At 73.8% G+C, this 107,520-nt stretch carries 90 protein-coding genes, 1 pseudogene and 3 riboswitches (1 of these 94 cut by a window edge); of the genes and pseudogenes, 54 read left to right on the top strand and 37 right to left on the bottom strand.

Going from position 1 to position 107,520, the window contains the following annotated elements:
• Positions 1-476: 476 nt before the first annotated feature.
• The 5 genes from ACGFNF_RS20095 (at position 477) to ACGFNF_RS20075 (ending at position 4,128) form a co-directional block, all read left to right on the top strand.
• On the top strand, positions 477-1,079 hold the full coding sequence (locus tag ACGFNF_RS20095) for a winged helix-turn-helix domain-containing protein (RefSeq protein ID WP_132237941.1): 603 nt from the start codon (positions 477-479) through the stop codon (positions 1,077-1,079).
• Between the two features lie 200 nt (positions 1,080-1,279).
• The gene (locus tag ACGFNF_RS20090) at positions 1,280-1,918 is read left to right on the top strand and encodes a uridine kinase (protein WP_357577471.1); all 639 of its coding nucleotides are present in this window, start codon (positions 1,280-1,282) and stop codon (positions 1,916-1,918) included.
• Between the two features lie 160 nt (positions 1,919-2,078).
• Positions 2,079-2,477: a TraR/DksA C4-type zinc finger protein gene (locus ACGFNF_RS20085; protein WP_089000644.1), complete on the top strand. Its 399-nt coding sequence runs from the start codon at positions 2,079-2,081 to the stop codon at positions 2,475-2,477.
• Between the two features lie 48 nt (positions 2,478-2,525).
• Positions 2,526-3,398 (top strand): DUF72 domain-containing protein, encoded by an 873-nt coding sequence (locus ACGFNF_RS20080; protein WP_393169717.1) that lies wholly within the window; start codon positions 2,526-2,528, stop codon positions 3,396-3,398.
• A gap of 301 nt (positions 3,399-3,699) precedes the next feature.
• The gene (locus ACGFNF_RS20075) at positions 3,700-4,128 is read left to right on the top strand and encodes a DUF2267 domain-containing protein (RefSeq protein ID WP_357577473.1); all 429 of its coding nucleotides are present in this window, start codon (positions 3,700-3,702) and stop codon (positions 4,126-4,128) included.
• Positions 4,129-4,255: 127 nt separating this feature from the next.
• Here the strand turns inward: ACGFNF_RS20075 and ACGFNF_RS20070 are convergent, their stop codons facing one another.
• The gene (locus tag ACGFNF_RS20070; RefSeq protein ID WP_393169715.1) at positions 4,256-5,035 is read right to left on the bottom strand and encodes a PIG-L deacetylase family protein; all 780 of its coding nucleotides are present in this window, start codon (positions 5,033-5,035) and stop codon (positions 4,256-4,258) included.
• A 223-nt stretch (positions 5,036-5,258) separates the two neighbouring features.
• Between ACGFNF_RS20070 and ACGFNF_RS20065 the strand changes: the two genes are divergently transcribed.
• Together ACGFNF_RS20065 and ACGFNF_RS20060 are read left to right on the top strand one after the other, a co-directional pair.
• Entirely contained in the window at positions 5,259-5,546 is a 288-nt protein-coding gene (locus tag ACGFNF_RS20065) for a hypothetical protein (RefSeq protein ID WP_151454313.1), read from the top strand.
• Between the two features lie 9 nt (positions 5,547-5,555).
• On the top strand, positions 5,556-6,824 hold the full coding sequence (locus ACGFNF_RS20060; RefSeq protein ID WP_357577476.1) for a JmjC domain-containing protein: 1,269 nt from the start codon (positions 5,556-5,558) through the stop codon (positions 6,822-6,824).
• Positions 6,825-6,974: 150 nt separating this feature from the next.
• On the opposite strand, the gene ACGFNF_RS20055 is transcribed toward ACGFNF_RS20060, so the two are convergent.
• The 6 genes and pseudogenes from ACGFNF_RS20055 to ACGFNF_RS20030 all read right to left on the bottom strand — a co-directional run bounded on the left by ACGFNF_RS20055 (position 6,975) and on the right by ACGFNF_RS20030 (position 12,914).
• The gene (locus ACGFNF_RS20055; protein ID WP_393169712.1) at positions 6,975-7,331 is read right to left on the bottom strand and encodes a YciI family protein; all 357 of its coding nucleotides are present in this window, start codon (positions 7,329-7,331) and stop codon (positions 6,975-6,977) included.
• A 119-nt stretch (positions 7,332-7,450) separates the two neighbouring features.
• On the bottom strand, positions 7,451-8,116 hold the full coding sequence (locus ACGFNF_RS20050) for a hypothetical protein (protein ID WP_393169710.1): 666 nt from the start codon (positions 8,114-8,116) through the stop codon (positions 7,451-7,453).
• Positions 8,113-10,785 carry an FtsK/SpoIIIE domain-containing protein gene (locus tag ACGFNF_RS20045; protein WP_393169708.1) on the bottom strand — a complete coding sequence of 891 codons (2,673 nt, stop codon included), beginning with the start codon at positions 10,783-10,785 and terminating at the stop codon, positions 8,113-8,115. The genes ACGFNF_RS20050 and ACGFNF_RS20045 overlap by 4 nt, the downstream gene beginning before the upstream one ends.
• A 233-nt stretch (positions 10,786-11,018) precedes the next feature.
• Positions 11,019-12,112 (bottom strand): annotated as a pseudogene (locus ACGFNF_RS20040) (hypothetical protein); the annotation flags it as partial.
• A gap of 9 nt (positions 12,113-12,121) precedes the next feature.
• Entirely contained in the window at positions 12,122-12,382 is a 261-nt protein-coding gene (locus ACGFNF_RS20035; RefSeq protein WP_089000636.1) for a hypothetical protein, read from the bottom strand.
• Between the two features lie 133 nt (positions 12,383-12,515).
• Complete coding sequence (locus tag ACGFNF_RS20030; RefSeq protein ID WP_393169706.1) at positions 12,516-12,914, bottom strand: hypothetical protein; 399 nt, start codon at positions 12,912-12,914, stop codon at positions 12,516-12,518.
• Between the two features lie 176 nt (positions 12,915-13,090).
• Here ACGFNF_RS20030 and ACGFNF_RS20025 point away from each other — a divergent pair, with 176 nt between their 5' ends.
• The 3 genes from ACGFNF_RS20025 to ACGFNF_RS20015 are packed head-to-tail and all read left to right on the top strand — an operon-like array spanning position 13,091 to position 16,177.
• Positions 13,091-15,646: an ATP-dependent Clp protease ATP-binding subunit gene (locus tag ACGFNF_RS20025; RefSeq protein WP_393169704.1), complete on the top strand. Its 2,556-nt coding sequence runs from the start codon at positions 13,091-13,093 to the stop codon at positions 15,644-15,646.
• Between the two features lie 13 nt (positions 15,647-15,659).
• Positions 15,660-15,827 (top strand): hypothetical protein, encoded by a 168-nt coding sequence (locus ACGFNF_RS20020; RefSeq protein WP_165947855.1) that lies wholly within the window; start codon positions 15,660-15,662, stop codon positions 15,825-15,827.
• Positions 15,827-16,177: a DUF3140 domain-containing protein gene (locus ACGFNF_RS20015; RefSeq protein WP_132237915.1), complete on the top strand. Its 351-nt coding sequence runs from the start codon at positions 15,827-15,829 to the stop codon at positions 16,175-16,177. The genes ACGFNF_RS20020 and ACGFNF_RS20015 overlap by 1 nt, the downstream gene beginning before the upstream one ends.
• 48 nt (positions 16,178-16,225) lie before the next feature.
• On the opposite strand, the gene ACGFNF_RS20010 is transcribed toward ACGFNF_RS20015, so the two are convergent.
• The 3 genes from ACGFNF_RS20010 to ACGFNF_RS20000 all read right to left on the bottom strand — a co-directional run bounded on the left by ACGFNF_RS20010 (position 16,226) and on the right by ACGFNF_RS20000 (position 18,202).
• Positions 16,226-16,468, bottom strand: a complete 243-nt coding sequence (locus ACGFNF_RS20010) for a hypothetical protein (RefSeq protein WP_366642457.1) — start codon at positions 16,466-16,468, stop codon at positions 16,226-16,228.
• 19 nt (positions 16,469-16,487) lie between these two features.
• On the bottom strand, positions 16,488-17,483 hold the full coding sequence (locus ACGFNF_RS20005) for a LysR family transcriptional regulator (RefSeq protein ID WP_393169701.1): 996 nt from the start codon (positions 17,481-17,483) through the stop codon (positions 16,488-16,490).
• 110 nt (positions 17,484-17,593) lie between these two features.
• The gene (locus ACGFNF_RS20000; protein ID WP_393169699.1) at positions 17,594-18,202 is read right to left on the bottom strand and encodes a hemerythrin domain-containing protein; all 609 of its coding nucleotides are present in this window, start codon (positions 18,200-18,202) and stop codon (positions 17,594-17,596) included.
• 172 nt (positions 18,203-18,374) lie between these two features.
• On the opposite strand from ACGFNF_RS20000, the gene ACGFNF_RS19995 reads away from it, so the two are divergent.
• Together ACGFNF_RS19995 and ACGFNF_RS19990 are read left to right on the top strand one after the other, a co-directional pair.
• On the top strand, positions 18,375-19,703 hold the full coding sequence (locus ACGFNF_RS19995) for a M20/M25/M40 family metallo-hydrolase (protein WP_393169697.1): 1,329 nt from the start codon (positions 18,375-18,377) through the stop codon (positions 19,701-19,703).
• A gap of 60 nt (positions 19,704-19,763) precedes the next feature.
• On the top strand, positions 19,764-20,417 hold the full coding sequence (locus tag ACGFNF_RS19990) for a hypothetical protein (RefSeq protein WP_393169695.1): 654 nt from the start codon (positions 19,764-19,766) through the stop codon (positions 20,415-20,417).
• A gap of 77 nt (positions 20,418-20,494) precedes the next feature.
• On the opposite strand, the gene ACGFNF_RS19985 is transcribed toward ACGFNF_RS19990, so the two are convergent.
• The gene (locus ACGFNF_RS19985) at positions 20,495-20,686 is read right to left on the bottom strand and encodes a DUF5703 family protein (RefSeq protein WP_013734349.1); all 192 of its coding nucleotides are present in this window, start codon (positions 20,684-20,686) and stop codon (positions 20,495-20,497) included.
• Between the two features lie 139 nt (positions 20,687-20,825).
• Here ACGFNF_RS19985 and ACGFNF_RS19980 point away from each other — a divergent pair, with 139 nt between their 5' ends.
• The 3 genes from ACGFNF_RS19980 (at position 20,826) to ACGFNF_RS19970 (ending at position 21,749) form a co-directional block, all read left to right on the top strand.
• Entirely contained in the window at positions 20,826-21,305 is a 480-nt protein-coding gene (locus tag ACGFNF_RS19980; RefSeq protein WP_357577487.1) for a DUF2975 domain-containing protein, read from the top strand.
• Positions 21,305-21,511 (top strand): helix-turn-helix transcriptional regulator, encoded by a 207-nt coding sequence (locus tag ACGFNF_RS19975; protein ID WP_026874506.1) that lies wholly within the window; start codon positions 21,305-21,307, stop codon positions 21,509-21,511. The genes ACGFNF_RS19980 and ACGFNF_RS19975 overlap by 1 nt, the downstream gene beginning before the upstream one ends.
• Before the next feature lie 82 nt (positions 21,512-21,593).
• On the top strand, positions 21,594-21,749 hold the full coding sequence (locus ACGFNF_RS19970) for a hypothetical protein (RefSeq protein WP_393169692.1): 156 nt from the start codon (positions 21,594-21,596) through the stop codon (positions 21,747-21,749).
• Between the two features lie 21 nt (positions 21,750-21,770).
• Here ACGFNF_RS19970 and ACGFNF_RS19965 read toward each other — a convergent pair whose 3' ends face one another.
• Complete coding sequence (locus ACGFNF_RS19965) at positions 21,771-22,934, bottom strand: SseB family protein (RefSeq protein ID WP_393169690.1); 1,164 nt, start codon at positions 22,932-22,934, stop codon at positions 21,771-21,773.
• Positions 22,931-23,350: a YbaB/EbfC family nucleoid-associated protein gene (locus ACGFNF_RS19960; protein ID WP_393169688.1), complete on the bottom strand. Its 420-nt coding sequence runs from the start codon at positions 23,348-23,350 to the stop codon at positions 22,931-22,933. Before ACGFNF_RS19960 ends, ACGFNF_RS19965 begins: the two co-directional genes overlap by 4 nt.
• Positions 23,351-23,441: 91 nt before the next feature.
• Here ACGFNF_RS19960 and ACGFNF_RS19955 point away from each other — a divergent pair, with 91 nt between their 5' ends.
• The 3 genes from ACGFNF_RS19955 to ACGFNF_RS19945 are packed head-to-tail and all read left to right on the top strand — an operon-like array spanning position 23,442 to position 25,748.
• Complete coding sequence (locus tag ACGFNF_RS19955) at positions 23,442-23,771, top strand: hypothetical protein (protein WP_132237895.1); 330 nt, start codon at positions 23,442-23,444, stop codon at positions 23,769-23,771.
• Positions 23,768-24,829, top strand: a complete 1,062-nt coding sequence (locus ACGFNF_RS19950) for a hypothetical protein (protein ID WP_357577491.1) — start codon at positions 23,768-23,770, stop codon at positions 24,827-24,829. The genes ACGFNF_RS19955 and ACGFNF_RS19950 overlap by 4 nt, the downstream gene beginning before the upstream one ends.
• A gap of 22 nt (positions 24,830-24,851) precedes the next feature.
• Positions 24,852-25,748: a hypothetical protein gene (locus ACGFNF_RS19945; RefSeq protein ID WP_357577492.1), complete on the top strand. Its 897-nt coding sequence runs from the start codon at positions 24,852-24,854 to the stop codon at positions 25,746-25,748.
• Positions 25,749-25,775: 27 nt separating this feature from the next.
• On the opposite strand, the gene ACGFNF_RS19940 is transcribed toward ACGFNF_RS19945, so the two are convergent.
• On the bottom strand, positions 25,776-26,747 hold the full coding sequence (locus tag ACGFNF_RS19940; protein WP_311414926.1) for an aldo/keto reductase: 972 nt from the start codon (positions 26,745-26,747) through the stop codon (positions 25,776-25,778).
• Positions 26,748-26,924: 177 nt separating this feature from the next.
• On the opposite strand from ACGFNF_RS19940, the gene ACGFNF_RS19935 reads away from it, so the two are divergent.
• Together ACGFNF_RS19935 and ACGFNF_RS19930 are read left to right on the top strand one after the other, a co-directional pair.
• Complete coding sequence (locus tag ACGFNF_RS19935; RefSeq protein WP_357577510.1) at positions 26,925-27,977, top strand: LLM class F420-dependent oxidoreductase; 1,053 nt, start codon at positions 26,925-26,927, stop codon at positions 27,975-27,977.
• The gene (locus tag ACGFNF_RS19930; RefSeq protein ID WP_393169685.1) at positions 27,974-28,810 is read left to right on the top strand and encodes an undecaprenyl-diphosphate phosphatase; all 837 of its coding nucleotides are present in this window, start codon (positions 27,974-27,976) and stop codon (positions 28,808-28,810) included. Before ACGFNF_RS19935 ends, ACGFNF_RS19930 begins: the two co-directional genes overlap by 4 nt.
• A 554-nt stretch (positions 28,811-29,364) precedes the next feature.
• Here the strand turns inward: ACGFNF_RS19930 and ACGFNF_RS19925 are convergent.
• Positions 29,365-29,961, bottom strand: a complete 597-nt coding sequence (locus ACGFNF_RS19925; RefSeq protein WP_393169683.1) for a hypothetical protein — start codon at positions 29,959-29,961, stop codon at positions 29,365-29,367.
• 920 nt (positions 29,962-30,881) lie between these two features.
• Here ACGFNF_RS19925 and ACGFNF_RS19920 point away from each other — a divergent pair.
• The 4 genes from ACGFNF_RS19920 to mshC all read left to right on the top strand — a co-directional run bounded on the left by ACGFNF_RS19920 (position 30,882) and on the right by mshC (position 34,603).
• Positions 30,882-31,595: a histidine phosphatase family protein gene (locus ACGFNF_RS19920; protein ID WP_393169681.1), complete on the top strand. Its 714-nt coding sequence runs from the start codon at positions 30,882-30,884 to the stop codon at positions 31,593-31,595.
• A gap of 277 nt (positions 31,596-31,872) precedes the next feature.
• Entirely contained in the window at positions 31,873-32,463 is a 591-nt protein-coding gene (locus ACGFNF_RS19915; protein WP_393169679.1) for a DUF3090 domain-containing protein, read from the top strand.
• Positions 32,460-33,278, top strand: a complete 819-nt coding sequence (locus ACGFNF_RS19910) for an SCO1664 family protein (RefSeq protein WP_393169677.1) — start codon at positions 32,460-32,462, stop codon at positions 33,276-33,278. The genes ACGFNF_RS19915 and ACGFNF_RS19910 overlap by 4 nt, the downstream gene beginning before the upstream one ends.
• An 86-nt stretch (positions 33,279-33,364) precedes the next feature.
• A complete protein-coding gene (gene mshC, locus ACGFNF_RS19905; protein WP_151457716.1) occupies positions 33,365-34,603 on the top strand; it encodes a cysteine--1-D-myo-inosityl 2-amino-2-deoxy-alpha-D-glucopyranoside ligase in 1,239 nt (412 codons plus the stop codon).
• A gap of 165 nt (positions 34,604-34,768) precedes the next feature.
• On the opposite strand, the gene ACGFNF_RS19900 is transcribed toward mshC, so the two are convergent.
• Positions 34,769-35,560 carry a GntR family transcriptional regulator gene (locus tag ACGFNF_RS19900; protein ID WP_393169675.1) on the bottom strand — a complete coding sequence of 264 codons (792 nt, stop codon included), beginning with the start codon at positions 35,558-35,560 and terminating at the stop codon, positions 34,769-34,771.
• A gap of 125 nt (positions 35,561-35,685) precedes the next feature.
• Entirely contained in the window at positions 35,686-36,555 is an 870-nt protein-coding gene (locus ACGFNF_RS19895; RefSeq protein ID WP_101409578.1) for a PAC2 family protein, read from the bottom strand.
• 261 nt (positions 36,556-36,816) lie between these two features.
• On the opposite strand from ACGFNF_RS19895, the gene metH reads away from it, so the two are divergent.
• The 7 genes from metH (at position 36,817) to ACGFNF_RS19860 (ending at position 49,635) form a co-directional block, all read left to right on the top strand.
• On the top strand, positions 36,817-40,332 hold the full coding sequence (metH, locus tag ACGFNF_RS19890; RefSeq protein WP_393169672.1) for a methionine synthase: 3,516 nt from the start codon (positions 36,817-36,819) through the stop codon (positions 40,330-40,332).
• A gap of 116 nt (positions 40,333-40,448) precedes the next feature.
• Complete coding sequence (locus ACGFNF_RS19885) at positions 40,449-40,679, top strand: hypothetical protein (RefSeq protein ID WP_393169670.1); 231 nt, start codon at positions 40,449-40,451, stop codon at positions 40,677-40,679.
• A 636-nt stretch (positions 40,680-41,315) separates the two neighbouring features.
• On the top strand, positions 41,316-41,657 hold the full coding sequence (locus tag ACGFNF_RS19880) for a hypothetical protein (RefSeq protein ID WP_393169668.1): 342 nt from the start codon (positions 41,316-41,318) through the stop codon (positions 41,655-41,657).
• Between the two features lie 169 nt (positions 41,658-41,826).
• Positions 41,827-42,891 carry an N-acetylmuramoyl-L-alanine amidase gene (locus ACGFNF_RS19875; protein ID WP_357577503.1) on the top strand — a complete coding sequence of 355 codons (1,065 nt, stop codon included), beginning with the start codon at positions 41,827-41,829 and terminating at the stop codon, positions 42,889-42,891.
• 329 nt (positions 42,892-43,220) lie between these two features.
• A riboswitch (cobalamin riboswitch) is annotated at positions 43,221-43,437 on the top strand.
• Between the two features lie 204 nt (positions 43,438-43,641).
• On the top strand, positions 43,642-45,987 hold the full coding sequence (locus ACGFNF_RS19870) for a ribonucleoside-diphosphate reductase subunit alpha (protein WP_393169812.1): 2,346 nt from the start codon (positions 43,642-43,644) through the stop codon (positions 45,985-45,987).
• A 35-nt stretch (positions 45,988-46,022) separates the two neighbouring features.
• Entirely contained in the window at positions 46,023-47,018 is a 996-nt protein-coding gene (locus ACGFNF_RS19865) for a ribonucleotide-diphosphate reductase subunit beta (RefSeq protein ID WP_357577512.1), read from the top strand.
• Positions 47,019-47,178: 160 nt separating this feature from the next.
• The gene (locus tag ACGFNF_RS19860) at positions 47,179-49,635 is read left to right on the top strand and encodes a right-handed parallel beta-helix repeat-containing protein (RefSeq protein ID WP_393169666.1); all 2,457 of its coding nucleotides are present in this window, start codon (positions 47,179-47,181) and stop codon (positions 49,633-49,635) included.
• 79 nt (positions 49,636-49,714) lie between these two features.
• On the opposite strand, the gene ACGFNF_RS19855 is transcribed toward ACGFNF_RS19860, so the two are convergent.
• The gene (locus ACGFNF_RS19855; protein WP_393169664.1) at positions 49,715-53,056 is read right to left on the bottom strand and encodes a hypothetical protein; all 3,342 of its coding nucleotides are present in this window, start codon (positions 53,054-53,056) and stop codon (positions 49,715-49,717) included.
• Between the two features lie 92 nt (positions 53,057-53,148).
• On the opposite strand from ACGFNF_RS19855, the gene ACGFNF_RS19850 reads away from it, so the two are divergent.
• Complete coding sequence (locus ACGFNF_RS19850; protein WP_393169810.1) at positions 53,149-53,817, top strand: M23 family metallopeptidase; 669 nt, start codon at positions 53,149-53,151, stop codon at positions 53,815-53,817.
• A 27-nt stretch (positions 53,818-53,844) separates the two neighbouring features.
• Here ACGFNF_RS19850 and ACGFNF_RS19845 read toward each other — a convergent pair whose 3' ends face one another.
• Positions 53,845-54,567: a DUF899 domain-containing protein gene (locus ACGFNF_RS19845; RefSeq protein ID WP_393169663.1), complete on the bottom strand. Its 723-nt coding sequence runs from the start codon at positions 54,565-54,567 to the stop codon at positions 53,845-53,847.
• Between the two features lie 433 nt (positions 54,568-55,000).
• Here ACGFNF_RS19845 and ACGFNF_RS19840 point away from each other — a divergent pair, with 433 nt between their 5' ends.
• The 5 genes from ACGFNF_RS19840 to ACGFNF_RS19820 all read left to right on the top strand — a co-directional run bounded on the left by ACGFNF_RS19840 (position 55,001) and on the right by ACGFNF_RS19820 (position 60,947).
• Positions 55,001-55,624 carry an alpha/beta fold hydrolase gene (locus tag ACGFNF_RS19840; protein WP_393169808.1) on the top strand — a complete coding sequence of 208 codons (624 nt, stop codon included), beginning with the start codon at positions 55,001-55,003 and terminating at the stop codon, positions 55,622-55,624.
• Between the two features lie 144 nt (positions 55,625-55,768).
• Positions 55,769-56,530 (top strand): NAD-dependent deacylase, encoded by a 762-nt coding sequence (locus ACGFNF_RS19835; protein WP_393169661.1) that lies wholly within the window; start codon positions 55,769-55,771, stop codon positions 56,528-56,530.
• Positions 56,531-56,788: 258 nt separating this feature from the next.
• Positions 56,789-57,778, top strand: coding sequence for a LacI family DNA-binding transcriptional regulator (locus tag ACGFNF_RS19830; RefSeq protein WP_393169659.1), 990 nt, complete (start codon positions 56,789-56,791; stop codon positions 57,776-57,778).
• Positions 57,779-58,029: 251 nt separating this feature from the next.
• Positions 58,030-59,628 (top strand): beta-1,3-glucanase family protein, encoded by a 1,599-nt coding sequence (locus ACGFNF_RS19825; RefSeq protein WP_393169657.1) that lies wholly within the window; start codon positions 58,030-58,032, stop codon positions 59,626-59,628.
• A gap of 182 nt (positions 59,629-59,810) precedes the next feature.
• Positions 59,811-60,947: a CaiB/BaiF CoA transferase family protein gene (locus ACGFNF_RS19820; protein ID WP_393169655.1), complete on the top strand. Its 1,137-nt coding sequence runs from the start codon at positions 59,811-59,813 to the stop codon at positions 60,945-60,947.
• A gap of 85 nt (positions 60,948-61,032) precedes the next feature.
• Here the strand turns inward: ACGFNF_RS19820 and ACGFNF_RS19815 are convergent, their stop codons facing one another.
• Positions 61,033-62,376, bottom strand: coding sequence for a carbohydrate-binding protein (locus ACGFNF_RS19815; protein WP_393169653.1), 1,344 nt, complete (start codon positions 62,374-62,376; stop codon positions 61,033-61,035).
• A gap of 222 nt (positions 62,377-62,598) precedes the next feature.
• Here ACGFNF_RS19815 and ACGFNF_RS19810 point away from each other — a divergent pair, with 222 nt between their 5' ends.
• The gene (locus ACGFNF_RS19810; RefSeq protein WP_311412262.1) at positions 62,599-62,958 is read left to right on the top strand and encodes a hypothetical protein; all 360 of its coding nucleotides are present in this window, start codon (positions 62,599-62,601) and stop codon (positions 62,956-62,958) included.
• Positions 62,959-63,015: 57 nt separating this feature from the next.
• On the opposite strand, the gene ACGFNF_RS19805 is transcribed toward ACGFNF_RS19810, so the two are convergent.
• A complete protein-coding gene (locus ACGFNF_RS19805; RefSeq protein WP_393169806.1) occupies positions 63,016-64,884 on the bottom strand; it encodes an adenylyl cyclase in 1,869 nt (622 codons plus the stop codon).
• 318 nt (positions 64,885-65,202) lie between these two features.
• A complete protein-coding gene (locus tag ACGFNF_RS19800; RefSeq protein ID WP_393169651.1) occupies positions 65,203-65,394 on the bottom strand; it encodes a DUF1905 domain-containing protein in 192 nt (63 codons plus the stop codon).
• A gap of 211 nt (positions 65,395-65,605) precedes the next feature.
• Here ACGFNF_RS19800 and ACGFNF_RS19795 point away from each other — a divergent pair, with 211 nt between their 5' ends.
• Entirely contained in the window at positions 65,606-66,454 is an 849-nt protein-coding gene (locus tag ACGFNF_RS19795; protein WP_393169649.1) for an ATP-grasp domain-containing protein, read from the top strand.
• A 289-nt stretch (positions 66,455-66,743) separates the two neighbouring features.
• The gene (locus ACGFNF_RS19790; RefSeq protein WP_393169647.1) at positions 66,744-68,144 is read left to right on the top strand and encodes an endo-1,4-beta-xylanase; all 1,401 of its coding nucleotides are present in this window, start codon (positions 66,744-66,746) and stop codon (positions 68,142-68,144) included.
• 301 nt (positions 68,145-68,445) lie between these two features.
• Here ACGFNF_RS19790 and ACGFNF_RS19785 read toward each other — a convergent pair whose 3' ends face one another.
• Together ACGFNF_RS19785 and ACGFNF_RS19780 are read right to left on the bottom strand one after the other, a co-directional pair.
• Positions 68,446-69,174 carry an NUDIX domain-containing protein gene (locus ACGFNF_RS19785; protein WP_393169804.1) on the bottom strand — a complete coding sequence of 243 codons (729 nt, stop codon included), beginning with the start codon at positions 69,172-69,174 and terminating at the stop codon, positions 68,446-68,448.
• A gap of 419 nt (positions 69,175-69,593) precedes the next feature.
• On the bottom strand, positions 69,594-69,821 hold the full coding sequence (locus ACGFNF_RS19780) for a hypothetical protein (RefSeq protein WP_393169645.1): 228 nt from the start codon (positions 69,819-69,821) through the stop codon (positions 69,594-69,596).
• A 535-nt stretch (positions 69,822-70,356) separates the two neighbouring features.
• Between ACGFNF_RS19780 and ACGFNF_RS19775 the strand changes: the two genes are divergently transcribed.
• A complete protein-coding gene (locus ACGFNF_RS19775) occupies positions 70,357-70,956 on the top strand; it encodes a dihydrofolate reductase family protein (protein ID WP_393169643.1) in 600 nt (199 codons plus the stop codon).
• 166 nt (positions 70,957-71,122) lie between these two features.
• Here the strand turns inward: ACGFNF_RS19775 and ACGFNF_RS19770 are convergent, their stop codons facing one another.
• The gene (locus ACGFNF_RS19770; RefSeq protein WP_393169641.1) at positions 71,123-73,753 is read right to left on the bottom strand and encodes a CHAT domain-containing protein; all 2,631 of its coding nucleotides are present in this window, start codon (positions 73,751-73,753) and stop codon (positions 71,123-71,125) included.
• A gap of 187 nt (positions 73,754-73,940) precedes the next feature.
• Between ACGFNF_RS19770 and ACGFNF_RS19765 the strand changes: the two genes are divergently transcribed.
• Genes ACGFNF_RS19765 through ACGFNF_RS19755 form a run of 3 tightly spaced genes read left to right on the top strand, consistent with a single transcriptional unit; the run spans position 73,941 to position 76,363 of the window.
• A complete protein-coding gene (locus tag ACGFNF_RS19765) occupies positions 73,941-75,251 on the top strand; it encodes a S8 family serine peptidase (protein ID WP_393169639.1) in 1,311 nt (436 codons plus the stop codon).
• 34 nt (positions 75,252-75,285) lie between these two features.
• A complete protein-coding gene (locus ACGFNF_RS19760) occupies positions 75,286-75,924 on the top strand; it encodes an RNA polymerase sigma factor (protein ID WP_132237817.1) in 639 nt (212 codons plus the stop codon).
• Positions 75,899-76,363: a hypothetical protein gene (locus tag ACGFNF_RS19755; RefSeq protein WP_393169802.1), complete on the top strand. Its 465-nt coding sequence runs from the start codon at positions 75,899-75,901 to the stop codon at positions 76,361-76,363. The genes ACGFNF_RS19760 and ACGFNF_RS19755 overlap by 26 nt, the downstream gene beginning before the upstream one ends.
• A 114-nt stretch (positions 76,364-76,477) precedes the next feature.
• Here ACGFNF_RS19755 and ACGFNF_RS19750 read toward each other — a convergent pair whose 3' ends face one another.
• On the bottom strand, positions 76,478-77,521 hold the full coding sequence (locus tag ACGFNF_RS19750; RefSeq protein WP_393169637.1) for a hypothetical protein: 1,044 nt from the start codon (positions 77,519-77,521) through the stop codon (positions 76,478-76,480).
• A 301-nt stretch (positions 77,522-77,822) separates the two neighbouring features.
• Between ACGFNF_RS19750 and ACGFNF_RS19745 the strand changes: the two genes are divergently transcribed.
• Both ACGFNF_RS19745 and ACGFNF_RS19740 read left to right on the top strand, forming a co-directional pair.
• Positions 77,823-79,157 carry a hypothetical protein gene (locus tag ACGFNF_RS19745; RefSeq protein ID WP_393169635.1) on the top strand — a complete coding sequence of 445 codons (1,335 nt, stop codon included), beginning with the start codon at positions 77,823-77,825 and terminating at the stop codon, positions 79,155-79,157.
• A 105-nt stretch (positions 79,158-79,262) separates the two neighbouring features.
• On the top strand, positions 79,263-79,559 hold the full coding sequence (locus ACGFNF_RS19740) for a hypothetical protein (protein WP_357577157.1): 297 nt from the start codon (positions 79,263-79,265) through the stop codon (positions 79,557-79,559).
• A 151-nt stretch (positions 79,560-79,710) separates the two neighbouring features.
• On the opposite strand, the gene ACGFNF_RS19735 is transcribed toward ACGFNF_RS19740, so the two are convergent.
• Both ACGFNF_RS19735 and ACGFNF_RS19730 read right to left on the bottom strand, forming a co-directional pair.
• Positions 79,711-80,433 (bottom strand): VOC family protein, encoded by a 723-nt coding sequence (locus ACGFNF_RS19735; protein WP_393169633.1) that lies wholly within the window; start codon positions 80,431-80,433, stop codon positions 79,711-79,713.
• A 168-nt stretch (positions 80,434-80,601) separates the two neighbouring features.
• On the bottom strand, positions 80,602-81,003 hold the full coding sequence (locus ACGFNF_RS19730) for a nuclear transport factor 2 family protein (protein ID WP_393169631.1): 402 nt from the start codon (positions 81,001-81,003) through the stop codon (positions 80,602-80,604).
• Positions 81,004-81,082: 79 nt separating this feature from the next.
• Here ACGFNF_RS19730 and ACGFNF_RS19725 point away from each other — a divergent pair, with 79 nt between their 5' ends.
• The 8 genes from ACGFNF_RS19725 to ACGFNF_RS19690 all read left to right on the top strand — a co-directional run bounded on the left by ACGFNF_RS19725 (position 81,083) and on the right by ACGFNF_RS19690 (position 96,960).
• Positions 81,083-81,532 carry a MarR family winged helix-turn-helix transcriptional regulator gene (locus ACGFNF_RS19725; protein WP_393169629.1) on the top strand — a complete coding sequence of 150 codons (450 nt, stop codon included), beginning with the start codon at positions 81,083-81,085 and terminating at the stop codon, positions 81,530-81,532.
• Positions 81,533-81,917: 385 nt separating this feature from the next.
• The gene (locus ACGFNF_RS19720; protein ID WP_393169627.1) at positions 81,918-82,775 is read left to right on the top strand and encodes a DUF4132 domain-containing protein; all 858 of its coding nucleotides are present in this window, start codon (positions 81,918-81,920) and stop codon (positions 82,773-82,775) included.
• 5 nt (positions 82,776-82,780) lie between these two features.
• Positions 82,781-87,823, top strand: coding sequence for a hypothetical protein (locus tag ACGFNF_RS19715; protein WP_393169625.1), 5,043 nt, complete (start codon positions 82,781-82,783; stop codon positions 87,821-87,823).
• 128 nt (positions 87,824-87,951) lie between these two features.
• Positions 87,952-89,142 carry an AAA family ATPase gene (locus tag ACGFNF_RS19710; protein WP_393169623.1) on the top strand — a complete coding sequence of 397 codons (1,191 nt, stop codon included), beginning with the start codon at positions 87,952-87,954 and terminating at the stop codon, positions 89,140-89,142.
• Complete coding sequence (locus ACGFNF_RS19705; protein WP_393169621.1) at positions 89,139-92,801, top strand: DUF5682 family protein; 3,663 nt, start codon at positions 89,139-89,141, stop codon at positions 92,799-92,801. The genes ACGFNF_RS19710 and ACGFNF_RS19705 overlap by 4 nt, the downstream gene beginning before the upstream one ends.
• Positions 92,798-94,708 carry a hypothetical protein gene (locus ACGFNF_RS19700; protein WP_393169619.1) on the top strand — a complete coding sequence of 637 codons (1,911 nt, stop codon included), beginning with the start codon at positions 92,798-92,800 and terminating at the stop codon, positions 94,706-94,708. Before ACGFNF_RS19705 ends, ACGFNF_RS19700 begins: the two co-directional genes overlap by 4 nt.
• Before the next feature lie 251 nt (positions 94,709-94,959).
• Entirely contained in the window at positions 94,960-95,739 is a 780-nt protein-coding gene (locus ACGFNF_RS19695; protein ID WP_393169617.1) for an SDR family NAD(P)-dependent oxidoreductase, read from the top strand.
• Between the two features lie 213 nt (positions 95,740-95,952).
• A complete protein-coding gene (locus ACGFNF_RS19690) occupies positions 95,953-96,960 on the top strand; it encodes a hypothetical protein (protein WP_393169615.1) in 1,008 nt (335 codons plus the stop codon).
• A gap of 7 nt (positions 96,961-96,967) precedes the next feature.
• Here the strand turns inward: ACGFNF_RS19690 and ACGFNF_RS19685 are convergent, their stop codons facing one another.
• From ACGFNF_RS19685 to ACGFNF_RS19645, 9 genes are all read right to left on the bottom strand, one after another.
• The gene (locus ACGFNF_RS19685) at positions 96,968-97,867 is read right to left on the bottom strand and encodes an ECF transporter S component (RefSeq protein ID WP_393169613.1); all 900 of its coding nucleotides are present in this window, start codon (positions 97,865-97,867) and stop codon (positions 96,968-96,970) included.
• Complete coding sequence (locus ACGFNF_RS19680) at positions 97,864-99,495, bottom strand: ABC transporter ATP-binding protein (protein WP_393169611.1); 1,632 nt, start codon at positions 99,493-99,495, stop codon at positions 97,864-97,866. Before ACGFNF_RS19680 ends, ACGFNF_RS19685 begins: the two co-directional genes overlap by 4 nt.
• A complete protein-coding gene (locus ACGFNF_RS19675; protein WP_393169609.1) occupies positions 99,492-100,754 on the bottom strand; it encodes a CbiQ family ECF transporter T component in 1,263 nt (420 codons plus the stop codon). Before ACGFNF_RS19675 ends, ACGFNF_RS19680 begins: the two co-directional genes overlap by 4 nt.
• Positions 100,747-101,667: a hypothetical protein gene (locus tag ACGFNF_RS19670; RefSeq protein ID WP_393169607.1), complete on the bottom strand. Its 921-nt coding sequence runs from the start codon at positions 101,665-101,667 to the stop codon at positions 100,747-100,749. Before ACGFNF_RS19670 ends, ACGFNF_RS19675 begins: the two co-directional genes overlap by 8 nt.
• Complete coding sequence (locus ACGFNF_RS19665) at positions 101,664-103,136, bottom strand: cell wall anchor protein (protein WP_393169605.1); 1,473 nt, start codon at positions 103,134-103,136, stop codon at positions 101,664-101,666. Before ACGFNF_RS19665 ends, ACGFNF_RS19670 begins: the two co-directional genes overlap by 4 nt.
• A gap of 159 nt (positions 103,137-103,295) precedes the next feature.
• A riboswitch (cobalamin riboswitch) is annotated at positions 103,296-103,366 on the bottom strand.
• A gap of 135 nt (positions 103,367-103,501) precedes the next feature.
• Positions 103,502-103,987 (bottom strand): hypothetical protein, encoded by a 486-nt coding sequence (locus ACGFNF_RS19660; RefSeq protein ID WP_393169603.1) that lies wholly within the window; start codon positions 103,985-103,987, stop codon positions 103,502-103,504.
• A gap of 35 nt (positions 103,988-104,022) precedes the next feature.
• Positions 104,023-104,316, bottom strand: a complete 294-nt coding sequence (locus ACGFNF_RS19655) for a hypothetical protein (RefSeq protein ID WP_393169601.1) — start codon at positions 104,314-104,316, stop codon at positions 104,023-104,025.
• Positions 104,317-104,416: 100 nt separating this feature from the next.
• Positions 104,417-104,549, bottom strand: a riboswitch (cobalamin riboswitch).
• 75 nt (positions 104,550-104,624) lie between these two features.
• Positions 104,625-107,222 carry a rifamycin-inactivating phosphotransferase gene (gene rph / locus ACGFNF_RS19650; protein ID WP_393169599.1) on the bottom strand — a complete coding sequence of 866 codons (2,598 nt, stop codon included), beginning with the start codon at positions 107,220-107,222 and terminating at the stop codon, positions 104,625-104,627.
• Positions 107,223-107,470: 248 nt separating this feature from the next.
• A protein-coding gene (locus ACGFNF_RS19645) for a hypothetical protein (protein WP_357577139.1) crosses the window boundary here: on the bottom strand, positions 107,471-107,520 show its final stretch. 664 nt of this gene lie beyond the right edge of the window; 50 of the gene's 714 nt are visible here — the last part of the coding sequence; its start codon lies off the right edge, out of view — the gene reads right to left on this strand; the stop codon is at positions 107,471-107,473.

Genomic DNA, 107,520 nt, shown 5'->3' with positions numbered 1-107,520 from the left:
CCGGCCTGGCCGGTGGGCCCCCCGTTCTCGGGGGGGGGCACCCCCCGCGCCCCGGGGCCCCGTATCTCCCCCCCCCGCGGGCGCCGCGGCCCCCCCCCCGGGGGGGGGCCCCCCCCCGGGCCCCCCCCCGTCGCCGTGTCCGGGGCCGCGGTGTCCCGTCGCCGGTACGCCGCGCGGCACCCCGGTCGCGCGCCCACGGACCCCCGGAGGGCCGACGCGATCCACGCTCATCCATTCCCGGCGCACCGCCGCCGACCACCGTGAACCGGGCGGGCACCCCCCTATCGGGTCAACCCGGCGGCTCTGCTGTAATCATCAGGCTTCGTACGCAGAGCGAGCATCCGGCTCCGATGCGTTCGTCAATTGTCACATTCATGCAACGCAGCCGCCCCTTGACCCTCGCCCGGGCGCCGGGAAGCATCGATGGAGCGGCGTCCCGGGCCGTGGGGAGATACCCGGACCAGCCAAGGAGGACCATGTCGGTCAGCCCCGCCTCGTCGCGCGCCGGATGGCATACGTCCCAGCCCGCTGTTCCCGGACGACCCCCGGGGGGCCAGCGTCGTCCCGCCAACACCGCCGCACCGATGCTCACGGTGACCCTGAACATCCCGTTGGCATCCGAGGAGTCGCTGACCGCGCCCGCCCGACGGCTGCTGGAGGCCGCCCGGGAAATGCTGGAACGCGGCGAGGGCACCATCATCACCGCCACCGTCGAACGCCGCCCCGACCCGGTGCCCGCCGGCCGCACGCCGTCGCGCCCGGTCGCCGCCACCATCCCGACCCTGCACATCCTCGCCTCGTCCCGGTCGGTGCTGCGCGACGGCGAGCCGTTGCCCCTGACCCGGCTGGAGTTCGACCTGCTGCTGCACCTCGTCGCCCACCCCCGCCGGGTCTTCACCCGGTTGCAGCTGCTCAACGCGGTCTGGGGCTACGAGCACGCCGGCGTGCGCACCGTGGACGTGCACGTCCGCCGGCTGCGCGGCAAGGTCGGCGTCGACGTCCCGCTGGTCACCACCGTCTACGGCGTCGGCTACCGGCTCGCCGACGACGCCCGCGTCACCATCGACCGCAACGGCTGACACCGCCGGCTGCACGAGCACCGCTCACCGCGCGAGCATCGTCCACCGCGCGCGTTCCGGCCGCGCGGGCATCGTCCACCGCGCGCGTTCCGGCCGCGCGAGCGCCGTCCACCGCGCGCGTTCCGGCCGCGCGGGCACCGGCCGGGCGAGCAGCGGCCGCCGCGTCCCGTTCGGGGCGGCCGGCGGGGCACCATGGTCGGATGCGGATCCGACCCATCTCCCCGGAGCTGCTCGTCGCCGAGCTGACCGAGCGCCTCGCCGGCACCGACGCCCCCGGCCGGCTGCGGGTGGCCGTCGACGGCGCCCCGGCGGCCGGCCCGGACGAACTCGCCGCCGCGCTGGTCGACCCGCTGCGCGCGCTCGGCCGGCCCGCGCTGCACGTACGCGCCGCCGACTTCCTCCGCCCCGCGTCGGTGCGCCTCGAGTTCGGCCGGACCAACCCCGACGCGTTCTACGAGGGCTGGGTCGACGAGCCGGGGCTGCGCCGGGAGGTGCTCGACCCGGCGGGGCCCGGCGGCTCGGGACGGGTGCTGCCCTCGCTGTGGGACGCCACCACCGACCGGGCCAGCCGCGCCGCGTACGTCGACCTGCCGCCCGGGGGAGTCGTGCTGGTCAGCGGGGCACTGCTGCTCGGCGGGAGCCTGCCCTTCGACGTCACGGTCCACCTGGTGCTCTCCCCGGCCGCCCTGGACCGGCGCACCGACCCCGCGCAGCGGTGGACGCTGCCCGCCTTCGCCCGGTACGCCGACGAGGTCGCACCGGCCTCCTTCGCCGACGTCGTGGTCCGCGCCGACGATCCCCGGCACCCGGCGCTGGTGGAGTCCCCGGTGTCGTCCTGACGCCGTGACACGGCGAAAAGTCGTCGGTTTGACGGTCGACGTGCCGGGGTATTCGCTCGGCTCACAAGGCGCGGGTGATCCGCCCGCGCAGACCACCACGGCGCCGGGCGCACCTACCCGGGGCCCCGGCGGATCTTCCAGGCCAGAAAGGCAGGCAGCGATGCTCGTCCACGACACGATCGGTACGGGCCGATCCCAGGCGGAGATCGACCAGATCCGGCGCTCCCTGCAGGCCCGCTACGACGAGCTGTCCGCGGAGTACGAGCAGGCGGTGCTGCAGAGCCAGGTGCTGCGGCTGGTGGAGGTGGGTGACACCGCCGGTGACGACCAGGCTGACAGCGGCACCAAGACGGCGGAGCGGGACACCGCGCAGTCCCTGCTGCGGACCATCCTCGACCGCCGCGCCCAGTACGAGCACGCCCTCACCCGGCTGGAGGAGGGCACCTACGGCTTTTGCGAGGGCTGCACCTCGGCGATCCCCGTCGAGCGGCTGGAGATCTTCCCCTCCGCCACCACCTGCGTGCAGTGCAAGCAGAACCGGGAACGTCGGGCGGCCTGATCCCCGCCAGCGGTTGCCGGTCGGTCCGGACCGCGGCGAGGTCGACCGATGGGTGAGATCAAGGTCGGCACCGCCTCCTGGACCGACCGGACCTTGTTGGACTCCGGCTGGTACCCGCAGACCGCCGACACCCCGGAGAAGCGGCTGGCGTACTACGCCCGCCAGTTCCCGCTGGTCGAGGTCGACGCCACCTACTACTCGCCACCCGCCGAGCGGACGGCGAGGCTGTGGGCCGAGCGCACCCCGGCCGGCTTCACCTTCAACGTCAAGGCGTTCAGCCTGCTCACCGGGCACCCGACCCGGGTCGGCGCGCTCTACAAGGACCTCCGGCCGGACACGGGGAAGAAGAACCTCTACCCGGACGACCTGCCGCCGCAGGCGTACGAGGAGGTGTGGACGCGCTTCCTCGCCGCGCTGGACCCGCTGGTCGAGGCGGGCAAGCTCGGCGCGCTGCTGTTCCAGTTCCCACCCTGGTTCACCATCAAGCGGGACAACAAGCAGTACCTGCTGGAGGTGGCGAAGCGCTGCGCCCCGCTGCGTCCGGTCTACGAGTTCCGGCACGCCTCCTGGTTCGACGGTGACAACGCCGACGAGACCCTCGCCTTCCTGCGCGAGCACCGGCTGGCGTACGTCTGCGTGGACATGCCGCAGGGGCACCGCTCGTCGGTGCCCCCGGTGCTGGCCGCCACCGCGGACCTCGCGGTGGTCCGCTTCCACGGGCACAGCGACAAGTGGACCAGCAAGGACATCCACGAGAAGTTCGGCTACCGCTACGCCGACCGGGAGCTGCGCGACTGGGCGCCGAAGCTGCGCGAGCTGGCCGGCTCCGCCGGGGAGACGCACGTCCTGATGAACAACTGCTACCGGGACTACGCGCAGACCAACGCCGCGACCCTCGCCGGACTGCTCGACGCGGACTGAGCCGGGCGGTTCACCCCGTCGGGGTGAGGGCCGCTCACCCCGACGCCGCGCAGCATGGGCGGTGTGTGCGGCCGACCGTGGCCGCGGCAGGCGACACCACGGAGGTGGGTGGAGATGACGGTTCGGGTGGTCCCGGGTCGACGACGCGGCCCCGTGCTGCACGTCGTCGGGTCGTCCCCCGACGCCCGGTGGGCGCCGCGCCCCGCCCGGGTCGGTCCGACCCGGCAGCCGCGCGGCCCGGTGGGGCCGCCGCGACGTGACGACGACCGACGGTGGGAGACCGACGTACGGGGGTGGACAGATGGCTGAGCAGCTGCATTCCGCGTTCGAGTCCTCGATGGACAAGACCAACATCATCCTCAAGGACATCGAGCAGGCCTACGGCTGGCCCAAGGAGCAACGCAACCAGTCCTACTGCGCGCTGCGCACGGTGCTGCACCTGCTGCGCGACCGGATGCCGGTGCAGGAGAGCGTGGAGTTCGCCGCGCAGCTCCCGGTGCTGGTGCGCGGGATCTACTTCGACGGCTGGAAGCCGTCGGACGTGCCGATCAAGCTCAACCGGGACGACTTCCTGCTGGAGGTCCGGCAGGGCTTCCCGTACGACGCCGAGGGCGGCCCGGAGCGCGTGGTGCAGGTGGTGCTGGACACCTTGCGCCGCCACGTGACCCAGGGCGAGTGGGAGGACGTGAAGGCCACGATGCCCCGGGACCTGGCGAAGATCATTCCCTGACCCGCCGCACGTGCGCGACGGTCCGCGCCACCCAGCGGTGGGGCGGGCCGCGTGCCGTTTCACGCCGGCCCGCTCGGCGTCACCGCGCCCGTGCCCCGGTCCAGCGGAGATCCGGGCACGCGGTCCCTCACCAGAGGTCGAAGTGGAAGACCTCGAAGGCGGTGCCGTAACGGACGCCCAGTCGGGTGCCGACGGGACGGCAGAGCCCTTCGAGGAACTCCTCGGGGTCGAAGCTGCCGTCGCCCAGCCCGCCCAGGTACGCGTCGTGCGCCCGCAGCGAGGCCACGCCCCGCGCGAAGGTGTCGGTGACGTCCACCCCGTGCGCGGCGAGGGGCGAGGAGGCGGCCCAGACCTGGCGCACCCCGTTCCACGGCTCGATCCCGTCGGCGAGCTGCTCCGGGAACACCCACCGGTTGCCGGCGTCGCGGACGGCGTCCAGCACCGCCCGGCCGGTCGCGATGTGGTCGGCCTGGTTGAGGGCGTACGCACCGTCCCAGGTGTCCCGGAAGTTGTTGGTGATCACGATCTCGGGGCGGTGCCGGCGGACGACCCCGGCCAGGGCGCGACGCAGCGGTACGCCGTACTCCAGGACGCCGTCGGGCAGGCCGAGGAACTCCACGGTCTCCACCCCGACCAGGGCGGCGGACTCGCGTTGCTCCCGCTCCCGGACCTCCCTCGCCCGCGGCGGGGGCATCGCGTCGATGCCGGCCTCGCCGCTGGTGACGAGGCAGTAGACGACCTGTCTGTTCTGCGCCGTCCAGCGGGCGACCGCGGCGGCGGCGCCGAACTCCAGGTCGTCGGGGTGCGCCACGATCGCCAGCGCGCGCTGCCACTGCTCGGTCACCGGTTCCAGCGGGCGCGGCCCGGTCGGCTCGGTCATCGCCACCTCCTGCTCGGGCAGCACCATCCTGTCACCGTCGGCGCCGACGGCGCCTGGCGGCGCGAACTACGGCGCCGTCGGCGTCCGCCGCGACGTGCCTGCTGGCGGCCCCGACCGGGCACGGCGAACCGCCGGTGTGAACCGGAAAGGACGTCTACGGTGTGGTTAGAGAAGATCGCGTGTGGGGTACCACCCGCTGCACGACGGACCCCGGCGTAACGGCGGGGCGGCACATCCCTAGGGAGCACCGATGGCACTCAACGACGACGACATGCAGACCAGCAGCGGTGGCGGCCCCGAGGGCCCGGCCGACGGCGGCGCGACCCCGGGCCAGCAGGACGGTGGTGCCGACGGCGGTGCCGACCGCGGTGCCGAGCGTGGCGCCGACCAGGGCGCCGACCAGGGCGCGGAGGGTCCCGCCGACGGCGGTGCGACCCCGGGCCAGCACGACGGCGGCGCCGACGGCAGCGCGGAGGGTCCCGCCGACGGCGGTGCCACGCCGGGCCAGCACGACGGCGGCGCCGACGGCAGCGCCTGACGGATCGCCGTGACCGACATCGACCCGCCGGGCGGCGACGGCCGCCCGGCGGTCCCGTCCGAGGCCGCGGCCGCGCTCGCCCGCTGCGTGTCGGTCGAGCCGGCGAAGTTCGCCGCCGCCCACTGGGGACGCACCCCGCTGCTCTCCCGCGCCGACGAACTGCCCAACCGGGCCGGCTTCACCGACCTGCTCAGCCCCGCCGACGCCGACGAGTTGCTCAGCCGCCGCGGCCTGCGTACGCCGTTCCTGCGCATCGCCAAGGACGGCCAGCTCGTGCCGGCGGCCCGCTTCACCGGCGGCGGCGGTGCCGGCGCCGAGATCGCCGACCAGGTCCTCGACGAGCGGGTGCTGGAGCTGTACGCCGGCGGCGCCACCCTCGTCCTGCAGGGTCTGCACCGCACCTGGCCGGCCCTGACCGACTTCACCCGCGAACTCGGCACCGCCGTCGGGCAGCCGTTGCAGGTAAACGCCTACCTGACCCCCGCCGGCAGCCAGGGTTTCGCCACCCACTACGACACCCACGACGTCTTCGTCCTCCAGGTCGACGGCCGCAAGCACTGGCGGATCCACCCGCCGGTGCTGCCGGACCCGCTGGAGAAGCAGCCGTGGGGTGGCCGGGCCGACGAGGTCGCCGCCACCGCCGACGGGCCCGCCGCGCTGGACGTCGTGCTCGCCCCCGGTGACGCGCTCTACCTGCCGCGCGGCTGGCTGCACAGCGCGCAGGCCCAGGAGTCCAGCTCGCTGCACCTGACCGTCGGCGTCCGGGCGCTGACCCGCTACGCCCTGGTCGAGGAGCTGCTCGCCCTCGCCGCCGAGGACCCGCGGCTGCGCGCCACGCTGCCGTTCGGCACCGACGTCGCCGATCCGGACGCGATCGAGCCGGAGCTGACCGAGACGGTGGAGGCGCTGCGGGACTGGCTGCTGCGGGCCGACCCGGCGGCCGTCGCCGCCCGGCTGCGGCAGCGCGCCTGGCCGGCCGCCCGGCCCGCGCCCATCCGACCCCTGGCCCAGGCCGCGGCGCTGGCGGCGCTGGACGCCGACACCCGGCTCGCCCCCCGACCCGGCCTGCGCTGGCGGCTCACCCCACGGGGCGAGAAGGTCGCGCTGGTGCTGTTCGACCGCACGATCACCCTGCCCGCGTCCTGCGCGCCGGCCGTGCACGCCCTGCTCGGCGCCGGGTCCGTCCGGGTCGGCGACCTGCCGGGCCTGGACGACGACGCCGACCGGATCACCCTGGCCCGCCGCCTCCTGCGCGAGGCGGTGCTGGTCCCCGCCTGACCGGCCGGGGCGGTGCGTGGCGCCCGTACGAGTGGCCGGGCCGTGCCACCTGCGGCACGGCCCGGCCTGCGGGGGCGGGTCGTCCGGCGGCACGGGTCGCCACCGCGAGTCGTCCCGCACGGCTCCGGCACGCGCCGAGGGAGATCCGGCTCAGGCAGGGTCGATGGCGGCCGCCGGACGGACCTCGATCGGCAGGGTGGTCGCCCGGGACAGCTTCTCCGCCCAGCCCAACGCCGCGTCGAGATCCGGCACCGCGATCACGGTGAACCCGCCGACGTGCTCCTTGCCCTCGGCGAACGGGCCGTCCGTCAGGAGCGTCTCGTCGTCGCGGACCCGGACCACCCGGGCGGTGTGCGCCAGCTCCAGCCCGGCGCCGAAGACCCAGACACCGCTGCGGCGCATCTCCTGGTTGACGGCCTCGACGTCCCGCATGATCGGCTGGAGGAACTCCGGCGGGGGCGGGGCGTCCCCGTCGGGCTGGATCACGTTGAGCACGAAGTTCCGCATCGCACACTCCCTCTCGTCGAACGGCCGGCGTGACCCGGCCTCCTCCATCTACACGAACGGCGGGCGGCCGGATCGACGACGCGCTGCGGCAACCTTCCGGCTGATCGGGGAACGGTGGGTCAGCGGCCGGCGACGAGCAGCGCGACCGTGGTCACCAGCCCGGCGACGAGCACGACGGTCATCGGCCGGGGGCCGAGCACGGCGTGCCGACGGTCGGCGAGGACCTTCGCCGGCACCAGACCGACCAGCGGGCCCAGTAGCGTCACCACCAGGGCCAGCACCGGCAGCCCGACGCCGAGCTCGCCGCCGTACCGCTCGCCTGCCGCCCGGGCCGCGCCACCGAGGGCGTACGCGAGCACCGCGCCCGCCACCCCGCACAACGCCAGCAGCGGGTTGACCGAGCCCGGCAGGTCACCCGGCTGGCGGGTGCGGTTGAGCAGGTCCCGCACGCCGGCCAGCAGCGGAGCCGGGTCGCCCGTCGCGCCGGGTACCGGCGCCGGTGGCCCGCCCGCCCGGCGTCCCGAGCCGCCGAGCCGGCCGCGCAGCAGTTGCCACAGGTCGGCGACCTCGGCGTCGACCCGTTCCTGCTCCTCGCGCGCGTCCACCAGCTCCCGCTCCGCGCGCCGCAGCTCGGCCTCCGCCTCGGCGACGGCCCGCTCGGCCGCCGCGCACTGCTGGGCGTGCCAGGTGTGCGCCTCGGCCCGCTGGACGCGCACCCGCGTGCTCAGCTCGGCCAGCCGACGGATCTGGGCCGCGTACGACTCACTGGTCACCGGCTCGTTCATCGCGCCGGCCCGTAGGGGATGATCACCTGGCCGGTGCGGTGCACCGCCCGATCGAAGAACAGCCCCCGCCAGGGGCGGGGATACCAGTCCGGGCCACCGGTGCCCGGATACAGCGACGAACCCAGCTCGCCGCCGTGGGCGTCCAACGCCACCCAGGCGCCGATCTGGTCCGTCCGGGCCGCCGGCCCGCCCAGGTCGGCCCGCATCCGGGCGACGCCCCGCCACCAGGCCAGCACGTGGGTGCGCCGCTCCGGCCCGTCGTGCAGGATCCGCCGCAGCTCCTCCAGCCCGGTGCGCCGGCCGATCCGCGTGGCCAACGCCCCGGACGCCGCGTCGACGGCGAACAGCAGCAGGTAGTGCGGCACGCCCGGCGCACCGAGCCCCTCGGCGGTCTCGGCCATCAGCTCGCCTACCGTCTCCTCGTCGTACCAGGCGGCGTCGTCGGCGAGATCCTCGTAGAGGGACCGGGCGGCCGGGTCGGCGTCCGGGTCGAGGCAGGCGATCGAGAACCGGGCCGTGCCGGGGCGGTGCTGGCGGGCCAGGGAGCGGGCCGCCGCGTCGAGCACCGCGCACGCCTCGTCCACCCGGGTGCCGAGCACCGCCAGGTTGCGGCCCGGAGCCCGGGGCAGCCGCAACGCCGCCGAGCGGGACTGCACGTCGATGATCTCGCCGAGCAGCGCGACCGGCGTACGCGGATGCCCCGTCTCCGGCGCGGCCAGGGCCCGGAAGTCCGGCGCGTCGGCGAGGCGGGGGATCGCGTCGCCGTCGAAGAGCCGGGCCGGGGCGGCGTCCTGGGGGCGCATCCGCCACAGCCGGTGCTGCAACTCGCTCCACGTCTCCCAGTCGCTGGCCGACGGGATCCGGGCCACCTGGTTGCCCTCCGCCATGCCGGACTCCGCGTTGACCACCGCGTGGTGGCGCGGCAGGGACTGGGCGGCGTCGTTGCGCTCGGCGAGGATCCGCAGCGCCTTCGGCAGCGCGATGCGCAACGTGAACTGCGCGACCAGGGCCGGCCGGCCCCACAGCGCCTCGATGCCGCGTACGTCCTGCGAGGCGAGCACCAGGTGGATGCCCTGGGACCGGCCGCGCCGGGCCAGGTCCTCCAGCAGGTCGGCGGCCTCCCGGGCGACCACGTCCCGCCCGGCCAGCAGCATCTGGAACTCGTCGACCACCGCGACGATCCGCGGCCAGTGCCCCGTGGGGTCGACCGCGCGCAGCTCGGCGAGCTTGGTGACCTCGTGCTTCTTCGCGGCGTCGGCCCGCCGCCGCAGCTCCTCGGCGAGGAAGCGCAGCAACGCCAGGCCGAACTCCCGGTCGGTGTTGACGTTGATCCCGACGAGCCGCATGTGCGGCAGCCAGCTCGGGTCCCGCCGGCCCTTGGCGAACCGGGCGAAGGAGACCCCCTCCTTGAAGTCCAGCAGGTAGAACTCCAGCTCGGCGGGGGAGTAGCGGGCCGCCAGCGCGCCGATCCAGGCGAAGATCAGGTTCGTCTTGCCGGTACCGGACGGGCCGCCGATCAACGCGTGCGGCGGGTAGTCGCCCAGGGTGAGCAGCACCGGCCGGCCGTGCGGGCCCTCGCCGATCGGGGCGGTCAGCCCGGTGGCGGAGTCCTCCCGCCACATCTGCTCCACCGGCGGCAGCAGGTCGGTGAACGGGGTCGGGGCGGGGCCGGCGTTGACCCGCGCCGCCACCTCCCGGCAGGTCTCGGTGACCAGGACCGGCGGGGGCGGCGGATCGAGGCGTACGGGCAGGCCGTTCGGCCCGCCGATCCGGGCGCCGTCGGCGTACGCGCCCACCCGGGTCACGGTGGGATCCTCGGGCAGCGACACGCCCCGCACCACCAGGTGCACGCCGCAGGCCGCCCCGGTGCGGACCACCCGGTCGAGTTGGCCGCGTTCGTGCCGCGACAGCTCGTCCCCGCCCAGCAGCACCGCCACCCGCCACGGCTCGGGCCGGCGACCGGTGGCGGCGGCCAGCTCGCGCAGCGAGACGTACTCCCCGGCCAGCACCGTCTCGTTGATCCGGCGGATCTGCTCCACCAGGTCGTCGAGGAGCCGGGCCAGCCCGCCCGGGCCGACGAAGGTGAGCAGCCCGGCCGTGCCGAGGGGGGCGAAACCGGCCAGGCCGCCGCCCAGGTGCTCGGGGTCGTAGCCGACCAGCCGTACGGCGCCCGGATCGGCGCGCCCGACGCCGCGCAGCAGCAGCGCCGACACCACCGCGTCGCAGCCCTCCCGGTCGTCCCCGGTCAGCTCGACGTGACCGGCGTCGAGCAGCGGCACCAGCGCCGGCACCGGTTCGGCGCCGGGGATGCGTACCGTGCCGATGCGCAGCGCGCCCGGCGGTTCGGCCCGCCGGGTCGGGGTCGGGCGCCACCGCGTCCAGTCCGCGGAGGCCGCCCCGGGGGCCTCCCGCTGCGCCGCGTCGGCCGCCCGCCGGGCCAGCTCCGCGATCCGCGCGGCGTGCCGATCGTCGATCTCGGCCAGCCGCCGGTCGCGCTGCGCGCCCACCCGCTCCGGTACGACCGACGCGGCCCGCCGGACCTTCGCCAGCCGCTCCCGGGCCGTGGTCAGCTCGCCCTGCGCGCTGGACAGCCGGGTCCGGGTGGCGCCGAGGGCCTCGCCCAGCATGCCCCTGACCCGGGTGACCAGCTGGCTCCGCCGGTCAGCCATCGACGCCCCGCCCGCGCGAGCCCGGGGTGCCGCCCGACGCCGGCCGGCCCGCGGGCGGGCTCGACCAGACGCGGCCGGCCGATCCGGGCCGTCGCGCGGCGGCCCGGTCCGGTGTCGGGCCGGGCTGGCTGTGCGTCGCCGGCCGGTCGGCCGTCGGGTCGGGCTGGCCTTGTGTCGTCGCCCGGTCCGGCTTCGGGGCGGCCTGGCCGGCGGTCGCCGCCCGCTCCCGGGCCGCGCTCGCCTGGTCGTGTGCCGCCTCCGCCCGCTCCCGGGCCGCGCTCGCCTGGTCGTGTGCCGCCTCCGCCCGCTCCCGGGCCGCCGCGACCCGCTCCCGCGCGGCGGCCACCCGGCCCTTCGCGGCGGCGGCGCGTCGCTGCCACTCGGCGTCGTCGGCCCGGTCGCGGGCCGTCTCCGCCTGCCGGTCCCGCTCGGCGGCGGCGCGTCGCTCCCGGGCCGTCTCGGCCTGCCGGGCCCGCTCGTCGTCGGTGGGCAGGTCCCGGCCGAGTCGGGCCAGCAGCACCCCGGTGAGCACCCCCGCGGTGACGGCCGGGTCGGCGGCGTGCGGCTGCTCCGCCTCGCCGCGCCGGGGCGGGGGCATCCGGCAGATCCGGGTCAGCAGCGTGTCCAGCACCGCGGGGGGCAGGCCGGGCAGCAGGTCCCGCACCCGGCCGTCCAACTCGCGGTGCAGCCGTCCGAGGTCCTCGGCGCGCGGCGGGTGCCCGAGCAGCTCACCGGCCAGCTCGCGCAGCAGCGGCGGGGCGACCGCCGCGAGGCCGAGGCCGACGTCGGCGTGCGCGCGACGCAGCTCGGTGTGCAGCCGGTCGCGGTCGCCGGCGCGGACCCCGCCGACGACCCGGCGCAGCAGCTCCCGGGCGTCGTCGACCTTCTCGTCGGGCTGCTCGGGCGCACCCTCCCGGCCGCCCGTCAGCTCGGCCACCCGTACCGCCCACCAGCGGCGGGGCGTCGCGTCGGCGGCCGGCTCCGGCGCCGGGCCCTCGGGGGCCGCCTCACGCGGCGCGTCGTGCGCGGGCCGGCGCCGCTGCTCCTGCGGCCTGAGGGCGGGGGAGCCGTCGCCGGCCAGCCCGATCGCGGCGAGGTACGCCGAGAGCTGCTCCTGCGCGACGCGCAGCGCGTAGCCGGCGGTCTCGGCGTGCTCGGTGGCGGCGGAGAGCTCCGGCACCCCCATCGGGTCGGCCGACTCCTGGCGGACCCAGCGCAGCCGCTCGGCGGCCAGCCCGAACTTCTCGAGCGCCAGGGCCAGCTGCGCGAGCGGCAGGTCATCGGCGGCGGCGCGGACCTGCGCGCCGACGTCCTCGACGATGGACACGGCCGAGCCTCAGAGCGTCGCGACGTAGAGTTGCGCCTGCTCGACGGCGACGAGTGTCGCGGCGAGGCACTCCTCCAGCTCCTGGCTGGCCTGGGTCAGCGAGGACTGGGCCGCCTCGACGGTCTCGTGCCCGCTGCCCTCCAGCGCGCCGGCCAGGGTCTGCTGCGCCTCGGCCAGCTTCTCCCCGGCCGCCTGCACGGCGCTCTGGCCGTCGCCGATCTGTTGGAGCGCGACATCGATGGCTGCCTTGAGCTCGGCGACGCTCGCCACGGCGAAACCTCCTGGGGGCGGGGAGGCCTCCATTAGAGCCTATCCCTCACGGTGAGAGAACATCCGCCCTGTCAGTGTTCCTGCCCCGCTGACCGGTTGTCGACCGGAAGCGCCGCTAGTCCGATTGACGGGACTACCCGGGCGGGGCCGGCCGGTCCCGCAGCCAGCGCGGCCCGTACACCTCCGCGCCCTGCGCGACGACGCGTCCCCGCAGCTCACGGTCGGCGGTGACGACCAGCCGCCGGCGCCGCGGCGCGGCGGCGACCAGGTCGACGACGGCGTCGTCGCCGGACCCGGGCGCGGCCACCACCCGGACCTCGGCAGTGCCCGGCACGTCCCGCGCCCGGCCCTCCACCACCAGCACCACCTCCACCGGGGGCGGCAGCTGCGGGGGCAGCCCGGCGGCGGCCACCGGGGCCAGCGAGTCGCGTAGCCGGGCGGTCGCGCCCGCGCGGTCCCGCCACCAACCGTCCGGGCGGGACCCCACCACGTTGGCGGCGTCCACGATCAGCAGCGGCATCGTCGGCTCCATCCCGCCAGCCTCCCACCCCCGGCCTGAGGTGCAAGGAAGGGACCCGTTGACAAGGGGCCCGTCCTCACACCTCGCCCGGGGGCCTTCGTGACGGGGCGCGGCGCGGTGGTGGCGTTTGTCGGGCGGACCGCCGGGTAGCCCCTGGCGACCGTCGCGCCCGACTGCGGAGGACAGACATGATGGGACCCGGTGACTTCGGCTCCGACCCCTGGGACGAGTTCCTGGCCCGGTACTTCGGCCGGGGCGAGGGTGGGCGCCGACCCGCGCACCGGGTCGACATCACCCGGCTGATGACCGCCGACGCCAGGGAGATGCTGGCCGACGCGGCCCGCCGGGCCGCCCAACGCAAGAGCACCGACCTCGACACGGACCATCTGCTCTGGGCCGCGCTGCAACGCGAACCGCTGCGCGACCTCGTCCGGCGCGCCGGCGCCGACCCGGACACGCTGCTCAACGCGCTCGGTGGGCGCGGCGACGGCGCACCCAAGGGCGAGGTGCCGCCCAACCTGTCGCTCACCCCCGCGGCCAAGCGGGCGCTGCTCGACGCCCACCAGCTGTCCCGGGCGATGGGCGCCAACTACATCGGCCCCGAGCACATCCTGATGGCGCTGCCGCTGAACCCGGAGTCCCCGGCCGGCCGGATGCTCGCCGCCGGTCGGATCCAGCCCGAGTCGTTGCAGGCGGCCAGCGCCGAGCGCGGGCCGATGACCGGGCCGAAGCCCGACCGCGGCACCCCCACCCTCGACCAGTACGGCCAGGACCTGACCGACCTGGCCCGCAACGACCAGATCGACCCGGTGATCGGCCGGGCCGACGAGATCGAGCAGGCCGTCGAGATCCTGTCCCGGCGGACGAAGAACAACCCGGTGCTGATCGGCGAGGCCGGCGTCGGCAAGACCGCGATCGTGGAGGGCCTGGCGGAGCGGATCTGCGACGGCGACGTGCCGCAGACGCTGCTCGGCAAGCGGGTGATCCAGCTCGACCTGGCCGGCCTGGTGGCGGGAACCCGCTACCGGGGCGACTTCGAGGAGCGGCTGAAGAAGGTCATCGACGAGATCCGGGCGCACCGCGACGAGCTGATCGTCTTCCTGGACGAGATCCACACCCTGGTCGGCGCGGGCGGGGCGGGCAGCGAGGGCGGCATGGACGCCTCGAACATGCTCAAGCCGGCGCTGGCCCGGGGCGAACTGCGGGTGATCGGCGCGACCACGCTGGACGAGTACCGCAAGAGCATCGAGAAGGACGCGGCGCTGGCCCGCCGCTTCCAGCCGGTGTTCGTGCCGGAGCCCACCGTCGACGACACCGTGGCGATCCTGCGCGGGCTGCGCGACCGCTACGAGGCCCACCACCAGGTGCGGTTCACCGACGAGGCGCTGGTCGCCGCGGCCGAGCTGTCCGACCGGTACGTGACCGACCGGTTCCTGCCGGACAAGGCGATCGACCTGATCGACCAGGCCGGCGCCCGGGTCCGGCTGCGCACCCGCACCCCGGCGTCCGACGTGCGGGAGCTGGAGACACAGCTCGAGGAGGTACGCCGGGACAAGGAGCAGGCCGTCGCCGACGAGCAGTACGAGAAGGCGTCCGCGTTGCGCGACCAGCTCGCCGAGCTGGAGGAGCAGATCCGTCGGGCCCGGGGCGACGAGGGCGGCCCGTCGCAGGTGCCGGCCGTCGGGCCGCAGGAGATCGCGGAGGTGGTCTCCCGCGCCACCGGCATTCCGATCAGCCAGCTCACCGAGGAGGAACGCGACCGGCTGCTGCGCCTGGAGGGCCACCTGCACGAGAAGGTGGTCGGCCAGGAGGACGCGGTCACCGCGGTCGCCGAGGCGGTCCGTCGCTCGCGTGCCGGGCTGGCCGACCCGGACCGCCCGATGGGCAGCTTCCTCTTCCTCGGGCCCACCGGCGTCGGCAAGACCGAGCTGGCCCGCGCCCTCGCGGAGGCGCTGTTCGGCGAGGCCGACCGGATGGTCCGGGTGGACATGAGCGAGTTCCAGGAGCGGCACACGGTCAGCCGGCTCGTCGGCGCCCCGCCCGGGTACGTCGGCTACGAGGAGGCCGGCCAGCTCACCGAGGCGGTCCGCCGCCGCCCGTACGCGGTGGTGCTGCTCGACGAGATCGAGAAGGCACACGCCGACGTCTTCAACATCCTGCTCCAGGTGCTCGACGACGGGCGGCTCACCGACAGCCAGGGCCGTACGGTCAACTTCAAGAACACCGTACTGATCATGACGAGCAACCTCGGCTCGGAACTGATCACCGGCGCCCAGCGCGCCGTCGGGTTCGGCACCGGCGCCGAGGGCGGCGAGCAGGAGCGCGACGAGCTGCGTGAGCGGCTGATGCGCCGGCTCCAGGAGAACTTCCGGCCGGAGTTCCTCAACCGCATCGACGAGGTGATCATCTTCCGTCGGCTGGAGGCCGAGCAGCTGCGCCAGATCACCGGCCTGCTGCTGGAGGAGACCCGCCGCCGCCTGCACGCGCAGGACATCCAGGTCCACTTCACCACCGCGGGCGTCGACTGGATCGCCGAGCACGGCTACCAGCCGGAGTTCGGCGCCCGGCCGTTGCGCCGGGTCATCCAGCGGGAGGTGGACAACCAGCTGTCCCGGATGCTGCTGGAGTCGGCGGTCTCACCCGGCCAGAAGATCACCGTGGACGCCCGCGACGGGCGACTCGCCTTCGACGTGACGGCCGGCGAGCGCGGCTACACCCCGGCCACGACGTCCCATCCCCGATGACCGGAGGGCGGACATGAGCGAACCCGAGGAGACCCGGGACGAGAGCGAGCGCACCGATCCGATCGTGGCCCCGCCGACCGCCAACCCCGCCCGGGTGCGGATGCCGCCGGAGGGCGTGGGCCAGCAGGGCGACGACCCGGAGCCGGCGGAGTCCGACCGCCGCCGTCGAGAGGAGGGCTGATGGTACGCGAGCAGCGGCTCGAACCCGAGGTGGAGGTGCTCTGGGACGACTTCCACGCCCAGGTGAACGTCCCGTCGGAGCAGTTGCGGCAGTGGTTGCTCACCCGCGGCTCCGGGGAGGAGTCGTTCGGGCCCGACCCGGACCTCGACCTGCCCGGGATGGGCCGGCGGATCCTGCGGGTGCTGGCCAAACGCAAGGTGGACCTCACGCCGGAGGACATCCGGGTGATGCGGGACGCGATCGACGAGATCCAGTCCCTGCTGGACGAGAAGCCGCCCCGCGGCAACGCCGACGACGAGTGGCGGCACGCCCTGCTCGACCTGGGCCACGACGTCCTCGTCGAACGCTGAGCCGGCGGTAGGGCGGCGCCCGGGAGGACCGGGCGCCGCCCGCCGTGGTCAACCGTGGTCGCTCTCCAGGCTGCCGATCGTCAGGCCCGCGGCGTCGGCCGCCGCCTCGCGGTCGGCGCGCGCCCGCTCCTCGCGGGTCAGCAGGTTGGCGTACTCCGTGACGTCCGCCGGGTCGGGCACCTCGGGCAGGCGACGCAGGAACGCCTCCACGTCGCGGGCGGCGGCGGTGTGCGTGGCGGCGGCCTGCCGGAGGATCTCCCGGTCGTCGGCGGCGGGGTTGGCATCGGTCATGTCCGCCTGATACCCGGCGCTACGCCGTTCGCACCCCGTCGGCCCCGGCGGCCGTCAGCCTCCGGGCCCCGTAGCTCGGGTTGCGCAGCAGCCAGGCCAGGTATTCCGGGTGCGCCGCCAGCGAGTCGGTGTACGCGGCCAGCGCGAACTCCAGCACCAGTTCGGCGTCGCGGGCGGCGGGGGAGTCGGGATGCCAGCCCAGCATCAGCCGCCAGCGCAGCGGCGTCCCGGCCAGCATCCGGGTGACCAACCCGGCGACCGGGCGGAAGGTGGCCTGGCAGAGCGCGATCGCCTCGCCGGAGTCCACCATGTCGATGCAGCAGCGCACGTCGGTCTCGTACACCTTGCGGGGGGTGAAACCGGCGCGGGCGCAGGCGGCGGCGAAGCAGTCGCCGAAGCAGCCGTCGCCGGGCGCGGCGACCCACTGCTCGTGGCTCAGGTCCACCAGGCTCACCTCGGCGTGCCCGGCCAGCGGGTGCTGCTCCGGCAGCAGCACCAGCACCGGGTCGACGGCCACCTCCCGCCAGCTCAACCCGAGCTCGGCGGGCGGGGCCGCGTCGCCGCACACCCCGATCAGCGCGAAGTCCAGCCGGCCGCCCGCCACGAGCTGGGCCAGCTCGTCGGCCGACCAGGAGGCATGGGTGGTGATCTGGGCCGGTGGGGGCTCCGCGGCGAGCCGGTGCACGAGCCGGCCGAGGATGGGGCTGTTCACCCCGCCGAACCGGTAGCGGCGGGGCACGTCCCCGGCCCCGGCCAGCCGCGCCGCCTCGTCCTGCAGGCCCTTCATCGCCGGCAGCAGCACCCGCGCCCGGGCGAGCACCAGCTCGCCCAGGGCGGTCGGGCGGGCGCCGCGGCGGTCCCGCTCGAACAGGGGCCCGCCCAGGGTCCGCTCGATGCGCTGGAGCTGGGCGGTGAGTGCCGGTTGGGCCAGGCCGAGCGTCGATGCCGCCTTGGTCACGCTCCCCGTCTCCGCGATCGCGCAGACCACCCTCAGGTGTCGCAGCTCCAGATTCATACCGTGACGGTATGACCCCGTAGCGGCCGACGGAAGGCCCTGAACGGATCAACGCCTCCCAATGTGTGCCCGATCCGCTCCGGCACGCCGCGCCCGCGCCCGCCGCGGGCTCAGCCCGGCGGCCGCTCGGCGAGGTCGGCCAGGTAGGTGGGTCGGCCGGTGACGGCGTCGCGGACCTTGTCGACGACGCCCACCGCGGGCTCGACGACCCGGTTCCACGGCGGCGTCGCCGGGGTGCCGGGGTGCGGGCGCGTCGGGGCCGCCTCCTCGGCGATCTCCAGCCGGTTGCCGAGGCGGATCAGCTCCTCGGCGCTGGCCACCTCGCGCAGCGCCGCGACGAGCGCGCCCGCCTCCTCGACGTGGCGGTGGACCCGCGCGGCGACGTCGGCGAGTCCCTCGTCGGCGAGCGTCTTCAGGGCGGTCAGCAGGGCCCGGTCGTCCGCGATGGCCCGGTCGATCCGCTCCGCCGCGTCGGGCAGCGCGGCCCGGACGGCGGGCAGCAGGTACTGCTCCTCGGCGGACAGGTGCCGCGACAGCGCCGCCGTGAGCACCTCCAGGCCGCGCTCGGGGGCGGGCTCCGGGCCCGGGTCGGTGAGCCGCCGCAGCAGCTCCCGCAGTTGCCGGTGCTCGGCGTCGAGGATGTCGGCGATGCTGCGGCCGCCCGGCCGGAAGCCCTCGTCCTCTCCGGTCGGCGGCAGCGGTGGCAGGGGAACGGTCATGGTGCCCTCCTCTGTGGCGGGCGGCGCAGGTGGTGGGGAGCGGTCGCGAGCGGCGGTACCCGGCCGCGTCGGCGGCGAAACCGGGCCCGGTCGCCGCCCGTGCCACGTCGTCGGCGTCGATACGCCGGGGCGGGGCGACCGCGGCGGGCCCGTGGGCTGGTATGAAGATGCGATGACGAGCGACGCCGCCTCCGCCCGACCCGACCCCACCGACGAGGTCGTCGACCTCTGCCGTGACCTGCTGCGGATCGACACCACCAACACCGGGGACAACGACACCAGCGCCGGGGAACGCCTCGCCGCCGAGTACGTGGCGGAGAAGCTGGCCGAGGTGGGCGTCGAGTCCGTCATCCACGAGTCGGCGCCCGGCCGGGCCAACCTGGTCGCCCGCATCCCCGGCACCGACCCGAGCCGCGGGGCGCTGCTGGTGCACGGCCACCTCGACGTCGTCCCCGCCGACGCCGACGAGTGGTCGGTGCACCCGTTCTCCGGTGAGCTGCGCGACGGCTACCTGTGGGGCCGGGGCGCCATCGACATGAAGGACTTCGACGCGATGGTGCTGGCGGTGGTGCGGCACTGGCAGCGCACCGGGGTCCGCCCGCCCCGGGACATCGTGCTCGCCTACACCGCCGACGAGGAGGCGGGCAGCGACTACGGCGCGCACTTCCTGGTCGACCGGCACCGTGGGCTGCTCGACGGCTGCACCGAGGCCATCGGCGAGGTCGGCGGCTTCTCGTACTCGGTGAACGACAGCCAGCGGCTCTATCTGATCGAGACCGCCGAGAAGGGCATCGACTGGCTGCGCCTGCACGCGAAGGGCCGCCCCGGGCACGGCTCGATGATCCACGACGACAACGCGGTCACGGCGCTCGCCGAGGCGGTGGCCCGGGTCGGCCGGCACCGCTTCCCCGTGGTGGTCACCGACACCGTCCGGGCGTTCCTGGAGGAGGTCTCCGACCTGCTCGGCGTCGAGCTGGACCCGGAGGACCCGGAGACCGCCATCGCCAAGCTCGGGCCGATCGCCAACATCATCGGCGCGACGATCCGCAACACCGCCAACCCGACCCGGCTCGCCGCCGGGTACAAGGACAACGTCATCCCCGGCCGGGCCACCGCCACCATCGACTGCCGCAGCCTGCCGGGGCAGTCGGAACTGCTGGAGCGGCAGCTGCGCGAGCTGGTCGGTCCGGACATCGTCATCGAGTACCTCCAGCGCCAGCCGGCGCTGGAGACGACGTTCGACGGCGACCTGGTCGACGCGATGTCCGCCGCGCTGCGCGCGGAGGACCCGGGGGCGCGGCCGGTGCCGTACATGCTCTCCGGCGGCACCGACGCGAAGGCGTTCTCGCAGCTCGGCATCCGCTGCTTCGGCTTCGCGCCGCTGCGGCTGCCGGCCGACCTGAACTTCTCCGCGCTGTTCCACGGCATCGACGAGCGGGTTCCGGTGGACGGACTACAGTTCGGCGTGCGGGTTCTCGACCGGTTCCTCCGCACCTGCTAGCCCCCGCCAGGAACCCCGGTGTCCCGGCGGGAACCACTGATCGTGAAGGGACTGACCCACATGACCGACCAGCACGGTGAGCTGGACGCCGCCCTCGAGCGCGTGATCGATGCGGCCCGCCACCACCTGGCCGCCGTCCGCGCCGCACAGGGCCGCGTCGACGACGACGACGTCTGGCAGGCGTACGTCGCGCTCAACAACGCGTCCTTCGCGTACGACGAGCAACTCCTGGACGCCTTCGGCGAGGTCACCCCGTGGGACGTCGAGTCGATCGACCCGGAGGAGGCCGACCAGCGCTTCGGGGCCGCGGAGGGCGTGGAGCCCACCGACCCGCACCCGCGGGTGATCTCGGTGCGCCAGCGGCGCGACTACCGGGTGCCGAGCGTGTCGGCGCTGATCCGCATCGCCGAGGCCGCCCGGCGGGAGGGCACCCCGGCCGAGGACGAGCCGGAGCCCGTCGAGGGGGTCGGCGAGGCGGTGCTGGAGCTGCTCCAGAGCGGTGACGGCTCGCTCGGCGCGCTGGACGTGCCGGAGCTGGAGCCGCTCGACGGCGTGGTGATGGTCAGCGAGGTCGGCACCCCGGTCGACCTGGAGTCGTTCGACGACGACGACTCGGTGGGCCCGTTCCAGCCGGCCGCCGACGACCGGCTGGTCGGCCGGCTCGACGAGCACCCCTTCATGGAGCTCGACGAGGAGCACGACCACGCCCACTAGGCGGTGACGGCCCGCCAGTCAGGCGGCGCAGGCCCGGGGCCCGACCGGACGGTCGGCCCCGGGCCTTGCTGTCGTGGTCAGTACGACAGTCCCGGCTGCGGCTGGTTGACCCGGCGGCGGCGCAGCACCACCTGCCGCGTGCCGTCGCGGTACAGCCGTACCCGCGCCAACTCCCACCCGGAGAACTCCGCCTGGATCGCCAACTGCGCCGCGGCGGTCAACCGGTCGACGTTCGGCGGCAGCCGCAGCGGCGCGTACTCGTAGTCCATGACCTCCATGCTGCCCAGCCCGGGAGGCCTTCGCCACCCCCTCACCGGTGACCCGCGCCGCTGCGAGGCGCGGACGCCCGGCCTCCCGACCATCGCCGAACCGATTGACTTTCGATAGGTTAAGAGCGATAGTCGATGCATGTTCAACGAGCATCGAGCGGTAGCCCCGCTCAGAGTCTTCCTCGTCGTGCTGTTCGGGATCCTGGTCATGCTCCAGACCTTCTCGCTGCCCGGGCAGTTCGCCCACATGGCCGAGGAGTCCCCGGAACAGGCCTACCTCAGGTGGCCGATGACCGCCGTGGCGGTGTTCTGGGTGCTGTGCGTCCAGGTGGTGGTCGTGTCCACCTGGAAGCTGCTCACCCTGGTCAAGCGCGACCGCATCTTCACCGACGCCTCGCTGGCGTGGGTGGACGCGATCGTCTGGGCGATCGTCGCCGCCTGGGTCGTGCTGCTGGGCGTCTTCCTCTACGTCGGCTTCAACGCCACGGACCCCGGGCTGCCGCTCCTGCTGTTTCTGCTGCTGGTGGGCGTCGCCGTGCTGGGTCTGCTGATGGTGGTGATGCGCGCGCTGCTGCGGCAGGCCACGACGCTGCGGACCGACATGGAGGCGGTGATCTGATGCCCATCGTCGTACGCATCGACGTCGAACTGGCGAAACGCAAGATGAGCGTCGGCGAGTTCGCCGAGCGCGTCGGACTCACGCCGGCGAACGTGGCGGTGCTGAAGAACGGCCGGGCCAAGGCCGTCCGGTTCAGCACCCTGGAGGCCATGTGCCGGGTGCTCGACTGCCAGCCCGGTGACCTGCTCGAGTGGGTCGACGAGTGAACCCGCGCGCCACGCCCCGGCCCACCGACCACGAAGCACCCGCCGGCAGGTCCGAGACCCCGGCCGCCACCAGGGAGGCGCCATGACGTACCTGCTCGCCCTCCTCGCCGCCGCGCTCGGCGTCGCCGGCGTCGTGCACGGGGAGGCCGACGACTCGCCCGGCCTCCAGCTCCTGGGCGTCGTGCTCGTCGTCGGCGCGGTCGTGTTCGCCGTGCGGCAGGCGCGGCGCGGCCGGTAGCGGTAGGCCGCCGACCGGCGGTCAGCCGGTGGGCGGGTTCGCCGCCAGCAGGGCGGCCAGCGACGCCGCCCCCAGGGCCAGGGCGCGCGGGGTGCCCGCGTCCACCACCAGCCCCCACGCCGGGTCGGGCCAGTCCGCGAGCAGGTCCGCGCAGGGCACGGCGACGAACGGCACGCCCTCCCCGGCGAACGCGGTCAGCGCGTCGGGGGAGGTGAAGACCGGCAGCAGCGGCGCGCCTGTCGGGTCGGTGACGATCGTCCACGGCACCTCGCGGTCCGGCCCCGGCTCCGCCGCCAGCGGTACGCAGACCGCCGCGGCGGCGAGGATGCCGAGGTAGCCGGGCAGGTCCCGCCGCGTGCCGGCCTCGCTGAGCAGGTCGAGCACGGACGGCGCGCCCGGGTCCGCCCCGCTCCGCGCCTCGTCCGCGGCGGGGCCCGCGGGCGAATCCGCGGGCAGTTCCGCAGGCGACGGGTCGGGCACGTCCCCGGCCCCGGCCCCGGCAGCGGGCTGCTCGACCCCGGCCACGGGCCGCTCGGCTTCGGCAGCGGGGTGTTCTGTTCCGGCCGCGGCGTGTTCGGCTTCGGCAGCTGGCTGCCCGGCCCCGGCCACAGGCTGCTCGACCGCGGCCACGGGCTGCCCGGCTTCGGCGACGGGCTGCTCGACCCCGGCCACGGGCTGCTCGACCCCGGCCACGGGCTGCCCGGCTCCGGCGACGGGCCGCTCGGCTCCGGCCGCGGCGTGCCCGGCTTCGACAGCGGGCTGCCCGGCTTCGGCGGCGGCGTGCCCGGCCCCGGCGACGGGTTCCGCGGCCCGGACGCGGGGCACGGTCGGCTCCGGGCGCACCCGGGGACCGGTGGGCGGGAGGATCTGGCAGGACAGCGCTCGGGGCTCCGTGGTGAGCACCGTGGCGGCGGTCTGCGCCGCGAACCCGCTCCACCAGCGCAGGCCCTCGGCGGTGCGCGGCGTCTCGTACCACCAACCGCCGGCCCCGCGCGGCGCCTGCCAGCCGAGTTCGGCCAGGCGTCGCTCGTCGTAGGGCGGGCAGACCCCGCGGACGGTGTCCCGGCGCACCATCAGGTGCAGCCGGCGGGGGCCGGCGGCGAGCTCCAGGTCGGTGTCGCGGTCGCAGCCCGACAGCGTGTCGTGGAGCCGGGCGACGATGTCTGGCCAGCCCGGCGACGTCATGCCGGCGGCCCCGGCAGGCGGCCGTCGAGCCGGCCGAGCCGTCCCATCGCCTCCTCCAGGCGGCCCAGGGAGGCGAAGTCGCCGGGGGTGCCGAAGATCCCGTTCAGGCCCGCGCCGAGCGTCGCGTCGAGACCCCCGGTGCGCTCTTCGAGCTGCGCGGTCGCCGCCGCGCGGGCCTGCCGGTACGCCTGCAGCACCATGGCCGCGAGGTCCTCGGTGCCCACCCGCAGCGCGGTCGGGGCGAGGCTCAGGTCGGCCAGCTCGCCGGTGGCGTCGACGGTCGCGGTGACCAGGCCGCTGTCGTCGGTGGCGGTGGCGCTCAGCTCGTCCAGGTCGTCGGTGAGCCCGGCGAAGCGGCGTTCGATGTCGGCGAGCCGTCCGGCGAGTGCGTCGAACGCGGACAGCGGGTCAGACATGAGAACCTCCCGTGCGCGGGCCGTCCGGGGTGGCGCCCGGCGGCGGCATGATCGTATCGTCGTCCCGCCGGGCGAGTGGGGGAGGAACGGCGTGCCTGACATCGACGTCGACGTGCAGGCGGTGCGTCGGCTGGAGGCGGCGGCGAAGCGGGTGGCCACCTCGCTGACCGCGCTGGAGAGCCGGATCACGTCTGCGGGGGACATACCGGACGGGGCCTTCGGGCACCTGCCGTTCGTCAGCGACATGCTCCGCGAGAAGTACGCCGAGCAGGTCACCGGGGGGATGGAGCTGTTCCGGTCCGGCCACGACGCGTTCGAGCGGGTCGGTGGCGCGCTGGGCGGGACGGCCGAGGCCTACGAGCGCAACGAGCAGGACATCGACTCCTCCTTCCGCGCCATCGGCGCCGGGATGCCCCGGTGAGTGGGCCCGCGGGCACCGCCGTCGAGCTCTGGAACGGCATCGACAACGCCCTGTCCAGCGTGGACAAGGTGGTCGACAGCGTCTGCCGCACCCTCGCCTGGCCGCTGATCCAGCTCGTCGACCTCGTCGACGGCGAGCCGGCCGCGCTGCGCGCCAAGGCCACGGAGTGGGACGCGCTGGCCGCGCAGGTGCGGGAGCTGGCGATGGGCCACCGCAGCGTGCGCGAGGCCGAGCAGGCCGGCTGGCGCTCCCCGTCCGGTCAGGCGTACGGGCGGCGGTTGGCCGAGGTCGAGCAGCAACTGCTGGACGTCGCTGAGCAGTTCGCCGCCACGGCCGAGTACCTGCGCGGGGTGGCCGACGCGCTCCAGACGGTGCACGACGTCCTGGTCGACATCTGCGTCGAGTTCGTCAACTTCCTGCTGGTGACGCTGGTCACCGCGCTGCTGATGGCCCCGTTCACCGCCGGGGCGTCCTGGGCGGCCGGCGTGGCGCTGGGGGTCACCCGGGGCATGATCGCGCTGACCCGGATGTTGAAGATCATCCGACCGCTGGCGACGCACCTGCAGAAGGTCATCCGGCTGCTGCAACGGGTCCTGCTCCACCTGCGCAAGCTGCGCAACCACCTGGACAAGCTGGTCGACAAGCAGAAGGCGCTGCGCGCCGGCCAGAAGTACGCCGACAAGCGCCGTGCCGCCGGCGCCGCCGACAAGTGGCACCACAAGTTCATGGACCCGGCGAAGGGCACCTGGAAGCTCGGCAAGTCCGGTTCGCCGTTCGACATGAGCACGTTCGAGCGCCTCGGGGCGCTGCGGGCGCACGGCATGGCCGACGGGGCGCGGATGATCGGCCGGGACTGGGCCACCAACCTGCCGTGGAACATCCCGAACTCCGTCGTGCACGGCGTCACCTGGGGCACCGTCGCGATGGTCTCCGGCCTGTCGGTGCCCGGCATGGACCAGGTCGGCGACAAGGTCGACGCGGCGGTGCAGGGCGGCGCCGAGTGGATCGACCAGAATGTCTTCGGGCAGCCGCCGGCACAGCAGCCGGCCGGCAGGTGACGGCCGATCGAGGGGGTGGGGCGTGTCCGAGGGGCGCAGTCGGCTGGGCCGGCTGACCGACGCGGTGCTGGGCGGTGCGCGGGCGGCCCGGGACAAGGCCCGTGAGCTGCGCGACGAGTTCCGCACCACCGACGAGCCCGAGCGCGCCCTGGTGGCGCCCCTGCTGCCCGACGAGGAGATCCGCTACGTCGGCCTGGCGCCGGTCCGGGCCCCGGAGAACCACCGGGCCGGCAGCCAGCTCGCCGACCGGGTCAACGCCGAGCTGGCCGAGGCGCTCGATCCGCGCGCGCTGTTCGGGCTGCTCAACATCGTCAACCCGGTCGCCTGGGTGGACGCGGTGCTGACGCCCGTACGCATCGCCGCCGGCGTCCTGCTGCTGCCCGGCAAGGCCGCCGTGCTCGCCGCGGGCACCCCGGAGACGGCCGAGCCGGAGCCGGCGCCGGGCGGCGCGCCCCGGGAGCCGTTGCCGCTCACCGACGAGCAGGAGGCCTTCCGGGCGCTGTTCCGGCTCAGCCGCTACCGCCCGCTGGCCGACCAGCTCGCCGAGATCGCCTACCGGCGGCGGTACGTCTTCAGCGGCGACCTGGCCACCCTCGCCGGCAGCCTGCTGCTCTTCCTCGAGCGCTACACCGGCACCCCGCTGGCGGTCACCGACACCCACCTGCACCTGCTGCGGATGGGCCGCCGCCCCGACCCCGACCGCGAGGACCGGCGGCGCCCCCAGGTGCTGTGGAGCGTGCCTCGGCGGCGCATCGCCCGCATCGAGTCCGAGCACGGGGCCCGCCTCATGCAGTTCCCGTCCACCATCGTGTTCGACGACGGGTCCTGGATCCGGATCGTCAACCCGGCCACCCGCGACGACCAGTCCCGCTTCCTCGCCGCCGTACGCGACCTGCCCGGCCAGCGCCCCACGGCCTGACCGCGCGCTCGCGCCGCGCGGCGCGGGTCAGCCGTCGCGCTCGGGGTAGCCCACCGGCACCGCCGACACGTCGTCCAGTGCCGTGACGATCTCCTCCGGCAGGGTCATCCGCTCGACCTGGAGCGCGCCGAGCAGCTGCCCGACCGTCCGCGCGCCGAGGATCGGGGCCACCACCCCGGGCCGGTCGCGGATCCAGGCCAGCGCCACCTCCGTCGGGGAGACACCCAGCCCGCCCGCGGCGATGGCGACCGCCTCCACGATGCTGGAGCAGCGGGGCTCCAGGTAGGTGGCGACGAAGCGCTCGAAGTGCGGCGAGGCCGCCCGCGAGTCGGCGGGCCGGCCGTGCCGGTACTTGCCGGTGAGCACCCCGCGGCCCAGCGGCGACCACGGCAGCACCCCCAGCCCGAGGGCCTCGCACGCGGGCAGCACCTCCCGCTCCACGCCCCGCTCCAGCAGCGAGTACTCCACCTGCGCCGCCACCACCGGGGCGCGCCCCGGCCAGGCGGTCTGCCAGGCCGCCGCCCGCGCGGTCTGCCAGCCGGCGAAGTTCGACACCCCGACGTAGCGGACCCGGCCGCTGGCCACCGCGTGGTCGAGCGCCGCGAGCGTCTCCTCCAGCGGCGTGTCGGGGTCGTAGCCGTGCAGTTGAAAGAGGTCGACGTGGTCCGTGCCCAGCCGGCGCAGCGAGGCGTCCAGCGTGCGCAACAGGTGCCCCCGGGAACCGTCCCGACGCCGACCGCTGCCCGGTCGCAGGCCCGCCTTGGTGGCGATCAGCAGTTCCTCACGCGGCACCAGGGAGCCCAGCAGCGACCCGATCACCGACTCGGCGTCGCCGTCGCCGTAGACGTCGGCGGTGTCGATCAGGTTGCCGCCCGCGTCGAGGAAACTCTTCAGCTGGGCGGCCGCATCGTCGGCGTCGGTGTCCCGGCCCCACGTCATGGTGCCGAGCGCGAGCCGCGAAACCGCCAGCCCGCTTCGGCCGAGCGGTCGCTGTTGCATGGGTGAACCTTATTTCGAACGAGGGCCCGCCGATATCCTCGCTCCCGTCAAGTGTGCCGGGCGCGTCGCGTTTCCGACCGTCCGGGCACCGCCCCCGGTGGTGGCGACCGGTGAACGGGTCGACTTGCGGCATTGCGTAACCTGATGCGACCTGTGGTGCGGATGGGGGAGGACCTAGTGCGACTCGGGCTCAGCCTCGGATACCAGACGGCGTGGAGCACACCGGCCGATCACCTGGCTTTCGCCCAGGAGGCGGACCGGCTCGGCTACTCGGTGGTGTGGGCGGCGGAGGCCTACGGCTCCGACTCGCCGAGCATGCTCGCCTGGATGGCCGGGCAGACGGAGCGGATCGACCTGGGCAGCGCGGTGATGCAGATCCCCGCCCGTACCCCGGCGATGACCGCGATGACCGCGGCGACCATCGACGCGCTGTCCGGCGGCCGGTTCCGGCTGGGCCTCGGCGTGTCCGGCCCGCAGGTCTCCGAGGGCTGGCACGGCGTACGGTTCGCCAAGCCGCTGGCGCGGACCCGCGAGTTCGTGGACATCGTGAAGCTGGCCGTCGCCCGCAAGTCCGTCGCGTACGACGGCGAGTTCTACACGCTGCCGCTGCCCGACGGCCCGGGCAAGGCGCTGAAGCTGGGCTTCCACCCGCCGCGCGAGCACATCCCGATCTACCTCGCCGCCGTGGGCCCGAAGAACCTGGAACTGGCAGGCGAGATCGCCGACGGCTGGCTGGCGATCTTCTACGCCCCCGAGTTCGCCGAGGAGCAGCTCGCGTCGGTGCGCGCCGGGCGGGCGAAGGCCGGCAAGGAGCTCGCCGGCTTCGACGTGGTCCCGTCGGTGCCCGTGGTGGTCGGTGACGACGTCGCCACCTGCGCCGAACTGGTCCGCTGGTACGCGGCCCTCTACGTCGGCGGCATGGGCAGCCGCCAGCAGAACTTCTACAACCAGCTCGCCACCCGGATGGGCTACGGCGACGCCGCCCGCGAGGTGCAGGATCTCTACCTGGCCAAGCGGCAGCGCGACGCCGCCGCCGCGGTGCCGCTGGAGTTCATCGACCGCACCTCGCTGCTGGGCCCGAAGGAGCGCATCGCCGAGCGGATGCGGGAGTACGCCGCCGCCGGCGTCACCACCCTGTCCGTGACCCTGTTCGCGGCCGACCGGGACAGCGGCGTGCACACCCTGCGTACCGTCGCCGAGGCGCTGGACCTCTCGGGAGTCGGCGAGTGACCTGGGTCGAGGCCATCGTCCTGGGCATCGTCCAGGGACTGACCGAGTTCCTTCCGGTCAGCTCGTCCGGTCACCTGCGGATCACCTCGGCGATCTTCTTCGACCGGGACGCCGGAGCGTCGTTCACCGCGGTCACCCAGTTGGGCACCGAGGCGGCGGTGCTGATCTACTTCGCCAAGGACATCTGGCGCATCACCCGTACGTGGCTGGTCGGCATCAGGGACAAGTCGGTGCGTTCCAGCCTCGACTACCGGATGGGCTGGTACGTCATCGTCGGCTCGATCCCGATCGGGCTGTTCGGTTTCCTGTTCAAGGACCAGATCCGCACCGCCGGCCGGAACCTGTGGCTGGTGGCGACCACGCTCATCGTGTTCGCGTTCGTGCTGGCGTTCGCCGAGTACTGGGGGCGGCAGACCCGTACCCTGGTGAACTTCAAGATGCGCGACGGCGTGGTGATGGGCTTCGCCCAGGCGATGGCGCTGATCCCGGGGGTGTCGCGCTCGGGCGGCACGCTCACTGCCGGGCTGTTCCTCAACCTCACCCGGGAGGCGGCGGCGCGCTACTCGTTCCTGCTGGCCATCCCGGCGGTGGTGATGTCCGGGATCTTCAGCGTCGGCGACGTCTTCGAGCCGGCGGCGCCCGGCACGTCGGTGCCGAGTGTGGCCCAGATGATCGTCGCCACGATCATCGCCTTCGGCGTCGGGTACGCGGCCATCGCCTGGCTGCTGCGCTACGTCGCCCACCACACGCTGTACGTCTTCGTGCTGTACCGGGTCGCGGTGGGCACCCTGGTGCTCGCCCTGCTGATGACGGGCACCATCAGCGCCACCTGATCCGCCCGCGCCCACCGGCCCCCGTCCCCGCACCGGCCCCCGTCCCCGCACCACCGGACGGGGGCCGGCCCGTGTCCGACCCACCGCCGGCTGTCACTGCCTGCCTAACGCCTTGGCCGCTCTGGCGTCTGGCGCCGCGATTCGCACCCGGACCACTGCCTAACGCCTTGGCCGCTCTGGCGTCTGGCACCGCGATTCGCACCCGGACCACTGCCTAACGCCTTGGCCGCTCTGGCGTCTGGCACCGCGATTCGCACCCGGACCACTGCGTTGGCCGCTCTGGCGTCTGGCGCCGCGATTCGCACCCGGACCACAACTCCGGCGACCCGAAGGCCGACGAGCGCATTCGCTCTCGCCGGATTGTGTGCTCGCCGTCCTCACGTCGAGATCTTGGACGGTTGTCGTCGGGTGTGAGCGGTAACTGTCCAAGATCTGGTGGTGCCGACGGGGTGCCGGCCGTGGGGTGTGGGTGTGTCGTGGTGGATGTGCCGCTGGCCGGCACCCCGTGTTCGGGTGCCGGCCAGCGATCCCCCTTGTGGTGGAAAGTCTGTGTGTCAGCTGTTCCAGTGCTCGGCCACCAGATCGGCGGCCTGCTGCTCCCACTGGGCGTAGTGGTCCGGGTACGCCGACACCTGCACCGTCTGCGCGGCCTTCGTCAGCGGCATGTCCTGCCACCCGTCGACCTGCTTCAGGCCCTTCAGGAACGTGGTGGTGGAGTACTCGGGGTCGGTGATCTGCTCGATGGTGCCCCATCCGCTGGAGGGGCGCTGCTGGAACAGGCCCTGCGAGTCGTGGTCGTTGCGGTCACCGAGGTGACCCAGGTTCTCCAGCTTCGACTCCTGCAGTGCGGTGGCGATCGACACGACGGCGGCGCGCTCGTCCATGCCGGCCTTCTTCGTCGCCGCGATGATCGCCTTCACATTCGCCACCTGCTCATCCGACAGGTCGATACGCGACTGCGCGCCCTGCACACCGTGCGGAATCAGCTTGCCCTTGTCCACGGCCGGCTTGTCAGCCTGCATGGCCACAGCCGCCACGGGCGTGGTGTCGACAGTCGTCGGGGTGCTGTCGGTCATCGGGCCGGCGGCCACACCACCGGCGAACGCGAGACCAGCAATACCGAGAACGCTGTTACGAATGAACGTGTTCATGGGGGACGCTCCATTCGGGGGTTGGCACCACGCACCGAAGGGGGATCGGCTCTGTGTGCGGGTGCAAGCACCGTCCGGCGCTCGATGAACAACGGGGAGCCTCCGGCGTCCTGCCGGAGGAGAGATCAAAGTCGGCCGCGTGGGGCGGAGGGGGATGCCCTGCACGTGGGCCGGGAGCATGTGTAACGACCGGCCGGCCGCCATCATTCCGGGGCTCGGGCCGGGCCACCTGCCCGGGAGGCGGGGCGTGCCCTTGCTCGGTCGTACCCATGGTGTAACGACCCGGGGCCGGCCACGATTCCGCCCCCACGATGCCCCCGGTCACAGCTCGAAACCGGACATGCGCCTCGTTGTCGACTCGTTTCGGGTTGGCGTGGTGCGGGTGGTGGTGGGCGTTCCGGATTGGTGTCGGACAGGGCGGTCGGTCGGGGTGGATTGGCGGCGAAGCCGCGTGTCAGGGAGTGAATCCGACATTACGGGTGTCGGGTGATGTCCGTTGGTGGCCTCCGGGCGTGGTCAACGGTTAGCCGAGCCTGTCGGGCCGGCCCCGCTTGCGAGATCTTGGCAAGGATCGGCCCCTGGAGGGGCACTCTCGTTCCAAGATCTGCCGACGCCGACGCCGACGCCGACGCCGACGCCGAAGCCGACGTGGTGTGGGCGCGGACGCGGCGTGGGCGCCGACGCCGAAGCCGACGTGGTGTGGGCGCGGACGCGGCGTGGGCGCGGGGGCGGCGCGGGAGAAGTGCGGGACAAGTGCGGGCCGTGGGTGTTGCGCCTGGTGTGGGACTGTCATCGTCGATTGGGCGGTCAGCGCCGTCGAGGTGAGTCGGGCCCGGGGCCGTAGCGCGGATGGGGGAGCGCGGGTCATACCGCGCACCGGGGAGGCACCCGTGGCCGGACACAGGTCATAGGGTGGTCCCGTGGCGACCCTTCTGCTTCTGCGACACGGCCGGACGACCGCGAACGCGGACGGCGGGCTGGCCGGCCGCCAGCCCGTCGAGCTGGACGAGACGGGCCGGGCCCAGGCGAGCGCGGTCGGCGAGCGGCTGCGGGCGGTGCCGCTCGCGGCGGTGGTGACCAGCCCGCTGATCCGGTGCCGGCAGACCCTGGAGCTGGCGTTGCCCGGGGTCGCTCCGGTGGTGGAGGAGGGGCTGATCGAGTGCGGCTACGGCGCCTGGGAGGGGCAGCCGCTGAAGAAGCTCGCCAAGGAGCCGCTCTGGCCGGTGGTCCAGCAGCACCCGAGCGCGGCGGTCTTCCCGGAGGGGGAGGCGATGGCGGCGATGGCGGCGCGGGCGGTCACCGCGGTGCGTACGTGGGACGCCCGGATCACGGCGGAGCACGGCCCCGAGGCGGTCTGGCTGGCGTGCAGCCACGGCGACGTGATCAAGGCGATCGTCGCCGACGCGCTCGGCGTACACCTGGATCTGTTCCAGCGGATCGTGGCCGACCCTGCCTCGGTGACGGCGATCCGCTACACGCCGCTGCGGCCGTTCCTGATGCGGCTCAACGACACCGGCGGCGACCTGGCCGGGCTGGTGCCGCCGCCGCGCAAGCGGCGCCGACGGGCGGCGCGGGCGGCCGGCGCGGCCGACTCGGACGCGCCGGTCGGCGGCGGCGCGGGAGCGGGCCGGTGACGGGCCGGCGGCGCCCCGACCCACGGCCTCGCGGCAAGGCGGGGCGGTGCCGGGGCGTGGCCGCCGTCCCTTCCGCGACGCTCGCCCCGGCCGACGAGGAGTCCACGCGCCGGTGCGGGCCGAGAGTCCCGTCCGTGACCGCGCTGCGGCGCGGGCCCGGGGTCTCCCCGGCCGCCACGCCCGGGTACGGCGGCCGGTGTGCCGGGCGCGGCGGGCGCGCGGCGATTCGCGTCGGTGGGGTGCACGGCGCTGTGGCGCGCCGGATAGGGTCGTGGGTATGACCCACCAGGTGCACGCCTTCGAGCCGCCGGAGCGGTTCGTCGCCGGGACGGTCGGGCCGCCGGGGGAGCGCGCGTTCTTCCTTCAGGCGCGCGGCGGTGGCCGGCTGGTCAGCGTCGCGCTGGAGAAGGTCCAGGTGTCGTTGCTGGCCGAGAAGCTTGAGGAGCTGCTCTCCGAGGCACAGCGCCGCTTCGGGGTGGAGCTGCCCGAGCCGGTGGCCGCCGTCGGCGACAACGACCCGCTGGACACGCCCGTCGACGAGGAGTTCCGGGTCGGCACGCTCGGGCTGGCGTTCGACGTCGACACCGCGACCGTGGTGATCGAGGCCATCGCCGTGGGCGAGGCGGAGGTCGAGGTCGAGCTCGGCGAGCCCGACGACGACGACGATGAGGACGCCGAGGACGAGGACGAGGAGCCGGACGAGGACCTCGACCGGCTCCGGGTGCGGCTGACCCCCGAGGCGACCCGACAGTTCATCGAGCGGGCCCGGCGGGTCGTCAACGCCGGTCGGCCGCCCTGCCCGCTCTGCGGCCAGCCCCTCGATCCCGCCGGTCATCTCTGTCCACGCCACAACGGCTATCACCGGTGACGTCGTCGGATCTCCAGCCCCGACAGGACGGCGAGGCCGCGCTCCGCTTGCTGCGTGACGGCCACCTCGACCTGGAGGGGCGGCTCGTCGACGCCTCCAACACCACCCTGCGCGGCATCCTGACCCTCGACGGGGTGACGGCCCGCTGCGTCTACAAGCCGGTGCGGGGCGAGCGCCCGCTGTGGGACTTCCCGGACGGCACGCTGGCCGGCCGGGAGGTCTCGGCGTACGTGGTCTCCCGGGCCACCGGCTGGGATCTGGTGCCGCCGACCGTGCTGCGCGACGGCCCGTTCGGCCCGGGATCGTGTCAGCTCTGGATCGACGAGCCGGAGGAGGCCGAGCCCCTGGTCGGGTTCGTGCCGGCCGACGCGCTGCCGCCCCGGTGGTTCCCGATCGCGGCGGCCCGCGACGACGACGGCACACCGTACGCGCTGGCGCACGCCGACGATCCGCGGCTGGCCCGGCTCGCGGTGCTCGACGCGGTGATCAACAACGCGGACCGCAAGGGCGGGCACGTGCTGGTCGGTCCGGACGACCGGATCTACGGCGTCGACCACGGGGTGAGCTTCCACGTCGAGGAGAAGCTGCGCACGGTGCTCTGGGGCTGGGCCGGGCGGCAACTGCCGGCGGACGCCGTGGAGATGCTCGACGCGCTCGCCGGCCAGCTTTCCGGGGCACTGGGTGCCGAGCTGGCCGAGCACCTGACCATCCGGGAGGTCGCCGAGCTGGCGGCCCGGGTCGACCGGCTGCGGCACACCGGCCTGTTTCCGCAGCCCTCGCAGGACTGGCCGGCGGTGCCCTGGCCCCCCATGTGAGCGCGCCCGGTCCGTCCACGGCGCTGTCATGTTGATCACTGTGGGCCGGGCCTGCCGCGCCGCGCCGGCTGGTTAGGCTGACGGTCATGGACTCTTGGGCGGGACATGAGGTGCCGCGGCTGCCGGGCAGGGGCCAGCCGCTGTCGTTGTTCGACTCGGCGCGGCAGGGCGCCCACCCGAGCGATCCGGCCGGCACCGCGACCATGTACGTCTGCGGCATCACCCCGTACGACGCCACGCACCTGGGCCACGCCGCCACCATGATCGCGTTCGACCTGGTGCAGCGGGTGTGGCGGGACGCCGGCCGGGACGTGCACTACGTGCAGAACGTCACCGACATCGACGACCCGCTGCTAGAGCGGGCCGAGCGGGACGGCGAGGACTGGAAGGTCCTGGCGATGCGGGAGACCGCGCTGTTCCGCGAGGACATGGAGGCGCTGCGGATCATCCCGCCGGCGCACTACGTCGGCGCGGTGGAGTCGATCCCCGACATCGCCGACAAGGTCCTCCTGCTGCTCAAGGACGGGGCCGCGTACCGCCTGGAGGACGGCACCGGTGACGTCTACTTCGACATCGCCGCCACCCCCCGCTTCGGCTACGAGTCCAACCTGACCCGGGAGCAGATGCTGGAGATCTTCCCCGAGCGCGGGGGCGACCCGGACCGGGCCGGCAAGCGCGACCCGCTCGACCCGCTGCTGTGGCGGGGCGCCCGCGAGGGCGAGCCGTCCTGGCCGGGCGGCGAGCTGGGGGCCGGCCGTCCCGGCTGGCACATCGAGTGCACGGTCATCGCGCTCAACCTGCTCGGCGACCGGATCGACGTGCAGGGCGGCGGCAACGACCTGATCTTCCCCCACCACGAGTGCTCCGCCGCGCACGCCGAGCGGCTCACCGGCGCCGCGCCCTTCGCGCAGCACTACGTGCACGCCGGCATGATCGGCCTCGACGGCGAGAAGATGTCGAAGTCCCGGGGCAACCTGGTCTTCGTCTCCCGGCTGCGCGCCGACCAGGTCGACCCGATGGCGGTCCGGCTGGCCCTGCTCTCGGGGCACTACCGCACCGACCGCGCCTGGACCGACGAGCTGCTCGCGACGTCGCTGGAGCGGCTGGCCCGCTGGCGGCGGGCCGCCGCCGCGCCCGCCGGCCCGTCGGGCGAGGAGTTCCTGGCCGGCGTACGCGCCCGCCTCGCCGACGACCTGGACTCGCCGGGCGCCCTGGCGCTGGCCGACGGGTGGGCCGAGGCGACCCTCGCCGGCACCGCCGACGACCCGGCCGCCCCCGCCCTCTTCGCCGCCACCCTGGACGCCCTCCTCGGCATCCGCCTCTGACACCCCACCCGCCCCTCGCCCTTCGCCCCCGCCCGCCGCCCCGCCGTGGCCCCGCCCCTCGCGACGTCGATCATGCTGTTGTGGTGCCCCGCAAAAGGTGCGTAACGGCGGTAGTCGCCCACCACAAGTGCATGATCGACGGGGTGGGGTGGGGCGGAGGGTTGGTCAGCCGAGGACCAAGCCCGGGTCCGGGGTGGGGTCGGGGGTCGGGGCGGGGATCTTGTACTCCTCGGTCAGCGTGGTGACCGGGCCGGGCCAGGTGGCCTGGGCGACCTCGATCGGCTTGCGGTGGCCGTCGTAGGCCACGTGCAGCAGGTGCAGCACGGGGGTGTCGGGGCGGATCTGGAGGATCTCGGCCTCCTCCCGGCTGGGCTGGCGGGCGCTGATGGTGTCGGTGGCGGAGACGTACCGCCGGCCGGTGGCCTCCTCGGCCTCCTGGTAGAGCGGCCGGCCGAACGCCTCGGCGCGCTCCAGCGAGGTGCCGGCGGTGTCGGCGGGCAGGAACCACGAGGCGCCCACCTCGACGGGGGAGTCCTCGGTGCGCACGAGGTGGCGGCGGCAGAGCAGCTCGGTGCCGTCGGCGACCCCGAACGCGTCGGCCACCTCCGGCGGGGCGGGGGCCCTGCCGACGGAGACGAGCTGCTGCCGGTACCGCGCGGCCAGGTCCGTGTGGTAGCCGCGGAAGCCGCCGTAGCGGCCCCGGGAGAGCCGGTTGAGCCGCCGCCGGGTGCCTCGGACGTACGTCCCGGAGCCGGGCTTGGTGATCAGGATGCCCTCGACCCGCAGCTGGTCGACGGCGCGCTGCACGGTCTGCTTCGCCACGCCGAACATCTCGGCGATGGCCGGGATGGACGGCAGCCGCTCGCCCGGTGCCCAGTCGCCGCGGCGGATCTGGGTCTTCAGCTGCGCGGCGATCTGCCGGTGCGGGAACTCGGCCGCCCCCGGGTTGATCTGCATACCCGCCTCCTTGATGACAGCTAGGTTCCTAGGATGCCTTAGGGGTGGTGACCGCGCCACCCCGGACACGCAAAAGACCGGCCCCGGACGACACGCGTCCGGGGCCGGTGCGGCAGGGGAGAGTGCTACCAGGAGCCGGCCGTGGGACCGGCGGAGCCGCCGCGGCGGCGCAGGTACTTTTCGAACTCCTGGGCGATCTCGTCACCCGTCAGCGGGGTGATGCCCGCGTCGCCGACGCGTTCCTCCAGCTCGCGCACGTACTCGCCGAGCTCGGCGTCCTGCTCGGCGGCGCTGCGCACCCGCTGCTCCCACTCGGCGGCCTCCTCGGCCAGGTCGGCCATGGGCACCGGCAGGTCGAGCACCTCCTCGACCCGGTGCAGCAGTGCGAGGGTGGCCTTCGGGCAGGGCGGGTTGTTGGCGTAGTGCGGCACGTGCACCCAGAACGAGACGGCGTCGACCTCGGCCTTGTTGCAGGCGTCGTGCAGCACGCCGACGATCCCGGTCGGCCCGTCGTAGCGGGTGGGGGTGAGCTGGTAGCGCTGGGCGGCCTCCGCGTCGGAGGCGCTGCCGCTGATCGGCAGCGGCCGGGTGTACGGCACGTCGGCCAGCAGCGCGCCGAGCACGACGACCCGCTCGACCTCCAGGCTGTGGCAGATCTCCAGCACCTGCTCGCAGAAGGTGCGCCACCGCATGCTCGGCTCGATGCCCCGGATCAGCACGACGTCCCGTTCGGTGCCCTCGGGGCTGGCCACCATGAAGCGCGTCGTCGGCCACTCCACCCGGCGGGTCTCGCCCTCGGCCATGGTGATCGTGGGGCGGCTGACCTGGAAGTCGTAGAAGTCCTCCGGGTCGAGCTCCGTGACCTGCCGGGCCTGCCACACCTGCTCCAGGTGCTCGACGGCGGCGGTGGAGGCGTCGGCGGCGTCGTTCCAGCCCTCGAACGCGGCGATCGCCACGGGGGACCGCAGCACCGGCAGTCCGTCGAACTCGGTCACGCCGTCACCTCACCCTGCTCGTCGGGGGCGGCGCCGGGACCGGACCCGGTCGTCCGCCCGCCGGGCGTGGTGCTGTCGCTGTTGTCCTTCACGTCCGTCAGCCTACGTGTCGGGGCGGGATGCGGCCCGTCGGCCGCGCCGGTCGAGCCCGGCTCCGGCCGGCCATACCACGATGAACCGGACAGCGTGATCCCGCTGACACAATGTGGGAAGGCACGTGCGGGGGAATCCATCGGCCGGCGACGGCACTAACCTGATCCTGTGCGGACCTCATTGCTCGACGTACTGGCAGACCGGATTCTCATCGCCGACGGCGCGATGGGCACGATGCTGCAGGCGGCCGATCTCACCCTGGACGACTTCGAGGGCTACGAGGGCTGCAACGAGGTCCTCAACGCCACCCGACCGGACGTCGTGCGCGGGGTGCACGAGGCGTACCTGGCCGCCGGCGCGGACTGCGTCGAGACCAACACCTTCGGGGCCAACCTGGCCAACCTGGGTGAGTACGACATCCAGCACCGCATCCGCGAGCTCTCCGAGGCCGGGGCCCGCCTCGCCCGGGAGGCCGCCGACGCGTACGCCACCCCCGAGCGGCCCCGCTTCGTGCTGGGCTCCATCGGCCCGGGCACCAAGCTGCCCACCCTGGGGCACGCCGACTACGCGATCCTGCGTGACGCGTACCAGGAGAACGCCGAGGGCCTGATCGAGGGCGGCTCGGACGCGCTGATCGTGGAGACCTGCCAGGACCTGCTCCAGGTCAAGGCCGCCGTCGTCGGCTCGAAGCGGGCCATGGCCCGGCTCGGCCGGACGGTGCCGATCATCTGCCACGTCGCCGTGGAGACCACGGGCACCATGCTGGTGGGCAGCGAGATCGGGGCGGCGCTGGCGGCCATCGAGCCGCTGGGCGTCGACCTGATCGGGCTGAACTGCTCGACCGGGCCGGCCGAGATGGGCGAGCACCTGCGCTACCTGTCCCGGCACTCCCGGATTCCGCTGTCGGTGATGCCGAACGCGGGCCTGCCGGTGCTGACCGCCGACGGGGCGTACTTCCCGCTGACCCCCGTGGAGCTGGCCGACGCGCTGGAGCGCTTCGTCACCGAGTACGGCGTCTCGCTGGTGGGCGGCTGCTGCGGCACCACCCCCGAGCACATCCGGGTCCTCTCGGAGCGCCTGCACGGCACGCGCCCGGCACCCCGCGAGCCGCGGCACGAGGCCGGCGTCTCTTCGGTCTACCACCCGGTGCCGTTCGCCCAGGACGCCTCCCTGCTGATGGTGGGGGAGCGCACCAACGCCAACGGCTCCAAGGCGTTCCGCGAGGCCATGCTCGCCAGCGACTGGCGGGCCTGCGTGGAGATCGCCCGCAGCCAGGCCCGCGACGGCTCGCACCTGCTGGACCTGTGCGTCGACTACGTCGGCCGCGACGGCACCCAGGACATGCGGGAACTCGCCGGCCGCTTCGCGACCGCCTCCACCCTGCCGATCATGCTCGACTCGACCGAGCCGCAGGTGGTCGAGGCGGGCCTGGAGATGCTCGGCGGCCGGTGCGTGGTCAACTCGGTCAACTTCGAGGACGGTGACGGGCCCGAGTCCCGCTACGCCCGGGTGATGCCGATCGTCAAGGAGCACGGCGCCGCCGTGGTGGCGCTGCTCATCGACGAGGAGGGGCAGGCGCGTACCGCCGACTGGAAGGTGCGGGTCGCGGGGCGGCTCATCGACGACCTCACCGGGCGGTGGGGGATGGACCGCGCCGACATCCTGATCGACGCGCTGACCTTCCCGATCGCCACCGGCCAGGAGGAGACCCGGCGCGACGGCATCGAGACCATCGAGGCGATCCGCGAGATCGCCCGCCGCTGGCCGGGCGTCAACTTCACCCTCGGCATCTCCAACGTCTCGTTCGGGCTCAACCCGGCGGCCCGGCAGGTGCTCAACTCGGTCTTCCTGCACGAGTGCCGCGAGGCCGGCCTGACCAGCGCCATCGTGCACGCCAGCAAGATCCTGCCGTTCAACAAGATCCCCGACGCGCAGCGGGAGGCGGCGCTGGACCTCGTCTACGACCGCCGCCGCGAGGGCTACGACCCGGTGCAGAGGTTCATCGAGATCTTCGAGGGCGTGGACGCGGCGTCGGCGCGGGCCGGGCGGGCGGAGGAGCTGGCCGCGCTGCCGCTGGAGGAGCGGCTCAAGCGGCGGATCATCGACGGCGAGCGCAACGGCCTGGAGGCCGACCTGGACGCGGCGATGGCGCAGGGGCGCAGCCCGCTGTCCATCATCAACGACATCCTGCTCGACGGCATGAAGGTCGTCGGCGAGCTGTTCGGCTCCGGTCAGATGCAGCTGCCGTTCGTGCTCCAGTCCGCCGAGGTGATGAAGACCGCCGTGGCGTACCTGGAACCGCACATGGAGACCGCCGAGGACGGCGGCAAGGGCCGCATCGTGCTGGCCACGGTGCGCGGGGACGTGCACGACATCGGCAAGAACCTGGTGGACATCATCCTGTCCAACAACGGCTACGAGGTCGTCAACATCGGCATCAAGCAGCCGATCAACGCGATCCTGGAGGCCGCCGAGCAGCACCGGGCCGACGCGATCGGCATGTCCGGCCTGCTGGTCAAGAGCACGGTGATCATGAAGGAGAACCTCGCCGAGATGGCGTCGCGCGGGGTCGCGGAGCGCTGGCCGGTGCTGCTGGGCGGCGCGGCGCTGACCCGGGCGTACGTCGAGGACGACCTGCGGGCGATGTTCCCCGGCCAGGTGCACTACGCCCGGGACGCCTTCGAGGGACTGTCGCTGATGGACCGGGTGATGACGGCCAAGCGCGGCGGGGCGCCCGTGATCGACGCGGAGCGGGAGGCGGCCCTGGCGGCCCGGCGGGCGCGCCGCGAGCGGCAGCGGGCGATCGTCAGCGAGTCGTTGCCGGAGCTGGACGACGCCTCGGTGCGCTCCGACGTGGCGACCGACGTGGAGGTGCCCGCCGCGCCGTTCCTGGGCACCCGGGTGGTCAAGGGCGTGCCGCTTGCCGACTACGCGGCGCTGCTCGACGAGCGGGCCACCTTCCTCGGGCAGTGGGGCCTGCGGGGCGCCCGCAGCGGGCAGGGACCGTCCTACGAGGAGCTGGTGGAGACCGAGGGCCGGCCCCGGCTGCGCTACTGGCTGGACCGGCTGATCGCCGACCAGGTGCTGGAGGCGGCCGTGGTGTACGGCTACTTCCCGGCGTACGCCGAGGGCAACGACCTGGTGGTGCTGGACGAGAACGGGCACTCCGAGCGGGCGCGGTTCTCCTTCCCCCGGCAGCGGCAGGAGCGGCGGCTCTGCCTGGCCGACTTCTTCCGCCCGCGCGGCGACGAACTGGACGTGGTGGCGTTGCAACTGGTCACCGTGGGGCAGCCGATCAGCGAGTACACGGCGAAGATGTTCGCCCGCAACGAGTACCGCGACTACCTGGAGGTGCACGGGCTGTCCGTACAGCTCACCGAGGCCCTCGCGGAGTACTGGCACCGCCGGATCCGCGCCGAGCTGACCCTGCCGGGCGGCCGTACGGTGGCCGACGACGACCCGGCGGACCTGGCGGGTCTGCTGCGCACCGACTACCGGGGCTGCCGGTACGCGTTCGGCTACCCGGCCTGCCCGGACCTGGAGGACCGGGCGAAGATCGTGGAGCTGCTGGGCGCGGAGCGGATCGGCGTGCAGTTGTCGGAGGAGTTCCAGCTCATGCCGGAGCAGGCGACGGACGCGATCGTGGTGCACCACCCGGAGGCGAGCTACTTCAACGCCAAGTGACGCGTACCCGGTACGCCGTAGTGCGAGTTTCGCTTTCTCGCAGCTCATCGACCTTTCGGACGAAGCGGTCGAGGCTGAGGGGTGAGGTGGCATCGCTGTCGTGGCAGCATGCGGCGGTGACCTTCGATGATGACCGGTACCTGGATGCCTTCGTCGACTACAGCAGGGGGCATCATTTCGTTCGACTTGACGTCGAAGTGCCAGCGGAGACTCTGACGGAAGGGTTGGCCGGTCCCGATGACGATGTGCCACACGGCTCGTTGTGGTTGTCGGCGGACCGGGCGGAGGCGCTGGCTAGGTCGTTGCTCAGTTGCGCGGCAGAGGTGAGGGAACAGAGCCGCAAGTAAACGCGTGAGTGACTAACCGGATGACGATCGGGTTGGACGCCGACGAGTTGCGCAGGCTGAACCGAGTTCCATTGGTTCTCCATTGCCCAGCACAACCGGACCAGGGTACCGGGCGTGTCCGCCGCAAGTACCGTCGGCTGGTCCGGGGCTACTGAGCCAGCCGGGACGGCAGGACCCTCGAATCCCGGTTCAATCATGATCAATTATAAGGGGCGCCCGGCTCCCTGTTGCTGTTGACAGCAACGGGCCGAGACGAGGGCGGCAACCGACTGTCGAACGCGGACAGCCGTCCGAGGCCGAAAACGGGGACAGCTCTGCCGGACAACGCGCTCACTTCTTACAGGCGAGGGGTTGGAGCCTGGGGGAGCCCCAAGAATCATGCCGTTTCCAGGTCGTCAGAGGTGGACCAGAAGCAGCGAACGATGACCGCCGACCACCAACGAAAGGGCAGCTCAGGGGTATCTCTTCCGTGTTGACCTGCTATGCCTTTCACTCTCGATCAATACAACGCCAAGTGGCGGGCGTCGGTGTGCTGAGCCGCGGCACCGTAGATCACTTCTCGTCGTCCGGTCTGTTGGGTGGACCGGGATCTACGCGGCCGGCGGCGGCGGTGCGCGGAGACGTATGGTCGGTCGCGTGTCCACCGACGAGGATCGTGAACGTCTCGCCGAGCAGCTGGTGGCGCTGCCGGTTCCTGAACTCGTTGATGTCCTGCGGCGTGTGCTGCCGCACTTCACCGAGGACCAGTACGGCGTACGCACCACGCTGACCCTGGCCGCTGTCACCGACTACGAGGACGATCCGGGTCTCGACGTGGAACTGGTCGCCTGGCCCGACCGTGACTACTACGACGGTGGACTCGGGATCGACCAGGGGCTGTGGGAGAACGGCCGTTGTGCACGGTGCGACGTCGAGGTGACGTCGAACGCCAAGCGCGCGTTCTGCCCGTACTGCGGGTCCGGCTGTGCCCTGACCTGAGCGCGTCCGACGACGGCGTGGACCCTCGATCGCCGGTGGTGACGGCGCGACGACCCTAGGGGGAGGAAACCTTCGGAGCCCAGATCAGTTGGCGTAGACATCTTTCATCGGGCATCGACCTGCCGCTATATTGCGGGCACTGTCGATCTCTCCCGATGACGAGGTGCACATGTTCGACAACCGGACGCTGCGGCGGCGTACCCTCCTTGCGGCCGTCGCCGGTGCCGCGGCCGTCCCCATGGTCGCCGGCCCCGCGTGGGCGGCGCTGCCGAAGGTCTACATCGACCCGGGCCACGGCGGCACCGACCCCGGCGCGGTCGGCAACGGGCTGCAGGAGAAGGCCCTGACGCTCGACATCTCCCTGCAACTGCGCAACATCCTGCTGGCCAACTGGGCCGTCGACGTCCGGATGTCCCGCACGACCGACATCACCCGCAGCCTGGCGTACCGCACCGACGACGCCAACGCGTGGGGCGCGAACCTGCTGGTGAGCGTGCACATCAACTCCGGCGGTGGCACCGGCTTCGAGAGCTACCGTTACCCGACGTCGGACGCCGCCACCGTCAATCTGCACAACGCCCTGCACCCGAGGGTGATCGGTGGCATGCGGACGATCGGCGGGGTCACCGATCGGGGGCTGAAGACCGCGAACTTCCACATGCTGCGCGAGTCGGCCATGCCCGCGGTGCTGACCGAGAACCTCTTCATCGACTCCGTCGCCGACTCGAACCTGCTCAAGCGCGCCGACTTCATCACCGCCACCGCCCGTGGCCACGCCGAGGGCATCGCCGCCTACCTCGGCCTGAGCGCGCCCAACCCGCCCACGTTCAGCACCATCGTGGATAACACCACGGCGGGGCGGTTCACGGCGAGCACCAACTGGGGCACCTCCTCGTACTCCGCCCAGCGCTACGGGGCCGACTACCGCTTCGCCAACCCCACGCTGGCCAGCGACTCCGCCTGGTTCAAGGTGAACATTCCGGCGGCCGGCAACTACCGCGTCGAGGTGCGGCACCCGGCCGACCCCGGCTACAACAGCTCGGCCCCGCACGTCGTCGTCACCGCCTCGGGCAACCGCACGGTCAACGTGGACCAGCGCTCCAGCGGCGGCGTCTGGCGCTCGCTGGGCACCTTCGGGCTTGCCGCCGGTGACCGGAACCTGGTCGCGGTCAGCCGCTGGACCAGCACCACCGGCTACGTGGTGGCCGACGCCGTCCGGGTCACCCGGGTCTAGTAACGCTGCCGAGCTGCGGTCGGGCTGAGGCCGGGCGTTCGGCAGGCGTCGCCGCGCCACGCCTCGCGGCCCTCCTCCACCGCCACCAGCGCGACAGGCCCACCCGAACGTGATCAGGACGCCATGGACGTGACCCTACGGCTTTAGGGTCCATGGCGTCCTGATCACCGTTTGCGGGGCGCCGCAGCCAGAGAGCGCCACTGGTGCGCCGGTGCGCGGGTCGGTGCATCGACGCGGGCTTCTGGCTGGCGATCGACGGGCGTGACCCGCGCCGCCGACGACACGCCCGGGACCGACATGTGGGGTGTGACAACGGCGCCAACCCTATATATGGTGTCGGCGCAGCTGGTTCGGCCGCTCATCCGGAGTGGTCGAGGCAAGAGGGAACCCGGTGGGAATCCGGGACTGCCCCGCAGCGGTGAGTGGGAACGACCGCCGTCATCAGCACTGGGCCGCCAGCGGCCTGGGAAGCGACGGCCAGTAGGAGACCGGCGAGTCCGGTCGCGCCCGCGAGTCCGAAGACCTGCCAGTGCGCCGTACGCCCGCTTCCGGGCGTGTGGCGGTCCGAGGCCGCGTGGGACGGCCGACGCCATCCCGACGCGTTGCCCTGCCGCGCGTCGTCGTCGGTGTCCGCTCCCCGCGTGCCCAGGAAATCCGTCTGGGATCAAGGCTCGCGAGGAGTGAGTGGTGACAGTCACCGAGGTTTTTCCGGCCGACGATGCGGCCGTGGTGGGCCAGCGGCGGCCGCAGATGCGGGTCCGCAAGCGCGACGGCGGCACCGAGGCGGTCGACGTCAACCGGATCGTCCGCGCGGTCGAGCGGTGGGCCGACGACCTCGCCGACGTCGACCCGCTGCGGGTGGCGACCAGGACGATCAGCGGCCTGTACGACGGGGCGACGACCGCCGAACTGGACCGGCTGTCCATCCAGACCGCCGCGGAGATGATCGGTGAGGAGCCGCAGTACTCGCGGCTGGCCGCCCGCCTGCTGGCCGGGTACGTCGACAAGGAGGTCCGCCGGCAGGGCATCGGCTCCTTCAGCGAGGCGATCCGGCACGGCCACGCCGAGGGCCTGATCGGCGACGACACCGCGGCCTTCGTCGCCGCCCACGCCGGCGCCCTCGACGCCGCCGTCGACCCGCGCGGCGACCTGCGTTTCGAGTACTTCGGGCTGCGTACGGTCTACGACCGGTACCTGCTGCGCCACCCGACGAGCCGGCTGGTGCTGGAGACCCCGCAGTACTGGCTGCTGCGCGTGGCCTGCGGCCTGTCGCAGGCACCGGACGAGGCGATCGGGTTCTACCGGTTGATGTCGAGCCTGGCGTACCTGCCGAGTTCGCCGACGCTGTTCAACTCCGGCACCCGGCACACCCAGATGTCCTCCTGCTACCTGGTCGACTCCCCGCGCGACGAACTCGACTCGATCTACCAGCGGTACGCGCAGGTGGCGAACCTGTCGAAGTTCGCCGGGGGCATCGGCATCGCGTTCTCCCGGGTGCGCTCCCGGGGCGCGCTGATCAGGGGCACCAACGGGCAGTCCAACGGGATCGTGCCGTGGCTGCGGACGCTGGACGCCTCGGTGGCGGCGGTCAACCAGGGCGGCCGGCGCAAGGGCGCGGCCTGCGTCTACCTGGAGCCGTGGCACCCGGACGTCGAGGAGTTCCTCCAACTGCGCGACAACACCGGCGAGGACGCCCGGCGCACCCACAACCTGAACCTGGCCAACTGGATCCCGGACGAGTTCATGCGCCGGGTGGAGGCCGACGGGGTGTGGTCGCTGTTCGACCCCGACGTGGTGCCGGAGCTGCCGGACCTGTGGGGCGAGGAGTTCGACGCCGCGTACCGGGCCGCCGAGGAGCAGGGCCGCTACGTGCGGCAGGTCCCGGCAAGGGAGCTGTACGGGCGGATGATGCGTACCCTCGCCCAGACCGGTAACGGGTGGATGACGTTCAAGGACGCCGCGAACCGGCTGTGCAACCAGACCGCCGAGGCGGGCAACGTGGTGCACCTGTCCAACCTGTGCACCGAGATCGTCGAGGTCTCCAGCGACGCCGAGACCGCCGTGTGCAACCTCGGCTCGGTGAACCTCGCCGCCCACCTGGGCGCGGACGGCATCGACTGGGAGCGGCTGCGCGCCACCGTCCGCACCGCCGTGACGTACCTCGACCGGGTCATCGACATCAACTACTACCCGACGGCGCAGGCGGCGGCGAGCAACCCGCGCTGGCGGCCCGTCGGGCTCGGCCTGATGGGCCTTCAGGACGTGTTCTTCGCGCTGCGGCTGCCGTTCGACTCGCCGGCCGCCCGGGAGCTGTCCACCCGGATCAGCGAGGAGCTGTACCTGACCGCCCTGGAGACCTCCGCCGACCTGGCGCGACGCTCGGGCGCCCACCCGGCGTACGGGCAGACCCGGGCGGCGCGCGGGCAGCTGCAACCCGACCTGTGGGGCGTCACGGGCACCCAGACGGCACGGTGGAGCGCGCTACGGGAGCGCGTGGCCGCGTACGGGCTGCGCAACTCGCTGCTCGTGGCGATCGCGCCGACCGCCACCATCGCCTCGATCGCCGGCTGCTACGAGTGCATCGAGCCGCAGGTGTCCAACCTGTTCAAGCGCGAGACCCTGTCGGGGGAGTTCCTCCAGGTCAACACCGCCCTCGTACGCGAGCTGAAGGCCCGGGGCCTGTGGACGGAGCGGATCCGTTCGGCGATCAAGCGCGCCGAGGGCTCCGTGCAGGACGTCGCGGAACTGCCGGCCGAGGTGCGGGAGCTGTTCCGTACCGCGTGGGAGCTGCCGCAGCGGGCGTTGATCGACCTGGCCGCGGCCCGCGCCCCGTACATCGACCAGTCGCAGTCGCTGAACCTGTTCCTGGCCGCGCCGACGATCGGCAAGCTCTCCTCGATGTACCTGTACGCCTGGAAGGCCGGGTTGAAGACGACGTACTACCTGCGTTCCCGGCCGGCCACCCGGATCCAGCAGGCCACCGTCGCGCCCGTCGGGCCGGCCCGTGCCGCGGGCCTCGTCGCGCCGGTGGCGACCGTCGACGAGGCGCTGGCCTGCTCCCTGGAGAACCCCGAGTCGTGCGAGGCCTGCCAGTGACCACCTCGACCACCAGCGAACCGAGGACCGTCCACATGCTGCTCGACCCGGGGATGGATCTCACCCTGCGCCCGATGCGCTACCCGCACTTCTTCGACCGCTTCCGCGACGCCATCCGCAACACGTGGACGGTGGAGGAGGTCGACCTGCACGCCGACCTCGCCGACCTCGACCGGCTCTCCCCGGCCGAGCGGCACCTGGTCAGCCGCCTCGTCGCGTTCTTCGCCACCGGCGACACCATCGTCGCCAACAACCTCGTGCTCAACCTCTACCAGCACGTCAACTCCCCGGAGGGCCGGCTCTACCTGTCCCGGCAGCTGTTCGAGGAGGCCGTGCACGTCCAGTTCTACCTCAACCTGCTCGACACCTACGTGCCCGACGAGGCCGAGCGCTTCGCCGCGTTCGCCGCCATCGAGAACATCCCGTCGATCCGGCGCAAGGCAGAGTTCTGCTTCCGCTGGATCGACTCGCTGGGCGAGCTGCGCCAGCTGCGTACCCGGGAGGACCGGCGGGCCTTCCTGCTCAACCTGATCTGCTTCGCCGCCTGCATCGAGGGGCTGTTCTTCTACGGCGCCTTCGCCTACGTCTACTTCCTGCGCTCCCGGGGGCTGCTGCACGGCCTGGCGTCCGGCACCAACTGGGTGTTCCGCGACGAGTCCATGCACATGGCCTTCGCCTTCGACGTGGTGGAGACGGTCCGCAGGGAGGAGCCGGACCTCTTCGACGACGAGCTGGCCGCTCAGGTGCGGCAGATGCTCGCCGAGGCCGTCGAGTGCGAGGTCCAGTTCGCCGAGGACCTGCTCGGCCAGGGTGTGCCCGGGCTGTCCCTGGCCGACATGCGCGAGTACCTGCAACACGTCGCCGACCGGCGGCTCGCGCAGCTCGGCATCCCCGCCCACTACGGGTCGACCAACCCGTTCGCGTTCATGGAGTTGCAGGACGTCCAGGAGCTGTCGAACTTCTTCGAGCGGCGCGTGTCGGCGTACCAGGTCGGGGTGAGCGGCACGGTGGCCTTCGACGACGACTTCTGAGCACGGGACCGCGCAGGCCGTGCGGCCGTCGCGCCGGGACCGGACGGCCTGCCGGCCCCCGTTCGCGGCCCCCGTGGCCGCGAACGGGGGGCGGGCCCGATCTATGCTCCTGGTGCCTCGCCGCCGTCGGTGGCCAGGCCTGGGCGGGGGGACGGGTCAAGTGGGTGTACCGACGCTGCTGGTCTCGCTGAGCAGGGCGAACGCCTACCGGGACATCGGGGCGGCAGTGGCGGCGGCACCGCACGGCGCGGTGGTCGTCGTGGAGCCGGGCCGCTACGACGGGCAGATCGTCGTGCGGTCGAAGGCCGTCACGGTCCGGGCGGCGGTGCCGGGCGGGCCGCCGGTGCTGGTGGAGAGCGGCGCCGCCGCGCCCGTCGTGTACGGCGAGGACGCGCAGGTCGTGCTCCAGGGGCTGACGCTGCGGACGTGGAGCGCCGACGCGCCGGCGACGGTGTCGGCGCTCCGCGCCGCCCTGACGGTCGAGTCCTGCGTCGTCACCGGGCAGGCCTTCAACGCCGTGCTCTGCGAGCGGAGCACCGCGCACGTGCGGATGTGCGACGTCAGCGGGATGCGTCGGGGCGTGGCGTTCGTCGACGGCAGCGGGATCGTCGAGAACTGCCGGCTGTGGGACCTCGACGAGTACGCCGTGCTGTCCAAACGGGACAGCCGGCCCACCGTGCGGCACTGTCACGTCCGGGACACCGACCGGGGCTTCGATGCCTTCGAGGGCGGTGGCGGCACCGTCGAGGACTGCCACTTCACGGGCGTACGCGTCGGGGCCGTCACGGCGGGCGGCCGCTCCCGGCCGACGGTGCGGCGGTGCCGGGTCTCCGACGGACGCGGCAGCGGGCTGGTGTTCAGCGGGTCCGCCGGCGGGCTGGTCGAGGAGTGCGAGCTGACGGACCTGGAGGGTTGCGGCGTCGAGGTCACCGGCGGCGCCGAGCCCGACGTGCGTCGCTGCCGGATCGAGGGCGTCGGCCGCAACGGCATCTACGTCAGCGGTGCGCGTGGCACGTTCACCGACTGCGACGTGACGGCCAGCCGGCTGCCCGCGATCGCCGTGGTCGACGGGGCGGCGCCGCTGGTGCGCGGCGGCGTCCTGCTCCGGTCGCGGGAGGACGCGCTGCTGGTCCGGGCCGCCGCCGGCCGGTACACCGGCGTGCGGATCGAGGCTCCGGGCCGCTACGGGGTGATCGTGCAGGGCGGCGACCCGACCCTGATGGACCTGACGGTCGACGGTGGCGAGGCGGGAGTGGTGCTCGACGGCACCGTCGAGGCTGACGTGCGCCTCGACGGCGCCACCGTCCGGGGCGCGACGAGCAGCGGGATCGCCGCCGGGGGAGCGGGCCGGCTCACCGGTACGAACGTCCGGGTGGAGAACGCCCCGGTGGGGCTGGTCGGCACCGACGCGATCTCGATCACCCTCACCGACGCGGTGTTCTCCGGCGGCACCGTCGGTGTGACCGGGGCGGGCGAGGCCGCCCTGCACCTCACCGGCAGCACGGTCAGCGGGACCACCGGTTCCGGGATGCTGCTGCGGGAGCAGTCCCGGCTGACCCTGCGGGCCAGCACGCTGCGCGCCTGCGGCGGGGACGGCGTGCAGGTGGAGACCGACGCCCCGGTGCTGGTCGACCGGTGCGAGTTCGTCGACGTGGCCGGCGAGCCCGTCCGGGGCGCCGACCGCGCGCGGGTGTCGGTGACCGCCCCGGAACAGCCGGCCGCCCAGGTCGTGCCCGCTCCCGGGGACCGGGCCGGCTCCGCCGACGAGGCAGGCATGCCCGCCCGTCCGGCGTCGGCCAACGTCGACGTCGACGCCGTGCTGGCGGAGTTGGACGGCATGATCGGCCTGGCCGCCGTCAAGCGGGACGTGCGGACGCTGATCCAGCTCATCCGCGTCGGCGAACAGCGCCGTAGGGCCAACCTGCCGGTGCCGCCGGTGAGCCGGCACCTCGTCTTCGCCGGGTCACCCGGCACCGGGAAGACGACCGTCGCGCGGATCTACGGGCGGCTGCTCGCGCAGCTCGGCGTCCTCGCCAAGGGGCAGGTCGTCGAGGTGGCGCGGGTCGACCTGGTGGGCGAGTACCTGGGCAGCACCTCGCTGAAGACCGCCGCGGCCTTCGAGCGGGCCCTCGGCGGGGTGCTCTTCGTCGACGAGGCGTACGCGCTGGCCCGCACGTTCGGCACGAACTCGGACTTCGGGCTGGAGGCGATCGACACGCTGGTGAAGCTGATGGAGGACCACCGGGACGAGACGGTCGTCATCGTCGCCGGCTACTCCGAGGAGATGGTGCAGTTCCTGGCCACCAACCCCGGCCTCGCATCCCGGTTCACCAAGACCATCGAGTTCGTCGACTACACCCCCGACGAGCTGCTCGCCATCATCTCCGCGCTGGCCGGGCAGCACGGCTACGACCTGACCGCGCCGACGGCCGACGCCCTGCTGGACCGGCTCGTCGAGGCCGTCCGCGACCCGGTGTTCGGCAACGGCCGGGGCGCGCGGAAGCTGTTCAACGCCATGATCGAACGGCAGGCGGGACGGCTCGCGGACGTGGCGGCGCCGACCGCCGAGCAACTGCGTACGCTGCTGCCGCAGGACATCCCCGCCGCCGACGACTGACCGCGAACCGCCGCTCGTTCGCGGTATCGGTGCCGCGCGGCGAGCTTCCCGGCCCCGGGGCGCGGCGACACGGCGGCGATCACGCCTGCATCGAGATGTCGAAGGCGGCGTCGCGGACGTCGGCGGCCGGGTGCCCGCGCAGCAGGTGCAGCACGTCGCGCCAGGGGGCGGACCAGCCGAACGCCCTGCCGCCGCCGGCCAGTGCCACCGCGAGCAGGCCGGTGGTGGCCTCGCCCCGGGCGGCGAGGGCGCGGGCCGTGTCGAGTGTCGGCTCGGCGTCCAGGGCCGTCGGGGAACCGGTGCGCTGGGCGAGGAGGTGGGCGAGCCGGGCGGCGAGCGCCGGTCGGCCCGCCACCAGCTCCGCGATCGTGAGGATCTCGGCGGTGAGCTGCGCCGACGTCGTGTCCCTCAGCGGCAGCGCGCTGGTCAGCAGGGTGCCCGCCTGGGCCACGTACGCGCGGTGCCGGCCCAACTCCGCCGCCGCCCGCCGGACCGGCGCGGGGTCGGCCAGTGGCCCGAGCGTCCAGGCCGCCGTGGCCACGATGTGGTCGATGCGCCGGCGGGCGGGGCGGTCCCCGGCGGGGCCACCGAGGTCCGCGTCGGCGCCGTCGATCCGGACGAGGGCGTCCAGCGCGGCGACGGGCACCTCCCGTTCGGGGCGGTCCGGGTGACGGAGCACCGCGGTCAGCATCGGGCGTACCGACTGCCAGTCGTACTGCCCGCCCAGGTCGGTGAGCGCCGCCGTGAGCAGGTCGGTGAGGTCGGGTGCCCAGGGCAGCCAGTGCACGAGCCGGGGCCAGGCGAGCCGGCTGAGCTCCCGGTCGGGGCTCGCGCAGGCCCGGGCGACGAGGGCGGCGTAGCGGGGGCGATCCGGTGCGGCGATTCCGCCGGGCGGGGTCGCCAGCACGGCCAGCGACTCCTCCCGGCTCCCGACGATCGCCTCTTCGAGGATCGGCCAGCTCTCCGGCGCGTGCAGCCGCTGCCGGGCGGCGTCGACGATCGCGGCCCGTACGTCGCGGTGCTGGCCGGGCTGGCGCCACGCCGACACCAGCACCGCCACCGCCTCCGGGGGACCGAAGCGGCCGAGCAGCCGGACCGCCTGCTTGCGGCTGGTCACCTTGCCCCGCCCCAGGGCGACGCCGGACAGCGGGGCCACCAGGTCGGCCGGGCGGGTGAAGCGGACGGCGCGGGTGGCGGCGTACAGGGCGACCCTGGCCCGATCGTCGTCGGCGTGCGACAGCAGCAGCGGCAGCGCCTCGTCGGGCCGGTCGGTCCACGGCAGCGACTCCAGGGCCGCCTCGGCCAGGGTGACGTTCGGCGAGCCGACGTGGCGCAGCACCAGCTCCCGCCCGGCGTCGGGCACCCGCGCGGCGGCCCGTACGGCGGCTGCCCGGTGGTGCAGCGGGGTGCCGGCGTCGGCGGCGAGGCGCGCCTGCAGCCGCACGTACGCCTCCTGCTGGCGGGGCAGCCACCGCTCGACGTGCACCGGCCGGCCCGGGATCCAGCGGGTGCCGGCGGTGAGGAAGGCCCCCCTCGGCGGGTGACGCAGCACCCGGTCGAGCAGGTCGGTACGTCGGGCGCTGACGGTCCGCCACACCGTGGGGAGGGTGACGGTCGAGCTGTCGGAGTCCAGCACGTACGCCACGCGCTGCGCCCGGGTCCTCGGGTCGGCCAGCCACAGCTCGACGGCCTCCCGCACGACGGCGGCGACGGTGCCGGGGGTCGTCGCGCGGTGCAGCAGCTCCTGGAGTTCGGGCAGCTGCCAGGCCCGTCGCCCCAGGGCCCGGGTCACCGCGAACAACGCGGTGAACTGCCCCCGGGCCACACCGGCCTCGACCCATCGGCGCAGCCGGGCGAAGACCAGTGTCTCCTGGCCGCGCCGCAGCGTCTCGTCGAAGCGCCCGAGCGGCGGCAGCCGGTGCCCGCCGAAGAGCCGGTCGAGGGTGTCCAGCGCCCACCGCAGCAGGGCCGGCTCGTCGACGTGCCGACCCAGCACCCGGGCGGCGAGGGTGCCGAGCGCGGCGAGGGTGCGCGTCGACGCGTCGCGGGTGGTCGTGGCGTCGACGGTGATCCGGGTCAGCGCCTCGACGGCGTCCGCGCGCAGCAGCGGGGCCAGGCTCGCCAGCTCCGTCAGCGCCACGGCCCGGACCGGGTCCTGCTCGTTGCGCAGCCGATCCAGCCTGGTCACGGCCTCGGCCGCCGCCGCGGGGTGGCGGCTGCGCCGGGCGGCCGCCAGGAGCAGCTGGTACGCGACGGCCCGGTCGTGCGCGTCGGCGGCGCGCAGGGCGGGGGTGAGGGCCGCCGACGCTGCCGGCCAGGGCAGCAGGGCGCTCCACGACCGCACCTGCGCCTCGTCGTGGCGGACGTCGTCGAGGGCGAGCACCCGGCGTGCCTCCCGCTCCCGCCAGTCGTGCGGCAGCACCTCCATCAGCGACGCGTCGGGGATCAGGGCGGCCGTCTCGACGTCGGCGAACACGGCGTCGTACAGGTCGCCCCGGCGCGCCGGGGGCAGCGCCCCCAACAGTCGGTCCAGGGCGTTGTTGTGGCCGCGTACCCGCCGGCCCAGCGCGACCAGGTCCGCCTGCGGCAGCCGGGCGAGCCGACGCAGCAGGGCAGGGGGCAGCCACTGGTGAGCCACCCAGTCCGCGCGGGACGGCGCGGTCAGCAGGGCCAGCATCCGTCGTGGCGCAGACGCGGCGAGCGGCCCGTAGTGCGTGAGGTCGCCGGGGAGGTGTCCGGTGGGCGCGTACCGTTCGAGCAGCGTCAGCGCGCGCTCCGGGCGTTGCCGGCCGGCGACCAGGACCCTCTCGCCGTGCGTCGTCCACCAGCGGTCCCGTTCGGCGGGCTGGAGGTGGGGCAGCGTCGACTCGGCGTGGTCGAGCACCACGTCGCCGTGGCGACGGGCCAGGCAGACCGAGCCCGGCAACGCGTGTTCGACGACCGGCAGCAGCCGGCGGACGGTGTCCGCCCCGCAGGCGGGCAGCAGGGCGACCGCCTCGACGGCCCCGAAGCGCCCCAGCACGCCGTCGACCAGGTCGTCGGCGACCGCCGGCCGGTGCAGGTGCCGCAGCGACCGGTAGACCAGGTGGCGCAGGTCGGCCGGCGCGTCCCGGACGAGCGCGCGCAGGTCGTCGCCGGCGAGCCAGCCGGCGCGCAGGCCCGCCTTCACGGCGACCGCGCGGATCGTGCCGTGCCGGTCGCCCAGCGCCGCCCGCACCGCCGCGTGGTCGCCGACGATCTCGGCGGCGGTGACGGCCAGGAACCGGTGGTACGACGACGCCTCGGCGCGCAGGTCCGCCAGGATCTCCGGCAGCTCGCCCGTGGCGGCCGCCTCGCGGGCGCGGCGGGCGAGGGTCGCCATCCGCTCCCGGTGGGCCAGCGCGTCCAGTTCGCCGAGCAGCCGTCGTGTTGATCTCCGCACGTCGACCATTGTGGCGGTCGGAGGGCCGTAGCGTCGAAGGGCCTGCGGGTGACGCCGGCCGCCCGGGGACGGGCGCCTTGCCGGCGTCTGCCATGCTCGGGCCGGTGACGACCGGTCGCCCCACCACCCCCCGCACCCACCGCCGCGTCCGCAGCCGCCGCACCCGGATCGTGCTCGTCTCCGGCGCGGTCGCCGTGGTCCTCGCCGTCGCCGTCCTCGTCGTCACGGTGGTGGTGCCGCTGGTGCGCCCGGCGGGCCCGCGTCCGCTGTTCCAGCTCCCCGTCGCGTGCGGGGAGACCTGGCAGCTGGGCACCTATCCCGGTCACGACGACTACGACGTGGACCTGTTCCCGACCGAGGGCAGGGCGTGGGGGCGGCCGGTGCTCGCGTCCTACGCGGGGGAGGTCACCGTGGCGGGGATCAACGGATCGCTCGGTGGCCGTACGCCCGAGGACCCGGACGGGCCGCGTGGCCGCGGCGGCGGCTACTGGGTGAAGATCGACCACGGCGGCAAGTGGGAGACGCAGTACCTGCACCTGCTCGAACCGCCCCTGGTCCGGGTCGGTCAGCGGGTCGCCCAGGGCGAGCAGATCGGGCGGGTCGGCAGCACCGGCAACTCCGGGGCGCCGCACCTGCACTACGAGCAGCGCCGGGGCTGGGAGAAGGTCGAGGCGCACTTCGACGGGGTGCCGTCGGGCATCACCCACGACGACACCGAGTACACGGTCAGGCGCAAGAGCAACAACTGCGTGCCCGGATGACCGACGCCGCCGGTCGGCGGCGGGTGGTCAGTGGCTGCCGGCCGCGTCCGCGTCGTAGGTGTCGTGGTGGGGGAACTCGTTGACGTAGCGCTGCCGGCCCAGCGGCGTGAGGTCGAGGTAGTTGTACGTGTTCAGCAGCGGGTCGAGGCCGCGGCCGTACATGGAGTAGGTGTGCAGGATCCGGTCGCCGTCGCGGACGAAGACGCTCAGGCCGTGGCCCTCGCCCCGCAGGTGGTGGGTGAGGCCCTGGGCCGCCAGGGTCTCGGCGTCCTTGTAGTTGTATTCCACCGGGGCGACGGCCGGGTCCATGGTGACGTGGAAGTCGTAGTTGAAGTCGCTGCCGTGCGAGGAGTACCAGGGAAAGCGCCAGCCCATCCGGCTCTTGAATGCCGCGAGGGTCGTAAACGGCGCGCGGGAGACCACGGCGAGCGTCGTGTCACTGGCGTGCAGGTGCGTGAGCTGCCCGAAGTTGTCGACAAGCAGCGAGCAGCTCGTGCATCCCTCGGCCCATTCCGGGTCGAACATGAAATGGTAGACGATCAACTGTCGTCGTCCCTCGAACATGTCGGCCAGCCGGACGGCGCCGGCGGGGCCGGTGAAGGAGTAGTCCTTCTCGACGGCGACTGCCGGCAGTTGGCGCCGGAGCGCGGTGACCCTGTCCCGCAGGCGGGTGATCTCCTTTTCGCGGTCGAGCAGTTCCTTGCGGGCGTCGACCCACTCGTCCCGGGACACGACCTTCGTTTCAATCATGGACGACACGCCTTTCCGCTGGAGCGCCTGGCCCATTCTTGTCGGGCCGTACGCAATCACACCAGCCTTCGCCCCGTGTCGTGGGATTCCCATTTCGGTGACCGTTCCGGCGATTCGCTCCCACCGGTGGCGCAATTGCGCAGGTCGGCCGGTTCGCCATCGATGCCGACCGGTCCGCATGCCGGGAAACGGCGCCGGCGTGAGCCGGTGAAGTGCGCACTATCGAATAAGGCCGCGTGTCGCATTCGTCGCCGAGGCTCGACGACGGGGAGCCGCCCGCACCCGGCCCTCCAGCGGTCGGGGGCGACGCCTCGCCGGCCCCGGCGATACGGTGTGGCGCGTGGACGAGTCGAACATCGGGGCGTTGCGGGCCGTCACGGTCGACGGAGTGGCCCTGGCCTATCGCGTCGCCGGCGACTCGACCGACCCACCCATGGTGCTGCTGCACGGCCTCGGCGAGGACGAACGCGACTGGCACGGCGTCCTGGCCGCGCTCGCCGCCAGGCACCGGGTGTACGCGCTGGACCTGCGCGGCCACGGCCGCAGCGACCACCCCGGCCGGTACTCGCTCGAGTCGATGCGCGACGACCTCGTTGGGTTCCTCGACGCGGTGGGGGTCGAGCGGTGCGTGGTGATCGGCCACTCTATGGGTGGGGCCGTGGCGATCCTGCTCGCCGAGGCCGCCCCGCACCGACTCACCCACCTGATCCTGGAGGACGTGGCAGCACCCCGACCGGGCGCTCTCGAACGGCCGCCCCTGCCCCCGCCGGACGCGCCCACGCCGTTCGACTTCGCCGCCGTCAACGCCATCCGCGCCCAGCTCAACGACCCCGACCCGGCCTGGTGGGACCGTACCGACGCCGTCCACGTGCCGACCCTGGTGGTCGGCGGCGGCCCGGACAGCCCCATCCCACAGCAGCTGCTCGCGGAGATGGTCGACCGGATGCCAGACGCCACCCTCGTCACGATCCCGGCCGGGCACGACGTGCACGCCAGCCGGCCGGCGGAGTTCCTGGCCGCGGTCGACGGCTTCCTCGCCGCCCGCGCCCGGCACTGAACCGCCCGACCTGTGGCGTCCGCCCGCCGGGGCCCGCAGCCGGCGAGCGGTCCGGCGCTGCCCCGCCGGACCGGCACGGAGACCGCACTAGTCTTGCCCGACGGGTCCGGGTCGAAGGGGGCAGGCGTGATGGGGGAGCGGTCGATGCGGGAGGCCGCAGCGCTGTTGGCGCAGGCGCGCCGCATCGTGGTCTTCACCGGCGCGGGCGTCTCCGCGGAGAGCGGGGTGCCGACCTTCCGCGACGCCCTCACCGGCCTGTGGCGCAGCTTCGACGCGCAGCGGCTCGCCACTCCGGAGGCGTTCCGCGAGGATCCCGCGCTGGTCTGGGGCTGGTACGAGTGGCGACGCGCCACCGTGCGGCGGGCCCGCCCGAACGCCGGTCACGTGGCCGTGGCCGCGATCGAGGCACGCCTGCCCGGCGCGGTGGTTGTCACGCAGAACGTCGACGACCTGCACGAGCGCGCCGGCTCGGTCGCGCCGATCCACCTGCACGGCAGCCTCTTCGCGCCGCGCTGCTCGGCCTGCTCCCATCCGGCGCCGACACCGGACGAGGCCGCCGAGGAACCGGGCGACGGCCGGCGCGTGCCTCCGCCCCGGTGCGCGCGCTGCGCGGGCCCCGTCCGGCCCGGGGTGGTGTGGTTCGGTGAGGCGTTGCCCACCGCCGCGTTGGAGGCCGCCGTGGAGGCGGCGTCCACCTGCGACCTGCTGGTGACCGTGGGCACCTCGGGCCTGGTGTATCCCGCCGCCGAGATCCCCCAGGTGGCTGCCCGCTTCGGCGCCGCCGTGCTGCAGGTCAACCCGCAGGAGACGCCCCTGGACGCCGTGTCCGACGTGAACCTGCGCGGTCCGGCCGCCCAGGTGCTTCCCGCTCTCGTGCACGCCGCCTGGGGTGCCGACCCGGCGTGACGGCGCGCGGGCGCGTCCGGTGCGGGACGCCGGCCCGGGCCCGTGTCGCGGGCCTGCGCCCCGGTCGGCGGCTCAGCCGCACCAGGGCCGGCGGTACCGCTGACGTAGACTGTCGGCGGTCCAGCCCCGGCCAACCGACACGCGCCGGCTGGCGGCGGCGAGGGTGTTGCTGTGTCACGGAGGCGCTCCGTCGAGGTCGGACGTGGCGCAGTCGCCGGACGGGGCGGGAGAGGTGAGGTGGCCGTGCGCGGTCCTGCGATGACGGACGTGGCTCGCCTCGCCGGCGTCTCGCACCAGACGGTGTCCCGGGTCCTCAACGGGCACCCGAACGTACGCGAGCAGACCCGGCTGCGGGTCCAGGCGGCCATCGCCGAGCTCGGCTACCGGCCCAACCGCGCGGCGCGGGCGCTTGTCACCGGCCGGTCCCAGGTGATCGGGGTGGTCGCGCAGAACACCACCCTCTACGGCCCGGCCTCGCTGCTGGCGGCCCTGGACCAGGCGGCTGCCGAGGCGGGGTTCGCGGTCAGCGTCGGCAGCGTCAGCGACCTCGACGACCAGTCGATCTCGGCGGCGGTGGAGCGGCACCTCGCGCACCGGGTCGCCGGCATCGTGGTGATCGCGCCTGTCGAGTCGGCGGGGGAGGCCCTCGAACGGCTCCCCAAGGACGTTCCGCTGGTCACCGTCGACGGCGACCCGCGCCGTCCGGTGCCCCTGGTCACGGTCGACCAGGTCGCCGGTGCCCGGGCCGCCACGCAGCACCTCCTCGACGCCGGGCACCGGACGGTCTGGCATGTCTCCGGGCCGCCGGACTGGTTCGACAGCGCGGGCCGGATCGAGGGGTGGCGGGAGACGTTGCAGGCGGCGGGCGCCGAGTTGCCGCCGCTGCTGCCGGCGGACTGGTCGGCGGCAGCGGGGTACCGGTGCGGACAGATGTTGGCCCGGATGCCCGAGGTCACCGCGGTCTTCACCGCCAACGACCACCTGGCGCTGGGCGTGCTGCGGGCGCTGCACGAGCACGGCCTGCGGGTGCCTGACGACATCAGCCTGGTGGGCTTCGACGACGTGCCGGAGGCGGCGTACTTCATCCCGCCGCTGAGCACCGTGCGGCCCGACTTCGCCGCGGTCGCCCGGGCGAGCCTGGACCTGCTGCTGGCGCAGATGGAATCCGACGTCGCCGGCCCGCTGCGGCAGACGGTCGCGCCCTCCCTGGTCTCCCGTCGCAGCGTCGCCGCCCCGCCGCCGCGCTGATCCCGCCGGAGATCCATTTCATCACCACCAGCGCCACCGCGATGTCGCCCTGCACGTCGAGCGCCACGAGGGCTCGACGCTCTTCCGCGGTGCCCCGACCGCGCGTCCGACACCTGCCACCGGGAGCAGGCGGTCCGTGAGCCGGCGCGCGAGGGCCGCATCGGCCAGTGTCTATTGACAGGAGAGCCGCCTCGGGCCGACGCTGAGAGAGCGCTCTCTCGCGCCGCCCACCACCCCGAGGAGGACCTTTCGTGAAACTTCGAAGAAGGCTGCTCGCCGCCGTGTCCGCGCTGGTCGCCGCCGTCCCGGTGACCCTCACCGCGGCCCCCGCCCACGCCGTCGGCCCCGCGCTGTTGCCCGTCACCGTCACCAACAGCACCGGCCGGGGCGAGGCCGTCCACCTGTACGTGATCGGCGTGCAGCTCTCCAGCGGCCGCCTCGGCTACGTCAACCAGGGCGGCACCTTCGTCCCGTGGTCGGGCGGGCAGCTCCCGCCGTCGCCCGCGCCGGACGCGTCGATCCCGGGGCCCGGAAACGGCGGCAGCACGACCATCCGGTTCCCGCGCGGGTTCTCCGGCCGCGTCTACTTCTCCTTCGGCGAGAAGCTCAAGTTCTTCCTCACCCCGGACGGCCTCGTGCAACCCGCCCCGTGGGCGGCCGGCGACGCCAACCGCGACATCCTGTTCGACTGGAGCGAGTTCACCTACAACGACGCCGGACTGTGGCTCAACAGCTCACAGGTCGACATGTTCGCGGTGCCGCACGCGGTCACGGTGACCGGTGCCACCGGCGTCACCAAGCGCACCGGCGACGTCGTCGCCGGGGGCCGCAACGCGATCATCGAGGGCGTCCGGTCCCAGCCGGGCTGGGCCAACACGGTCCACACCCGCTCCGACGGGACCGTGTTGCGGGTTCTCGCGCCCGGCAAGGCGGCCGGCGCCGGCCTGTTCAGCGCCACCTACCTGGACTCCTACATCGCGTCGGCCTGGAACGCGTACACGACCAGGACGCTGACCGTGGTGCCGTTCGCCGACCAGCCGAACACCCGCTACTTCGGGCGGACCTCGGGCAATGTCATGACCTTCACCAACAGCGCCGGTCAGGTGGTCGCCTCCTTCAACCGGCCCTCCTCGGCGAGTGTCTGGGGCTGCGACGGGGACCTGCCCGCACCCAACGACCCGGTCGTCGGCCCGATCTCCCGGACGCTCTGCGCCGCGCTGAACCGGGGCACGCTTGGCACCATCGACACCCAGCCCAGCACCGACGCCGCCCAGTTCTACCGCAACAACCCGACGAACCACTACGCCCGCGTCATCCACGCCAACATGACCGACGGCAGGGCGTACGCCTTCGCCTTCGACGACGTCGGCGCGTTCGAGTCCCTGGTCCACGACGGCGACCCCCGCGCGGCCGGAATCGTCCTGAGCCCGTTCGGCGCCGGGAGCGGCGGACCGGGGAACCCCGGCACCGGGGTGCCCGTGCTGAGCAACTGGAACAACAAGTGCATCGACGTGCCGAGCTCGAACTTCGTCGACCGCGCGCAGTTGCAGATGTGGAACTGCAACGGCACCGCCGCGCAGAAGTGGACGTTCACCGGCGACACCCTGCGCAGCCAGAACGACAAGTGCATGGACGTCGACAACGGCGCGACCGGCAACGGCGCGGTCGTCCAGCTCTACACGTGCAACGGCACGGGCGCGCAACGGTTCACCCTGACCGCGGCCGGTGACCTGGTCAACATCCAGGCCGGCAGGTGCGTCGACATCCGGGACTGGAACAGCGCCGACGGCGCGAAGCTCCAGCTCTGGGACTGCGCGGGCACCGCCAACCAGAAGTGGCGCAAGGGCTGACCCGCCCGGCGGATGGCGGCGACCCGTCGCCATCCGTCCCGGCCCGGACCGTCGGGGCGACCGACGTCCGTCGCGCCCGCTGTGCCATCGTGGTCCTGCCGTCGGAGCGCCGGACGTCGGCACCCGGCAGGTGCCACGACGCCGCCGCGCCGGCGGTGGCGTCGACGGGAAGGGGAGCGGCGATGGGGGAGCAAGGGTCCGGGCCGCTCAGCGGCATCCTCGTGGCCGACTTCTCCCGGATCCTCGCCGGACCGTACGCGACCATGCTCCTCGCCGACCTCGGCGCCGAGGTGGTCAAGGTCGAGGGGCCCGGCGGCGACGACACCCGGACCTGGCTGCCGCCCGTGCGGGAGAGCACCTCCACCTACTACCTCGGCGTCAACCGCAACAAGCGGTCCATCGCCCTCGACCTCGCCGACGCCGACGACCTGGCCGTCGCCCGGGAACTGGCCCGCCGCGCCGACGTCATGATCCAGAACTTCCGGCCCGGCGGACTGCGGCGCTTCGGCCTCGACTACGACAGCGTCGCCGCCGTCAACGAGCGGATCGTCTACGCCTCGATCAGCGGGTTCGGCGCCGGCGCCGGCGCCAACCTGCCCGGCTACGACCTCGTGGTCCAGGCCGCGTCCGGCCTGATGAGCCTCACCGGCGAGCCGGACGGTCCGCCCTACAAGGCCGGGGTCGCCGTGTTCGACGTGATCGCGGGCCTGCACGCCGCCGTCGGCGTCCTCGCCGCGCTGCACCACCGCGACCGCTGCGGCACCGGCCAGCACGTCGAGGTGGACCTGCTCTCCTCCGCGCTGTCCGGCCTGGTCAACCAGACCAGCGGCCACGTCGCCGGCGGCGCGACGCCGTTCCGGATGGGCAACGGGCACCCGAGCCTGTTCCCGTACGAGCCGCTGCCCACCGCCGACGGCGACCTCGTCGTCATCGCCGGCAACGACGGCCAGTTCCGCAAGCTGTGCCAGGTCCTCGGCCTGCCCGAACTGCCCGACGACCCCCGGTTCGGGCGCAACCAGGACCGCACGGTCAACCGGGAGGCCCTGCGGCCCCTCCTGGTCGCGCGACTGGTCCTGCGCAGCCGCGACGAGTGGTTCCGGGACCTGCGCGCGGCGGGCGTGCCGTGCGCCCCGATCAACACGGTCGCCGGGGGCGTCGACCTGGCGCGGGAACTGGGGCTGGACCCGGTCGTCACCACCGGCGGCGTGCCCGGCATCCGCCACCCGATCGGCCTGAGCGCCACCCCGGCGCGCTACGACCTGCCGCCGCCGGGCCTCGACGAGCACGGCGACGAGATCCGGAACTGGCTGGCCGGCTGAGTGCATGGCGCCGCCGCCGACCGCGCGGCCGCCCCTGCTCAACGGAGGGGTACGACTGCGCGGTCGGCGGACGGGGTGCGGCGGCTCAGCGGCCCTGGAGGGCCCGCACGTTGTCGCCGAAGGTCCAGCCCTTCGACCCGTCCCAGTTCAGCGACCAGGTCATCAGGCCCTTCAGGCCGCCCCGGTAGGTGTTCCACGCCTGGGTCACCGTCGCCGGGGCCATGTGGCCGCCCCCGGCGCCGGGCTGCGCCGGTAGCCCGGGGACCTGCTTGTCGTACGGGACCCGGATGGTGGTGCCCTGCACGACCAGCCCGGCGTTGAGGCAGTCGGTCTGGGCGGTGAAGCCCTGCACGGTGCCGGCCGGGTAGGAGTCGCCGGAGCAGCCGTACATGCTGCCGTTGTAGTACTGCATGTTCAGCCACCAGAGCCGGCCGTTGTCGGCGTACCGCTTGATGATCGGCAGGTACGCGCCCCAGATGGAGCCGTAGGTGACGCTGCCGCCGGTGACGTACGCGGTCTCCGGCGCCATGGTGAGGCCGAAGCCGGCGGGCATCCGCGCGAGCACCCCGTCGATGATGCGGATCAGGTTCGCCTGCGACGGGGAGAGCTGGGAGATGTTCCCGCTGCCGGTGAGCCCGGTCTCGATGTCGATGTCGATGCCGTCGAAGTTGTACCGCTGGAGGATCGGCACGACGGTCGCGACGAAGCGGTCGGCGACCGCGGCCGAGCTGAGGTCGATTCCGGCGGTCGCGCCACCGATCGACAGGAGGATGGTCAGACCGGCCGCCTTGGCACGGCACATCTCGGCGGGAGTGGGCACCTTGACGGTGGCGTCCATGCCGTCCTCCCAGAGCACGGTGCCGTCGGCGCGGATGACGGGGAACGCCGCGTTGATCACGTTGTACCCGTGCGCGGGGATCCGGGCGTCGGTGATCGGGATCCAGCCCAGCGGCGGGTGGACGCCGTTGGCCGCGCCGTCCCAGTTCTCCCAGTAGCCCTGGAGCACCTTGCCGGCCGGCTTCGGCCTGCCGGCGCAGGTGTCCGGGCCGGGCGGGGTGGGCGTCGTGGTGGGTGTCGGCGTCGGGGTGGGGGAGGGCCCCGACGTGGCGGTCGGGGTGGGTGCGGGCGTGCCACCTCCGTCGCAGGCGCCGAGGTCGGTCCAGAGCGAGGGCGTCGCGGCGGGGTTCCAGCCGGCGCCCGGCGGGGGCGTGTGCGTCACCAGCGCCTGGTAGGAGCGCCCGGCATAGCTGACCCGGCTGCCGGCGGCGTACGTGGTCCCCTCGGCCCAGGCCGGCGCGGTGCAGGCCGCGACGGCGACGTCGGGGGCGGTCTCCGCGGCGGCGCGGCCGTGCACGGCGGGCATGGCCGCCAGGGTGGCGGTGAGCGCCGCGCCGGCCAGCAGCGCGGGCATCGTACGTCGAAGTCGCATGGCATTCCTCCTCGTCGATGGCGGGAGGCTATCAATTAACTTTGTTAAATGTAAACGGCGGAGCGGAGGCGGCGTGCCGGCGAGGCCGTCGCGGGGCGGTCGGCGGCTGCCGGAGGAAGCCGGTAAAACTTTTCGCCAATATCGACGTTGGCTGTGGAGCTAATCTCCGGACCGGGATACCCTCCGGTGGACACCTGCCGTCCATCGTGGAGGAGATCGAGCATGCGTAAGTTGATGTCGGCGGTCGGAGCCGGAGCGATGCTGACCGTGGGGCTGCTCGCCGGCGCGAGCCCGGCGCAGGCGGCGAGCTGCACGCTCGTGCAGTCCGAGATCTACAACGGGGCCAACATCATCGCCTGGTCGCAGGGCCTGCAGGGCTGCTCCGGCGACGTCTACTGGGAGATCCAGTCGGGCGACGCCGGCGGCTGGCAGGTCGCGCAGAGCGGCACCACGCACTACGCCAACGAGGTGCAGAGCTACTACGGCGACGTCGAGCTGCCGTGTTACCTGCGGGTCTACGCGAAGTTCGGCACCCAGGAGAAGCTGACCCAGCCCGCGCGCAACAACAACTGCGCCGGCTGACGACCGGGTCGGACGGGGCGGGGTGCGCGCCCCGTCCGACCCGGACTCCCGCAGCGGTTACGCGGCGGGATACCGCGTGACGTAGACGGGCTCGCCCACCCGCGTCGTGTCGGCCGCCGCGCCCACGCCGTTGACCACGTGGTCGATCGTGCCGGCGCTCAGGTTCACGGTCATGACGTGGTGCAGCCTGACGCCCGGGGCGACGGGGACCTCGAAGCCGTTCTCCGTGCGGATCGACGGGTTGTTCTGGTTGAACACGTACACCCCGCCGCCGTGCAGCGTGTGGTGCCGCACCCGGTCGCCGACCTTGTACCCGGCCCAGCCCTCGACGGCGCCGTTCATCCAGTCGGCCTGCGTCGGCGGGTCGTACGGCAGCTCGTTCTGGTAGAGGATCGTCGTGCCGTGCTCACCGTTCCAGACCGTGTTGTACCGCTGGAAGTGCTCGACGAACAGGCCGGTGGCCGTCACGTGGTCGCCGTTGATGACGGCGCCGTAGCGACCGGTGTTGGTCCGCCAGCGGTCGGTGTCGCCGTTGACGCCCTCGGTGAAGCCCTCGACGCCGTGGTCCCCGCGCCACACCCAGGTGTGGTCGATCAGGACGTGGTCGGCGTTGACCTCCAGCGCGGTGTGCGTCCTGCCGATGTGCGGCCCGCCGACGCGGAAGTACACGTCGGAGAGCGTGATCGGGTTGCGCGGGGTGCTGGCGTTGCGGCCGTGCTCGCGCCCCACCCGCAGCAGCACCGGCGACTCGGCCGGGCCGGCGTCGATGGTCACCCCGGCGACGACGACGCCGGGCACGCCGGCGACGTCCAGCGGTACGGCGCCGTTCACGGCGGTGAGCGTGGCGTGACCGATGCCGAGCACCACGGTGTCGGGCCGCCGGACCTCGATGCTGCGGGCGATGTCGTACACGCCGGGGGTGAGCAGCAGGTGCTTGCCGCGGGCCAGCTGGCTGTTGATGACGTGCACCGGATCGGACGGCTTGGCGATGAAGAAGTCCCGGATGTCGATGGTGCGCCCCGGCGTCATGCCGTCACCCCAGGAGATGCCCCGGCTGTCTCGCCGGACGGCGGGGACGCGGACCTGGTAGCGGCCCCGGTCGTCGACGAACAGGTACGGCTTCTCCCTGCTGAGGGGCGTGGTGTCCAGCGTGGTGTACGGCGGGTCGGGGAAGTCGGCGTCGTCGGGGGCGCCCACGGTGCCGGCGAAGACCTGGTTCCACACCGCGTTCGACCAGCTCTCGACCTCGCTGTTGCGGGTCAGCCACTGCTGCTGGGAGCCGTTGGTGGTGGCGGGCAGCCGGGAGTCGGCGATGAAGCCGCCGCTGGCGTACTGCGGGCCGGCGGTGCAGTAGTCCATCAGGGACAGGCCGCCGCCGCTGATGTCGAGGCGGCGCATGGAGACCGCCTGGGAGACCGCCCAGAAGTTCGCCGAGGAGCGGCAGCCGTCCTGGCCGGTGGCGTTGACGGACAGCGACAGGTTGGACAGGGTGCGCCAGAAGTTGACCAGGGCGATGCAGTTGCCGGTCCCGCCGCCTTCGAGGCAGCGGTTGTAGGTCTCGATCTTGCCGTTGACGGTGACGTCGGTGGGGGAGGCGCCCAGGCCGGAGACCTCGGTGTAGTAGCCGACCTTCACGTGCAGGGGCTGCGTGTCCGTACCGTAGCTGCCGGGCTTGAAGAGGTACGCGTGCCGCGCGGTGCCCATCTCGGCGTCGACCTGCCGGGCGTGCGCCGCGTCGAGGGTCGCCTGGATCTCGGCGACCGGTGTGTCGGGGTCGAAGATCGTCACGTTGGGCCCGAAGTCCGGGGCGCCGTGCCGGGCCGGTCCGGCGGCGGCGGCCGTGCCGGTGGTGCTGGCGACGGCCGTCAGCACCAGGCCGAGGGCGAGCGTCCGGCGGAGCCGCCGTCGCGCGTCGGGGGACTGCATTCTCATCGTTCGTCCTCTCCGCCGGCCGGGCGCGGGTGCCGGGCTCGGCGACGTGGTGGGGAGGTGTTCCGGCACGGCGCGGGTGGGCGCGCCGGTGGCCGGCTCGCGGTCGTCGTCGACCTGCCTCGTGGGGCGGCGGCGGGGGCGACGCCTTCGTGAGAGCGCTCTCTCGCCATCGCGACTTCTATCACGCTGTGAAAGAAGAGTTGGCATGTTTCTACCCTGTCGATCCGCCCCGGCGCTACTGCTGCGCCGCCGCGATCAGGGCGGGGTCTCGCGGGGCACCGCGCCGGCCGCGCTGTTCGTGGTGTGGGCCGGTCACGCGTCGACGACCAGCCGGACCGTCACCGTGTCTCCCACCGCCAGCCCCTCGGCCCGTCGCACGGCCGCCTTCACCGGCACGATGTAGCGCCCGTCCTTGGGAAACAGCGACGTGCTCCAGCCGGTCTTCCCGATCCGGGCCGCGACCGGGATCATGCCCCAGCCGTAGCTCACGCCCGCGGATCGCACGGCCAACTCCTGGCAGCCGTCCTCGGGGACGGTGATGAAGTGCCACGGCGCAGGCCCCGCCAGAACCACAGCTCACCACCGAACTCCAGGTCCATCGGCTCAGCATAGGAGCGGGAACCGACTTCCTCGCGACGGGCGGAGTGCCGCCGGCCGGTCCCGCGCAGGCTCGGCGGCGCTCGCGTCGTCAGCGCCGATGCGGCAGCATGCACCCGTGCTCCTGATCGTTGCCTCGGACCCGCTACGACCGCGCCACCCGGACGCCCACTTCGCGCCGGAGGCACGCGCCGCCCGGGAGGCCGGCGTCAAGGTCGCCGTCGTCGACCACGACGCGTTGGCCCGTGGCGACGACGTGTCGCGGGCGGTGTCGCGGGTGACGGCCGAGGGCGTCGCGGTCTACCGCGGCTGGATGCTGCGCAGCGAGCGGTACGCCGCCTTCGCGGACGCGTTGGCCAGACGGGGCGTCAGCCTGCGTACGAGCGGCGAGCAGTACCGGCGCGCCCACGAGCTGCCGGGCTGGTACCCGGACCTGGTCGAGCTGACGCCACGCTCGGCGTGGACGGTCGGCACCGAGCGTGCCGAATTCGACCGGGCGAGGCGTGCGCTCGGCGGCGGGGCGGCGGTGCTGCGCGACTTCACCAAGTCGATGAAGCACCACTGGCACGAGGCGGCGTTCATCCCGGATCTCGACGACGGCGACGCCGCCTGGCGGGTCGCCAGCCGCTTCCTCGACCTGCGCGGCGAGGACCTCGTCGGCGGCCTGGTGCTGCGCCGGTTCGAGCGGTTCACCACCGCCGAGGTCCGCACGTGGTGGGTCGACGGCGTCTGCGTCCTCGTCGGCGCCCATCCCGACAGTCCGCACGACACGCCGCCGGAGGCGTTCGACGCGGGCCCGGTGAGCGGTTCGGTGGCGGCGCTGGGGCTGCCGTTCGTGACCGTGGACCTGGCCCTGCGCGCCGACGGCGTCTGGCGGATCGTCGAACTCGGTGACGGGCAGGTCAGCGACCGACCGTCCACCGTCGACCCGGCCGCTCTGGTCGACGTCCTGCGTCGCGGATCCTGACCTCCGAAACTTCCGGTGCTCCGGTCGACGTCGGCCCGGCTCGCGGGCAGGGCGTGAGCCTGCCCGAGGCAATGATGTGGCGCGCATCCGTCGGAAGAATCCGATAACCGGGCGTTGAGGTTCCGGACATGTTCCGATACGGTCCGATGGAAGGGCTTCGATCAACTCACGGTGTCGAGGATGCTGACGGCGGCGTGGTCTCCGGGCGACCACTCCACCGGCCCCACACCGTGGCGGGCGGTTGCCGAGGCGGCCTTCTCATCCAATCGGCTCATCGAAAGGCTCTGCCATGGACAACATGCTCGCCCGTGCCAGCGGGCGCCCGGTGACCCGCCGGCGGCCACGCGTCGCGCTGGCGTCGGTCGTGGTCGGTCTCGCCGTCGCCGCCACGACGGTCGTGGTGGCGTCCGGCGCCAGCGCCGGCACGACCCTGGGGGCGTCCGCCGCCGAGAAGGGGCGCTACTTCGGCGCCGCGGTCGCCGCCCACAAGCTCTCCGACACCACGTACGTGGGGATCCTCAACCGGGAGTTCAACTCGGTCACCCCCGAGAACGAGATGAAGATCGACGCCACCGAGCCGCAGCAGGGGCAGTTCACCTTCGGCAACGCCGACCGGATCGTCAACCACGCGCGCGCCAACGGGATGAAGGTGCGGGGGCACACGCTGGCCTGGCACTCCCAGCAGCCCGGCTGGATGCAGAACATGAGCGGCTCCGCCCTGCGTTCCGCAATGCTGAACCACGTCACCCAGGTCGCCACCTACTACCGTGGCAAGATCGACTCCTGGGACGTGGTGAACGAGGCGTTCGCCGACGGCGGCAGCGGGGCCCGCCGCGACTCGAACCTGCAACGCACCGGCAACGACTGGATCGAGGTGGCGTTCCGCGCCGCGCGCGCCGCCGACCCGACCGCGAAGCTGTGCTACAACGACTACAACACCGACGACTGGTCGCACGCGAAGACCCAGGCCGTCTACAACATGGTCCGCGACTTCAAGGCCCGGGGCGTGCCGATCGACTGCGTGGGCCTCCAGTCGCACTTCAACAGCGCCTCGCCCTACCCGGGCAACTACCGCACCACGCTGTCCAGCTTCGCGGCGCTCGGCGTCGACGTGCAGATCACCGAGCTGGACATCGAGGGCTCCGGCGCCAGCCAGGCCACCGCGTACCGCAATGTGGTCAACGACTGCCTCGCCGTGGCCCGCTGCACCGGCATCACCGTGTGGGGCATCCGGGACACCGACTCCTGGCGGGCCAGCGGCACCCCGCTGCTCTTCGACGGCAGCGGCAACAAGAAGCCGGCGTACACCGCGACCCTCGACGCCCTCAACGGCGGCACCACTCCGCCGCCCACCACGGCGCCCCCGACCACCCCGCCGCCCACCACCCCGCCGCCGTCCGGCGACTGCGCCGCGACGGTGTCGCTGAACTCGTGGAACGGCGGCTTCGTAGCCACGGTACGGGTCACCGCAGGCGCTGCGGCGATCAACAGCTGGGCGGTCGCCCTCACGCTGCCGGGCGGCGCGACGATCACCAACACGTGGAGCGCGCGCGCCACCGGGACCAGCGGCGCCGTGACGTTCCGCAACGTCGACTACAACGGCCGACTCTCCGCCGGAGCCACCACCGAGTTCGGCTTCCAGGGCACCGGGACCGGCCCGACCGGCACGCCCACCTGCACCGCGAGCTGACCCGTCCGACGGCCCGGCGTGGGGAGCAATCCGCGCCGGGCCGCCGACGCCGTACATCACTCCGCGCCCTCCGATCAGCAGGAATGTTCTCCCCGCAGGTGCACGCGTTGCGCGGAACACCAACGGGCTGCACGGGAGGGCTCGCCGTCGGTGGAGCAGAGCACGATCCCGAGCGAGTGCTGGCGTACTCCTTGTGCGGAGCATCTGCTCGCCTCCGCCGCTGGGGGAGATGGTGGGGTGCATTGCACAGCCAACTGCACGCAACGGAGCCTGGTCGCACCGCGCAGGGAGTCGAGGGCCACTACGTCTGTGCGGCTGGGTCCTCACTGCCGTCGCCTTGGTTCGGCCGCAGCATTGGCGGATAGAGGATCCTGGCGGGCCCACGTCGGAACAATTCAGCCGGTCGGCCTGGTTGATCCGTTCGCCTTTTGTCCGCATCAACGACGAACCCCTCGGTGCGTCGTACCTTGCGATGAAAGTTCTGCGGATTGAGGCTGACTCCCCAGACCGCCTCGTACACCTGCCGGAGCTCACTGACCGTGAACAGCTCTGGGCAGAAGGCGGTCGCGACGGTGGTGTACTCCAACAATCTGCGTGCGTGCTCGAGCGTATGCGAAAGAATCTGGTTGTGGTCGAAGGCCAGGGGTGTGCTTCGTAGTTCGTCGACCTCGATCCAGTCTGCTCTGGATGCGTCAGTCCCCCCGGTCACTTCCGGCAGGTTCGGGGCGATCGCGAGGAAGGCAGTAGTGACGATGCGGCCCCGGGGATCCCGGTTCGGTAGCGAGTACGTGCGCACCTGCTGGAGCGGGAGCTTTCCGCCGTCCAGGCCGGTCTCCTCGGCGAGTTCCCGCTTCGCCGTATCCTCAAGCGATTCGCCTGGCCGAACGAAGCCGCCTGGCAGCGCCAGCCAACCGAAATAGGGCTCGTCCTTCTTTCCGCGTTTGACCAGTAGGACGTTGAGGCGCTGTTCGCGGATCGTGAGGATGACGAGGTCGGCCGCAGGCAGCGCTGCGACCCGTGGACGCCGGATGGGCTTGAAGTGGAGGTCGCCGCCGATGATGCCAGCTACCAGGTCTTGAGGGCTTAGCACGGTCCCAGCGGGAACCTCGATTGGCAGGTCCTTCGGTGGCTCGGCGAAGTAGACCGCCATACCGCGCTCGTGGATGCGTCCCAATTCGTAGGTTGTCGTACGGCCGATGTATCCGCCCGGATTGACGACGTAGACGAAGTCTGACGAGAAGATCTTCCTGAGCGTGGCGGCTTGAATGTGATGATCCGAGGACAGTGGCGGGTCGGATTCGAAGCGTACGAAGTCTCGCTTGGGGTCCTCGATTCGCTCGATTGGCGGTGACTTCACCACCATGCCGGCAGCAGCGAAGATCTGGGCGGCCTCCACGACCTCTGTGTAGTGCTTCCGGAAACTTCCGACGAGTGAGACCGACGGCTGAATCACGAGCCGGCCTCACGTTCATGGTCAGCCTCGGCGGCGGTCGAGGTGGGTTCCTGAAACCGGCGCACGAGCTCAGCCGCCGCAAGGCTGGTGCCGGTGACGACGGTGGTGATCACAGCAGGATCGTATCGTTTGAGGACCATCAGGATCGCGAGCCCGAAGACGATCGTGACTGCGATCAGGCCCACGGCGTTCCGGTTGATTGAACGCTTGGCTCGTCTGCTCATGCGCAAAACTCTGCCAGCTCGAACCGCCGGACCGTCGGTGCAGATATTGGCCCTAGGACGAAAAAGCTCCTGTCTCCGCAGGTCAAGGCGGGTGGATGAGAAAGCGTCAGGCTGACGTATAGGTCTTCGACCTGCTCGCTCTTCTGATCGTCGTCGCCGAAGCGGCGAATGGTGGATCACCGGAACGGTTCCACAGCCAGGGCGCGCGACGGGTGACCGGCCTCGGCAGGCACAGACGCGGCTTTGGCGTTCACGGCTGACGCAAGCCTGGTCGAGTTGGTGGGTGGGCGGTAGCAGCCGAGGCGGTTGGTCTATGCCCTGGGTGGTGCGCGCCGAGCCGACTCGCGGCCGTGACCCGTGGCGGAGACGCCAGCCGGTACACCGCGTTCCCTCAGGTGTTCGCCACGCGGGTAACCGTCGGCTCCGACCGATCGCGAGTCGTGTCGAAGACGGGCGCCCCGCTCCGTCCCAGAGGGTGACGGGCTGTTCCGCCGTGCGGGCGGAGCGGCGGAACGAACGATCGGGAGGAGCCGGGATGCGGAAAGTGATCGCGAACGAGTGGATGACGCTGGACGGGGTGGTGCAGGCGCCCAGCTATCCCGACGAGGACCTGACCGGTGGCTTCCAGCACGGCGGCTGGCATGCCCGTTACTTCGACGAGCTGTCGATGGGCTGGGTGATCGAGAACGTACGCGGCGCGGGTGGCTACCTGTTGAGACGGGGCACGTACGAGATCTTCGCGGCCCACTGGCCGAACGCGCCGGAGGAGCAGCAGGTGCTCGCCGGGCCCCTGAACGCGTTACCGAAGTACGTCGCCTCGACGACTCTCGACGAGCCGCTCGGCTGGTCGAACTCGACACTGCTGCCAGACGACATCGAGGCGGCCGTGCGCGCGCTGAAGGCCGAGACGGGGAAGGACCTGCATCTGATCGGCAGTCCCGGTCTCTTCCAGAGCCTGCTGGACCTCGGCCTGGTCGACGAGCTCCGGGTGATGATCGATCCGCTGGTGGTGGGCGGCGGCGGCAAGCGCCTGTTCGGCGCCGACGGCGCACACCGTCCGCTGCGGCTGGCCGACAGCCAGGTGACCAGCACGGGCGCGATCATCGCGACGTACGTCGCCACGAACCCGAGCTGACCTGGTGGCGGCAGGTCGCCGAACTCGCCCGGTGCGAGCGGGGGGCGATGGTGCTGGCTGTGCGGTTGTGTATCCGGGGTGGACGAGTCCACTGATCGTCGCCCACGTCGCCGTTCTCCTGCCGGTCGCTCGACACCAGGCGGCTCCCCACCGGCCTGGGCTTCTCTCAGCCGGCGCCGAAGCAGACGAAGGCGGCGGCGGTGGCATGGGCGGCACCACCACCGGCGGTGCCGAACGCGCGCTGGGCCTCGGCGAGCGCCACCGCCGGCGGAGCACCGGCACGCATCCGCCGGTGCAGGTCCAGCATCAGCGCGGTGGTCAGGTCGGCCGGCACCGGCAACACGGTGGCGATCAGGCTGCGGGTGCCCAGGGCCAGCAGCACGGCGGTGAAGCCCATCACCTCGTCGCCCGGCCGGACGCCGGAGAGGCCGGAGTCGCAGGCGGAGAGCACCACGCAGCCCGGTGGGCGGGTCAGCCGCTCCAACTCGTACGCGGTCAACGGCCCGTCGGCCAGTTCGAGGGTGGAGAAGAGCGGGTTGTCGGCGCGGAAGGCGCCGTGCGCGGCGATGTGCGCCAGCCCGGCCCCGTTCAGCGCGTCGGTGACCGCGTCGGCGGTGGCGGCGCAGCCGGTGAGGGGGCGGGAGCCGGGCAGGGCCGCGCCCAGCTGACGTACCTCGGTCTCGGCGGCGGGCAGCCGGGGCCCGGCCACCAGCACCGGCGGGCCGGCCGGGACGATCCGCCCGACGGCGCGCAACCAGACCGTCGCCGAGGGGGCCACCGTCACCGGCCGGCCGGCGCAGGTCGGCAGGCCCGACCAGGGCACGGCGTGCAGCGCGGCGATCGGGACGATCACCAGTGGCCGGTCGCGCAGCAGCCGGCGTACCGGGTCGAAGAGCTGTTGGTCCAGCGCGGTGGTGGCGAACTCGACCCCGGCCCGGGCGCTGGCCGAGTCGCCGGTGGTGACCAGCCGGCGCAGGCCGAACCGGTGCAGGCGGGCCCGGCCCAGCGCCTCGTCGAGCGGGCCGAGGTCGTGCAGGCTGGTCCGGCCGTCGCGGACCAGCACCGCGCGCAGCCGTGGCCCGTGCGCCACCAGCTCCAGCAGCACGGCGTCACCGAGCGCGGCGGCGAGGGCGGCAACCGTCGGCGGTGCCACCAGGTCGCCGCCGTCCGCGCCCCGGGCCCCGCCGTGCGCGCCCCGGGCCAGTTCGCGGATGCGCTGCTCGAGTCGGCCCTGGCTGCGCCGCAGCGCGTACCCGGGGTGCCCGGCGAGCAGCGCGTCCTCCAGGGCGGTGCTGACCATCCGCAGCTCGGCCAGGGCGGCGGCCAGCTCGGGGTCCTGCGGCGGCTGCACCGCGCGCATCCGCAGGGCGTTGGCCCGCCAGCGTTCCGCCCAGGCCAGCACCTGGGCGGGCGTGCCGGTGCGGACGGCGATGTCCAGTCCCTCGGCGGCGAGTTCGTGCCCGTACGCCCCGCTGTGTGCGCGTAGCTCGCTGGCGCCCAGGGAGGCCCGGTGGCCGTCGAGCACCCCCAGCCCCCGGCGCAGGGCCCGGGCCGCCCCGCGCAGGTCCCCGTCGAGCCTGCGCCGCAGCGCGAGCGCGTACCAGCCCTGGGCCCGGTGGGGCGCGGTGCCCCGGCGGTGCGCGCGGGCCGCCACCGCCAGCAGCTCGGCCGCCAGGGCGGGCCGGCTCATGGCCTCGGCCAGCCGGGCGGCCTCGATCCGGGTGGTCAGTGCCGGCGAGGGCCAGCCGGTGGCGTCGAGCTGCCCGGCGGTGCGCACCATGGCCGTGAGCAGGGCCGTCGACCGGGTGCCCCGGGCGAACTCGGCGCGCAGTTCGACGTGCCGGGCGAAGGCGGCCCAGATGCGGCGCCCCTGGCGGCGGAACCGGGCCCGGGACGAGGCGGCGGCGGCCGCGGCGGTGTCCAGGTCACCCGCGAGCAGCGCCGCCCGGGCCCGCGCCAGCAGCGCCTCGGCGAGATCCGAGGCCATGCCACGCCGCCGCAACTCCGTAACGGCGGACGTGGCGACCTCGACCGCCTCGTCGACAAGGGGTACGGAGAGCAGCAGTTCGAAGCGGTCCAACAGCAGCGCCGGCCGGGGCACCGACAACCGGCGGTACTCGTCGCCGACGGTGGCGAAGCTGCGCAGCGCGCCCGCGACGTCGCCGCGCTGGCCGGCGGCGATGCCGATGTTCCAGCGGGCGTCGGCGGCGGCCAGGTCGAGCCCGAGCCGGCTGAAGATGGCGGCGGAGCGGAACAGGTCGTCGTCGGCGTCCCGGCTGGTGCCCCGGTGGGCGTTGAGCAGCCCACGGTTGTTGCGCGCCCGCGCCTCCAGCAGCAGGTCGCCCTCGCGCTGGGCGATCTCCACCGCGATGCCGTAGTCCCGGACCGCCTCGTCGAACCGTCCCCGGTAGTGCAGCACGACGCCCCGCTGCATCCGGGCCCGGCCGGCGTCGGCACCGGTCAGCCGGGGCAGTGCCAGGGTCACCGCGCGAAGCGCCGCGCCGGTGCGCCCGGCGTTGGCCAGGACGTACCCGAGGCTCATCCGGGCCAGTGCCCGTGCCCGGGGCGAGTCGGTGACCCGCACCGCCCGGCGCAGGTGCCGCAGGGCGCCCGGCAGGTCGTTGAGTTCCCGCAGGGCCAGCCCGATGGCGCGTTCGGCGGTGGACCGCTCGTCGGCGTCGGGGTGACCGGCGGCGAGGACCTGGCGGGCGATCGCGATCGCCTCGCGGGGGTAGCGCTGGACGGCGTCGAGCGCGGCCTGGGCCTGGACGGCACCGGGAACGGTGCTGTCGGCCATGCCAAGAAGAATCCCGCAGTCGCGCTCCCCGGTCAATCGCCTCGAGGCGGATCGGACATCAGTCGCCTGGCCGACGATCAATTGACACCCGACTATCCTTTGAAATAATCGTCCGGTGCCTCGGAGAGCGCTTCCGTAGCTGCCCGGCCCGCCGCCGACCACGCATCTTCGACCGCCTGGAGGACCGGTGCCGTCTGACGACTCCTTCGCGTCGCGCCCGCCCGCCGGGCTGTCCCGCCGGCAGGTCATGGCCTGGTCCACCCTGGTCGCCGCAGCGGCGCCGCTCGGTCTCGTCGGGCGCGGCGCCCCGGCCGCCGCCGGCGAGTCGCCCGACGAGACCTACCAGCGGGTCTTCCTGGAGGCCCTGGCCGCCGACCCCGACCTGCGCCGCCACGCCGTCGCGGGCCGGGAGTTCCTCTACCGGCCCCGGCAGCTGCTGGTGGCCCACCCGGACGTGCAGCGGGTCGTGGGTCGGCTGCGCAGCTACGGCCACCCGGTCACCGAGGGCGTCGGCTTCGGCGGCGTCGCCCGACTCCTCTTCGCCACCGAGACCGACATCCCGTCGGTGGTGACCAGGCTCCGCGACCCGCAGCAGTGGCCCGGGCAGCCGGTGCCCCTGGTCCAGCCGCACCACGCCCTGCTCGGCTTCGGCAACATCATGGGCAACCCGGGCGGTCCGCCCCGGGTCGCCGCTGCCCTGCCGGCGCCGGATCCGGCGCGCGCGGGTGAGGGGGCGGGGGTGACGGTGGGGATCTGCGACACCGGCATCTGGCGGCTGGCCGGTTCCCGCCATCCGCAGTGGTTGGCCGGCAGCTATCTTCCCGAGGTCGACGACGAGGACGCCCTCTACGTCGGCGCTGACGTGCTCGCACTCCAGGGCGGCCACGGCACGTTCGTCGCCGGAGTGGTCCGGCAGGCCGCGCCGGGCGTACGTCTCGATCCCGAGGCCGCGCTGAACGCCACCGGCGTCGGCGACGAGGAGATGCTTGTCGCCGCCCTCGGTCGGCTCGGCCCGCAGGTGTCGGTCGTCAACCTCTCGTTGGGCTACTTCACCCAGGACGATCAGCCTCCGCTGCCGCTGGTCAACGCCCTGGCCGGGCTGCCCGGCCGGGCGGTGGTGGCGTCGGCGGGCAATGCCGGCACCAGCCGGCGGGCCTGGCCGGCCGCCCTGGACCGGGTCCTGGCGGTGGGCGCGGTGAGTGCCGGCGCCACCGGCCCGGTGCCGGCGTCGTACAGCAGCTACGGGTCGTGGGTGGACGCCTGTGCCCTGGGGGACCGGACCAGCACCTACGTCAGGGGTCGGCTCCAATTGCCGGGCCAGCCGATCCGGTACTTCGACGGCTTCGCGGCCTGGACCGGCACCTCGTTCGCCACCGGCCACGTCGCCGGCCGGCTGGCCGCGCTGATGACCAGCGCCGGGCTCGGCGCGGAGGCGGCCCGAGCCGCGCTGGTCGCCGGCCCCCGCTGGCATCCCGACTACGGCGTACTCGTCGCGTGAGGTCGTCGGCACCGGCGCGCGGGGCGTCGTACCGGTGAGCGAGCGCAGCACCGTCGGGCTGGTAGCCGCAGCCTCCTGCGGTGACGAGCGGGCGTGGGGTGAGCTGGTGCGCCGCTACACCCCGCTGGTGCTCTCGGTGATTCGGTCGCACGGACTCGACCAGGTCGACGCGGCGGACGTGAACCAGACCGTCTGGCTCCGCGCCGTGGAGCACCTGGGACGGCTGCGGGAGTCCAACGCCCTGCCCGCCTGGCTGGTCACCACCACCCGACGCGAGTGTTACCGGCTGCTTCGCCTCGGCCGGCGGACCCAGCCGTTCGACCCGTACGACGACTCGGTCGACCGGCACGTCGGCGCCCATCTGCTGGTGGACCCGGTCACCCCGGACGAGGACCTGTTGCGCGCCGAGCGGCAGCAGGCGCTGCGGGAGGCGTTCGCGCAGTTGCCGCCGCGCTGCCGGGACCTGCTGGCCCTGCTGCTGGCCGATCCGCCGGTCAGCTACCGCGAGATCGGCGCGCGGTTGGGCATGCCGGTGGGTAGCGTCGGTCCGAGCCAGGCCCGGTGCCTGCACAAGCTGCGGAACTGTCCGGCACTCGCCCCTTTCCTCAGGGCGCGCCCGGGCGACGAGGGGAGCGGAGGTGACCGGGATGGAGCCGTGGCCGCCAGCCGCTGACGACGCCCTGCTGGCCGAGTTGAGGGCCGCCCTGCGGGACTCCGGCCCGGTGCCGGAGGAGTTCCTGGCCGCAGCCCTCGCCGCGTTCAGCTGGGGGACCGTCGACGCCGAGCTGGCCCTCGCCGAGCTGACCTTCGACTCGGCCTGCGATCCGGAACCGGCCGGTCCCACCCGCTCCGCCGGCTCGGCCCGCACGCTGACGTTCCGCACCGGTGCGGTGGTGGTCGAGATCGAACTGACCCCGACCGGCATCGTCGGGCAGCTCTCACCGGCCCGGGGCGGGCGGGTCGCCGCCCGGACCGCCGTCGGCCCGTACGAGGAGGTGCCGGTGGACGCGGTCGGCTACTTCTCGATGGGGGTGCCGCCCGCCGGTCCGGTCCAGTTCTGCGCCCGCACCGCCGGGTACGCGGTGGCGACCGCCTGGGTCACGCTGCGCTGAGCGGACACCGGGCGGGCCCGGGCGAGGCGGGACCGCCCGGGACACCGGCCGGACACGGGTGGAACGGAGGTCGCGGGCCCCGTCCGCGACCTCCGTCCCTGCCCCTCGAGGGCGTTATCCGGCCCGCTGGGCCACCGTGATGTCGTACCGCACGCCGCCGAGGTCGGCCCGTGCGGCGCCGGTGGTGTCCGGGCCGATCTGGGTCACGTTGACGGCCATCTGCTCCCGGGTCGGCACGGTCGCCGTGAAGTTGAGCGAGAAGGCGAGCCGCTCACCGGGGTTGAGCTCCAGGTTGTCCAGGCTGGCCTGGCCGATGTCGACGATCTCGACCTGGTTGCGGCCCACCTCGCGGACACCCTTGCCGGCCTTGCCGCCCTTGGCCCAGCGCTCGAACAGGGTCGGTCCGAGGTCGGCGACGAGCCGGCCACCGGCGGCCTGGAACGGTGCCCCGGTCTGGCTGAAGACCACGCTGCTGCGGGCCGGCCGGGTCAGCGTGTTGCCGATGGCGAACGGCCGGATCTGCGCCAGGCCGCCCGCGGTCACCGCCACCGAGTCCACGTTGCGCCAGGCGATGTTGTTGTTGTGGCGGGTGTTGACGCCGATGTCCGGTCCCTCGAAGGTCATCGGGTCGTTGGCGGAGACCCAGCGGGCCAGCAGGCAGAAGTGACCCGGCCCGGGCACGTTGTCCCACGGGATGGTGACCGAGGTGACGCCCGGATAGACAGGCACCGCCATCGCCCCGATCTGCGTCCACGCGCCCGGCCAGCCCGCTCCGCCGCCGGGCGTGGTCCGGTAGACCCAGATCGTGCCCTCCTCCATGACGCTGTCGCCGTACGGGCCGGGGTTGCGCAGCTTGATGAAGATGTAGTTCCGCTGGCCGACGATCGGGTTCTGGCTGGTCGCGCACTCGATGGCGGTGTGGCAGACCTTGATGTCCGGGCTCTGCCAGAGCGGGTTCAGCGCGTGCGGTTCGAGCCCCACGTCGGCGGCGGTGTCCTTCATGTACACGTCGACCGCCGCGGCGGTGGCGGGGCCGTCCGCCGGGCCGGCCAGTGGCGCGGCACCGGCCGCGGTGACGGACAACAGCGTCGCCAGTGCCGCGCCGGTGAGCAGGGCGAGCGTCGAACGGCGCGCTCTTCCTGCGAGTCTGGTAGACACATTTCCTCCCGATGATGGGGGATCGCCGTTCGCCCCGGGGTGGTGGCGTGGGCGGGTGGACATCCTTACGGAGCCCGATCGACGCAAGTAGATACATCTGACGCCGACGGGTGATGTCAGATGGCGTGAGTTGCCGTCAAGCCGGCGAAAGCCGCAGAGCGCTCGGATGCGGCGCGCGGGCGAGGACGCACTCGCTGTCCGATGACCGACGCGCTACTGACTGCCACTGCCTTCCGGGTGCTACCTCTCTGCGGGCGTTCGGCCGACCGGGCCGGGCCGGCAGAGCGAAGGAGCCCTCCACATGTTCCCGTTTCCCGACGAAGCGACCAGGAAGGCACTCGATCTCGGCCGGCGCGAGGTGTTCCAGACCTACCGGGTGCTGATGGCCTGCGAACTCCAGCGGCTGCGGCCCATCGTCGGGGCGCTGCCGGCAGGGCTGCGCCGCGACCAGTTGACCGCCCGGCTCGACAAGGTCGCCGCCCTGGCCGTCGGGACCTGGCTGCAACAGATCTCGGAACGCGGCGCGACGATGCACCAGGCGGCCACGCTGTTCAAGGAGGTGCAGGACTCGCTCGACGGGGTCGTGCCCTCCGCCGTCGGCAACCCGTATCTCGTCGCCGCTGTGGACGAACTGAAGACCAGGATCGTCGACGTCATGAACGACGACAAGAGCCCCACGCACGTCGCCGTCAACACCGCGTTCGCGCGACTGTTCGGGTCCACCTCGTCGGTGGCCAAGGCGCGTTTCGCGCAGACGGTCACGGCCCTGCAGGCAGTGCTCAAGCGCACCGACGGCCGACGGTCGGGATTCGTGTGCAACCTGTCGTTGCCCGACGGGATGGGCGCACTGGCCAGCGGTCAGGGTGACACCGCCATCATCAACGTGGGTCGTTCCGCGCTCGACGGGACGATGCACCTGTGGGAGCTCGCCGCCACGCTCGCTCACGAGGGCACGCACATCCTGGCGGACAATCCGACGGTCGACATCGTCTACCGCCACCGCAACGCCGCCTACTACCTGCAGGGCCAGATCGCCCTGCAGAACGCCGCCAACTTCGAGCAGACCGTCTGCGAGGCGTTGGGCGAGGGTGGCCCGTTCCCCACCGACGAGCAGGTGGCCGCCATGCGGGGACGCACCGCGCCCCGGATGGACTCGGTGCACACCGTGCTCGCGTCCCGCATCACCCGCGCCTGGGTGCGCACCTACGACTTCACCCGCCTCGACTTCACCAGGGCCGACCTGCCCAAGCCGGTCGCCCTCGTGCTCACCGACCTGCCGCAGGACCGGGCGTACGCGCCGTTGATCGGGGCGTACATGGAGGCGCTGCACGCGGCGATGCTGGCGCTGATGCGGGCGGAGGGGCGGCTGGTGGTGCGGGCCGAGCCGAAGATGCTCAACCACTCGACGGTCGTCAACGCGGACGGCACCATCCGGTTCACCATCAACTCCGACCTCGCCGCCCGGACGCCCGTGGCCCAGCTCCTGCACTGGATGCTCGACGAACTCGTCGCCGAGGCGAAGTGCCAGATCCCCAAGGACGGGGCGCAACTGCTGGCCCTGATCCTGGGCATCGAGAAGTTCGACCGGGACAACGTGCACGACGTGCTGAACGACTTCTACGACTCCTTCCACTGAGCGGCGGCTGCCGAGCGGTACGCCGACGCCGCCCCCCGTGGCGTCGGGGGCGTACCCATCGACCACAATCGGAGGCCGTCATCATCCACAGTCGAAGGGACACGAGTGAAACGCCGCCTTCTGCACGTCCTGACGGTCGCGACCGTCGTCTTCTCCGGTACGGCTGTGGTGGCCGCGCCCGCCTCGGCGAGCGACGCGTGGGGCATCGTCTGCAACCTCCGGGAGAACACCTGGCTGCGCACCGAGCCGCACGGCCACGTGCTGCTCACCCTGACTGCCGGCCGCGGGTTCCGCTGGCACGGTCAGGTCTCGGCGGTCGACGACGACACCTGGATCTACGGCCACGGCGCTGAGTACCCGTCCGTGGACGGCTGGGTCCCGGCCCGCAACACCACCTGCTGAATCGGCAGTTCCGCCGGGACGGCCGCCGACCGCTGCCGTCCCGGCGCACCGTGGCACCCGGAAGCCGCTGACCATGCCGACCCCGGTCCTCCGTGCAGCCGACCCGGCGACCGACCGGGCGCTGTCGTTCCCGCTCGCCCTCTCGTGGTGGCTACCGGGGTGTCAGCACGCAGAACTCGTTGCCGTCGGGGTCGGCCATGACCACCCAGCTGACCTCGCCCTGGCCGATGTCGATCCGGGTGGCCCCGAGGGCCAGCAGCCGGTCGACCTCCGTCTGCTGGTCGCCGTCCGCAGGCGGAGCGAGGTCGAAGTGCAGTCGTTGCTTGCCTGTCTTCGGGTTCAGCGGTGGACCACCCCAGGTGATCTTCGGGCCGCCGTGCGGTGAACGGATGGCGGTCTCCTGGTCCTGGTCCCAGACCAGCGGCCACCCCAGCGCCTCGCTCCAGAAGTAGCCGACCTTCTGCGAGCCGTCGCAGGCCAGCGCCCCGACGAATCCGCAGTCGGCGAGGAAGTCGTTGCCCGGCGCGATGACGCAGAACTCGTTGCCGTCGGGATCGGCGAGCACGACGTGACCCTCTTCGGGGCGTTGGCCGACGTCGATGTGCTCCGCGCCGAGTTCCAGCGCCCGGGCCACCGTCTGCCGCTGGTCTTCGAGGGACGTGCTCGTCAGGTCGAAGTGCATCGGGTTCGGGCCGACCTTCGGCCTCCCGGTCGGAAGGAATCGGATTCGGAACCCGGTGTCGTCACTGGGCAGCAGCGCGACGCCGTCGTGTGGGTCGTCGGCCAGGTCCCAGCCCAGGACCCCGGACCAGAACCGGGCGAGCCGCAGAGGTTGGTTCGCGTCGAAGCTGAGCGCGAACAGTTGACTCGTCATCTCCTGCGCATCTCCGATCGGCGGTGTGACCGCTGTCGACAGCACGCCTCGGCGGCGCGTAGCTCGGGAGCCTAGGGGCGGGCCGCGTCGTGCGCAGCCGAGTATTCGACGGCCGCCGGGCCTCCGGTCACCTCGCCGCCGGCGGCGAGGTGGCTCCGTTCCCGGCGGCTACGAGACGTGCTGCCAGAGCGGGGAGATCCGGGCCCGCGTGAAGCGCCAGCCGGTCGGCGTACGCGTGGCGGTGTAGCGGGCCTGGACACCGGCGACCCGGTGCGGCGCCTCGCCCCGGCGGAAGAAGTACACGAGCTGATGGGTGCCGACCTCGGCGTGGTCGCCGTCGAGATCCACCACCACGTCGGTGTTGAGGTGCTGGGTCGACTCCTCCTCGGGGCTGGTCCGCCGTAGGACGTCGACGATGTCGTCGATGCCGTGCAGGGCCCCGCGCGGGCTGCTGGTCTCGGCGTCCGGGGCGTAGACGCCCCGCAGGTCCTCGAAGCGCCGCTCGTCCAGTGCCTGGGCGAGCCGGGCGACGAGTTCGCCGATCTCGGCGCGGTCGGTCACGGGTGACATCTCATCCTCCATGTCGTTGGTGTCGCCAACGATATGGCAGATCGTTGGTGCCGCCAACGGTCTGTTAGCGTGGTCACCCGTGGAACCGACACCGGATCGTCTCGCCACGAAGGCGAGCTGGCTGATCACGCAGACCGCGGTGCACGCGCGGCGGCTCGTCGCCCGGGGGTTCGCCACCGCGGGCGCGCGGGGCTACCACTACCGGGTGCTCGCGGCATTGCGGGAGTTCGGTTCCGCGAGCCAGGCGGAGCTGGGGCGGCGCTGCCGCATGGACCGCAGCGACGTCGTGGCGGCCGTGACCGAGCTGGAGGGGGAGGGCTTCGTCGAGCGCAGCGCCGACCCGGCGGACCGCCGACGCAACATCGTCACCAGCACCGAGGCGGGTGCGCGGCAACTGCGGCGGCTGGACCGCGCGCTCGACGACGTGCAGGACGAGCTGCTCGCCCCGCTGTCGACCTCCGAGCGGCAGGCCCTCGTCGCGCTGCTCGGCAAGGTGCTCGACCACCACGGCGGCGCGCCGACGTCGTGATCCGGCCTGAGCGCCACCAGGCCGCACCCGCCGGCGGCCACCGGTCGCGCTCCTGATCAGGCACGACCACGCGCCCGCGCCGCCGATGGGCGGCCAGCGTCTGCCCCGACGTGTCGACGCAGGCGCCAACCGCGGGTCGGTTGGTGTGACCTAGATCATCGCCTTGTCTCCCGTCGGGGCCACGACTGACCGGTCGCGGTGCGCCCGAACCGGCCGGACCTGCGGCTTCCGCGGATCGCGTCCGCTCGTCCCGCTGACTCCGCCTCGGCTGCTCGGCCGATGGGTCGCTGTCGTGTCGGTCACTACTGTTAGCGTGCCCTCGTTGTCGATCACGGCCGATTCCTCACGAAATCTGGCTGTTCTGCCACTGCGGAGGGTATTCCTGATGGCCTGGCTACCGGTGGGAGACTCGTACGAGATCTCCCTCGTGGACGGAAAGGTGGCGGCGCGATCCACCGGCCCGCGTGCCGGTGGTCGTCCCCTGAAGACGCTGCCGAAGGCGCTGCGCGACGACCCCGAGGTGGACCGGCTGCGCCAGCTCGCCCAGTGGCTGGACCGGCACGCCGCCGAATGCCTGGCCCGGGTCGACGCCTGGGTGGTGTCCTCGCTGCCGGTGCCGACGGGGCTGCTGGCCCGGGTCTGGCCGGACCCGGCCTGGCAGGACGCGCTGCGCGACCTCGTGGTCCTCGGGGACGACCCGGCCGAGCCGGGCTTCCTGCGCGACGTCACCGACACCGGCGACCTCCGCGTGGTCAACCTCGACGGGGACACCGTCCGGCTCTCGCCGGCGACCGCCACACTGCCGCACCCGGTGCGGCTGCCCGACCTGCCCGACCTGCGCGAGTTCGCAGACGAACTGGACGTCACCCAGCGGATCGAGCAACTGCACCGGGGCACCTGGGGCAAGCCCGACGAGGTGAAGCAGCGCGACACGGCCATCACCGACTTCCGCGGCACCACGGTCCCCAACCGGCTCGCCGCCCGGGCCGCCACGCTCGGCTTCCGGGTCTCCGGCTCCCAGATCAGGTGCCGGGTCTGGGAGGCCGGCCGCGCGGTCGAGGCCGCCATGCGGTTCGACGAGGACTACTGGGACTCCGAGGCGACCCTGGGCAACCTCTCCTGGTCGGCGGTGGACGGCCCGACGTTGCGGTTGACCGAGGTCGGGCCGGTGGCCTGGTCGGAAGGAATGCGGATGGCGACGGCCCTGTCCGGCGCCGTGACCGGAACGGGGAAGAAGGCGTGACCGGGATGACGACGACCGCTGGCGACGACTCGGTCGAGAGCCTGCTGACCGCCGGCGCGGTGCTGCCGGCCGACACCGCCGGGGCCGGCGACCGGGCGGTGCCCCTCACCGCCCGCACCTACCGGCACCCGGCCCTCGGCGACCGACCGGTGGTCCGCCTGGTCGACGCCGCCCTCGGCGAGGGCGAGGACATCGCCGTCGAGTTCCTCGGCCTGACGCCGGGCGCCGAGCCGGTCGTCGTCGGGCTGGGCCCCCGCCGGCCGCTGGCGTTCCCGGAGTGGGTGCTGGTGCACCACCCGGCGGACGGCCGGCACGCGTTGGCGGTGGTGCCGGAGTTGCAGAAGCTGGCCAAGCAGGTGCGCTCGCGGCCCAAGGCCGCCCTGGACGGGCACCAGAGCATCGCCGACCGGCTCGCCCGCACGCTGCCGCACTTCCTGCCGACGTTCTTCGAGCAGGCGGCGCGGGTGTTCCTGGGCGCCGGGCAGGACGCGTACGCGACGCAGCTGTTCAACAAGGCGCGCAAGGCGGAGGCGCAGCACGGCCTGCCGGTCGACCTGAACCGGCTGGACGAGGTCTACGTGGAGTTCGCCTCGGCCAAGGTCGTGTCCGCGACCGCGTTGGCGGGCTACGCCAAGGAGCTGTCCGCCCAGTTGCCGGCAGGCGAGGCGCTGGAGCGGTTCTGCCGGCTGGCGCTGCGGGCCGCGACCGCCGGCGTCGTTCCGTCCACCCAGTCGGCCGGGGTGGTGAACCGGCTGGTCCGGGCCGCCACCAAGGCCGCCGGTAAGGCCGGCGCGGCCGCCGTCGCCGAGCGCGAGTCCGCCTACCTGACCGAGCTGCTCCGGTTGCCGGTGGCCGCCGAGGCACCGGCCGGTTGGTGGAAGGCGCACCTGCCGGCGGTGACGGCGCTGGCCGGGCGCGACCCGGCGATCCGCGGCAGCCTGCTCGACCTGATGCCCGCCGACCGGGACGACCTGGTCACGTGGCTGGCCCTGCTGACCGACACCGGTGCGCTCGCCGGGCTGTCCGACCCGGACGTGCCGGAGCCGGCCCGCCCGCAGGACGGCTCCGTCGGCTGGCTGCGCCGCTTCCTGGCCCGTGCCAACTCCGGCCACCGCCGTCGGCTGCCGCAGCTGTACCCGCTCGTCGAGCGGATGGCCGACCGGCTGCGCGTCGAACTGGCCGACAGCGGCGAGGCCCTCGGCGCGGACGGGGACCTGGAACTGCTCGACCTGCTGCTCGCCCTCGACCTGCCGGTGGCCGCGCCGAAGGAGCACGAGACTCTGGACCTGGCGAACTGGGTCACGCGCGGGGGAGAACGCGACCTGCTCGCCGTGGCGGGCGACGCCCGGTTCACCGGTGCCCTGCGCCGGGGCCTCGACCAGCTCGACGACCAGCAGGCCGCCCTGCGCCGGATGGTCGAGACGCCGGGCGTCCGGCCGATGCTTGTCGACTGGCTGCGGGCCCGGATCCGCGACCGGTTCGCCGCCGGGCTGCCGTACCTGCCGGCGTCGGTGGACTGGCTGGGCCGGCTCCCGGTCGAGGCGCTGCGCCTGGTCTCCGACGAGCTCGACGGAGCGGGCGAGCCCGGCCGGGGCGGCGACCTCGGGCAGGCCCTCGGCGTCGACCTCGCCGAGCGCGTCGCCCGCAGCCTGCGCGGCGGGCTCCTCGCCGAGTTGGGCTGGCCGGACTGGGAGCTGGCCTGGCAGGAGGTGACCGGCGGCGACCGGCAGGTCGAGGTGATCCGGCAGGAGGCCTGGCCGTACGCGATCCTGGGCGGGCCGACCACGGTGCGGGTGATCGGCGCCGAGGGCATCGTGCTCCGCCACGACCTGCGCATCCCGGCCGGCGACATGTGGGGTCAGCCCGGCTACCACTTCGTCGACGGCCAACTGCTGGTCTACTGGCGTTCCAAGGCGCTCGACTACGACCTGCGCGGCTACTGGCACTCGTCGCCCGGAGAACCGCAGCTCATCCAGGGCCGCCACCACGGCAGCCAGCCGCGCGGGAAGCAGATCACCCTGCCGCTGACCGGCGGCGGCCGGACCACCGGCGACGGCGTGCTGCACGCCGGTGACACCGCTGTCCCGTCCGAGCTGCCGGTCATCACCGACGGCACCTCGCACTGGGTGTACCGGCACGGCGAGGACGACGACACCCACGGCTGGCGCGAGTACGACCCCGTCGCCAACACCCACGGCCGGCGCGGCCTGCCCGGGTTCCTGGCCGACCTCCCGGTCGACGGGAGCCGCCTCCAGGAAACGGCCAGCTGGCTGCGGCCGGCCCTGTCCGACCGGGCCACCCCGGCCGCCGTCCCCGTGGACGGGCTGCTCGGCTGGCGGGTGGTCACGCTGCCGGACGGCTCGGTACGCGGTACGGACCTGGCCGGTCGTACCGTCACCGTCGCCGCGGGCCAGGAGCCGATCGCGGCGCTGGTGCTGCCCGGCGACGACCGGCCCCGGGCCGTGCTCAAGGGTCCCGTCCTGGTCGACCCGGACGGGGTGGTGTCGGCCGCCGCCGGACCGCCGTCCAGCCGGGACTACAGCCCCGGCCCGGTCCCGCTGCCGGCCCGGCAGTTCCTCGGCAACCTGCTGCCCCGCGACCCGGCCGGCTCCACCGCCCTGCGCCGGATGGACCGGGAGACCGCCGCCGCACTGCTGAAGGTCGCCCTCGACGAGCGCCGCGCCATCCTGGCCGAAGAGGCGGCACGGGCCGCGGCCCGCGCGGCGGCGCGGTCCGGGCTGACCGTGGCCACCCAGGCCGTCACCGGCCTTCCCATCGCCGTTCCCGCGTCCACGGTCGGCGCCGGCCATGCCCCCGCCAGCACCGGCGCGACCGCCGTCGAGGACGACACGGACGCGCTGGTCGAGCTGGTCCGCTCGACGGTGCCGGCGCTCAGCCACGACGCCCTGCTGGCCGGTGTGGTCGGGGCGCTGCGGCTGGCCGCCCGGGTACGCACCGACCTGGAGGCGGTGACCGAGCGGCTCACCAGGTCGCTGTCCGCCCCGGTCGCGGTGGTGCCGACGGCCACCGTGACCGGACCCACCGACCGGCAGCTCAGCGCGGCGCTGGACGGCCTGCGCGGCTCGATCTACGGAGCGGGCACCGTGGCGCACGCCTTCACCCAGTTCCGGGCGTTGGCCATTCAGCGCTCCGTCACCGGCGGGGGCGATCCCGCCGTACGGCTGCACCTGGACGGGCCGGCGCTGCCGTCCACCCTGGACTGGTGGGCGCTGCTCGGGGGCGTCGCCGCCGTCGCCTACCGGGCCGTCGCGGCGGTCACCCCGGACGAGCACCGGGAGACGCTGCGGGCCCTGCTCACCGAGCTGGACGGGCTCGACCTGGTCGCGGCGGCCGAGCCGGGGCGGTGGCGCCGGTGCATACTGCACGTGCTGGACGGCGAAATGAGAAACCCCGACGGCTCGCGCCGCTATCCGCGGCCGGGCATCCTGCCGCTGCCCGACGGGGCGTTCCTCGCGGTGCTCAACTCCAGCGGCACGACCACCGGCTACTTCTTCGAGGCGCTGCACCACGACCCGGCCGGCGTCTTCGCCTTGCCCGAGCCGTACACGTTGCACTCCTTGGAGCCCGTCGGTGACGAACGGCCGGCCGGCTGGCTGGCCGCCTTCCGCACCGAGTGGGCCGCGCGTGGCCCGCTGCCCTGGCGGCCGGAGGCGGCTGAACGGTTCGCCGAGCTGACCGGCATCACCCCCACCGCCGCGAAGCTGGTGCTGGCCGGCCTGCCGTACGCCGACTCGGCCGGCACCGTGCCGACCGAGCTGCGCAAGGCGCTCGGGATCAGGCAGGTCGGCGAGGTCAAGCTGGCCTTCGGGGTCCTGCGGGAGGCGAGGCCGGCACTGCGGCTGGCTGTGGTCTCGGCGCTGCTGCCGGCCGACCCGGCCCGGCTGTGGACCGACGGACCGGACGTGGCCGCCGCGGCGGCGGTATGGAACGCCGCTCTGGGGCGCCGGGCGGTCGTGCCCGAACAGCTGCTCGCCGAGGCGACCCGTGCGATCCGCACCGGCTGGGCGCCCGCGAAGGCGTTGCCGGCGCTGCTCGACCCGGCCCGCTCGGCCGAGCTGAGCACCGATTTGGCCTTCGAGGTCCGGGGCAACCGGGCCCGGCCCGTCGCCAAGCGTCCGGCGGGCTTCACCGGGCACGTGCTGCACTCCACCATCGCCCTGGCGGCCTGGGTCGCGCACCACACGCCGGTCGGCGACCCGTGCCGGGCGGCGCTGCCGGCCGCGTTGGCCACGATCCGGGACCGGCTGGCCAACCCCGACCTCATGCTCGACCTGGAGCAGTACGTCTACCTGCCCGAGTTCCGGCAGGTGGCGGGCACCCCGTCGGAGACGGGCCCGGGCTGGGAACGCTACGGCGCCATCGTACTGTCCACCCACGACAGCCGACCGTTGCCCGCGCTGCGGCCGGAGCTGCTCGACGCCGACGGCACGGACCCGTACCTGCCGGCGCTGCGCAGGGACGTGGCCAAGCCGTACCCGGTGGAGGTGGCGCTGCGGCTGGTGCGCGACCCGCGCTTCGCGGCGCTGCTCGCCGACCCGGGGGAGCCCGCCGACGGCGCGCGGGCGGCGGACGGGACCTGGTGGCCGCAGGATCCCACCCGGTCGGCGTCCGACGTGGTCGCCGAGGTCGCCGAGGCGTACGGCCTGGGCACCGACGCGGCGGCGGCGTACCTGATGCTGCTGGCCATGCCCGACCCGACGGACCGCAACACGGCGAGGTGGACGGGCTGGAAGCCGGCGCGGCTGAAGGCGGCGCGCGCCGAGTTGGCCGGCACCGACCTGGTCGTCGAGGCCAGCCGGTCCCGGGCCGGCCGGTCGCTGTTCCTGCCCGGCCCGTGGCTGGAGCGCGGCGCCGGGCAGGTGCCGATCGAAGGCTGGAAGTTGGCCCTGTTCGACCTCGCCCCCGACGGCACGGCCGCGCTCGGGGTGACCGTGCCGTTCGAACCGGCCGCGGAACTCTACCGGCGGTCCTGGCAACGCCTCCGCGACGGTGACCTGCCCCGCCTCGCCGACCTGCCCGGCCGCTGACTCCTGTCCGGCGGGTGGTGGCGCCCGCGACGACCCTCCCCGGCCGTCACGGCGCCGTCGCCCCGCCCACCCCTGTCCCGAAACACCCCTGTCCCGAAACACCTCAAGAGAGAGATCGAGGAACACCCGTGACCGTGACGGAAGACGTCCGCCCCTCCGAGGCGCCGGAGACCGCCGCCCAGGTCCTCTCGGCCGAGCAGCGGTACGCCGACGAGTTGGCCTTCCTGGCCGCGTACGACGACGGGGCCCGGCCGCCGGGCTGGGCGCTGACCCCGCGCGCCGTGGTCACCTTCATCCAGGGCAGCGACGGCGAGGCGTTGAAGCTGCCCGCCGAGCGGCGCACCGGCCCGGCCGGCACCGAACTGCCGGCCAGCATGACCATCCCGGCGAAGTTCGTCGGCGAGCGGAGCCTGGTCGAGCGGTGCGTGGTCACCCTGGCCGGCGAGCGGGGCCTGCTGCTGGTCGGCGAGCCCGGCACCGCCAAGTCCATGCTCTCCGAGCTGCTGGCCGCCGCCGTCTGCGGCACCAGCGCGCTGACCGTGCAGGGCACCGCCGGCACCACCGAGGACGCCTTCCGGTACGGCTGGAACTACGCCCTGCTGCTCGCCCAGGGCCCGACCCCGCAGGCGCTTGTCGACTCGCCGGTGCTGACCGCGATGCGCACCGGCCGGGTGGTCCGGATCGAGGAGGTCACCCGCTGCCTGCCCGAGGTGCAGGACGCGCTGGTGTCCATCCTGTCCGACCGGCGGATGAACGTGCCGGAGCTGTCCGGCACCGAGGACGGGCTGATCCGCGCCACGCCCGGGTTCACCGTGATCGCCACCGCAAACCTGCGGGACCGGGGCGTGTCGGAGATGTCCTCGGCCCTCAAGCGCCGGTTCAACTTCGAGACCATCCATCCGATCTCGGACGCGGATGTCGAGACCGACCTGGTCCGCCAGCAGGCCACCGCCGCCGTGCAGCGCGCCGGCGCGGCGTACACGGTGGACGACGCGGTGCTGGACGCCCTGGTCACCGTGTTCCGCGACCTGCGTTCCGGCCGGTCGGGCGAGGGCTGGGACGTGGAACGGCCCGGCACGGTGATGTCCACCGCCGAGGCGGTGCAGGTGGCGGTGTCGCTCGGCCTGGCCGCCGCGTACCTGCCCGGCGGGGACGCGCTCGACCTGGTGCCCGGGCACCTGCTCGGCGTGGTCCGCAAGGACGACCAGAACGACCACGCCCGGCTGCTCGGCTACTGGGACGGCCCGGTCCGTCGCCGCGCCGAGGACGGCTCGGCGATGTGGCGCCGGCTCTGGGACCTGCGGGAGAGCCTGCGGTGACGACCCTCTCCAGCACGACGCCCGGTGCGGCCCCACCGGCCGCCGACCCGGCGAGGGTCGATGCGACGTCGGCCGATCCGCGCGCCGTGGTCGACGCGCTCGCCGGTTCGGTGCGGCCCTACCTGATCGGGGTGCGGCACCACAGCCCGGCGCTGGCGGCGGTGGTGCCGGCACTGCTGGACGCCGCCGGGGCCGAGGTGGTCTGCATCGAGCTGCCGGCCGACTTCCAGCGCTGGCTGCCGTACCTGTCCGATCCGGCCGCCCGGGCCCCGCTGGCCCTGGTCGGCAGCCACGGCGCGGACGGGCCGATGGGCTTCTACCCGTTCGCCGACTTCTCCCCGGAACTGGCCGCGATCCGCTGGGCCCGGCGGCACGGCGTGGAGGTGGTCTGCTGCGACCTGCCGCTGGCCGACCCCGGCTGGAGCGCCGGCGCCACCGACTCCGACCCGACTGCCGGTGCCGAGCCCGCACCGGACGCGGGGGAGCCGGTGCCCGGCCTGCGCCGGTCCTACGCCGCCGCGCTCAGCGCCAGCGGCACCGGCCGCGACGGCGACGACCTGTGGGACCGGGTGGTCGAGGTGCGGGCCCCGGGCTGCCCGCCCGAGGCGGTCCGCCGGGCCGCGCTCGGCGTCGGCTGGGCGATGCGTACCGACAGCGCCGACCGCGACGGCGTGCCGGCCCGGGACCTGGCCCGCGAGCGGCACATGCGCCGGGTACTGGCCGAGGCCGGCGCCGACGGCCGGCGGGTCGCCGCCGTCGTCGGCGCCTTCCACGCCCCGGCCCTGGTCTCCGCCCCGTCGACCGCCGACGCCGACGCCGTCGCGTCCACCCGGCCCGGCACCGCCCCGGCCGATCCGGTCCGGTCCGTGACGACCCCGCCCGGGCCGGCCGCCACCGACGGCGGCACGGCTGTCACCTCGCTGGTGCCGTACGCGTTCGACCTGCTCGACTCCCGGTCCGGCTACCCGGCCGGGATCCGCGACCCGCGCTGGCAGCAGTCCGTCCTCACCGCCGCCGGTGACCCGGAACGGATCCGGGCCGCCGCCGCCCGGGCGGTCACCGACGTGTGCCGGGACCTGCGCGCGGCCGGTCACACCGCCGGCACCGGCGAGGCCACCGAGACGGTACGGCTCGCCGACGACCTGGCCCGGCTGCGGAACCTGCCCGCCCCCGGCCGGGGCGAGGTGCTGGAGGCGGTGACCACCGTGCTCGGCCAGGGTGAACTGCTCGGCCGCGGCCGGGCGCTGGCCAGGGCCCTGGAGAACGTGCTGGTCGGCGCCGAACGGGGCCGTATCGCCCCCGGCACGCCGCGCTCCGGGCTCGGCCCGGCGGTCGAGGCGGAACTCGCCACGCTGCGGCTGCCCGACCCGGGCAGCCCCAAGGCCCGCGAGGTGCGGCTGGACCCGCTGCGCACCGACCTGGACGGGCGGCGGGAGATCCTGCTGCAACGCCTCCAGGTCTGCGGCGTGGGCTACGGCGAGCCCGTCGCCGTGTCCGGCACCGGCGACGGCGCCGCCCTGACCACCCGCTGGCAGCTGGCCTGGACGCCGTCCGTGGCGGCCCGGCTGGACCTGGTCGGCGTACGCGGGGTGACCGCCGCGCTGGCCGCCGCCGGCACCCTGCGGGAGCGGTTCCGCCGGGAGGCCGCCGACGGTGGCCCCACCGCCGCGCAGCTGCTCACCGGGCTGCGCGACGCCGCCCGGTGCGACCTGCCGGAGCTGGTCACCGACCGGCTCGACCTGGCCGCCACGGTGCTGCCGGGCACCGGCACGCTGCCCGAGCTGCTGGCCGCACTGGACCTGTTGGAGGCGCTACGCCGCGAGCACCTGCCCGGCACCACCGCCGACGGCCGGGCCCGGGCGGCCGAGCTGGCCGTCGTGCTGCTGGACGCGGCGGTGCGCGGGCTGCCCGGCCTGGCCGGCAGCGACACCCCGGCCGACGCCGCCGCGCTTGTCGATCTCGCGGTCCGGGCCGGCGAGGACCGCATCGGGCTGCGCCTGGACGAGGCCCTCGACCACCTGGCCCGCGCCGGCTCGCCGCTGATCCAGGGGGCTGCCCTGGCCGCGCGGGTGCTGCTCGACCTGACCGACCTGGAGACCCTGGGCACCCGGGTGGCCGGCTGGATCGACGCGGCGACCGGACCGGACACCCGCCGGCACCTGCACCGGCTGCTCGGCGGCCTGCTCACCGGGGCGCACCCGCTGTTGCAGTCCGCCCCGGCCGCGCTGGACCCGCTGCTGGAACGGATCGAGCGGCTCCCCGACGCCGACTTCCTGGACCGGCTGCCCGCGCTGCGCGGCGGATTCGACGTGCTCACCCCGGCGGCCCGGGACCGGCTGCTGCACACCGTCACCGAACGGCTGGGTGACCGGCTCGACCTGAGCCTGTCCGCCCCGCCGGAGCTGCTGGCCCGCTGGGCCGCCGCCGACGCGGCCGGGCGGGCCGCCCTGCTCGCCCGCCACCTCCCCGTCCCGGGCACGCCGACCGGCCCCACCGCGGTCGAGGCCGATGCCGGCGCCACGCCCGGGCCGGCCACCCCGGACGCCCGGCTCACCGCCAGCGACCGGTGGCGACTGCTGCTCGGCCGCCAGCCCGACCGGTTGCCGGCCGACGCCCGCCGCTACGCCCGCGCCCTGGACGAGCTGTACGGGGCGGGCCAGGGCGAGGGCGCCACCGACCTCGGCCAGGCGGCCGGCGGCGGCCAGGAGGCCTCCTTCCCGACCGCCCGCGAGTGGGCCGACGAACTCGAGGCGCTGTTCGGCACCGCCGTACGCGAGGAGGTCATCGCCCGGGCGGCCGAGAGCGGCCGTACCGACGTGCTCACCGAGCTCGACCCGGCCGCCGTACGCCCCTCGATGGAACTGCTGACCTCGGTGCTGTCGCTGGCCGGTGGCCTGCCCGAGGGGCAGTTGGCCAAGCTGCGGCCACTGGTGCGGCGACTGGTCGAGGAGCTGACCAGGCAACTGGCCACCCAGGTGCGTCCGGCGCTGACCGGGCTGACCAACCCGCGTCCGACCAGCCGTCCCGGTGGCCGGATCAACCTGGCCCGTACGCTGCGGGCGAACCTGGCGCACACCCAGCGGCTCGGCGACGGCCGGACGGTCGTGGTGCCGCAACGCCCCGTCTTCAACACCCGCACCCGCAAGGAGGCCGACTGGCGGCTGGTGCTGGTGGTCGACGTGTCCGGCTCGATGGAGGCGTCGGTGGTGTGGTCGGCGTTGACCGCCGCCGTACTGGCCGGGGTGCCCACCCTGTCCACCCACTTCCTCGCCTTCTCCACCGAGGTCGTCGACCTGACCGACCGGGTCGACGACCCGCTGTCGCTGCTGCTGGAGGTGCGCGTCGGCGGCGGTACGCACATCGCCGCCGGGCTGGCCGCCGCCCGCTCGCTGGTGACCGTGCCGAGCCGCACCATCGTCGCGGTGGTCAGCGACTTCGAGGAGGGCTATCCGCTGGCCGGGCTGCTCGGCGAGGTCCGCACGCTTGTCGGTTCCGGCGTGCACCTGCTCGGCTGCGCCGCGCTGAACGACAGGGGAGTGCCCTGCTACTCGGTGCCGGTCGCCGAGCAGCTCGTCGCGGCCGGGATGCCGGTCGCCGCTCTCAGCCCGCTCGAACTCGCCCGCTGGGTGGGCGACCGCATCCGCGGAGGATCACGTTGACGGACCGCACAGCCACCGCCGTGGACACCGACCGGTTGCCGCCGGTGCTGCCGGCGGTCGCCGCCGCGGCGGTGGCGGCCCTGCCACCCCGGCTGCACAGGCGGCTGGACGCCGCCGTCGAACGGCTGGCCGGCGTACCGGTCGGCCCGGTCGACGGGGGCGTCTCGGTCGACTGCGGCCCGGAGTCGCTGGTCATCCTGACGCCCGGTGCGACGGGCGCGGTCACCGACCCGGACCAGGCGCGGTGCAGCTGCCTGCTGGCGCCCCGCTGCCTGCACCGCACCGCCGTCCTGCTCGCCTGCCCCGTCGCCGACCCGGCCGCCCACCCCGATCCGGCGTCCACCGCCGCGGCGTCCCCGACGTCGGGCAGCGCCGGCACGGCGTCCGGCAAGACCGGCCGGACCGCGCGTACCAGGAAGTCGGCCGGCGCGGCGCCGACGAAGGCGCAGCGGGCCGCGGCCGGCGCGCTGTGGCGGGCGGCCGCCGCGGTGCTCGCGGCCGGCGTGCCGGCGGCCGGGGCGGTGCCCCAGGCCGAACTGCTGCGGGCCGCCCACGGCGCCCGCCTGGCCGGCCTGCCGCGGGCCGAGAGCGCCGCGCTGCGCACGGTACGTGGGCTGCGCGCGCACCGGGGCCGGCAGAACGGCCACCGGTTGGCCGAGCTGGTCGAGGTGCTGCACGACCTGCTGTACGTCACCGGCCGGCTGGCCGCCGGCGACGCCGACCCGGCGCTGGTCGGCGTCCTGCGGCGGGCCTACCAGCCGGACGGCACCCTCGAGGTGTACGGCGTCTGCCGCGAACCGGTGATCAGCGCGACCGGGTACGCCGGGGTGGTCACCCACCTGGTGGCCGCCGACGGGCGCCAGCTCTCCTTCGGCGACGTGAAACCGGGCGGTCCGGACCGGGCACGGGACTGCGCCCGGGCGGTCACCGAGATGGGCGCGGTCGCGGTCAACCACGCGGTACTGGCCCGTGGCGGCCTGCGGATCACCGGCACCACCGTCTCCCCGGACGGCCGGCTCGGCGCCGGTAAGGGGGTCCGGGCCACCCCGCTCACCGGGGCCGACTGGTCCACCGGGCCGCTGGCGCGACTGTTCGCCCGCCCGCTCGCCGAGGTGGTGACCGCGCAACTCGCCACCGACGACCCGGAGGACCCGGCCCGGGCGGGGACCGCGCTGTTCGGCGGTGACCTGATGGTGGTGGGCGCCGCCGGTGACCAGGTGCTGGCCCGCGAGCTGGCCCCCGCCACCGACGAAGGAGGCGAGCGGGCGCCGGTGCCGGACGGGCCGCTGATCCGGCTGGTGCCGGTCGACTCCCACCCGATGCTGGCCCACGTGGCCAACCTGCGGCGGCTCGCCTCCCGGCCCGGCCTGCGGGTCCGGGTGGTCGGCCGGCTGGACCCGGACCGGGCCAGTACGCTGCGACCGCTCGCGGTCGGCCCGGTGCCCGGTGCCGCCGCCACGTTGCGGCTGCCGGCGGACTGGCACGGCCGGGCGGACCTCGGCTACGACGAGCTCCAGGGCGGCCACCTGCCGCCGCGCGACCCGGCGGAGACGACCGGCCCCGTCCTGGCCGTCGGCGCCGACGCGGTGGCGGAGTCCCCGCTGTGGCGGGTCCGCCGGCTGGTGGAGTTGGCCGTCTCGGGCGGTCGTCGCGCCGTCGCCGAGGCGGCCCGCGGCGACGGCACCGGCCTGGCCGGCCCGCTGCGCCGCGCAGGCTTCACCACCGCCGCCGCGCTCACCACCGCCCTGGCCGACGAGTCCGACCGGCGCGGCCGGGACGCGTTCGGCCGGCGTACCGATCCCGACCCGGACCGGTACGCGTGGGCCTGGCTCGCCGCGACCGCCCACCTCGCCGCCGCCGAGCGGGAGCTGATCCGGTCCTCCTGGACCGCCCCGCCGCTCGGCTGACCTGCGGGAACCCGGGCCGGTGGCGGGTGGTGGTCCGGTCGCCACCGACGCCCCACCGCCGAGGGCCCGGCACCCTTCCGAACCCGGGCGGGTGCCGGGCCCTCGGGCGAGGGGAACGCACGCGTGGGGGCCGTGCGCGTCACGACCCGCCCGCCGGGCGGTCCTCGGGCACATCGGGGGAAACCCGGTGGACGTCCGTGACGCGGGACTAGATTGATTCCACATGGTCGAAAACGGACGGGGGACGGGTCGTGCGTGGACTCACGGACAAGGTCGTGCTCGTGACGGGGGGCGGATACAGCCCCGAGCAGGTCGGTTCCGGTCTCGGCCAATCCATGTGCGTGGAGCTCGCCCAGGAAGGGGCGAAGATCGTCGTGTCCGACCTCTCCCTGGAACGCGCCAACGCGACTGTCGAGCGGATTCGCGACGCCGGGGGAGACGCGACGGGGGTGGCGGCGGACGTCACCGACGAGGCTTCGGTCGACGCCATGGTGAGGGGCGCTCTCGACGCGTACGGCCACGTCGACGTGCTGGTGAACAACGCCGGCGTGTTCGGCGCCTACCTCCCGCTGCTCGAGATCGAGACCAGCCAGTGGGAGCGCGTCATGGCCGTCGACCTGAAGGGCGTCTTCCTCGCGACGAAGGCCGTGCTTCCCCACATGCTGGAGCGCGGCAGCGGCGTCGTGATCAACGTTTCCTCCGCCTCCGGTCTGGTCGCCAGCGAGGTCGGGGCCGAATACACCACGGCCAAGCACGGCGTCATCGGGCTGACCAAGCAGATCGCCTATGACTACGGCCACCGGGGCATCCGCGCCGTGGGCATCGGGCCCGGCGTCATCAAGACGGCAGCGTTCGAGGGCGCGGAGATCACCAGCGACTTCCCGTTCTACGACCTGACCATGCAAGCCCCCGCCGGCCGGTACGGCGAACCCCACGAGGTGGCCAGGGCGGTCTGTTTCCTCGCGAGCGACGACGCCTCCTTCATCCACGGCCACACCATCCCGGTCGACGGCGGGTCTCCCGTCAGGTGACCGAGCCGGCCGGCCCGGCCGAGGCCCGCCGAAGCGCTTGCTAATTCGTATTAGCACCTTGACGCCGCCGAGACGGCGCGCGCAGACTCATCGATCAACGAACCCGTTCCGCGCTGAGCGTCCACACCGTCCGGTCGCTCAGCGCGGGATCGAGTGACGCCTGCCCGCACCCCCCTGCCCCCGTCGGCGCGCCCCACGAACGGAGGGAACGCGATGACGCGTACCCCGGAAGGCTCCTTCTCCCGACGCACGCTGCTGCGTGGCGCGGCGGCCGCCGGTGTCGCGACCGCGACCACCGGCGCCGGCCTTGCCACGACCTCCACGCCGGCGCTCGCCGCACCGGCCGGCTTCCCCAACTACCGGTACGTGCGCGACGCGTTCGACAGGCCGTTGCGTTACAACCCGACCGGCGAGTTCATCTTCCCGTGCGTGCGCGGGGTCTACGACAAGATCAGCGGCGCGCTCGGCCGCTACTACCTCTACTACGCGCCGCACGACGCGCCCGGTGGGATCTGCCTCGCCTACGCCAACCGGCTCGAGGGCCCCTACACCGAGTACGCCAACAATCCCGTCGTCGACCGGGTGCTGCCGACCACGACGGTGAGCCACGTGTCGTCGCCGCACGTGGTGTGGGACGCGCCGACCCGGCAGTTCTACCTGTACTTCCACGGCGAGAACTACACGACGCGCGTCGCCCGCTCGAGCGACGGCGTCCGCTTCACCGACGAGACGCCGATCCTGTCGACGAACCTGGTGCCCAACACGACCGAGACCTCGTACGCGCGGGTCTTCGAGCACTCGGTGGCTGGCAAGGGAAACCGCTACGTGATGGTGTTCATGGGCGCCCACACGATCCGGCCGGGCACCCGGAAGATCTTCTGGGGCTGGTCGCCGAACGGGTGGAGCGGCTGGCAGTTCTCCCCGAACCCGCTGGTGTCGCCGTCGGGCGACGGGCTCACCGACATCTCCGCGCCGCACCTGTTGAAGCGCAACGGCACCGCGTACGTCGCGTACCACGGCAGCAGCGGCAACATGTACCTGACCGAGGTCGGCAACAACTTCGACCGGGAGGTCCACCTCGGCGTGTTCCACCGGCCGATCGCGTCGGACAACGGCCGGGTGGCGTCGCCGACGTTCGGCACCGACGGCGGCGTGGAGTACATGCTCTACGAGGCCGGGCCCCGCCTCGACGCCAGGATCTGCGTGGCCCGCGCGGTCTAGGGCCACATCAGGCGGCGTCGCCCGGTCGGTCGGTGGTCGCGGCTCCGGCCACCGGCCGGGACGGACCGGCCCGGTCGTCCCCACCCGTGCGGGGTGGATCCGGCTGCGGTTCGGGCGCGGCGAAGGTGACCGGTGCGTCGAACGCGGCCCGCCGTGCGGCGCGGCGCAGCGCGGCGAGCACCGCGGGGCCGGCGAGGACGATCGCCACGGCGGTGGTGATCGCGCGTCCGGTGTCCCAGCCGAAGGTGGAGGTGACCGCCGTGAACACGGCGAAGCGGTGCAGGTTCTCCAGCAGTGGCGCTCCGGCGACGTAGGAGAGCTGGGTGTCCGCGCCGATGCTGAACGGCCAGAACCACAGGTTCATCAGCAGTCCGTAGCCGTAGGCCGCGAGGACGCCGTAGCCGGCCAGGGCAGCGATCTCGCCGCGGCCCCGCAGCCTCGCCGGTAGCAGGCCGGCGCCGAGACCGATCCAGGACGCGGCCAGCATCTGGAACGGCAGCCACGGCCCGACCCCCGCGGTGAGCAGCGCGGAGGCGAACAGCGACGTCGAGCCGAGCAGGAAGCCGAATCCGGGCCCGAACACCCGGCCGGCGAGTACGAGGAGGAAGAACACCGTCTCGATGCCCGCGGTGCCGGCGCCGAGCGGGCGCAGCGCGGCGTTGACGGCCGCGAGCACCCCGAGCATCGCCAACGCCTTGCTGTCGATGCCGCCGGAGCTGAGTTCGGCCAGCACCAGCGCCACGAGCACCGGCAGCACCACGAGGAACACCAGCGGCGCCTCGCCCGTGCGGGCGGTGCTCTCGGGGTGGGCGGGGACGAAGAACGGCCAGGTGAAGGTCGCCAGTGCGGCGGCCGAGGCCAGCACCAGCACGACGGCGGTACGCGGGGCGACCCGCAGCACGCTCACTCCGGCGCCCCGGTCGTGGCCAGTGCGGCCGCGACCTGCTCCACGGTCAGCCACGGCGCGGGGGCGAGGACCTTGGCCACCTGGGGGGCGAACGCCGGCGAGGCGAGCATGACCTCCGCGGTGGTGCCAGCGGCGACGATCTCCCCCTCGGCCATCACCACGACCTGGTCGGCGAGGGCCGCGACGAGTTCGACGTCGTGCGTCGCGATAAGCACCGCCCGGCCGTCGGCGGCCAGCCGTCGGACGACGGCGGTGAACTGCCGCTTGGCGCGGTAGTCCAGGCCGCGGGTCGGCTCGTCGAGCAGAACCACCGGCGGGGCGGCGGTGAGCTGGACGGCGAGCGCGAGCGCGAGCCGCTGCCCCTCGGAGAGGTCACGGGGGTGCCGGTCGGCGGGCAGCCCCGGGGTGAGCTGGTCGAGCATCGTCCGACAGGTGCCGGCCGGTGCGCCGGTCTCCCGGTCGGCCTGGTCGCACTCGGCTTCCACCGTCTCCAGGTACAGCAGGTCACCGGGGGTCTGCGGAACCAGACCGACATGCCGGCGGGCCCGGCCCGGCGGCAGGGCCTTCGGGTCGACGGTGCCCTGCGCGCCGACGACGGCGACGGTGCCGCCCTGGCGGGGGCCGCTGCCCTGCACCGCCCAGAGCAAGCTCGACTTGCCGGAGCCGTTGCGCCCCATCAACGCCACGATCCGCCCGGGAGACAGGTCGAGGTCGACGCCGGCCACGGCGACCGTCCCCGGGTAACGCACGACGACGTCGCGGGCCGTCAGGACGGGGGGCCCGTCCGGGACCGTCGCCGCGGCCGGCACGGCGGCCTCGGTGAGCCGGTGGCGCAGGGCGGCCGCCCGCCGGCGGGCATCGCGTACGGACAGCGGCAGCGGCGTCCAGCGGGCGAGACGGCCCAGCTCGACCAGCGGCGGTGCGATGTCGACGTCGGCGAGCACGGCGGCCGGTTCCCCGTCCACCACCCGACCGTCGCCGGGCAGGTAGAGCAGCCGGTCGGCGTACTGCACGACCCGTTCCAGCCGGTGCTCGGCCAGCACCACCGTCACGCCGAGGTCGTGCACCAGCCGGGTCACCACGGCGAGCACGTCCTCCGCCGCGGTGGGGTCCAGCGCGGAGGTGGGCTCGTCGAGCACCAGCACCCGCGGGTGGGCGGTGAGGACCGACCCGATGGCGACGCGCTGCTGCTGCCCGCCGGACAGCGTCCGCAGCGGCCGGTCGCGCAGCTCGGCGATGCCCAGCAGGTCGAGGGTCTCCTCGACCCGTTTGCGCATCACCGCCGCCGGCAGGGCGAGCTGCTCCATCCCGTAGGCGAGCTCCTCCTCGACGGTGTCGGTGACGAACCCGGACAGCGGATCCTGCCCGACCACGCCGACGACGTCGGCGAGGTCGCGCGGCGGATGATGGCGGGTGTCCCGGCCGTCGACCGTCACGCTGCCGTGCAGGGTGCCGCCGGTGAAGTGCGGCACCAGCCCGTTGATCGCCCGCAGCAGCGTGGACTTGCCCGTACCGGTGCGACCGACGACCAGGCAGAGCTCGCCCTCGTCGATGCGCAGCGTCACGTCCCGCAGGGTCGGGCGGTCGCTCTCGGCGTAACGGACGGTCACCCGGTCGAAGTCGATCACGAAGGGCCTCCCGGTGCGGGGGACGACGACGCCAGCCGACCCGCTCCGTCCGCCGACGCGGCGTCGACCGGACCGCGGGCTGCGGTCGACGGGCCGGCGGTGCGCGCGGCGGACGTCCGCGCGAGCACGGGAGGCGGCGCCAACCAGGCCGGTGCCGCCGCGACCAAGACGGCGAGCAGCGTCAGCGGCGTCAGCTCGGGCCAGGTGAGGGGGCTCACCGGCGGATAGAGAAGCTCCGGATCGACCGAACCGGCCAGCACCGTCAGCGCGGCGGCACCCACCCCGCAGCCGGCCACGAGCAGTTCCTCGCCCCGCCAGTGGTCCGGCCGGTAGCGGCTGCGCCGCACCCGACGGCCGGCCAGCAGCATGCCGGCCACGGCGGTCAACAGGCCGACGAGGAGCATCGGCAGACCCAGGTACGCGGGGCCGGTGGCGTCGAGCAGCCCGTACGTGCCGGCGCAGACGCCGACCAGCCCGCCGAGCACCAGCGCACCGGTGACGGCGCGCTGCCCGGCCGGCACCGCCGGGGTGCGGCCGTAACCCCGGGAGTCCATCGCCGCGGCCAGTGCCAGCGACCGGTCCAGCGCGTCGGCCAGCACCGGCAGCGCGATGCCCCGCAACGCCCGTACCCCCCGGCCGGAGGCGCCCCGCAGCCGCCGCGCCCGGCGGACCCGCAGCACGCTCTCCACCAGTTGCGGGGCTACCGACAGGGCCACCACCACTGCCGTGCCCACCGCGTACAGGGCCCCGGGCACTGCTTTGAGCAGCCGCTTCGGGTTGGCGAGGGCGTTCGCCGCGCCCAGGCAGACCAGCATCGTGGCCAGCCGCAGCCCGTCGTAGAACCCGCCGAGGAGCTGCTCGGCGGCGACCGGCCCGAACAGGCGGATTCCCGCCGCCCACGCGGGCAGGGGAATTTCGGGGAGCCGGACGAGCACGTGGTCGCCCTGCCCGCCGCCGAACACGATCCGGAACAGCACCCGCATCGCCACGATCACCGCGCCGAGCACCAGGTACATCCGGAACGCCAGCGCCCACGGCGCGTCTCCCCGCCGCCGGACGACCACCAGCGCGGCGACGGCGACGAGCAGGCCCAGCGGGAACGGGTTGGTGGTGTGGCTGGCCGCGGTGGCCAGGCCGAGCGCCCACAGCCACCACGCGCCGGGGTGCAGCGCCCGGGGCAGGCGCGTCGCCCGGCCCACCGGCCGTGCCCGGTCCGCTCCGGCGAGCCGCTCCACCCGGCGGGTGCTCCGGTCAGTCATCCGGCTCGACGGTCCGCCGCCGCCGTGCGGCCAGCAGGCCGCCCGCGCCGAGCGCGACCAGCAGCAGCACGCCGGCCGCCGTCCCCAGCGGGATCCCGCGAGCGTCACGGGGCGCGGCGACCTCGGTCACCACCGGCTGGTCGACGGAACTGCCCGCCGGTGGGCTGGCGGCAGCACCTGCGGGTGGCGTGGCGACGCCCGCGCCCGCTGTCGGGACCGGGCTGCCGGCCGTCGGCGTACCGGTGGGGAGCGGCGCGGGCCCGGCGGAGCCCGGCGCCGGTACTGCCGCGCCGGGCCGGCCCGCGGTGGCAGGTGGTGGCGGGACCGGTCGACCGTCTCCTGCCGGCGGTGGCGCGACCGGGCCGCCCCGGGTGGGCGGTGCCGGGGGCGGAGGGCTCGGTGGTGGTGGCGGTGGCGCGGGACGCCTCGGCGCGGCGCCCGGCCGGGGTGCGTCGTTGGCGTTGCGGTTGAGCGAGAACGACCAGCCCTCGAAGCTGCCGGCCGGCGGCTTGCGGTTGAGCACACCCTTGTCGCTGTACGTCCAGCTGCCGCCGCTGGTCGCGTGCCAGTACGACCAGTAGGCGCTGGCGGGAGGCGTGTCGACGCACTTCTCGGACACCGTCGACGGCTTGCCCTCGATCCGGCAGACGAACCCCTCGCCCCAGCGCAGCGTGCCGGTGATCTGGAACCCGGCGTTCTTGAGGGCCGCCAGCCCGGTGGACTGCTCGCCCCGGGCGCACCGCACCACGGTCCCGCCGCCGAGTTCGTTGAAGTCGACCACCACGGTCACACCGGAGGCGTCGGGGCAGTAGCCGGCCGATCCGGCGGCCCTCGCGGGGGTGCCCGGTCCGACCATCGTGCCGGCGGCGGTGAGGGCGACGACCAGTCCGGCGCGGGCGGCCCGGACGGTCACGCCGCCCGCCGACGGCCGAGTACGACGAGCAGCACCCCGCCGCCGACCAGCAGGAACGCGATCAGCACGTAGCTGGTGATCGCCGCGCCGGTCGTCGGCAGCCCGCCGAGGCCCGGGGTGGTCGGGGCCGGGGTCGCGCTCGGGGCGGCGGTCGTCGACGCCGTGGCGGACGGGGTCGACGGCACGGTCGTGGCGGACGGGCTCGGTGTCGGGACGGCCGTCCCGGTGGGCGTCGGTGACCCGGTGGGCACCGGCGAGGTGGTGGCGGTGGGGGAGGCGGTGGCGGTGGGCGGCGCCGTGCCGGTCGGGGTCGGTGCGGGCGACGACGGCGGCGGGTCGAGGCCGATGCGTCCCAGCGGCACCTGTACGAGGCCGAGGACGGCCTGTGCGCTGCCTCGACGCCACTGGTCCCGGTCGGTGTCGGTGATCCCGGACGCGACGGCCGTCGTCAGGCTGTCGGTGTTGTAGGCGACGGCGCCCGCGTCGGCGGCGGCCGCGCCGCCGTTTGCCGCGGTGAGCTGGAGTGCGGCCAACGCGCCGGCGGCCCGCGCGGCCTCGGCGTCGCGGCCGGCGGCGGCGAGGGCCTGCCCGGCCAGGCCGGTGCTGTTGGAGTTCGCGCCGGTGGTCGGGCCGGAGCCGCCGAACGAACCGTCGGCGCGCTGCTGATCCACCAGCCAGGCCGCGCCCTTGGCGGCCGCCGCGGTGGCGCCGGCGGCGCCGTCGGCAGCGGCGGCGAGCAGCGCCTGCACGGCCATCGCGGTCGAGTCGACGTCGAGGGTGGCGTCGGCCTGCTCGTCGCAGGACGGGGACGGGCCGTCGGCGGTGTCGGGGTAGAGCCGGAACCCACCGGCCGCGCACTGCTGGCGGATGAGGAAGTCGACGGTGTCCTGCGGTACGTCGCCGCTGCGAGCCAGGCCCAGCACGGCGAAGGACTGGTCGAAGGCGTTGCTGGCGTCCGGACCGGTGTCGGCGGTGGTGCGGCTGGTGATCCGCCCCCGCTGGTGTCCGGCGTCCGCCCCGGCGACCAGTGACAGGGTCTCCGTCCGCAGGTCGAAGCCGCCGAAGTCGGTGGGGTCGGCCCCGGCGGCGGAGGCGGCGTACAGCAGCTTCGCGGTCGACCCGCCGTCGAGGAAGCCGGAGATGCCCCAGTCGTCGAGGCTGTTGTAGGACCGCACGTGCGCCGCGACCTGCGCCGTCGCGGCCTGCCGGACCGGCGCGTGCACCCCGGTGGCGGAGAGGGCGAGGAGCCCGTCGATGGTCAGACCCCAGTCCGGACCGCCGAACGGGCCGGGCAGCACCCCGTCGGCGAACTCGCCGGCCAGCCAGGAGGCGGCGTCGCGCGCGGCGGCGGCGTGGGCCGGGGCGGGTGCGGCCACGACAGTCAGGGGTACGGCGGTGAGCGCGGCGATCGTCGCCGCGGTGGCGGCGACGACGCCGGCGCCGAGACGCCGGGAACGGGACCGGGACATGAGGGGTGCCTTTCGCAGAGCGGTCGGTGGAAGCTCCGGAAAGCACCCGGGGACAGCGACACCCCGCTCGCGTGATGCGATGAGCGGGGTGGAACGGACCTCGGTGGCCCGGACTTCACCCTGTAAACCTCGACAGTGGAAGCCGCTCGTCCCGGGCGAGGCATTCCGGCTCGCGAGGCCGGGGCCTCGCTCACGGTTGCGGGTCAGCGCCGGCTTCGCACCGGCTTCCCCCCACTCGGGACGTATGCAGTTGTGGCCCGGCGTGCACCGGGTGCCGACACCGTACCGCCCGCACGTCGCGCGACGCCAGGGAGGTGGCCGACACCCGGTGCACCACTGCGGTCACACCCGGTGTGCGGCCACGGTCAGGGCGCGGCGATGCTCGGCGGGGCGCCCGCGCCGAACGACCAGCCCTCGACGGTGCCCGGGGCCGGGTTGTAGCTGCTCGCGCCGGACGTGCTGTAGGACCAGGCGCCGCCGCTGGGGGCATGCCAGTACGACCAGTACGCCGTCGCGGGCGGGGTGTTGACGCACGGATCGGCCGTGGCGGTCGGCTTGCCGTTGATCCGGCAGGCGAACGCCAGCCCCCAGCGCTGGGTGCCGGTCACCGTGAAGCCGGCGCCCTGGAGGGCGGCCAGCCCGGTGGCCGGGTCGCCCGGAGCACAGCCGACCTGGACGCCACCGCCGAGCGCGGCGAAGTCGACCACGACGGTGACGCCGGAGGTGCCGGTGCAGGCCGCGGCGTACCCGGCCCGGGGGGCGGGTTCGACGGCGGTGAGGGCGACGGCGGCGACGGCGGCTGCCAACAGGCCGGCGAGCCGGGTGCGGACGGTGGATCGGTGACGGAACACGGTTCCTCCTGGAATCGGTGGAGCGACGGGACGGGTCACGGGCAGGCGGGGACCGGCGTGCCCGGGGCGGCGAAGGCGAACACCGCGTCGAGGGTGAGGCCCTGGTCGGGGTAGGTGACGCCGTCGAAGACGACCTCGAGGCGTTCGCCGGCGACGAGTTGCCGGGCCAGCCAGCCGGCCGCGGCCTCCGACCGGCCGTCCCCGGCAGGCGAGGTGGGGGAGGCGTGGGCGGATGCCGGTGCGGCGAGGGTGAGGGTGGCGAGGGTGAGGGCGGCGAGCACACCGCGGAACAGGGTGAGCAGGCGGTGCCGGCTCAGGCGGACGACCATCGGAAGCGCCTTTCCGGCCCGGCGGTCGTCAGAAGCCCGGCCACCCGCCGCAGCGCGGGGGTCGACCGGGACTCCGACCCGTGGGCCACGACGGGTGGGGAGCGGATTCTGCGCGTACGTCGGGTATTCGGGCTCGCCGTCGGAGGTGCATCTCGACGGCCTACCGTTGCGGGCCAGCGCCGGAATTCGACCGGACTTCCCCCGCACGCACGCGCGTTGGTTGAGTTGTGGCGCCAGTCTGGAGTGGAGGGACGCCGGATGTCAATGCGTGATCGGCTGCGCGCGTCCGGTCATGGTCCGGTGGTCGGTCAGGGCAGGAGCTCGACGTACCCGTCGGTCGCGTGCAGGCGAATCCGCTGTCCGTTTCGGATCAGCCGGGTCGCCTGCGCCACCCCGACGAGGGCGGGCAGGCCGTACTCCCGGGCGACCACCGCCCCGTGGGTCATGAGGCCGCCCACCTCCGTCACCAGTCCCGCGATCGCGACGAACAGGGGCGACCAGCTCGGGTCGGTGTAGGCGGTGACCAGGATGTCGCCCGGTTCGAGGTCGGCCTCGGCCAGGTCCAGGACGACGCGGGCCCGTCCCTCGACGGTCCCGCCGGAGACCGGGAGGCCGGCCAGCGCGCCGGCCGGCACGTCCTCGCGCCGGTACGCGCCGGCGATGCCCTCGCCCTCCGACGTGAGCACCCGGGGCGGGGTGAGCGTCCGGTACGACCTGAACGCGTCCTTGCGCCGCTGGATGAGCTGGTCGTCCACCTCGTGCGTACGCACGACGTCGTGGAGCTCCTGGAACGTCAGGTAGAAGATGTCCTCCTGCTCCGGGAGCACGTGGGCCCGCACGAGGCGCTCGGCCTCTCTCAGCAGGGCCTGCTTGTAGCTGAGGTAGCGGCTGACGATGACGTACTTCGGATACTCCCGGTACCCGATGAAGGTCCGGACCCGGTCGATCATCCGCTTCGTCTCGTCCGCCCTGCGCTGCCCGTCCGGCAGGGCCCGCAGGCGCTCCAGGACCTCCTGTTCCTTCCGCGCCGCCCGCTGGCGCCCCTGCGCGAAGCGCCGCTCGCGGGCACCCGGCTCGAGGTTCCTGACGTTGTCGAGGATGAGGGGCACGAGCGTGGTGGGGCGTTCGCTCCAGCGTGGCCTCGTGATGTCGATCTCGCCCGCGCAGCGCATGCCGTACCTGTCGAGGTAGGCCCGGATGGCGTCTCGCGCCTCCCGGCCGCCCGGGAACCGGGGCAGCTCGTCCACGAAGCCCTCGTCCTCGACCTCCCGCAGGAAGGCCACCACCTCCGGGTGCGGGCGGATGACGTCGGCGACGTCCAGCAGCGCCAGTCCCATCTCCGACGTGACGTTGTCGGGCGCGGACAGCGTGAGCGTGTCGGCGGCGTTCTTCTCGCCCAGCCACTCGTACAGCCTGTCGTTGAGCCACCACGTGGCCTCCATCCCGGCCATGATCGCCTGCATGCTCAGCGGATCGGCAAGGCCCCGCTTGTGCTCCTCGAAGGCCTCCAGCAGGAAGTCGAACAGCGCCGGCCCGGACTTCGTCCGGATGCCGCGCCGCAGGGTGGCGAGGGCCGCCTGGCTGCGTTCGACCAGCTCGGTGACGATGGCCGGATCGTTCTCGATCGGGGCGGGCGCGCCGCCGGCGGGCGGCCCTGCCGGACCCTGGTCGGGAAGCGACGGGACGAAGTCGCCGCGGCCGAGGACGGTCTCCAGCGCGTCCCTGATCAACGGATCGGACCGCCCCACCATCTCCAGGAGGCCGGCGCGGCTCGCGGGCGCGGCCAGGCGCCCGGTGACGTCGACGAACAGCCTCCCGCCGGCCTCGTGCATCGGCGCCATGGCCGTCAGCTGCCACATGGAGATCCCCAGGGGCTTCATGGGGTCCGTCATCATCTGCTGGTGACCGACGGAGACGTAGACGTGGTTCGCGCCGTCGCCGGCCTCGGGGATGGGGAACAGCGTGGTGATCGGACGGCTCTGGACGATCTGGAAGTCGTCGTCGACCAGGCACCATTCGATGTCCTGGGGGTGGCCGAAGTGGGCTTCGATCCGCCGGCCGAGCCGCACCAGCCGCACGACCTGCGCATCCGTCAGGGCCGGCTGCTCCTGCCGCTCCGAGTCGATCGCCTGTTGCCTCGTCCCGCCGGCCGGCAGGGCGTGGATGGTCAGTCGCTTGGCGGCGATCGCCCTGGCGATGATCCCACCGTCCCGCACCCGGTAGGCGTCGGCGTTCACCAACCCCGAGACCAGCGCCTCGCCGAGGCCGAAGCTCGCCTCCACGACAGCGACCTTCCGGTTGTGCGTGACGGGGTCGGCCGTGAACAGGACGCCGGCCGCCTGCGGGAAGACCATCTTCTGCACGACCACGGCCATCTGGACCGCGCGGTGGTCGATGCCGTTGCGTCGCCGGTAGGCCACGGCCCGCTCGGTGAAGAGCGAGGCCCAGCACCGGCTGACGTGCTGGAGAATCGCCTCCTGCCCCACCACGTTCAGGTACGTGTCCTGCTGGCCCGCGAAGGAGGCCGTCGGCAGGTCCTCCGCCGTCGCGCTGGACCGGACGGCACAGGCAGCCCCCGCACCGAGCCGGGCGAGGGCCCGGATGATCGCCGCTGCCACGTCGTCGGGGAGGACGACCGCTTCGATGGCGCGGCGGATCTCCGCACTGAGGGTGCGGCTCGTCTCCCGGTCGTCCGGGTCCAGGCGCGACAGCCGGTCGAGCCGATCGTCGATCGACGGCGCTTCGGCCATGATCCGCCGGAAGGCGTCCGTCGTCACGCAGAAGCCAGCCGGCACGCGGATGCCCTCGATCCGCGACGAAGCCCCCAGGTGTGCGCCCTTGCCGCCGACGGTCGCGACCTGCGCGTCGCCGACCTCGTGGAGGTCGCACACGTACTGCTCGATCATCGCGACACCTCCGAGGCAGTCGGCATCCGTCGCGACAACGACACTCGCACGTCGTGCGCCGCTTCTTCGCCGGTTTCCGGTTCGGCGGACGATTCTGCGGCAGGACCCGGGTCTTGCGGCAAGCCCTCCAGCCCGATATACGTTGAAGCGGGACAGTTCTTCTCGTGGTTGTCCGCTGCGACGAGGTGACGCCATCACCGACAGGCGCGAAGCGGCGCGATCACCAACAGGGGACCGCCGCGACGTCCTCAGGCCAGCAGTTGCTCGCGCATCCTCGCGCCGGGGTTGAACCCGCCCA

The sequence above is a fragment of the Micromonospora sp. NPDC048868 genome, from assembly GCF_043198195.1.
Lineage (GTDB): Bacteria > Actinomycetota > Actinomycetes > Mycobacteriales > Micromonosporaceae > Micromonospora > Micromonospora reichwaldensis.
This window is presented reverse-complemented; position numbering and strand designations above follow the sequence as displayed.

What these genes read in the sequence shown, in the direction of transcription:
- ACGFNF_RS20095 (WP_132237941.1), top strand. Translation starts at nt 477, where the DNA reads ATGTCGGTCAGCCCCGCCTCGTCGCGCGCCGGATGGCATACGTCCCAG.
- ACGFNF_RS20090 (WP_357577471.1), top strand. Translation starts at nt 1,280, where the DNA reads ATGCGGATCCGACCCATCTCCCCGGAGCTGCTCGTCGCCGAGCTGACC.
- ACGFNF_RS20085 (WP_089000644.1), top strand. Translation starts at nt 2,079, where the DNA reads ATGCTCGTCCACGACACGATCGGTACGGGCCGATCCCAGGCGGAGATC.
- ACGFNF_RS20080 (WP_393169717.1), top strand. Translation starts at nt 2,526, where the DNA reads ATGGGTGAGATCAAGGTCGGCACCGCCTCCTGGACCGACCGGACCTTG.
- ACGFNF_RS20075 (WP_357577473.1), top strand. Translation starts at nt 3,700, where the DNA reads ATGGCTGAGCAGCTGCATTCCGCGTTCGAGTCCTCGATGGACAAGACC.
- ACGFNF_RS20070 (WP_393169715.1), bottom strand. Translation starts at nt 5,035, where the DNA reads ATGGTGCTGCCCGAGCAGGAGGTGGCGATGACCGAGCCGACCGGGCCG.
- ACGFNF_RS20065 (WP_151454313.1), top strand. Translation starts at nt 5,259, where the DNA reads ATGGCACTCAACGACGACGACATGCAGACCAGCAGCGGTGGCGGCCCC.
- ACGFNF_RS20055 (WP_393169712.1), bottom strand. Translation starts at nt 7,331, where the DNA reads ATGCGGAACTTCGTGCTCAACGTGATCCAGCCCGACGGGGACGCCCCG.
- ACGFNF_RS20050 (WP_393169710.1), bottom strand. Translation starts at nt 8,116, where the DNA reads ATGAACGAGCCGGTGACCAGTGAGTCGTACGCGGCCCAGATCCGTCGG.
- ACGFNF_RS20045 (WP_393169708.1), bottom strand. Translation starts at nt 10,785, where the DNA reads ATGGCTGACCGGCGGAGCCAGCTGGTCACCCGGGTCAGGGGCATGCTG.
- ACGFNF_RS20030 (WP_393169706.1), bottom strand. Translation starts at nt 12,914, where the DNA reads ATGGAGCCGACGATGCCGCTGCTGATCGTGGACGCCGCCAACGTGGTG.
- ACGFNF_RS20025 (WP_393169704.1), top strand. Translation starts at nt 13,091, where the DNA reads ATGATGGGACCCGGTGACTTCGGCTCCGACCCCTGGGACGAGTTCCTG.
- ACGFNF_RS20020 (WP_165947855.1), top strand. Translation starts at nt 15,660, where the DNA reads ATGAGCGAACCCGAGGAGACCCGGGACGAGAGCGAGCGCACCGATCCG.
- ACGFNF_RS20015 (WP_132237915.1), top strand. Translation starts at nt 15,827, where the DNA reads ATGGTACGCGAGCAGCGGCTCGAACCCGAGGTGGAGGTGCTCTGGGAC.
- ACGFNF_RS20010 (WP_366642457.1), bottom strand. Translation starts at nt 16,468, where the DNA reads ATGACCGATGCCAACCCCGCCGCCGACGACCGGGAGATCCTCCGGCAG.
- ACGFNF_RS20005 (WP_393169701.1), bottom strand. Translation starts at nt 17,483, where the DNA reads ATGAATCTGGAGCTGCGACACCTGAGGGTGGTCTGCGCGATCGCGGAG.
- ACGFNF_RS20000 (WP_393169699.1), bottom strand. Translation starts at nt 18,202, where the DNA reads ATGACCGTTCCCCTGCCACCGCTGCCGCCGACCGGAGAGGACGAGGGC.
- ACGFNF_RS19995 (WP_393169697.1), top strand. Translation starts at nt 18,375, where the DNA reads ATGACGAGCGACGCCGCCTCCGCCCGACCCGACCCCACCGACGAGGTC.
- ACGFNF_RS19990 (WP_393169695.1), top strand. Translation starts at nt 19,764, where the DNA reads ATGACCGACCAGCACGGTGAGCTGGACGCCGCCCTCGAGCGCGTGATC.
- ACGFNF_RS19985 (WP_013734349.1), bottom strand. Translation starts at nt 20,686, where the DNA reads ATGGACTACGAGTACGCGCCGCTGCGGCTGCCGCCGAACGTCGACCGG.
- ACGFNF_RS19980 (WP_357577487.1), top strand. Translation starts at nt 20,826, where the DNA reads ATGTTCAACGAGCATCGAGCGGTAGCCCCGCTCAGAGTCTTCCTCGTC.
- ACGFNF_RS19975 (WP_026874506.1), top strand. Translation starts at nt 21,305, where the DNA reads ATGCCCATCGTCGTACGCATCGACGTCGAACTGGCGAAACGCAAGATG.
- ACGFNF_RS19970 (WP_393169692.1), top strand. Translation starts at nt 21,594, where the DNA reads ATGACGTACCTGCTCGCCCTCCTCGCCGCCGCGCTCGGCGTCGCCGGC.
- ACGFNF_RS19965 (WP_393169690.1), bottom strand. Translation starts at nt 22,934, where the DNA reads ATGACGTCGCCGGGCTGGCCAGACATCGTCGCCCGGCTCCACGACACG.
- ACGFNF_RS19960 (WP_393169688.1), bottom strand. Translation starts at nt 23,350, where the DNA reads ATGTCTGACCCGCTGTCCGCGTTCGACGCACTCGCCGGACGGCTCGCC.
- ACGFNF_RS19940 (WP_311414926.1), bottom strand. Translation starts at nt 26,747, where the DNA reads ATGCAACAGCGACCGCTCGGCCGAAGCGGGCTGGCGGTTTCGCGGCTC.
- ACGFNF_RS19925 (WP_393169683.1), bottom strand. Translation starts at nt 29,961, where the DNA reads ATGAACACGTTCATTCGTAACAGCGTTCTCGGTATTGCTGGTCTCGCG.
- ACGFNF_RS19915 (WP_393169679.1), top strand. Translation starts at nt 31,873, where the DNA reads ATGACCCACCAGGTGCACGCCTTCGAGCCGCCGGAGCGGTTCGTCGCC.
- mshC (WP_151457716.1), top strand. Translation starts at nt 33,365, where the DNA reads ATGGACTCTTGGGCGGGACATGAGGTGCCGCGGCTGCCGGGCAGGGGC.
- ACGFNF_RS19900 (WP_393169675.1), bottom strand. Translation starts at nt 35,560, where the DNA reads ATGCAGATCAACCCGGGGGCGGCCGAGTTCCCGCACCGGCAGATCGCC.
- ACGFNF_RS19875 (WP_357577503.1), top strand. Translation starts at nt 41,827, where the DNA reads ATGTTCGACAACCGGACGCTGCGGCGGCGTACCCTCCTTGCGGCCGTC.
- ACGFNF_RS19870 (WP_393169812.1), top strand. Translation starts at nt 43,642, where the DNA reads ATGCGGGTCCGCAAGCGCGACGGCGGCACCGAGGCGGTCGACGTCAAC.
- ACGFNF_RS19865 (WP_357577512.1), top strand. Translation starts at nt 46,023, where the DNA reads ATGCTGCTCGACCCGGGGATGGATCTCACCCTGCGCCCGATGCGCTAC.
- ACGFNF_RS19850 (WP_393169810.1), top strand. Translation starts at nt 53,149, where the DNA reads ATGCTCGGGCCGGTGACGACCGGTCGCCCCACCACCCCCCGCACCCAC.
- ACGFNF_RS19845 (WP_393169663.1), bottom strand. Translation starts at nt 54,567, where the DNA reads ATGATTGAAACGAAGGTCGTGTCCCGGGACGAGTGGGTCGACGCCCGC.
- ACGFNF_RS19840 (WP_393169808.1), top strand. Translation starts at nt 55,001, where the DNA reads ATGGTGCTGCTGCACGGCCTCGGCGAGGACGAACGCGACTGGCACGGC.
- ACGFNF_RS19835 (WP_393169661.1), top strand. Translation starts at nt 55,769, where the DNA reads ATGCGGGAGGCCGCAGCGCTGTTGGCGCAGGCGCGCCGCATCGTGGTC.
- ACGFNF_RS19830 (WP_393169659.1), top strand. Translation starts at nt 56,789, where the DNA reads ATGACGGACGTGGCTCGCCTCGCCGGCGTCTCGCACCAGACGGTGTCC.
- ACGFNF_RS19820 (WP_393169655.1), top strand. Translation starts at nt 59,811, where the DNA reads ATGGGGGAGCAAGGGTCCGGGCCGCTCAGCGGCATCCTCGTGGCCGAC.
- ACGFNF_RS19815 (WP_393169653.1), bottom strand. Translation starts at nt 62,376, where the DNA reads ATGCGACTTCGACGTACGATGCCCGCGCTGCTGGCCGGCGCGGCGCTC.
- ACGFNF_RS19810 (WP_311412262.1), top strand. Translation starts at nt 62,599, where the DNA reads ATGCGTAAGTTGATGTCGGCGGTCGGAGCCGGAGCGATGCTGACCGTG.
- ACGFNF_RS19805 (WP_393169806.1), bottom strand. Translation starts at nt 64,884, where the DNA reads ATGCAGTCCCCCGACGCGCGACGGCGGCTCCGCCGGACGCTCGCCCTC.
- ACGFNF_RS19790 (WP_393169647.1), top strand. Translation starts at nt 66,744, where the DNA reads ATGGACAACATGCTCGCCCGTGCCAGCGGGCGCCCGGTGACCCGCCGG.
- ACGFNF_RS19780 (WP_393169645.1), bottom strand. Translation starts at nt 69,821, where the DNA reads ATGAGCAGACGAGCCAAGCGTTCAATCAACCGGAACGCCGTGGGCCTG.
- ACGFNF_RS19775 (WP_393169643.1), top strand. Translation starts at nt 70,357, where the DNA reads ATGCGGAAAGTGATCGCGAACGAGTGGATGACGCTGGACGGGGTGGTG.
- ACGFNF_RS19770 (WP_393169641.1), bottom strand. Translation starts at nt 73,753, where the DNA reads ATGGCCGACAGCACCGTTCCCGGTGCCGTCCAGGCCCAGGCCGCGCTC.
- ACGFNF_RS19755 (WP_393169802.1), top strand. Translation starts at nt 75,899, where the DNA reads ATGGAGCCGTGGCCGCCAGCCGCTGACGACGCCCTGCTGGCCGAGTTG.
- ACGFNF_RS19745 (WP_393169635.1), top strand. Translation starts at nt 77,823, where the DNA reads ATGTTCCCGTTTCCCGACGAAGCGACCAGGAAGGCACTCGATCTCGGC.
- ACGFNF_RS19735 (WP_393169633.1), bottom strand. Translation starts at nt 80,433, where the DNA reads ATGACGAGTCAACTGTTCGCGCTCAGCTTCGACGCGAACCAACCTCTG.
- ACGFNF_RS19730 (WP_393169631.1), bottom strand. Translation starts at nt 81,003, where the DNA reads ATGTCACCCGTGACCGACCGCGCCGAGATCGGCGAACTCGTCGCCCGG.
- ACGFNF_RS19720 (WP_393169627.1), top strand. Translation starts at nt 81,918, where the DNA reads ATGGCCTGGCTACCGGTGGGAGACTCGTACGAGATCTCCCTCGTGGAC.
- ACGFNF_RS19715 (WP_393169625.1), top strand. Translation starts at nt 82,781, where the DNA reads ATGACGACGACCGCTGGCGACGACTCGGTCGAGAGCCTGCTGACCGCC.
- ACGFNF_RS19690 (WP_393169615.1), top strand. Translation starts at nt 95,953, where the DNA reads ATGACGCGTACCCCGGAAGGCTCCTTCTCCCGACGCACGCTGCTGCGT.
- ACGFNF_RS19675 (WP_393169609.1), bottom strand. Translation starts at nt 100,754, where the DNA reads ATGACTGACCGGAGCACCCGCCGGGTGGAGCGGCTCGCCGGAGCGGAC.
- ACGFNF_RS19665 (WP_393169605.1), bottom strand. Translation starts at nt 103,136, where the DNA reads ATGTCCCGGTCCCGTTCCCGGCGTCTCGGCGCCGGCGTCGTCGCCGCC.
- ACGFNF_RS19655 (WP_393169601.1), bottom strand. Translation starts at nt 104,316, where the DNA reads ATGGTCGTCCGCCTGAGCCGGCACCGCCTGCTCACCCTGTTCCGCGGT.
- rph (WP_393169599.1), bottom strand. Translation starts at nt 107,222, where the DNA reads ATGATCGAGCAGTACGTGTGCGACCTCCACGAGGTCGGCGACGCGCAG.